The organism is Bacteroidota bacterium, from assembly GCA_016194975.1.
GTDB lineage: Bacteria > Bacteroidota > Bacteroidia > Palsa-965 > Palsa-965.
This window is the reverse complement of record JACQAM010000023.1, coordinates 115,343-230,685: the sequence shown is the minus strand read 5'-3', so window position 1 is coordinate 230,685 and position 115,343 is coordinate 115,343. Positions and strand designations below refer to the sequence as shown.

The window sequence follows — 115,343 nt, the reverse complement described above, 5'->3', positions numbered from 1 at the left end:
ATATTATGTGGAATTTGATAAACATTTTAAAGAAGAAGTTCTACAACTCCAGTCCACAGGCATTAGTAAGGAAGAAGCAGAAAAAAAATCATCGCTGATGCTTTACGCTCATGAAATGCTCCTAAAATGGGAATCAAACGATCCCGAAGTAATTGCGCTCTGGAAAAAAATGAACGGCTGGGTGTACGATGGATTTGCGATCACTTACAAAAAACTCGGAGTTGAGTTCGATAAAACATATTACGAATCGCAAACGTATTTGCTGGGAAAATCGATCGTGGAAGAAGGATTGAAAAAAGGAATTCTTCATAAGCGCGATGATGGCGCAGTGATCATTGACAACACAGATGCCGGGCTCGACCAGAAAGTTTTATTGCGCAGCGATGGAACTTCCGTTTACATTACGCAGGATCTCGGCACAGCGGAAGAGCGTTACCGGGAATTTCATTTCGACAAACATATTTACGTTGTAGGCAATGAGCAGGAGTACCATTTCAAAACGCTGAAAGTTTCGCTGAAAAAATTAGGACACCACTGGGCCGACAGTTTGTTCCATCTTTCCTACGGCATGGTCGATCTGCCGGAAGGAAAAATGAAATCGAGAGAAGGAACCGTGGTGGATGCTGATGATCTCATTGATGAAATGGAAAAAGGTGCGCGCGCGCTCGCGGAAGAAAAAGGAATGATCGAAGGAATGGAGGAAAGTGAAAAGGAAAAACTTTCTCACATCGTGGGAATGGCGGCGCTCAAATATTTCATACTGAAAGTGGACCCGAAAAAGAAAATGATTTTCAATCCCAAAGAGAGCATCGATCTGCATGGCAACACGGGCCCGTTCATGCAGTACACGCACGCGCGCATACGCAGCATCTGGAGAAAATCGGGATTGAAAGAAATTCCTGCAATCGATATTTCTGCTGCTGTTCATGAAAAAGAAAAAGAACTCATCAGAATCATTTTCGGATTTCCTTCGGTGGTGAATGAAGCGGCGAATAATTTGAGCCCGGCGCTCATTGCCAACTACACCTACGATCTCGCAAAAACATTCAACCAGTTCTATGATGTTTGCCCGGTGCTGAAAGAAGAAAATATTTCATTGAGGAATTTCCGTCTTGTGCTTTCTGTAACTGTTGCGCGTACAATAAAAACTGCAATGAAACTTTTGGGAATAAAAGTGCCGGAGCAGATGTAGCCGCAACTTAGCGCTGATTATTTTTTCAAAAAATAAACAGGAACCGCTCTTGTTTATTCAGAAGCGGCTCCTGCATTCCAGGTTTTCAATGCCCGCCTTTACGAATGTCTGACGGTTTATGAAAAGCGGGCGGAGGAGAACCTGCCGGCATTTTAGGTTGTACCTGCCGGTTATTTCCAGTCTCACCCGAAGACATCCGCACCGGACCCGAATTGCGCTGCGCCGGATAATGCATAGGTTCATAATTTTCATGTCTTGCATTGCTCCGCGTAAATTCCGGTTCACGATTATTTTGCTTCGATGGATAACCACGAGGAGGCGAAGAATAGGAGCGCGTAATTTTCTGATCGTTACTTTTTACCGGGTGCTCGCGGCCTGTATTTTTTTCCATCGGGACATTGTGATCAAAGATCTTTTCCGGTTTATTCACTTCTCCTTCTCTTCTTCCACCTCCATTATTTTTTTCCACGCTGTAATTTCTATTTTCAAAATATCGGGGATCAACTCTTCTTCGGTATGGATAGTAGAGCATCTCACAATCCGGAAAATAATTTTCGTAAACTCTCACGTATTGTTCGTGGTAATCAAAAACGTAAGGATAATAAATCCCGAAACTCACCGGTTCCCACGGGATCCACCAATCGGGATAATAGTCCCAGTACCACGGAGATTCCCACAAAACATAATCGGGAGAATAAATGAACGCAATGCACGGCCAGTACCACACGTTCACAATAATGGATGCCGATGCATAAGCGAAACCAGCAGTACCTTTTGATTTTTCTGAGGGCTGAACAATGTATTCTTTTCCATAAAGATTTTCATCGCCCACGATCTGTATATGCACTTCTTTGTCACCGGTTTTTTCTGTTTCGATCACTGCAACATCCTGCGACTGTTTTTCATTGAGCGGTACACGTAGAATAATAGCATGATCTTTTTCTTTTCGTTTATCGATAACACGGATATAATCTACTTTGCCGTCCTGGTTAAGATCGAGGTTGTTGATGTGATTGCTTTTTGTATTCAGCGATTTTTCGAATTCTGCGGGATCACGCGATGTTCTGAAAAGATTCATCACCGCATACAGATCCAATCCGTTTCCCGAAAGTTTTGTTACATTGCCTTCCTTGTGGTTGCAGAATTCAAATGTTACACCCGCTAATCCGGCGAACATTAAAATGAGGATACGTTTCATAATATTATCTTTTAGTTGAATTCACTATTTAAGCGCAATTACCTTACAGTGCAAAGTTCGGGCGAAGAAAAATAATGCTGCACCATTTTCGACGGATGGAACAGGAGGGAAGATAGTTTGCGTAAAAATTGCAGGAGACGGAATAGGAAATTTTCAGCGGGTTATCATTTTACCATTTCATCAGCACCATCCTGTATGTATTCTCACAACTTTCACAGGAAATAATTTCCGACGGAAAAAAATTATTCATCTCACCATGAGTCAAAGTACACGTCGAAAGTTTAGAATAAAGTTCCATAGATGATTTTCCATCGGCATCGATTGCACAAATGTAATCGCCGGCTTTGATCATTTCTTTTTCCATATCCAGCGTGTAATACATCAGGATCAATTCACCGTTGTTGTAGGTCCACCAGGGATCTTCGCAGGGCACAGCATAAGATTCCATTTTCCGGTCCATGAAATTTTCCCATTTTATTTTTCCGTTCTCATCCACTCGGATCGTAACCACATCGCCGGAAAAAAATTCTGAAGGAAGGTCAGGTCCCGGATCAGGAGCGAAGTACGATGTTTCTTCCATTAGCAAGGTTGATCCTCCATCCTCATTCACAAAAAATCCTTTCACCTCAAAAAGCGCGGGCACCGATCTTACGATTACTGAAATTTTCTGAGCGTAGCGTTTTAAAAAATCTTCACTGAAAGATTGCAAAGAAGAAATGAACGGTTGGTAACCATTCGCATCGCAGATCATAAAAAAAGTTCCGCTGATGGAATCATTCGATCCAATCGTGTACGTTCCGCCCACGCGCACGCTCCCGTCGGCGCACACATCTGCCATTGCGCGCACGATATGCGCACCCGCGATGCTGATCTTCACATCTTTCACAAAAGTTCCGAAATCGCGCAGTACCACAAGATGATATTCATACTGCGGATGCAAACCCATTCGTTGAAAAACCGTGGTGAATAAATAAATGAATCCATTCTCATCCACAGTCACCGAATTAATAATCGTACTATCTGCGCACAAATGAAGACCCACTTCTTTTTCCCAGCGGACATGCAGAGAATCGTCGAGTACACGAAAAAAATATTGCAAACCATTCAGTTTATCCGATTTTGTTTTCCAGTACAAGAGCATTTTTTTCCCGCTGTTGGAAAAAGCATAACTCATGCCATTGTTTTCCATTTTCCAGGAATAATAAGAAGCTGGACATTCAGCTATCACATCCTGTTTTGCCTCCACGTTCATTGTGGTCCTATCTACGCGTTGCGCGATCAGTGTGTATGATTTTTTACTTCCATCCCATCCGGTCGTGAACATATAAAGATTTTTTCCGAGCAGTTGCCCCATTGTAAATTCACTTTCATCGTGCGCGTACCAGAGTTTGCCCGCGCTTACATCCGCAATGAGTTTTGCGTTCCTGTCGAATTTTTTTGCGCGAATACCGAAATCAGTTTTCACGAATGCATAATATCCCGATGAGTCTGCTCCAGCAAGGTACGGGGCATTACCGTCTTTCATTTTCCATTCTGCACCCTGCGTGAGTACAGGAGTAAAGATTTGCGCATGGAGCAGAAAATTCGTGATGAAAAAAAATGAAAAAAGAAAATAAAAATATCGTTTCATGTCATTTCAATTAAGCACCACTTTCACTCTCCGCAAATAAAAATTCTCACAGCAGAAAAGCAGGAATTCATTTTCGCCGGTGCGATAAGTGTAATAAGGAAGAAAAAGCGTTTCATGCGGTAATGCCGGTTGCAGATCGTGAATAAAAATTTTCCCGGCCGAATCTATTTTCGCGATGGAGACCATGCCGCTTGAATAGCCGTAACTGTTCTGGTCGTCGTGCACCTGGTCGTTGTAAAAAAGAAAAAGATCATTTCCAGAATAGAAATAACGGACAGGAATATTCTGCATGTGTTTGAGCGACGTGTTCTGATCCTTTGAAATAATATCCTGCCACAGCAGCGATGCCGAACTGTCGTAATGAAAAATGAATAATTCTTCATGGTATTCTGTTCTCACTTCTGGTAGATCCAGCGAATTATCATTGGTAAAATAGGTTTCCTTATTCGCAAAACTCCGTTCACTGATCATTGTAATTCCTCCGCGATCATCAGCATGCACATCGATCACAGGAAAAATATCCTGCATTTTCACGAGCGTGTCATTCACCTTATTTCCGAAATCTTTGAGCAGGTCTGAAGAGAAGGGATTCAGTTGGATGCGACTCTGCATATAACCGCTCTTTTCCAGTTCCAGGAAAAATGTTCCGTCGATATAGCCCTCTTCCCCTTCATTGTAAAATCCGGAAATACGGACTGTGCCGTTTGCAGTAACATCGAAGGCGCAGTCACTGATCATTTCATTGCCAGTCTCCAGTAAAACATCTTTCACAAAAGTTCCTTTATCGCGAAGAATGAAAAGATGATACTCGGAAATAAATGAATGATGTGCAAAATTATTCTTCCGCACCAGGAAGTACACCCTTCCTTCATTATCCACTTTTACCTGCGCGAGTTCGCAGTTGTCGGGTGGAAAAAAAGTATGGATTTCTTTTTCCCAATACAGGTTCAGCGAATCGTCGAGTACTTTCAGGTAAAAGGCCTGGTCTGTTCTGGATCCGTCGGCAGTTTTGTAATACAGCAGCAGTTTTTTTCCATCCGGCGAAAAAGCGTAGGAGGTAGTTGTGTTGGAATACAACGGCACGTTTATGTTAACAGATCGCGTGAGTACCTGCGCACCTGGTGTTACCGTGAGCGAATCTTTGTTCACCTGCGACGCGCAGAGCACGAGCGAGCGGGCGTGCGGGTCGAATGTATTGGTGAACAGCCAGATCGTATTTCCCATTTCGTGGATGGAAGAGAAAAAATATTTTTTAGGATTGTAAACATTCTTGTCCACCGGTTCGAACCGGGCCATGCTCATATCCGCATTCAGTTTCATCATGCAATTCACACCACCTACCTGCCCGAATGCAAAATAACCCGTTGCATCTTTCCCGCAATATTCACTAAGCATCTCATTGTTGCGGGCGGTGCGTTGACTCGCAGTAACTGAAACAGAAAAATCCTGGGCAGTTATTTTAATTGCTGACGTGAAAAGAAGAATTGAAAAAAAATTTCTCATTGGGAATGATGCCCGAATTTACCGAGAAAACAAGTGCTGTAGAAATGTTGAATGTGAATGGCGGCTTTCATTTAATAACTGGTCGGGAAAATCAAAGGACCATCAATTGTATTCCCAATAACCAGCAACCAATAACTCTTTTCTTATCTTCGTACTCCTTAAAATTTCAAGGTCATGTTCGATAATTTAAGCGACAAATTAGAACGCGCATTCAAAGTCCTCAAAGGCGAGGGAAAGATCACCGAGGTCAATGTCTCCGATACGCTCAAAGATATCCGCAAAGCGCTGCTCGATGCAGACGTGAGTTTTGCTGTTGCAAAAAAATTCACTGATGAAGTAAAAATAAAAGCGCTCGGGCAAAATGTACTCACTGCCGTTTCTCCTGGACAATTGCTCATCAAGATCACGCACGATGAGTTGCGCCTGCTCATGGGCGGTGCGGCGAGCGAATTAAAGATCAACAGTAACCCGGCCATTATTCTCATGAGCGGATTGCAGGGATCAGGAAAAACGACGCATTCAGGGAAATTGGCGAATTTTCTCAAGAGTAAAAAAGGAAGAAACCCTCTTCTTGTTGCGTGCGATATTTATCGTCCTGCCGCGATCGATCAACTTAAAGTTTTAGGTGAACAGATCGGTGTGGAAGTTTATGCAGAATCCGAATCGAAAGATGCTGTTGGAATTGCAAAGCGTGCTGTGGCTCATGCGAAGCAAAATGGAAATACAATTGTGATCGTCGATACTGCAGGACGTCTTGCTATCGATGAAATAATGATGAACGAGATCGCAGCTATTAAAAAAGCGATCGATCCCGACGAAATTCTATTTGTTGTCGATTCCATGACGGGACAGGATGCGGTGAATACTGCAAAAGCATTCAATGATAAACTTGATTTCGATGGTGTGATCCTCACCAAACTCGATGGTGATACAAGAGGCGGTGCTGCACTTTCCATAAAATCCATTGTAAACAAACCGATCAAGTTTGTAGGAACGGGAGAGAAGATGGATGCGCTTGATGTTTTTTATCCCGAGCGTATGGCCGATCGCATTCTCGGAATGGGAGACGTGGTTACACTCGTAGAAAAAGCGCAGGAACAATTTGACGAGAAAGAGGCGCGGAGAATTCAGGAACGCATTGCGAAAAATAAATTTTCATTCAACGATTTTCTCGGGCAGTTGCAGCAGATCAAGAAAATGGGAAATGTGAAAGACCTGATGGGAATGATTCCCGGCGTTGGAAAAGCGATCAAGGACATCAACATTGACGACGATGCATTCAAACATATTGAGGCGATCATTCAATCGATGACGCCGAAGGAACGCGAGCATCCCGAGATCATAAACGGAAATCGTAAAATGAGAATTGCGAATGGAAGCGGAAGAAATATCCAGGAAGTGAATCGATTGATGAAACAATTCGAAGAGACCAGAAAAATGATGCGCGTAATGCAGGACAAAGGGCAGATGGCGAAGATGATGAGGAATATGCCGAAGATGAAAAAATAATTTTTTTCTGTAGATTATTTATTTGCCAATGACAAAAAATAAGTTTACAAAAAATAAATGCATCTGTGCAATTAGTTTCTGATTAAAGCTGAACCACAACCCCAATGATAATTAACTAATGAAATTAATAGACGGAAAAAAAATAGCAGAAGAAATTCAGTCCGAAATAGCTGAAGAAGTAAAAAATTATGTGGCGAATGGAAATCGCGCGCCTCATCTTGCTGCTGTTCTTGTCGGAAATGACGGAGGAAGCCTCACGTATGTGAATGCAAAAGTGAAAGCATGCGAACGGATCGGTTTTCGTTCAACACTCATTCATCTTGATGAAAAAATTTCGGAAGCAGAATTACTTGCAACAGTGAATAAACTGAATAATGATCCGGAGATCGATGGATTCATTGTGCAGTTGCCATTGCCAAAACACATCAATGAACAGAAAGTGATTGAAGCGGTGGATCCGAAAAAAGATGTGGACGGTTTTCATCCTTCCAATGTGGGTCGCATGGCGCTCGATCTTCCCTGCTATCTTCCTGCAACTCCATTCGGAATTGTGCAATTGCTCGAACGCAATAAAATTGAAACTTCCGGAAAGAATTGTGTGGTCATCGGCAGGAGTCACATCGTGGGTTCGCCAATGAGTATTTTGCTCCGCAGAAATTCTTATCCCGGAAATTGTACGGTGACGGTTGTTCACAGCAAAACGAAAGATATTTCTTCCTTCACAAAAAATGCAGACATCATTGTTGTCGCCATTGGCAAACCGCATTTTCTGAAAGCAGATATGGTGAAAGAAGGAGCAGTGGTGATTGATGTGGGCACTACGCGCGTGGATGCGCCCGGAACAAAAAACGGCTGGCGATTGCAGGGCGATGTGAAGTTTGATGAAGTGGCCCCGAAGTGCAGTTGGATCACACCCGTTCCCGGTGGAGTGGGGCCGATGACGATCACCGGGCTTTTGCAGAATACACTGCTCGCCGCGAAGAAAGCGATCTACTGACCTCAAATTATTTTCTATTTACAAGCGTTTAATACCGAATCCTTCCCACGGTTTCATTTAGATTCGCGCTGGTGTTTCATAATTAGTTTTTTTGTTTTTACCGAACTGGTCACAATTTGTGACCAGTTCATATTTTATAGTTTATGAATACAAAAGTACCGGTAAGAAAATTTGACAACCTGATCTTCGATTTCAGGGGAATCAAAGTGATGATCGACGTGGATCTCGCGATGCTCTATGAAACAGAAACCAAAAAATTGAAGCAGCAGGTAAAACGAAATCGAAAACGTTTTCCGAAAGATTTCATGTTTACCCTGACGAAAGAGGAAAAAGAAATGCTCCTGTCGCAGGCATCACGGCTTTCTTTCCTGAAACACTCCTATGTACGTACGATGGTTTTTGCCGAACAAGGCGTGGCGATGTTATCCAGCGTCCTTAATTCTCCACGGGCGATACAAATGAATATTGAGATCATGCGTGCATTTGCGCGTTACCGTGCGATCCTGATTGAGAACAGGGATCTGAAAAAAGAAATAAACGCTCTGGATGATAAAGTAAACCAGGTTTTCAAATTTCTCCTGAAAAAAATAGATGCGCTCGCGCCCAAACTGGGAAAAAGAAAAAAAATCGGTTACGCTATAAAAAGAAAATAAACGAACTGGTCACAATTTGTGACCAGTTCAAAAATAATTTCCTTTGCATTCTTTCCTTCCCAGGATTCCTTTCGTACGATTGCTCCTTCCATTCATTGCCGGAATTATTTTTTCATGGGGACTAAAATTTCTTCTGCCGGTGAAAGATTTGTTGCTGCTGCTTTTGCTTTGTACGGCTGTCGTTATTATTTCCAGGTACCTTCTTAAAAGATCACTCCGCTTTTCAGGGATCGACGGGCTTGCCATTTCTTCTGCACTTTTCATTTGTGGGATTGCTTCCGTTTCTTTTCATTTCGAAAAAGAAAAAAATACAATAGCCGGTGAAAAAAATATCCAGCGGATCATCGTGTGTGTGAATTCAGAACCCGTGGTGAAAGAAAATAAAATAAAGTTCGAAGGAAGAATTATTTCCTGGCAGCAGAACGGCCAATGGAAAAATGGTGATGAGCGTTCTCTTTTCTACCTCGATCGCTCAGCGGCAAGCGAAAATCTGCGGTATGGAGAAGAAATTGTGATTGCCCGCGCGCCCATAAAAACTAAAGGGATTGCTAATCCCGGAGAATTCGATTATGCCGCCTGGCTTTCCAAACGGGAAATTTTTTCAAATGTTTTTGCGCATGATGGACAGTGGAGAGATCTCGGACTCAATAACGGAAATTATTTTGTGCGCGCAGCTTTTTCACTTCGCAAATATTGTCTCGGAAAATTTGTAGAATATGGAATGAATGGAAATGAATTCGGTGTAGCCGCCGCGCTGTTGCTTGGCGATTCAGATCATCTCGATCCTTCCGTGATCCGTTCCTACAGCGCTTCCGGCGTTCTGCATGTGCTTTCTGTTTCGGGAATGCATGTCGCTCTTATTTATGTTATTCTCCTGAAATTACTCGGCCCGTTTGAAAAAAGAAAATATTCAAAATGGTTCAGTTTTTTTCTGCAGTTATTTTTTCTTTGGTTTTATGCAACGCTCACCGGGCTTTGTCCTTCGGTACTCCGGTCCGTTACCATGCTCACCGTTGTCATCATCGGGAAAGCGATGGGAAGAAACGGGAATATTGTGAATTCCATTGCGGCTTCTGCATTTATTCTTTTGCTCTTCGATCCGCTCCTGTTGTTCGATGCGGGGTTCCAGCTTTCCTATTTCGCTGTTGCCGGAATTGTAATTGTTCAACCTTTACTCGCTGCAAAGTGGGAACCTGATTTTTTTCTCTGGAGACATTTGTGGACCATGTTCACCGTAACTATTGTTGCCCAACTTTTTACTTTTCCACTCGGACTTTATTATTTCAAACAGTTCCCTTCCTATTTTCTTTTTGCCAACATGATCATTATTCCTTTATCGACGATCGTGTTGTATGCCGGACTTGTCTTCCTGGTGTGTTCGCCGGTAAGATTCATTACTAAACTTTTCGCTGTTGTATTTATTTTTCTTGTGCACCTCCTTAACAGTTGTGTTGCGTTCACCGAACACCTTCCGTATTCCTCCGTTCACTTTTCGCCGGTATCTGTTACGTCAACGATCCTCTTGTATGCCGTTATTATTTCCGGAATGATTTTTATGATTAAACGGCATGGAAATTATTTCAATGTGTTTCTTGCCTCAGGAGTTCTGCTTTTCATTTCGTTGAATTCATTCACGAAGATGAACAGCGGGAAGATCATTTTTTTCAGCGTTAACAGGGAAACAGCGATCGGTTTTGTGAATCAAAATTCTGCCGGCGTTTTTGTCGATTCGGCGCTTGCCGTCAAAAAGGAAAATATTGATTTTCACGTTTCACCTTTTTTTTCCGTTGAAGGAAAGGATAATGAAGAAATAATTCCTGTAGGAAATAATTCTTCCGGGGTGGAATGCATCGATGTCGGTAACAGGAAAATCATCATCGCTCAGCAAAATGATTTTTCGTCAATGAAATCTGAACCTGATTTTCTTTTGCTGAAAAATTTCAATAAAAAATTTCCTGAAATTCCTCCTTCCTGGAAACACGTTGTGATCATCACTGATGCATCGGATTCCGAATTTGAAAAAAATAAAATCCGCACCTATTGCAGTAAAAGAAATCTGAAGACCTATGATCTCGAAAGCAAAGGCGCCTTGATCATTAACAGCGGATCATTTATTTTTTCCTGATGTAAACTTCCTCTGCATCGAATCCACCCATTCTTACAAAATCATTGAATTCATTCCCTTTGGGTTCTATTCCATAGATCTTTTTTGTTGTATCCTTTGTTTCATAATATTTATCAAATTCACTGAAAACCATGAAGCGTTCAATATTTGCAAATGAAATGTAAGCGACATTGAGCACCTTACCTGAGATATCTACTTTTCTCACGTAATAATTCAGGGAGTCGGACGGGAAATTGAAATAATAAGAGCCGTTGTATTTTCGTACAACGTGCCGCGGACCGATAGTGAACAGGGTATCAGTAATAATCTCGTAACCGATCATCGTATCATTGACCACTTTGAAATGTTGGACCAGATCGTTTAAAGTATAGAGTGTATCACCGCTGTAATTTTTTGCAGAAGCGGAATCCGGTGTTGTCCACGCCCAGTGAATGGGAAACAGGGATCTCCGGATCACCATTTTGTCGGAGATCGTTAGTGTGACAGTATCGTTATTCTGAGAAAAAGTTCCGCGTAATTCATTGGGAATTTCTTTGAGATTTTTTGCATTCACGGGCTGGGGATAGCGAAAGCAAAGCGAATCCTCATAGCAGGAAAAAAGAAGAGTTGATAAGAACAGCGCAGGGAAAAAGTATTTTTTCATGGGGCAGGTTTTAGTAGCATAACTCACTGAATAAAGAAAAGGTATTTTTTCTTTGATAAAACGTGTTAAAAAAAGAAGCAGTTTTCCCAAAATGAAATTTCAGTTTTTATGACCCTGTTGTCATTGGTAAAACTTTCTCGCCTTATTTTACAACTGTCGACGGGAGAAAAAATATTCGTAGCTGAGGATCCGGCATAAAGCGCTTAGTGAGTTCCTTTATACTTTCAGCAAAAACCTTTTATCTTGCAGGAATAACGACAACTCACCTATGAAAAAAGTGCATTTTATTTTTTTATTTGTGCTCTCACTTCTGCTCACTTCGAAAGCATTTTCACAGGTGCAGGATACGCTTGCAACTGATACTGCCGCAGTATGGGATTATCAACTCGGAGGCCAGGCAAAAATTTCATGGGACAGCATCAAAGGATACTGGACAAAAAATATTCTGCCGGCGATTCTTAAAAGATCTCACATAGATCTCAGTTGCAGGGAATGCCCGGAAGTGATCATGGTGGTCGAATTAACAATAGATTCGACAGGGCATATCACGAAGTATAAATTGGATTCCGGAAAAAAATGCGGAGAAAAATTTCCATTGGGAATGGAGAAACAATTCCTCGATTATTTTCTCAAAACAACTTTTCCGCCCGCTCTCTGCAATAAAAAAATAAAAACAAGGTTGGGGTCGAGTCTTTTGTGCAAATAAATCCCGCGCTAATCTTTGCCTGTACCAATCTGAAAAAAACTTTTCTGATTCAGAATCTTTCTGTCATTGAAAAGAAAAAATTTCCTTCGATCGCGGCATTCTCATCACTATCCGAACCATGAACAGCATTCGCCGCAATTGATTTCGCATACAAAGCGCGGATCGTTCCCGGTTCTGCTTTCGACGGATCGGTTGCGCCAATGAGTTTTCGAAAAGAAGCAACTGCATCATCTCTCTCGAGGATTGCCGCCACGATGGGGCCCGACGACATATAATCGACCAGCTCTTTATAAAATCCACGCTCTTTATGCACTTCGTAGAATTTTCCCGCCATCTCCGCTGAAAGTTTGGTGTACTTCATTGCCACAATGCGGAATCCTGCTTCGTTGATCTTTGCAAGTATGGGGCCGATGTAATTGTTGCCAACCGCATCGGGTTTGATCATGGTGAATGTTCTGTTCGTTGCCATTTTATTCTTTGGTTATTGCACGGGCATTTCCCGATAATTTCGCGGGCAAAAGTAAGCATTTTTCATTTTCAGAATATCGTTCATCGGTCCTTTCGCGTAACTTTGAACGTCAACCAAAAAAAACGCACACCAAATATTTTCTGCATTTGAGCGACGCCTCCACACTCAAAAAATTTCTTGCTAAAAAAAGAAAGATCGCCATTGTCACACACTGGTCTCCCGATGGTGATGCCATAGGTTCTTCACTCGGACTCTGGAATTATCTCATTAAATGCGGACATGATGCACAGGTGATCGTTCCCAATGAATATCCTGCTTTTCTCCATTGGATGCACGGCCATTCTAAAGTGACTGATGCGATGAAGAATAAAAATAAAGCGGAAAAACTGCTGGAGAATTCAGAGATCATTTTCTGTCTCGATTTCAATGACCTGAAAAGGATCAATTCGCTTGGCGATAAAATTTTGAAATTAGATATTCCGAAAGTGCTCATCGATCATCACCCGAATCCTTTAAGCTTCGCGCAGTATTCTTTTCATCGCGTGGAATCTTCTTCTACCGCCGAACTCATTTACGATCTTATTCTTTCGCTCGGCGGCAAGAAAAAGATCGATCGCCACATTGCCGATTGTCTCTATACAGGAATCATGACCGACACCGGCTCATTTCGTTTTCCGAGTACCACACCGAAAACCATGCGCGTGGCGGCCGCACTCATGGAGGCAGGTGCAGATGCCGCGCTCAACCACGTGCGCGTGTACGATGATAATTCGGAATTCCGCATTCGGCTACTTGGTTATGCCTTGAGTGAAAAAATGGAAGTAATCCCTGAAATGCATACTGCTTTTTTTACATTGAGTGAAGCAGAGCAGGATCGTTTTCATTATGAAAAAGGAGATACCGAAGGACTCGTGAATTATGGCCTTACTATGAAGGGAATTGTTTTTTCAGCATTTTTTGCTGAGCGCGACGGAAAAATAAAATGTTCGTTTCGCTCCAAAGGAAATTTCGATGTAAATGAATTTGCACGTGCCAATTTCAATGGCGGAGGTCACCGTAATGCGGCTGGCGGGCAACTCGAAATTTCATTGGAGGAAGTTGTTAAAAAATTCAAAACTGCTCTTCCAGCTTATCTTCCCAGACTAAAAAAGGCCTGAACTTCGTTCAGAAAGAAAACAGTTCATGCTCCGTTCCATTTTTTTCCTTCTTATTTTTCTGATCGTATCTTGCGGTGAGCAGGGGAAACCGAAGAAGCAGCCGATCTCGAAACAGCAGATGCACACGCTCTCGCTGCAGATGAACACGTGGGATGAGAAGCGGCAGAATGATGAGATCAATCAATACATCAAAAATCATAACTGGCAGATGCAGGAAACCCCAACGGGGTTGCGTTACATGTTCCTGAAAAAAGGAAACGGTGAACAGGCAAAGAGCGGAATGTTCGCGAAAGTTTATTTTAAAATTTACCTGCTTGACGGAACAGTTTGCTACGAAACCAAAAAAGATTCGGCAAAAGAATTTCTCATTGGAGAAGATTACGTGGAATATGGAATTCATGAAGGAATACAACTTATGCACGTGGGCGACCAGGCACGATTCATTCTTCCATCGCATCTCGCGCAGGGACTTACCGGCGACGAAAAAAAAATTCCGCCGCTTTCGAGCGTGGTGTATGAAGTGGAATTAATTTCATTAAGAAAAAAAGAATGAAAAAAACAGTTATTCTCCCCGCATTATTTCCTGTGTTCTTTTTTTTCTCGTGCGATGATGCGAAGTATCCCGGTTTTACGGAAGCTGCCAAAGGTGTTTTCTATAAACTTCATATTCCCGGTGAATCCGGCAAAAAAGCCGGAGAGAATGATTACTACGAGATCCGCATGCAGAATAAATATGGCGGAAAAGTTTTTTACGATTCCGAATTTCAAACCGGAACAGGAACACTTTTCGTCCAGGCGTCCACGAGTCCGTACTTCAGTGTGCTCTCCGAAGGAGACAGCGCTACATTCATGCTTCCCGGCGGAGATCTTCACATGATCGGAACGCCGGATACGGGAACAGTGGAAATGAATGTGAAGGTGATCCGCATTGTGAATGAAGCAGCGTATGAAAAAATTTCAGAGAACCGCGATCCTGATCTCGATGAGCAGATGATCATTCAGCGTTACATGAAAAAAAATAAAATCAATTGCGCTCAGGACAGTACAGGATTGATATTTCAATCGGAGAAAGAAGGCATCGGTGAAAAGCCATCGACAGGAAAAACAATTGTCATTCATTACACGGGAACCCTGATGAACGGTGTGATGTTCGATGACACGCGCGCTGAAAACAAACCATTCTCATTTACATGGGGACAGCCCGACCAGGTTTTGCCGGGATTAGAACAGGCCCTTCACCGAATGAAAGCAGGAGCAAAAGCGAAAATAATCCTACCTTCGGCGCTGGCTTTCGGCACCAATGGATCCAGTAATGGAATTGTTCCGCCGCATACACCGGTCATTTACGAAATCGAATTGGTTTCCGTTCAATAAATTCAAAAATCATAATGAAAAAAATTATTTTCCCTATCGCGATTGTCGCAGCATTTCTCATCGTTTCCTGCGCGGATGAATCTCCTTTTCCAGGTTACGAAGATCAGGGACACGGCAGTTGGTTGCTCATGATGAAAACCAGTGCAGACAAAGGAAAGACCTGTGAAGTGGGTGGCGCTATGTTCGTTCATCTCAAATTCAAGGACGCAAAAGATTCTGTGTTCATGGACCTCAATGCAAATCCGCGTCAACCCGGAATGGCTTTCCCGATCCCGCTCTCAAAATTCAAGTACAAAGGAGATTTCATGGACGTGATGACGAAATTCCATAAGGGAGACAGCGCTTCATTTTTCATTCGCCTTGATTCACTTCAGAAATATTATGTGGACACGGTGTATGATCAGCAGGGCGGGCCGCACGTAAAAAGTAAATTCAGTTTTAAAGAACCGAAGTATGATACGATGAAATACATTGGTTTTGCATTGCGCGTCGATAGCATTTATACGAAAAAAAAATGGGACGATTTTGTTGCAGAAGGAAATCGCCAGATGCATATCATGCAGGTCATACAGGATTCGCTCGGCTCCATTCGCCAGAAAGCGCAAATGATGGCGCCGGAAATGAAAAAGCAGGATGCAAAATTGCTGAAGAAATATCTCGCCGATAATCACGTGACGGTGAAACCTGATAAAGATGGAATCTATTATATCGAAAATTCGCCGGGAACAAATGAGGCCATTCAATTCGGAATGACGGTAAGTTTACGCTACACCGGAAAATATCTCGATGGTACGATCTTTGACACGAACGAATTATCACCACAACAGGATCTGCTCACTTTTCAACTCGGCGTTGACCAGATGATCACCGGTTTTACCAATGGCGTAATGAAAATGAAAAAAGGCGGAAAAGGCACACTGATCATTCCGCCGGCGATGGGTTACCAGGATTCCATTACGCGCGTATTCAACGTTGAAGTTATTGACGCTGGAATGCCCGCTATGCATAAATAAAAATTTTCAGTAATGAGAAAAGTTTTTTTAGTTGCCACTCTTTTTATTTTCGGATTTCTTTTCTTCTCATTCAAGAAAGAACCCAAAGAACTTTTCCCGGGTTACAAAAAATACAGCCAGGACACTTACGTAAAACAATTCGCTGCAGGAACAGGAAAAATTCTTGCTGATACAGGGGGCGCGGTTTTTGTGAAAGTGAAATTCAAAACTGAGAAAGATTCTGTTTTTCTCGATGTAAATGCCAATGCACAGGCAAGTTCATTTCCCATTCTCATAAAAAAGCCGCTCTTCAAAGGAGATTTCATGGACATGTTCATGCACATGCACGCGGGCGACAGTTCCTGTTTTTTCATTCAGTATGATACACTCAGGAAATATTACCCGAATGATTTTAAATTCCAGCAGCATGTCGATTCAATGAAGTACATCGGTTTCGCTGTGAAAGTGGACAGTGTTTTTTCGCGCGTGATGATTGATTCGCTCAAAGCGAAAGGACAGCGTGAGCAGGCGGCGAAACAAGCTGTTCAGCAGAAGATCAACCAAGTGATGGGACAGGTGCAGCAACAGGCGAAAGCAAAAGAACCGGAATTGAAAGCGAAGGATAAGGAATTGCTGAAACCATTTCTGATCCAGTATGGATTCAATACTCCTCCCGACGAAGACAGTATTTATTTTCAGACTATCAAACCCGGTACCGGCGATGCGTTGAAATTATTTACAAAAGTAGGCGTGCTTTACACCGGAAAATTTCTCGACGGAACCGTTTTCGATTCAAACACAATGGTGGAAGGACAACAACCGCTGACGTTCACACTCGGCATCGATCCGATGATCCTCGGTTTTACAAAATGCATTTACAAAATGCACCTGGGCGAAAAAGCAATTTTCGTTCTGCCTTCCGGCATGGCATACAAGGACGGACTCACGCGTGTGTTCGAAGTGGAAATTATTTCCGCGCAACCCAGCCAGCACTGAACCATGAGAAGCTATCATTTTATTTTTCCGCTTGCGGGAATTATTTTTCTTGCCGGTTGTTTCATCACGAAGAAAAAAACAAAACCAGCTGATAAAAGTTTTGTGAATGAAGCTTACGTTCCGCCGGATGATGGCATCGCCAGAAAATATACTGCAGTTTTAAATCATGATACAAGCTGGATAAATATTTCAGATGGGATCCGTTATCACATCAAAGCAAAAGGTAATGGTCCTGCAATTCAAAAATGGGATAAAGTGACGATGAGGTATGTCGGGAGATTGATGAATGATACTGTTTTCGACGCAACTTATCATCACAATAATCAACCGCTATCTTTTCATCTTTGCAAACATGAAGTGATAGCGGGATGGGATTCTGTCGTACTGCGATTGCATGGTGGCGATGTGGCGGAAATGTATCTTCCTTCGAAGTATGGATACGGTTCGCGTATCAATGGAAAAATTCCTCCGAATAGTAATTTGAAATTTCAGGTTGAAGTGATCAGCGTTCAACCGCATTCTGTTCCGTGGAATGCCACAGGAAAAGACACGATCAAAACTCCTTCGGGATTAAAAATTATTTTTTTGGATTCTCATCCCGATGGAAAAATGGCGAAGAACGGGAACAAAGTAACAGTACATTACGATGGATTTCTCATCGATGGTTATCCTTTCGACTCTTCGGTGGAACGCGATCAGCCATTTACATTTACGCTGGGAACTGATCCGGTGATCAAAGGATGGGCCGAAGGAATTATGATGATGCATGAAGGAGATAAAGCACAACTCATCATTCCGTTTTCCCTCGGCTATGGTGAAATGGGTTATCCCGGTGTGATACCTCCGCGATCAACTCTCATTTTCGATGTACAGTTATTGGAAGTGAAATAAAAATACCGGGATCTTTTCTAAGAATTTTTTTTTCGTGAAGAAATATTATTTCGTAGCGATCGTTGCTCCTGCCTCTGTGAATGAAAAAGCACAGCAGATGAAGGAAGATCTTTTCCTCAGGTTCGGAACAAAAGCTGCGTTGAAAGCTCCGGTTCATATCACCTTGTTTTCTCCGTTCAATTTTGACCCTGCAGAAGAATCACAACTTACAGATGCGCTTTCTTCCTGTGCAAAAGGAATTTTTTCTTTCGATGTGAAACTGGAAAATTTTTCATGTTTTCCACCGCGTGTTCTTTTTATTAACGTTATTCCTTCAGAGGAATTGAAACGAATTCACACAGCGGTTGTAAATGGTTTCATGAATGTGCGTGGAATGAAAAAAGCGAATGAAGAAAAGAATTTTCATCCGCATATGACCATTGGCAATCGTGATTGGAAGGAAGTGGATTTTCATCAGGCGTGGGACGATTATAAAAACAGAACTTTCATGGAAATATTTATCGCCGACTGCATCTCGCTTCTGCGGCTGGATGAAGGCCGGTGGAAAATTATTTCGGAATCTTTTTTATAATGACTATAAAAACTGCATTTTAATCCCAACTTTATAGAATGATCGGATCCTCGAAAGGAAAAGTGAGTGTGATGAAACTGATGTTATTCTTCAGTCTTATTCTTCTTTCGGTGAAATTCGTCGCGTGGTGGATCACACGTTCGAATGCCGTGCTGACTGATGCGCTCGAAAGTATTGTGAATGTAGTTGCCGGAAGTTTCGCGCTGTTCTCCATTGTTTACGCTTCGCGGCCGCGCGATAAAGAGCATCCTTATGGCCATGGAAAAATTGAATTTGTTTCTGCGGGATTCGAAGGTGCGCTTATCTTGCTTGCCGGCACTGCTATTCTGGTTCAGGCCACGTATGGTTTTTTTTATCCGCACGCCATTCCCCGAGCTGATCTTGGCGGAATGCTCATTGCTGTTTCCGGTGTCTGCAATTTTATTATGGGAAAATATTTAATGCTGCGCGGAAGAAATGAAAATTCAGAAGCAATGCGGGCGAGCGGAAAACATCTTGTTACCGATATGTTCACGAGTACAGGAATTTTCGCCGGCTTGATCGTTATCCATTTAACCGGTTGGAACTGGCTCGACAATGCACTTGCAATATTTTTCGGCATCATTATTTTTTTTACGGGTTACAGGATCGTTCGTCGTTCATTCGGAAATCTGCTGGACGAGCAGGATGAAGTGAAAATCGGTGAACTTATACGAATTCTCAATGAGAACCGGCGCGATCCCTGGATCGATATGCACAACCTGCGCGTGCTCAAGTACGGATCGGGCCTGCACGTGGATGCGCACATGACGTTGCCCTGGTATTTTTCATTGGAGAAAGCGCACGATGAAGTGGATGCCGTGGATAAACTCGTGCGAAAACAGATCGGTGAGGAACTTGAATTTTTCATTCATTCCGATCCTTGTCTTCCGGAGTGTTGTCCGATCTGCAATCTGAAAAATTGTGCCGAGCGAAAATTTCCGCAGGAGAAAAAAATAATTTGGTCGAAAGAAAATATGCTCCCTGATAAAAAACATACTTTAAAAAGCTGAATCATGAAAAAGACAATTGCAGTTTTTTTTCTTTTGCTTCTTGCAAAAAATAGTTTCGCTGGAAAATTCGTTTACCAGGATGGTGACATGATCCGCGATAGTACAGGAAAAGCGTTTCAACTCAATGGGGTGAATCTCGGAGGATGGCTTTTGTGGGAAGGATGGATATGGGGCGGAGGATTTACAAAAGAATCCACGTTGAACGAAAATTTCGAGACCATTGCAGGAAAAACGGAAGCGGATTCTTTCCGGTTGAGCATGTACAGGAATTTCATAACGGAAGATGATATTCATCGTATCAGTTTGCTCGGTTTGAATGTGGTTCGTATTCCTTTCAATCATCGCATTTTCGAACCGATCAATGGAAAAATTTACGGATGGGAAATTCTTGATCGACTGCTGGGCTGGTGCAGAAAATATCATGTGTATGCCATTCTCGATATGCATGGCGCTCCCGGCGGACAATCGCCTTATTTTATTTCCGATCCTGTAAAACCAGATTTGTGGAAAGATCAGCAGGAGAAAATAAAAACTGGTGCGCTATGGAAAGAGATCGCGGAACATTTTTCTAAAAATAATATTGTTGCCGGTTACGACCTGCTCAATGAGCCGATACCGAACCAGAAAGATTCGCTGGTGAAAATGTACGAGCAGATACTTGCCGCCATTCGCAGCGTCGACTCGTTGCATCTCTGCATTCTTGAAGGATCGGATTTTGCAAAAGATTTTTCCATGTTTAAAAAACTTCCGGATAAGAATATGATGTTCAGTTTTCATATTTACACCTGGCTGGGCGGAGATCCATCGGCAAAGGTGCTCGACTTTTCAGATCTTTCTGAAAAACTTGATGTTCCTGTTTGGTGCGGTGAATGGGGTGAGAATAATTACACGGTGATCGAAAAAACGCTGAAGACATTTGCTGACACTACGAACCGAGTCCGCGGCTGGTGTTTCTGGACCTGGAAAAAAGTTTTCAATGATTATGCAACGCTCAATTCCATCAACATCACCGAATCGTGGAGTGATGTGATCAAATGGTGTTCTAATCCGCTGATGAAGGATACACCGCCGCATGATGATGCCGTTGCTGCCATGAAAGAATTTGAAAAAGCAGTGTTGTACTCTAACACAACTCACGATGCCCGGCTGGAGAAATTGTTGACGGAGTATGCGATGGTGTACTAGGCATTGCTCATTGGTTTATGTGTTTTAAAGATTTCCCATTGACCTTTGACAATGACAATGTGAATCATTTTTCTGCAAATAGCTTATCAATCTTCCGCATCACATCATCGGGGAGAAGTTGAATGACATCCAGCGCTTTTAAATTCTCCTCCAGCTGTTCCACTTTCGACGCGCCGAGAATTGCCGTACTCACATTCGGATTTTTCAGGCACCATGCAATGGAAAGTTTCGCAGGGGATGTTCCGAGTTCTTTTGCGAATGCCGAAAACATTTTCGCTTTTTGCAGTTTGTCATTTGTAATTTTTTCCTTCAGCCATTCCATGCCCGGGCGATCAATGCGCGTGTCGGGAAGTAATCCGTTGTCGTATTTTCCGGTGAGTAATCCTGAAGCGGTCGGTGACCAGATGGTGGTCCCCATCTCGTACTCGCGGAAAAGCGGCAGGTAATCTGTTTCTATTTTTTTCCGCTCGAAAAGATTATACTGCGGCTGTTCCATCGTTGGCGCGTGAAGGTTGTGTTGTAACGCAACCCTGTATGCTTCCTGCAACTGGTCGGCGTTCCATTCTGAGGTTCCCCAATACAGAACTTTTCCCTGCGAAATTAAATCGCTCATAGCCCGAACCGTTTCCTCTATTGGTGTTTCCGGATCGGGGCGATGACAGAAATACAGATCGAGATAATCAACCTGCAATCTTTCCAATCCATTATGACAGGCATCGAAAATATGTTTGCGTGATAAACCCGATTGATTCGGTTTCTTTCCGCCCCAGAAAACTTTTGTGGAAACAACGAACGAACTTCTTTCCCAGTTCATTTTTTTTAGAATATTTCCCATCACCGCTTCCGATTTTCCACCTGCATAAGCTTCTGCATTATCGAAAAAGTTCACCCCGCTGTCGTAAGCGAGTTTCATACATTTTTCTGCCACGTCATCGCCGATCTGCGAACCGAATGTCACCCACGATCCGAAGGAAAGGGCACTTACCTGTAATCCGCTTTTGCCAAGTCTACGATATTCCATTTTCCTTTATTTAAGTAACAAAGTTACCAAAAGGGACTTGGGATGTGAGACTTGGGACATGAGAAAAATCGCGAAAAAGAATTCACGTTTAATCTCTTGAACCGAATCTGTGAAAATCTGTGCAATCTGTGGCAAAAATTCTATCTTTAAAAGGATACAACCGATCGATGCGACACCTGTTCTGTTTTCTATTACTCGTTCCTGCGTTTTGTTTTTCACAAACGAATGCACAACTCGCCGATTCTGTCAAAAAAGGTTTTCGCGGACTTTCCGTCGTGAATGAGAACGTGATCTGGATGAGCGGGCAGAAAGGATTGGTTGGAAATTCTTACAACGGCGGAAAAAAATGGAAATGGAATCGCGTGAAAGGATTTGAGAATTCCGATTTCAGAAGTATTTATGCGTTCGATAAAAAAAATTGTGTGATCGCTAATGCAGGATTTCCCGCAAGTATTCTTCGCACGTCGAATGGAGGAAAAACATGGACAACAATTTTCCAATCGAAAGACAGTGCAATGTTTTTTGACGGAGTGGATTTCTGGGACAAGGATCACGGAATAATTTTCGGGGATCCTGTTAACGGAAGAATGTATTTGTCTGAAACATTCGACGGGGGAAAAACCTGGAAAGAAATTCCGTTGGATGAGCGTCCGCAATTACAAAATGGAGAAGCAAGTTTCGCCGCAAGTGGAACAACAATTCGCACATTGCCCAACGGACAAATATTTATTGCCACCGGCGGATCTGTTTCCCGCCTCTGGCATTCGCGTGATTACGGACATCATTGGGAAGTTTTTGAAACGCCGATCCTACAAGGAAAACCTTCGCAGGGAATTTTCTCCATTGCGTTTTATGACACGCTTCATGGGATAATTGTGGGTGGAGATTATTTGTGTGATACATGTCAGGGGAAGAATTGTTTTCTGACCAGTGACGGAGGCAGAACGTGGGTGCGCCCGGCTGTTTCCCCGAAAGGTTATCGTTCATGTGTGGTGTATGCAAGTGATCATGATCTTATCGTAACGGGAACTTCAGGAATGGAATATTCAAAAGATGGAGGAGTTCATTGGGAGGATCTTACGATAGCTAAAAGTTCAAATACCGTACATGCCATTTATCATTATGTTACGGTAGAGAATCAGCAGATCGACATTTTTCTTGTTGGATCGAAAGAAGGTAAATTCATAAAAGGTGCCCTGGTTTTTAATAGTCATATTGATATTTGAATAAACACATCATCCTATCATTAATAAGCACATTACATCCCAAAATCTATTTTCAACTTTCGCAAATCTGCATATTCGCACTTCGCATATTCGCAAGGATTCGCACTTCATTCCCCGCTTAGCACATTACATCCCATAATCCCGCTCCACTTTTGCAATTCTCAGTTTAAAAGACGCATACCATTTCTCTCTCCCCATTTTCTGCGCGAAGAGATGTTCTGAATTCTGTTTCCAGTTTTTTATTGCTTCGGTATCTTTCCAATAAGAAACAGTAATTCCAATTTCTTCTTTTGCACTTTCAATTCCCAGAAATCCCGCTTGCGTTTTTGCAAGTTCTTCCATACGTTGCGCCATTTCGGAATAACCCGAATGATCTTCGTTGAGTGTTGACGTGAAGACAACAGCGTAGTAGGGAGGAGGAGGAGTTTGTGCGAACATAGGATTTTCTATTTACGAAGTACAATTTACGATTTGATGTAATAACTTGCGTCTGCAATAATTTTTTAAAATAAAATCCAATGCCAAAAACCGATTGGAACAATACGATGAAACCTTTGCTGAAAAAATACAAAGGGAAAGCACATCCTCTCGAATATAAAAATCTTTACCAGTTGGTGGTGATGGTTGTTTTATCGGCGCAGGATTCCGATAAACATATCAACCAGGTTGCTCCTCCTTTGTTCAAGGCGTTTCCGGATATGGCTTCACTCGCGCGCGCTGATGAGAGCGCTTTGTTTCCCTTCATCAGCAAAGTGCGCAACTTCGGAAATAAAACAAAATGGTTATTGCAGATCGCACAAAAAGTAAAAGACGACAAAAAAATTCCGTTGACGATGGAAGAATTAACAGCGCTCCCGGGAATAGGAAGAAAATCGGCCAACGTGATTATGCGTGAATCCGGAGTGAAAGCTGAGGGAATTATTGTTGATCTTCATGTATTGCGCGTTGCACCGCGAATAGGAATTGCAAGCGGCACCGATCCGAAAAAAATTGAAAAACAAATAATGGATGTCATTCCTGAAAAAGATTGGGGAGAAATAGGAATGGCAATCTCTTTTCTCGGAAGAGAAACATGCCGTCCAACGAATCCGAATTGTGGAGAATGTGTGGTGAATAAATGTTGCGCTTATTATAAAGCGAATGGTTGAAGGCGTTTGAGTGTTTGCCCTTAATACTGCTGTTGATGTGATAGTGAAACAGGGGCAATTTCTTCCAAAAACTTTAACTTCGCACTCGCTTATAAAACGCCTCCGTAGCTCAACTGGATAGAGCATCGGTTTTCTAAACCGACGGTTTCGTGTTCGAGTCACGACGGAGGTACTTGCCGCAAAGAGGTTATGATAAATTTCATAATCTCTTTTTTTGAGCCGATCACAAAAAAAATGTACGATCCACTGATTCCGAAAACGATTTGAAATCGTAAATCGTACATCGCAAATCGTACATCCTAAAGTCGGGGTGGCCAGACTCGAACTGACGACCCTCTGGTCCCAAACCAGATGCGCTACCAACTGCGCTACACCCCGATAATATTTTTAAAGAACGAAAACCAGATGCGCTACTCCCGATTACTCGGGACGCTACACCCTTGCCCGAATGTCACGCAACGCGTGTACAAGCGGGCCGATAATATTTTTAAAGAACGAATTTCAAAAGAGGAGCGCGAAGTTAATCAATCCGTTCTATTCTCATTTGACAGCGATCATTTTTAATGCTGTTACCGCTGCTTCAACTCCTTTATTTCCGTGCTTACCACCCGCGCGATCGATCGCCTGTTGCATTGTATCTGTCGTGAGTACACCGAAGATCACAGGAATCTTTCCTATTGCATTCAAAGCGCTCAAGCCGCTTGCAACTCCCTGGCAGATGTAATCGAAATGGGGTGTTTCACCTTTCACAACACAACCGATACAAATGATCGCGTCATATTTTTTATTCAGTTTTTTCGCCGCAACAAATGTGAGTTCAAATGTTCCTGGAACAGCGATCACTTCCATTTTTTTTTCATCTGCACCATGCTTCTTCAGCGTTGCAATGGCTGCATCTCTCATTTCGAAAGTAACATGGCTGTTCCATTCCGCCACAATGAGCAGGAATGATCTTCCTTTGCCGGAAGGAATTTTTTCCGGATCGAAGTGGGAAAGATTTTTCAGTGAAGAAGCCATTTCATTAAACTAAAAATCCTGCCCCGTAAGAGCAGGATCTGTTCGTGATCGAACTCTTTATTTTATTTCACCACCATCTCTGGCAATGTACTTATCCACGTTACCTGCTTCCTGTGACTCCGGAAAATCAGTTTTGATCTGCTCATACAATTTGATCGCTTCTGCTTTATTTCCTTTGTCCTCATAAGCAAATGCAGCTTTTTTGAGATAAACAGGAGAGGTCATTTTGTTGGGATTGTTTTTTGCTGCTTTCAGGTAATAATCAATTGCCTGATCCGTATTTTTTTTCTCCGAGTAGGCATCGCCGAGCAATCCAAGAGCCATACTGCTAACGAACATATCATCTGAACTGAAATCCTGAAGTGTTTCAATTGCTTTATCGAACTGGTTTGTTCTCATATAGCAAACGCCGAGATAGTAACGTGCTATATTTCCTGAAGCGGTCATTCCATACTGATCGACGATATCGGCAAAACCGAGCGTATCACCACGTCCGTGAATGGCAAGATTGAAAGAATCTTTCGCGAAATACATTTCCGCCTTGTACATTTTAGCAGATGCCTGTTCATTTTTAGGTTTCAGGTAAAAAAGTTTCCACCCGAAATAAATGCCCACGAGCAATACAACTCCGCCCACAATAAACAACAAACTTTTGCGGTTCTGTTCAATATACTGCTGCGTCTTGTCGAAGGTTCCTTCGATGTCAATAACGGTCTGTCCTTTAGTTTCTTTGGCCATGATTTGCCGTACTGTTTTACTGATTGGGAGGCAAAATTAATCTTTTTTTCCACTATGTGTCACTTCATTGGTCTTTTTGGCAATTTTGTCCTGAACTCAGTTTTCAATAAAATGTACCTCAGCACCATCTCCATTGTCAATTTCAGGAATTACGAAGAAGTTGCTGCCGACTTTTCCGAGCGCATCAATTGCTTTACAGGGCTCAACGGAAGTGGTAAAACTAATCTGCTCGACGTTATTCATTATCTCTCGCTTTGTAAAAGTTTTCTGAACCCGGTCGACAGCCAGAACATCCGTTTCGACCAGCCCATGTTCGTGGTGCAGGGAAAATTCAATTCTTCAGGACAGGAAGATTCTATTCTCTGTTCCGTGAGAAAAGGGCAACGGAAAATATTCAAGAAGAACGGTGTCGATTACGATCGCCTTTCAGATCACATCGGTTCATTTCCGCTTGTGGTGGTTTCTCCGCTCGACAGCGTGCTCATTACCGGTGGAAGTGAAGAGCGGCGCAGATTCATGGATACGGTGATCTCGCAGTTCAACAGGAATTATCTCGAACATCTCATTGCCTATAATCGCGTTCTTTCTCAGCGGAATGCTTTGCTCAAAAAAATGTCGGAAGGCGAACAACAGGACGATGGCACACTTGAAATACTCGATCTTCAGCTCGATCATAATGGAACGCCTATTTATAATTCACGCAAAGCTTTTATCCGTGAATTACTTCCTTTTTTCTCTTCGAATTATTCAAAACTGAGTGGTGATGCGGAGCAGGTGGAACTTATTTACGAGTCGAAAATGCATGAAACATCGATCGCTGATCTCCTCAAAAAAAATATATCAAGAGATGTTGTTCTGGGTTACACCACATCCGGAATTCATAAGGACGATCTTGATTTTATCATTGCCGGACATTCGCTCAAACGCAGCGGATCACAGGGGCAACAGAAAACTTTTCTTATTGCGCTTAAACTTGCGGAATATGTTTTTCTCGATCGCGCGTCGGGAAAAAAACCAATGTTGTTGCTTGATGATGTGCATGATAAACTGGATGAAGAACGCGTAACGCGGCTGATGGAAACTGTTTGCGGAAATTCATTCGGACAGCTATTTGTAACGGATACCGGAGCCGGAAGAATGGATGAACTTTTCAAAGCAAAAAAATTGCCCTATAAAATGTTCAGGGTGGAGGAGGGAAGGATTGTAAGTCAATAGTCATTGGGAAAATATTTAAGCAAGACACAAATGACCAATGGCCAATGATTTTTCTGGCACGATTGTTACTATTATCCACTATGAAAATCGTTACTGTATGAGCGAATTTCAATAGCTTTGTCGGACTAAAAAAAGAAAAACATGTTAAAGCATTACCTCTTAATTACTTTGCTTTCCTGCGGCGTATTTTTTTCTGTTTCGGCGCAAACAGCAACCTCTAAAACAGTCACTCCTGTTTATTCCGGTCCATCTGCTAACGGTGATATGAAGCGCGATAAAGGAGATTTTGCAGGAGCCGTCAAAGATTACACAACTGAGATCACGAAGATCGATGCCGATGCGCAACGTATTTGTAAACTGAAATCGGATTACGAGAAAATGTCAGAGTTCGATAAAATGAATGCGAACCAGGATGAAGTGAAAAAGAATTATCCTGATTGGGCAAAACTTTATTTCGGACGCGCGATGGCAAATATCAGTCTCGGAAAAAAAGCAGATGCAAAACCGGATCTTGATGTGGCGATCGGTCTCGACGGAACAATGTCTGATGCTTATTACCAGCGTGCGCTTATCACAAACACGAAAGACAATAAAGACCAGGCCTGCGAGGATATGAGCAAAGCAGCTTCACTTGGAAATGAAAAAGCAAGAACTGCCTTTACCGATAATTTCTGCTGGAATTCAGCGATGCAACATTATAAAGAAGGTTGTTCTGATGTTACACTTCATAAATTCGATGAAGCCATTGCGCAATTAGATATCGCTATTGCACTTTGCCCGGATTCAGGGGCCTATTATTCCAAGCGAGGTCAGGCTTACCTCGGATTGAACAATAAAAATAAAGCGCTTGCTGATTTCACGAAAGCAACAGAAGCTTCGCCGAATAATGCAGATGGATTTTACCAGATGGGGCTTTATTATTTCAACCAGGATGATTTTGATCACGCATTCGAATACCTCACGAAAGCCATCAATATTTCGCCATCGAATTATGATGCGTTTATGGCGCGCGCGCAGTGTTGCGAACGCACGAATAAAATGACATCGGCTATTTACGATTATGGACAGGCCATCTCTCTCCGTACTTCCGATCCTGAAGCTTATTATCGTCGTGGCCTCATTGAACGCGATATGCAGAATATGCAGGATGCGTGCAAGGATTTCCGGAAAGCTTCTGCACTCGGGAATACCGACGCGACTGCTTTCATCAGTGAATGCAAATAATATTTCTGAAAATAAATTCAGTGCCGGGAAATTTCCCGGCATTTTTTTTTGCATCACCGCTCAATAAAAAATTTGATTTACCAGTAACTTCGCTTGCAGTATGAAAAAAGAATTCAATCAGCATGAAAGATCATTTCTTGAAGGGCCGGGGCCAAGAGGGAGCGAATTGTTTTTTACCATAAAAGTTTTTCGCCAGTTCATTCGCGGATTCCGGAAATTGCATTTCGTGGGACCCTGTGTAACTGTTTTCGGATCGGCAAGATTCACTGAAGGCCATCCCTATTACAAAATGGCGCGCGAAGTGGGTAAGCGTATTGCGAAACTCGGATTCACAGTGATGACGGGTGGAGGGCCGGGCATCATGGAAGCGGCGAATCGAGGTGCGAAAGATGTGAATGGAAAAAGTGTGGGATGCAATATTGTTCTTCCGCGTGAGCAGGAACCGAATCCTTATCTCGATAAATGGGTGGACATCAAATTTTTTTTCGTCCGTAAAGTCCTACTCTCGAAATATTCTTATGCGTTTGTGGTGTTGCCCGGCGGATTCGGAACGCTCGATGAATTATTCGAAGCGGTGACACTTGTGCAGACGGCTAAGATGGAACGATTCCCGATCATCGTACTGGGTATGGAATTTCATGCAGAAATTATCAATCACATCCGGAAAATGATCAGCGAAGGAACCATAGGCGAACATGATGCAGAACTTATCTTCTTCACCGATTCCGTTGATGATGCAATGAAGTTCCTTGAAAACGGAGCGATAAGAAAATTCGGATTGAGGAAAAAGTTCAGGCCGGTTGGACTTTTCGGTGAAAAATAATCGGATGGAAATTTAGATTTTCGATTTTTTTTTGGATTTTTTATTTTCCATTTATTTTCCCTTGAATTTCTGAATAGCGTTTCGCGTGAATTCAGATAACACGAGTCGCCCGCTGATGGCCGCTCTTTCATAAAGTAATTTGTCCCAATGTTCAGTTCCCTGCCACGAAATTCTTTTCAGTTCTTTCATTGCATCAGGATTACTATTCGCTAATTGCTCCGCGAGTGCATTCACCGCCTGATCCAACTCTTCCAATGAAGAATGAACATCAGCATACAATCCATTTTGTTTTGCCCACGCTGCATCTCTCCACTGCGTTGTATTGATCGCAAGATTCGTGAATGCAGAAGATCCCATTTTCCTTTCAACAGCAGGCCCAACTACAAATGGCCCGATACCGACAGCGAGTTCGGAAAGTTTTATGGAAGCAGATGAATGTGCTATTGCATGATCTGAAGCTGCTGCAATTCCCACTCCGCCGCCAACTGCTTTTCCCTGCACGCGCGTGAGAATGAATTTCGGCGCGTTCTTCATTGCATTGATCACATTTGCAAAGCCGGAAAAAAAATGATCGCCGGATTTTTTGTCTTTGATACCGATAAGCTCATCAAAAGATGCGCCGGCACAAAATGTTTTTTCACCTTCGCTCGAAAGAAGAATGACTTTTACCTCGTCGTCATTTCCCATTCGTGTGATCTCTTCTGCGAGTTTGCGTAGAATTTCTCCGGGAAGAGAATTGCTTTGCGGATGATAAAAACGGATCGAACCGATGCCGTCCTTCATAGTTGAAATTACACTTCCATTAGTATCCATGATGCAAAAATAACTGCAATACTAATACAAGATGTGTGAGTGAAGATGAAGAAGACCTTCTGGGAAAAAGGAATTGGATGTGCCACAAAAAAGATGCTTTTCTCCCGGTCAAATTTTCATTAGTGAATGCCGGGTAAGGGAAACAAAATTAGCACCATGCCCGTAAAAGGTTTAGTACATTTGCAAAGAATTCCCCCTGCATATGCTAAGCGCTACCGAAGTAAAAGACCTTCTTCTTGATCCGAAAACAGACTGGTTTTATCTTGGAGAGATCGATGAGGATCTGATCAGCGCTTTTGTTTCACTCATTGAAAGCCGTCCGCATTTTCTTCTTCTTCCAAGGCCTTCGCGCCGCCGGCTTGTGAGCGCTGTTGTTGAATGTTTGCAGAACATCCAGAAAAACACGCCGGCAATAAAAGAACCCAAAGCGGGCTCAATTGTTTTCATGCAGCGTTTTTCCATCAGTGATTACGGTGTAAATTGCGGGAACCTGATGAAAACGGAAGAGGTGGAATTATTGCGATCAAAGATCGATCACATCAATGCGGCCGACGCCGATATCCTGCGCGAAATGTACATGAAGCAAATGGAAAAAACACTGCGTGATGGAAGCCGTACGAATGCCGGACTGGGATTGCTTGAAATTGCCAGAGCGGTAAGCGGTCCCATCAAATATAAATTCATTCCGATGGAGAATGGATTTACTTTCTTTTATATCGAGCTATTCATTTCGCTCAATTGAAATTTATGGAAACACTTTACATAGAACATTCCAAGATCACACCACGGATCAATCTTGATGCGAAGAAAAATATTTTCAGTATAAGCGGAAGAAGTATTCCTGCCGATGCAACTGTGTTCTACCTGTCTTCTGATAAATGGGCGGAACTCTTCACAAAAAATTTTACCGGCAACGCAGTTACGTTCGACATCAAACTCGATCATCTCAACACCGGATCGGTGCGTTCTATCCTGAGTATTCTCGCGAAATTCCTCAAAATGCGTTCGCGCGGAGTGACAGTTACGATCAACTGGCACCATGAAGCGGAAGATGAAGATATTCGTGATAAGGGAGAAGAGATGTCAATGATACTGGAACATCCATTTGTATTCATTCCGTACAAGGAATTCACTTTCTGATCAGAGCGTTTTCAGTTTTTCTTCTGCCAGCGCTTTGTATTTTCCACCACCTTTCACAATTTCATTCAGCAGTGCTTTTGCTTCGTCAGTTCTTTTGAGTTGGATGAGTGCAAGTGATTTTTCCCATTGCGCATCAGCAAAATTGTAGTGTGCAGGATATTTCAGCACATCATCGAAAAAAACCAACGACCCTGCTGCATCACCTGCGTTCAGCAGTTGCACACCTTTGCCATAAGAAAGTTCAATGTCTTTATCCGATTCTTTCAATGGATATTTTTGTTGCTGTTCGTTACTGACAGTATCTGCAGAAACTTCAGCATTAACAACTGAAATATTATTAGCCACACCCGCACTATCGGAATTAGTTCCGTTCACGGTTACAACATTTGCATTTGAAGCAGGAACAGAAGGAGCGTCATTAGCCACAGAAGATTGTTTGCTGCGGTCATTGTGGCTTTTATAATTAGTGGAAGTTCCACCGGCAACCTGGTCATCATTGTCTTTTGCTTTCACCGCTTCTGTTTCCTTTTTATCATTCGCAACATTTTCCTCAAGGATCATTCGCTGTTCATCTGACTGCGTATCCATTAATACCATTTCATTCTGTGAATTGGATTGCTCTGTTTCCGCAGGAATATCTGTTGACTTTTCTTCTGCATGCATAACAGTTGAACCTCTTCCGCTCGGGCCGCCTGCATCTGCACCGGAAGCAGCTATTCCGCTTGCGTGCGGGTATTGGTCAACGCGCGCGAGTTTATTTTCCGGTTGTCCCTGTAACGAATCAAGCGCAGTGTTAACCGTAGCAGAATTATTTTTTTCAAGATCACTCACCTTTGCTACAGAATCTTTCTTTGTTACATCACCCAATGGTGAAATCAATTTCTGAGAATTATTATCTGCCAACTGATTTGGTTTTTCACTTCCATTGGAAATGTTATGCATAAAAATTCCGATACCTGTAATGAGAACAAGGCCGGCAGCCACCGCATAATAAAGCGGACGGCGATCGGTCATAGAAATAATTTTGGCACCTGTTTCTGCTGCACTTTCTCCGGTTCCTGTTTCCGTGAGGTACGCGCCCACACGATCGCGCTCGCTCACCCGTTGCAATCCTTCGATAGCGTCTGAACAGAAAGCACAATCCACTGCATGGCGTTCCACCTCGTACATCTGTTCGGGAGAAAGTTTTCCGTCGATATAACGGAACATCTTTTCTTCCGCGATGCAGGGATCGTCGGGCAGATGATGGTATGAAGGCCGGTCAGTCATTATTTTTTTTCTCGAGGAGAATTTTCAAATTTCTTTTTCCGTTCTGGATAAAACTTTTCACTTCATTCAAACTGAACCCTGTTGATTCAGCTACTTCCCTGTAACATTTTTTTTCCAGGTAAAATAGTTCAAGGCAACGACGCTGATTATCGCCGAGGTTACTCAAACTGTTTTCCATTTTGCGTAACTGGAGTTCGGTGTCGGTTACACCATCAGGATGCATGGAGTGTTGAGTTTCCATAACGCCATCAAGATCTTTTTTTAATTCCTGCAAATGCGCTTTCTTGCTTTTGCGGCTGCGCAGGTACATGAGGCATTCGTTTTTTGTAACGGTGTACAACCATCCTTTGAATTGTTCCACATCATGGCGATGAAGATCTTTCAATAATTTTTCAAACACATGCATCTGCACATCCTGGCTTTCATCTTCGTCTGATAAATATTTCATGCACACACCAAAAACAAGATGCCGATAACGTTTGAACAATTCGCCGATGCACACGTTATCATTCGTTTCACGAAAACGGGAAACGAGTTCATTGTCTGACAAAGACCTTATATTGGAAGAGAATTCTACCACCGAACGTTACAGCACTAAATTACGAAATATGAGTGCGAACGAAGGAGAAAGTAAATCGACGAAACGAAGATGAAAGAGCGCGAGTGAATGAATTCGGCCGTTTGAATTTGAATTACGATTGTTTAAATTTGCCAGATACAAAGGAACGGCTAATAGATACTTTTGATTATCAGTCGCTTATATTTGCTAAAATAACCAGCCCCCACGTTCGGCACAATTCCTGTTAAAATGAAGTAACCGAAAATCATCCCAATCATGAAAAAATATTTTACACTCCTGGCTCTGTTCTTAGTAACACTCCAGTCTTTTTCTCAAACATCTTCCGTTCCTATGCGTCGCCCTTTGTGGGTTGGACTCGACATGGGCGGAACATGGCAAACAAGCGATATGAAAGCCGTCGGAGGAATCGGATGGAGTTTTACTCTTTCCCGTTATTCGAGACTTGATAAAACCGGCCCGCTTTATTTCGGCTGGCGTTTTCGTTTTCTCGATGGAAGAAATTATGGATACAATTATCATCCGCTGAGTGGAATTGCCGGCGACAATACGCTGAATGGAAATGGAAATCCGCTCATCAATTATACGGACGGAGCATCTTCTGTTTCTCACGGGTATGTTTTCAGCAATTACAAAATGCGTTTTGATGAATTCTCCTATGAACTTATTGTAGGAAGTAATGGATTGAGAAAACATGGCGTATTGCTTTACGGTTTCGGCGGAGTGGGAATGAATTATTACACGGTGAAAACAAATCAGCTTGATGAGTTCAATAATATGTATGATTATTCCAACATTCCTTCCAATGGTGATGAAGCTTCTGTTTCTACCGCGTTGAATTCATTGTGGACCGATCGCACTTATGAAACAGTTGCGAATGGCGGACAGGGAAAATGGAAATTCATGCCAAGCGCCGGTTTTGGAATGGGATACCAGTGGGGAAACGGATGTGCAATTGGTGTTGAACACAGAACGACCTGGGCGCTGAATGATCTTATCGACGGAGTCGATCACACTTCTGAAGGAACAAAAACTCCGAATAACGATCTGTACAATTATGATGGATTATTTGTGCGCTGGACATTTGGTGGAGGACACAGCAATACACATACGGTTGACAATCCTCCTCCTCCGAATCCGAATAACTATACACAGAACAATCCGAACCCGAATCCGAATTACACAACCAATCCGAATAATAATCCTACAGGAAACAACACGAATTATCCGAGCTACGCTTATCCGCCTACAGTTCGGTTCACAACACCGGCTGTAGATCCGTATTCAACTTCTGTTCCTACACAACAACTCGTAGTGCACATTGAACACGTGAATTATTCGAGCCAGATACAATTGCTGATCAACAACCAGGTAAGCAATAATTTCAGCTTCAATCCGAATTCAGGAACAATGGTATTCACAAGTACACTGATGCCGGGTTCGAATATTTACCAGGTGAGTGCATCCAATCAATACGGATCTGCGTCTGATATTCAAACGATCATTCTTACCGGCGCTGTAACGAATACTAATCCCGCTGCATTGCCTCCACAAGTGAACATTACAAATCCTCCGAGCGATCCTTACAATTCTACTGTTGCAACTTTCAACGTAACCGCAACTGTGCTTAATGTAACAGCAGCAACAGGAGTACAGGTAACGCATAATGGAAACCCGGTGAATAATTTCACTTTCAATCCATCTACACACCAGGTTGCTTTTACTGCAACACTGAATACCGGTGCGAATCTTTTTGAAGTGATCGGTACAAATACAGTAGGAAGCGCATCAGATGCAGTAACCATAAATTACAATCCTGCTGCACAGGTTATGCCTCCTGTTGTAACGATCACGAATCCGAATGCTTGTCCTTATATGACGAAGACTGCAGCGATCACCATCACTGCAAACATCACGAACGTAAGTGCAATGAACCAGATCGCAGTTATGTTCAACAATCAGCAGGTAACAAATTTCAATCTTGTGAATAACGGATCATTCGTCACGATCAGTTTTCCGGAAACACTTATCAGCGGAGTAAATCCGTTCAGTGTAACCGGAACGAATACCGCGGGAACAGATACCAAATCGTGCCAGATCACTTACAAGCCGAACACACAAGCGCCGCCTGCGCCCGTAGTGACGATCACGAATCCCGGAACTAATCCTTACACTTCGGCAAATCAAACCATGACGCTGAATGCGACGGTGCTGAATGTGAATAATCAAAGTGAGATTACCGTGGTGTACAACAATTCAAGCACTGCGAATTTCAGTTACGATATGAATTCACACGTGTTGTCTTATAACGCAACCTTCAACAACGGAAATAATTTCTTCACGGTTACTGCTGCGAATGCGAATGGAAGTGATTCCAAATCGACCACGATCATTTACAATCCTGCTCCTGCAATGCCGCCTACAGTTAACATCACGGTTCCTTCTTCAAATCCGCTCATCACCGGAAATGCAGTACAGGCAATAAATGCTGTGGTGATGAATGTGACCAGTTCGCAGCAGATCACGGTTACAGATATGAACGGAACACACTTGAGTTTCAATTTCAATTCTGCATCACATCTCGTTACACTCACTGCACAATTAATAGCAGGCACAAATGTTTACACAGTGACTGCTACCAACAATGCAGGAACCGCAAGTGATAATACCACGATCAAATACACTCCGTCCACAACAGGCGGCAGCGGAAATCCAGATACACTTGCGAACCAGGGACGCCCGGGCGGAGCAGGAGATGTAACGAATGTTGGGCCGCACAATACCACACACAACAGTTCAACATCTACTTCTGCAACTCCTGTGATCACGCTCGTGAATCCTTCATCAGATAATATCACGGTTTCTACTCCAACTTACAATGTAAAAGTGAGCATCTCCAATATCACCAGTGCAACTGATGTTACCATTAAAGTGAACGGCATGCATTTCATGGGAGCGAGTTATGATGCAGGCACACATGCACTCACATTCTCTGCATCGCTTAACCAGGGAACGAATGCGATTGCCATACTCGCAACGAATGCGAATGGAAGCGACAGTAAATCGCTAACGATTGTTTATGCAATCACCGGAAGAGAATCAGAATCCGGTAACAGCAATAGCGGAAGAGGCGATTCTTCATCCGGCGGAAGAAGTTCATCATCATCTTCTTCTTCCTCTTCATCATCAGGCGATGGAGGAACCTCGCATCCACGTCCATCATCATCTTCTTCGGGAAGCACTTCATCTTCCTCCGGAAGTTCATCATCTTCTTCAGGAAGTTCATCATCTTCACACCCTGCATCACAAGCAACCACTCCGCGATCTTCTTCCGGAGGTGGTACACCAAGAGCTTCGGGTTCATCATCATCCACATCACGCCCGAGGTAATTCTGAAAAATAAAAATTGTCGAGGTGCGGTTCTCTTCCGGGAGCCGCACCTCTTTCGTTACCGTTCTTTTCTGACAAAAAGCAACACCATCCCTGTTCGATCAACCAAAACGCGTAACGTATTCCATAGAAACATTTTTTTTCAACTCAGCTTTTCCGCGGGAAAAATTATCGGATCGAGATTCGAACAATAAGATCCATGCGAAACAGATCATCATCCACAGAATAATGACAGCGAAAAAACAAATGATGAGACGAATGATCATACACGAATGTACTTTCACTCAAAAGAAAATGCAGGGAAGAATAAACAAGTGATGCGGAAAAACTTTCCGGCGTAAAAAAAAAGAGGAGAAGTGATTTCAGGAAAGTCCCAGCGCGCGCAGCAGATCCTCGCGCTTGCGCACACTCACGGGCACATGTGCGCCATCGTCCATGAGCGCGTAACCGCCATCGTGCTTGATGAATTCTTTCAGGTGTTCGAGATTGATGAGATGGGAATGATGAATTCTTACAAAGCCGTTCGGTTCCAGCATATCTTCATATTCCTTGAGTGTTTTTGTGACCACGATCTGTTTTTTGTCTTTGAGAAAAAATGTGGTGTAATTTCTTTCTGATTCACAGCGGATGATGTCGGAAATATTCACCACCTGCACTTTGTCGGCGCTGTTGAGTGCAAGCCGCCTGAGCGATGAAGGAGCAGATGGTTTCATTTGTTCGGCAAGCAATTTCAGGTTGACAGAAATATTCTGTTTCTGCTGATCTTCTTTTGCTTTTTCAACTGCCTTCATCAATTCATCCGGATCGACCGGTTTCAATAAATAATCGAGTGCAGAAAATTTGATGGCGCGTATCCCGAAATTATCCATACCGGTTGTGAAGATGACGCGTGTTTGCGTTTCGCCCAATTGTTCGAGCAAGGAAAATCCATCACCATCGCCGAGCTGAATATCGAGAAAAACAACATCCGGATTTTTTTCTTTCAATATTGCCAGCCCGCTTTTCATACTGTCGGCCTCACCGATGAGCGTAACATCAGCACACCAGCGTTTGAGATCTTCGCGCAAACTGGTACGCGCTTCGGGAGAGTCATCAACGATTACTGCATTTATCATGGAGGGGGAGGATTACCGGTTGTACGAAATACTAATTTTTACGAATCTACGAACTACGGATGAATTACAAAATCTCTGCGTAACCTTTGCGTCTCCGCGGCGAAAAGGCCGCTGGTAATTAAATCACCTGGATTCTTATCGCATTTCTTTTTACCAGTTTCCCGAATGAAGAAAGTTTTAATCCGCATTTTTCCGCTTCAGAAATAAAATCATTTTCTTTTCCGCTTTCTACTGCAACCAATAATCCTCCGCTTGTTTGCGGATCACAGAGAATGGCGAAATCGTCCGTCACGCCTTCGATGCCTTTGTAATAGCTGCTCCAGTTCCGCGTGGTTCCATTGGGCATGCAATTCTGTTTCACATAATGACCGATATTCGGCAGCACCGGAATTTTTTTTGATTCGATCTCTGCCGACAAATTACTTCCGTCAACCATTTCACCGAGATGCCCGAGCAATCCGAATCCTGTGATGTCGGTCATCGCGCGCACGTATGAAAGTTTTCCGAAATGTTCTCCGCATTTATTCAGTTGAAGCATGGTTTCAACTGCGACACTATAATCTTCATTGCGTACAATTCCGCGTTTATTCGCTGTGGAAATAATTCCAACGCCCAATGGTTTTGTCAGGAAAAGAGAACAACCTTCTGTGGCAGTTGAATTCTGTTTTAAATTTTTTATTTCTACTTCGCCCGTAACTGCAAGACCAAAAAAAGGTTCCGGGCTATCGATGCTGTGTCCTCCAGCCAATGAAATTCCTGCATCTGCGCAAATTTTTCTTGCACCTTCCAGAACTTTTCCTGCAACTTCCGGTTTTATTTTTTCAACGGGCCACCCGAGAACAGCAATGGCGAGCAAAGGTTTTCCTCCCATCGCGTACACATCGCTCAATGCATTCACTGAAGCAATTCTTCCGAAATCAAATGCATCGTCCACAATGGGCATGAAAAAATCTGTGGTGGAAATTATTGCGCGCCCATTTCCCATATCATAAACTGCGGCGTCATCTTTTTTATCGTGCCCCACGAGCAGGCGTGCGTCGTATGCAGACGCGGGCGAAAATTTCAGAATGGAATCGAGCACGGCAGGCGATATTTTGCAACCGCATCCTGCGCCATGGGAGAATTGAGTGAGTTTTATTTCTGTCATATGTCAACCGAGTATTACATCCAAAATTTCACCAGACTTTCCAGTCAAAATCAATTGTTTCACTTCTTGATGTAGGTTTTTGCATGCCTTTGGTACGGCGCTCAACCTCATTGCTGATGTTGTTTTTCAAATTGCTGACAGAACAGGATCCCCGGGAATCCAAAAGCTGAAGGAAGCAAAATGTAAATACACCGTTTTCAATATCATTGTTTTCAAGTGCAAATTGAGTTCCTGAAGATGCCGCAATTACAGTTGCGCCTGTGCCCCGGCTAACATTAACGAAAAGATCGTTCATAAGGTCAAAAGTATTTTCCCTGTAAAAATCGGAGGAGGATTCATTATTTGTAACATGAACACCTTTTGATACAAACAGGCGAAGCGTGGAATCCCGGGCAATTAAATCAATACGCTCAACTTCTTCTTTATCCACTTCGCCGCTATGACAGGCATCGATCATAAGCAGTTTCATTCGTGCAGGAATGCTGTCCAGTAAATTCTCCAGTTCCTCGTATGGTAATCCGCCATCTTCCGGTTTATTGAAATTTACATTGTAAGTTGAAAGGAAATAATCAAAATTGCTGTTGAGTAAACCATGTCCCGAGTAAGCGATGATCACACGGTCGTTGACGGTTGTGTTCAATAATATTTTTTTCAGGGCACAAACATTTTCTAGGGTTACCTGCTTATTGAAAAGTGTATCTGAGATTAAATTATTGCCATATTTTTTTTTCAATCCGCCGCACATATCACGAATGTCCTTTGAAGACCAAGTGAGATTATATTCCGAATCGACAAACTGATCAATTCCAATGCCGATAAAAAAAGTATTCGAAGGAGATGCCTTTAGCGGAAAATAATTCAGGTACAGAGGACTTCTGTAACTTTCCACACCATTGATATTCATTATTGATGCCTCAATTCTGTTGCTGCCATCGCTCAGTGTAATTTCTATAGTCGTATCCAGGTTGTTCCGGTTGCGATTTCTGAGATTTATTCCTTTCTGACCCCATAGCGGACAGTCATTCACCCATACATTGAACCGGTCAATGTTATAATTGATGTCTGAAGCCCGGATTCTGATTTTTACTTTTTCCCGTCGTTGATCATAATCCGCATCGGAAGTAACAGTGCTTTCCGGAATACTCAACCGGGCGGAGAAAGAAGTTGTATCAATGCCGAGTTTTCGCAGCCGCTTTAAATACGCCCTATGATATGCGCTGATCAGGGAGGTATCTCTTTTATCAATTCCTTCCAGTATAATATCGGGCCGATTCAAACGAAGGTCAAACTGTTCGAAGGAAAAAAAATGTTCACCCAGTCGAAAGCTCAGTTCTTCTGCAGCATTTTTTGAAGCGGAATAATAAGGTTGGCCGCGAAGCTGGGTAAAATAACCGCTCTCATCAACAGGAAGAATATTGAATTGTAACTGTCTTGAATTTAAATCATAAAAAACCAATTGCGAATTATTGATGATCAACAACCATTTCCCTCCCGGAGAAATTATAAAACCATTTCCGGAAAATTTTCCGGTTACTTTGAATCCTTTTTTTCCTTTATTCCAGATCCTGATCGTGTCATCGCCCGAACCGGTTATCAGTTCATCCGTTTCCGAAATGAACGCGGCATCATTGATAAGGCCTTCGTTCAGATGAACGGTGTCGGTAATAGACAGATTATCTGTTTTCCTCACCACGAGGAAATAATCAAAATAAGTTCTTGTCGCAAGATATTTTCCATCCGGGCTGAAATGACGAAAACCCGGTTGCCATAAGTTTTCATAATAGTATCCGCCCATATAGGAAATGGCATGTTCCGATTCAGATCTTTCGCTTAACTGACGGGTGATTTCACCAGTTGTGTTATTATACAACTTCGAAGTCCCATTTTCTCCCAGTACATAAATACTCCTGCTATCGGCGCTGAATTCCGCCTCCGATATCTCTTCTTCATTGAAGTAATCGCGCCATATTGCACCATTCGTAAAATTGATAACAGCTAAAGCAGATCCTCCGAAAATATAATAAGCAAAATTTCCATCCGAACTCATCGAGGCTTCGCTTACGGGGTAGCGCTCTTTGATCGTCAACAGTAATTTTCCTGTTTCGGCATTCCAAGTGCAAAGGGAAGAGTCTGAAGTAGTAATTATTCTTTGCCCATCAGGACTGAATCCTGCGGAATTGATTCCTTTTTTTGCCAATGTAAAAATCTCTTCCCCAGTACTGATGCTCATTACACGGGCAATTCCCTCCTTTGAAAGAAGGAGAATATTTTCACCACCAGCTGAAAAAGCAACATCTTTTATGATCGATTTCTCTTCAAAAGTTTTTTCGATTCTGCCTTTACTGAGATTCCAGAGTTTCGCAATGTTTTCATTTGAAAGTGTAATGAGCCAGCTGCTATCATTGCTGAAAACTGCCTTTGTAATGCTTTTACTATGCCCCTGTAAGCGGGAAAACAGTTCTCCGGATCCGATGTTGAAAATACTGATGCCGTTTTTTTCAATAATGGAAATGCTTTTACTGTCGGCGCTGAATAGTAGTTGCCTGCCTTCAAAGGATCGTACCGGATTTCCGGATGAAGTTTCCCAAATCCGAGTTTTTTCTGAAACACTTGCGATATATTTATTATCCGGGCTGAAAACAACTGAGTTTATAGTGTATCCGCCTCCATTCAATGAAAATAATAACCGGTGATTTTCTGTTTCCCATACCGTGGTTATCGAATCGGATCTATTCCCAAAATCGAAGTACTCATTTCTTGTGAGGAAAATATATTTTCCGTCATCACTGAAATGGCCGAGCATACTTTGGCTAATCTCTCCATTGGATAGTGTAACAGATTCTCCGCTTGAAACATTGATGAGATAAAGTTTTTTTCTGTCGGTGGAAAGAATGTATTTACTGTCGGGGCTGAATTCGATTTTACCAGAAACGGCCATTTTGCCAACGGTGCCGTCGCTCATCTTCCAGAGCCGAAGAAGGTTTGAATTCTGCGGAAAAATCGCAAGATATTTTCCGTCGGGACTGAATGAAAAGGAAGCGAAGTCTGGTATCTGCTCCAACTGCATTACTAATTTTCCATTGGAAGACTGGTGAAGAAAAAGAGAACTATCCCTACTGATGAGAATATAATTTCCCGCAGGAGAAAACTGAAAATCCCTATCGGCAAACCACTCTTGCTTCTTTTTTCTGAATGTGTAAATCAGTTTTCCATCAGAAGCATCCCTTACTTCAGCATCTGTTTCATTATTATTGCCGCATTTCGTCACCAGGAAATATTTTCCGTCGCTACTATATTCAACTAATATTCCAGAAGCGCGTATTGAGAAGACAGGTTTTGCCGAAGGCAGTTCCCACTTTTTGACATATCCGTCTGCTGTCAGGGCGAAAAGAAATTTACCATCTGTGGTTACCTGGGTCGTATTTCCGGTGTTTTGGACATGTTCCGGTGACTGAACAAGTCCTTGAAAAGTATGCAACAAGTGACCTGATGCTGCATCCCAGAGCTTTACCGTATTGTCGTAAGCAATGGTGATGATGTATTTTCCGGAATCAATCTGCTGCGTTGAATAAATATCCTGAGTATGTCCGATCGGTAAAATGAGTTCGGGTTCCTGGGCGTAAAACGTTCCCGGAAAAAGGAGCATAGGAAAAATAATGATGACAGCGGACAATTTCATCCCGAAGAAATAAATGCTGTTATAGATTTTGAATATTTTCATACAATCAATTCCGATCTTGAACATTCCAGCACCAGCTCAGCATTTTTTTTCGTGTCACCATTTTCACACTCTACAAATCGCACTCCTTCATATTTCCTTTCACTCTGCGGAAAATCATACGCCTTGTCGTAATAACGCAATGTAATCCGAACCGTTTCTGCAAGATCGCCATTCTCCAGCGCGTCGAGCGCCTGCTGCGTTGCGAGCCCGCCCAGGCGTTTGCGTATGCGTGCGGTGGCTTCATGCAAAATTTCTTTCGGATAGTTCCCGTAATCTTTCACCAATCGCTGAACGCGTATCTCGAATGGAATTTTCAACCGGTAACAAGGTGCAGTTATTTTCTGATCCCATATTGCTTTGGGAATAGAAACGCGCCCTATGTTCCGCGATTCATCTTCCATCCAGATATTTTTATTTAAATCAAGTTTTTGAAGGACAATGAAAAGATCATTTTCAAATTGTTCACTGGTTGGCTGCGGCAACTGGCCAATTGCGCCGTATGAAGATCCGCGGTGATGAGCCATTGCTTCGAGATCAAGTATCTGTTCGCCTGCATTTTTAAGTTGATGAAGAATTTCCGTTTTACCAGAACCTGTTTCTCCGCCAATGACGAGTAGTTTCAGTGGTACATTAAAACTTTCCAGCACGTGCCGGCGGAAAGATTTATATCCGCCAATGAGTGTTTCGCATTGTATTCCCGCCGACTCAAACAGCCACGCCATCGAAGCGCTGCGCATTCCACCACGCCAGCAATGAACCAATAATTTTTCTTCTTTCGCAATTTTTAAAGCTTCCTGAACAAGCCGGGACATTTTTGGCCCCACAATTTCCAGTCCGCGAAGTACCGCATTTTTCCGACCTTTTTTCTTGTAGATAGTTCCGATCTCGGCTCTTTCTTCATTCGAGAAAAGTGGAATATTGAAAGCGCCCGGAATATGCCCCGACCCAAATTCCGCAGGAGAACGCACGTCAACCACCGGAATTTCGGGAGTTTTAGAGAGGAAATCAGCTATGAATAATGGTTTTGGCATGTTTCCACTGTTGGTAGAAAGTGAAAAAGGCATATATTTGCGTCCTTAAAAATAAACAATAGAGAGATGGCAAATCACAAATCATCAGTAAAACGTATCCGCTCGAATAATGCAAAGCGCCTCGTAAATCGATACCAGGCAAAATCGACACGCACTGCATTGAAAAATATCCGCGAAGAAAAAGATAAAAAGGCGGCGGAGAAAAAACTTTCAGGCATCGTTTCCATGCTTGATAAACTTGCGAAGAAGAACATCATTCACAAGAACAAGGCAGCCAACATCAAATCAAAATTAACGAGACATGTAGCTTCACTCGGAAAATAAGTCCACCGAATTACCTTACTGAAAAAGCATCGCCATAAAAAAGCGATGTTTTTTTTTGGTGGTCAGCGCAGTGCTTTAAAACTTTTTAGGATCAGAATTTAATTTATAGTTCACCAATTTATTTACGCATATGTACGAAACAGAAAAATTACCGATCACCAGCTGGGCCGAAGACGATCGCCCGCGTGAAAAAATGATGCTCAAAGGAAAACATTCATTGAGCGATGCTGAATTACTTGCTATTATTCTCGGATCAGGAAACCGGAAAGAAACGGCAGTAGATCTCGCGAAACGCATCCTTGCCGATTCAGGAAATGATCTGAACAGGATAGGGACAATGGCTTTTGCCGAGTTGCAACAGTACAATGGAGTAGGAGAGGCGAAGGCCGTGAATGTGATTGCCGCACTCGAACTCGGCCGGCGCAGAAGTAATTGCCAGTCGAATGAAGTGTTGCAGGTAACCAGGAGCGGCGATGCTTACCAGTTTTTCCGCCGCGATATGGAAGATCTTGTTCACGAAGAATTCTGGGTATTGCTATTGACGCGATCAAATAAAGTGCTCCGGAAAGAACAGGTAAGCAAAGGCGGAATGAATGCAACTGTGGTTGATCCGAGAATGGTTTTCCGTTCGGCGGTTGCACTTGGCGCAAATTCCATTGTCATTTGCCATAATCATCCATCGGGAGAAGTAAAGCCCAGTGAAAATGATATTCGCCTCACACGAAAACTGAAGGAAGGAGCGTTATTGCTCGACATCTCGCTGATCGATCATATTATCGTGGGTGCCAATACATATTTTAGCTTTGCAGACGAAGGACTTCTCTGAACTCCGCATTATGTTTCATCTTCTCACTGTCATTGGTGCAAGGCCGCAGATCATAAAAGCTGCGGCGCTCAGCCGTGCCATAAAAAAATCTTTCGCAGGAAAGATCCGCGAAACTATTTTGCATACGGGCCAGCACTATGATGAGAATATGTCGCGTGTTTTTTTTGCTGAGCTTGGAATTCCCGAACCCGATCACCAGTTGAATGTAGGATCTGTTTCCCCGGTGTCGCAAGTTGCGCTGATGATGGAAGGAATTGAAAAAATAATTCTCAGGGAAAAACCGGGTGCGCTGCTCGTGTATGGCGATACAAATTCAACGCTGGCCGGCGCAGTGACGGCAGAAAAAATGAATCTTCCGCTCATTCACGTTGAAGCCGGATTGCGTTCATTCGAGAAAACCATGCCGGAAGAAATAAACCGCATTATCACCGATCGTTTGTCCACTCTGCTTTTTTCTCCAACAAAAACAGGGATTGAAAATCTGTTTAAAGAAGGAATTATTCATTCACAAGTATCGAACGCCACCACCGATCATCCACATGTTTATCATTGCGGCGATATCATGTACGACAACAGTTTGTATTTTTCTGATCTGGCTGAAAAGAAAAATAAGTTTATGACTGAGCATGATCTGCAACCCGGAAAGTTTTTCCTTGCCACCATCCATCGCCAGTCCAATACGGATGATCCTTCGCAATTGAGATCACTTTTTTCTGCTCTGATGAATGCCGGAAAAAAACAGCACAGGAAAGTTGTAGTTCCTCTTCACCCAAGAACGAAAAAGATGCTCAGCGACCAGGAAGATCTGATGCTCGAAATTTCTGCGGATGAAAATCTGATCCTGCTTCCGCCGGTTTCCTTTCTGGAAATGATCTGGCTTGAAAAAAATGCGGCGCTTGTTCTTACCGATTCCGGTGGCGTGCAGAAGGAAGCTTTTTATTTTCACAAACCCTGCGTGATCCTTCGTGAAGAAACAGAATGGGTGGAACTGGTGGAGTGCGGCGCTGCGATACTTACTGGTACAAATGAGAAAAAAATTGAAAAAGCAATTGAAGAATTATTGGGCAGGAAAATAAATTATCCACAGCTGTTCGGCGACGGGCATGCGGCGGAATTTATAGGTGAAAAAATTATCAGCGACCTTTCATGACAAAACTCCTGTCCATTTTCACGCCGAAGATCACGGGCAGGAACAAATACATGTTCCGTCTTTTTTTTCGTGAACTCATGGGGCTCGATATTTCAGTTACCAATGATGCCCGGAAATTTTCTTCTGAACCGGGTCCTAAGCTCTGTTACAGTACGCAGCCGGTGGGAGACGCACTTTTTTTCTATTCGAGGAATCTCCTTTTCGAAAGCGGTATTGCGGATCAGAATATTTCTGTTTTCGAATGGAATGGGCAAAAAGTTTTTTTTGCAACAGGAAAATCTTCCGCACTTCCTTTCGATCCTTTTGCTGCGGCATTTTACATGGTGAGCCGTTACGAGGAATATCTTCCGCACATCCGTGACAACATCGATCGTTTCGATGCAAAGAATTCACTCGCGTGGCAGCACGGTTTTCTTATGAAACCGGTGGTGAATCAATGGGCGATAATGGTAAAGCACCTGCTAAGTGAAAAATATCCGGAACTGAATTTCGGAAACAGGGAATACCGTTTCACTCCGACGCTTGACATTGACAATGCCTATGCGTATCGGCAAAAGGGATTCATGCGCACGCTGGGCGGTTATGTAAAATCATTTTTTCATTTTGATTTTTCCGATATGCGCTCGCGCACGAAAGTGCTCCTGCGCCTGCAGCGCGACCCGTATGACACGTACGCGTACCAGCTTGCGCTTCAGAAAAAATATTCTCTTCGCCCGGTTTATTTTTTTCTCGTCGGCGATTATGGAGTGAATGATAAAAATCTTTCGGTGCAGAACAGGAAATTTCGTGAACTCATCCGTCATATTGCAGATTATTCCGATGTGGGCGTTCATCCTTCTTTTGCTTCTGCAAGAATACCATCGCGTTTGAAAACAGAATCGGGCCGGCTTAAAAATATTCTTCACGCCGATATATCACGCAGCCGCCAGCATTTCCTGATGCTCAAATTCCCGGACACTTATCGTAATCTCATTGACGCTGATATCACCGACGATTATACGATGGGATTTGCAAATGAGATCGGTTTTCGCGCCGGAATTTCTTCGACGTTTAATTTTTATGATCTTGATCTCGAATCCGAAACTTCTCTTCGCATTCACCCGTTTGCATTGATGGATGCAACACTCAACCTTTATATGCATCTTACCCCTGATGAAGCAACGCAGAAAATAAATGAACTGGTGGATGAAGTGAAGAAAGTGAACGGAGAATTTGTTTCGCTCTGGCACAATGAAACGCTGAGTGATGAGAAACAATGGAAAGGATGGAGAGAAGTTTATGAAAAACTCATTGAGAAAGCAGCAGTAACCGTCCAACCCGAACGAGCGTGATAAAATATTTGCAGCAACCGGAAATTGACAGGGAAAGATGGGACGATTGCGTTCGACGATCTTTCAACGGAATTATTTATGCCTATTCCTGGTATCTCGATGTGGTGGCGCCGCAATGGGAAGCACTCATAGAGGATGATTACCGCGCGGTAATGCCACTCACGAAGGGAAAGAAGATCGGGATCGAATATCTTTTTCCTCCTTTCTTCGTTCAGCAACTCGGTGTTTTTTCAATTAATAAACTTACGGCCGAAGACACGCTGCGTTTTTTAAAAGCAGTTCCGGCAAAATTCCGCTATTGGGAAATCAATTTGAATACGTTCAATAAAGTGACAGGTGAAGATTTTGAATTCCGCCCGAATCTCACACACGAACTTGACCTGATCGATTCATACGAGAACATTTCAAAAAATTACAGCGATAATGCAAAACGGAATATCCGTAAAGCAAAACAGTCGCCGATAAAAAGTGTTGCAAAACCATCGCGCGAAGAGATCATTACCCTTTTCAGAACGGGCAGGGGAAGTGAAGTGAAAAATCTCCAGGAAAATAATTATGATACACTCCGGAGACTTCTCCAATCGGCCGATTCGCGCGGGCGCCTGCATACGTGTGGTGTCGGGCATGAGAATGGTGAATTGATCGCGGGCGCTTTTCTCCTTGATTCGAATGGAAAAGTGATCTTTCTTTTTTCTGGTTTAAATGAACTGGGAAAAGAAACCGGCGCCATGTTTATGCTCATCGATCAATTTATCCATGAAAATTCACAGAAGAATCTTGTGCTTGATTTTGAAGGAAGCAATGATGCGAATCTCGCACGTTTCTATAGGGGATTCGGCGCTAAAGAATGCGTATATTTACAAGCCCGGTGCAATCGGCTTCCATGGCCGGTTCGTTTCCTGAAAAGTTGATTGAACACCGCCGGATAAATAAAAATTTATGGTCAACGATCTCAGCAAACATTCTTCCATTGTGAATTTGTACATGTCGGAATTACGCGACATAAAAATTCAAAAAGATCCTATGCGCTTCCGGAAAAATCTCGAGCGAATGGGAATGATACTCGGTTACGAGATTAGCAAAGGGCTTGAATATTCCAATAAAGAAGTGACCACGCCGCTCGGCATTGCGCGCGCATCTGTTTTGAAAGAGCAACCTGTGATTGCAGGAATTCTTCGTGCAGGACTTCCTGTTCAGCAGGGAATGCTTGAAATTTTTGATAAAGCTGAAAATGCTTTCATCTCTGCATATCGCCAGCATCACAAAGACGGAACATTCGAAGTGCATGTCGATTATATGGCTTGTCCTTCGCTCGACGGAAAAGAACTTATTATCTGCGATCCCATGCTTGCAACCGGAACTTCCATGGTGCTCACTTACCAGGCACTTCTTCGCCGGGGAAAACCGAAACATGTTCATGTCGCTTCCGTAATCTCAAGTATGTATGGTATCGATTACCTGAAAAAACACATGCCGGAAAGTACTTCCATCTGGACCTGCGCTATCGACGAAGAACTTACTGCGCAATCTTATATCGTTCCCGGTCTTGGTGATGCGGGCGATCTTGCATACGGAACAAAAATCTGAGCGGAACATGCACAGCGACCAGGTCACACATTGGCTGAAAATACTGGAGGTCGCATTTATAGCGAGTGTGAAATTCCTGTTCGCTCCTTTCGAAGCAGAACGTTATAATTTCAATTTCGGACAATCCTTTGTCATTACAACTCTTGGCGGCATCATCGGAATTTTTGTTTTTTATTTTGCAGGCGCCAACATCGCAACATGGTGGAAGCACACCAAAGCGGTGATCAAATCTGTTTTTCTTCGCAAGCCCGCAGCAGTGATCGAAAGAAAACCAACCCGGATATTCACACGCGGCAGGCGATTCGTAGTAGGAATAAAAATGAAATTCGGTCTTATGGGAATTGCTTTCGTCACTCCATGTGTCATCTCAATTCCTATCGGTACCATCGTTGCGGCGCATTTTTTCAGGAAGAGAAAACCGGTACTGCTTTATCTTCTTTCATCACTCCTTCTCTGGTCGCTGATATTGAACGGACTTGCACAGATTCTCCATTTCTCCCAATACATTCCCCATCATTCCTGATCCATGAAGTACCGTCACATTTTTTTCGATCTCGACCGCACGCTGTGGGATATGGAAAAAAATGCACGCGAAACCCTGGCAGAATTATTTTTCAGGTATGAGCTTGATCAGAAAGGAATACAATCGGCGAATGAATTTATTTTTCATTACAACCGGTACAATGATTTGTTGTGGGATCGTTACCGGAGAAAGATCATTGACAAATCGACGTTGCGCGCACTTCGTTTTAAACAAACCTTCGCACACTTCGGAATTCATGACAGGAATCTTTCTGCAATTTTTGATACGGAATATATTACGGAAGCTCCGAAAAAAAGAAATCTTGTTCCCGGCGCAAAAGAATTGCTTGATGCATTGCGCGATGATTTTTCACTTCACATCATCACGAATGGATTTCACGAAACACAATTGCACAAAATAAATCATTCGGGGCTCGAAGAATATTTCAACCATGTGATCACGTCGGAAGGTTGCGGGCACACAAAGCCCGATAAAAAAATATTTTTTCACGCACTTCAAATGACCGGCGCAAAAAAAGAAGAGGCCATTATGATCGGTGATGACCTCGCTGTGGATATTGTCGGTGCGCGCGAAGCAGGTTGGGACCAGGTATTTTTTAATCCTTCCCGCGGAAAACACAGTGAAGAAGTAACGTATGAGATCGCATTGCTCGAAGAGATGAACGGAATTCTTGCAAAATAAAAATCCCCGCCGGGAGTTTATCCACGAGCGGGGATCTTTTATGAATTCAAAAAATTATTTTGGTGTTCCTGTTCCTTCTGCGGGAGCTGCAGCAGTTTTTCCGTGGCAGCATCCTCCTCCGCTCGAACATTTTCCTGAATTAGCATCACCGCTGCAGCAGGATTTTTTCTTGTCTTTTTTCTTTTTGTCTTTTTTGTCGCCATTGTTATTGACGATCGCGTGATGATGTGTGAAAGAAGAAACAGTAGCAGCAGAAACGCTGCCTGTTAATCCTGCCAATGCGAGAATGATGAATATTTTTTTCATGTCGTTTTTTTTGTTGGTGATGTAAAGTTAATCTGTAAATCCTGAAATGAAACACCGTTCACCGATTTTAACAAAATGATTTCAGAATGTTGCGATCACTGTTTCTCCTCCGCGCACAGTCTCATTCAGTTTCACATTGATCTTTGCATTTACCGGCAAGAGTACATCTACGCGTGATCCGAATTTAATGAAACCCATTTGCGCTCCCTGCTCTGCAGTTTCACCTTTCACCGCATAATAAACAATTCGTTTTGCCATTGCACCTGCTATCTGCCGGAAAAGAACTTCCTGTCCTTCTTCATTTTTAATGACAATAGTTGTGCGTTCATTTTCCGTGGAAGATTTCGGATGCCATGCTACAAGATAAAGGCCGGGATGATATTTTACATATTCGAATTTTCCGCCGATCGGATTCCGGTTAACATGAACATTGAAAGGTGACATGAAAATGGAAAGCTGAATTCTGCTGTCGTTGAAATATTCTTTTTCATCCACTTCTTCTATCACCACTACTTTTCCATCTGCAGGAGCAATGATATGACGTGGATCTTTTTTTATCGTACGCACCGGGTTACGGAAAAACTGGAGAATGATGTAAAGCAGGACAAGTGTGCACAGAAGTGCGGCTGCATTCACGATTCCGAAAGAAGGATAGATCAGAAAAATTCCTGCGTTCACAACGATGCAGAAAATAATCGTCATGATAATAGTGAATGTGCCTTCGCGGTGAAATCTCATTGGGAAAAAATGTGGGTCAAAGATAATGGAATGTGTTCAGGGGAAAACCTAAATTTTGTCAATGATCTCAAGCAATACTTTCAATGCGTGCTCCAGCGTTTCATCATCAATATTCAGCGGTGGTGCAATGCGGATCGAATTCATATTGAATAAAAACCAGTCAGTGATCACGCCGCGGTGGATGGCTTCACGTATCACAAAATGTACAGCCGCTTCATCTTTCAGCGAAAGAGCATACAACATTCCTTTTCCGCGGAGTGAAATAATATTTTTATGCGAAAGTGTTTTCCGGATGATCTGTTCTTTCCGTTCAACCGACGCTACAATATTTTCTTCCTGTATAACGCCGATGGTCGCAAGCGCTGCGGCGCAACAAACCGGGTTTCCACCGAACGTAGTGATATGCCCCAGAACAGGATCATTCGTGAACGTCGACATATTTTCGATAGAAGAAACAAACGCGCCGATCGGCAAACCGCCCCCGAGCCCTTTCGCGAAAATAATGACATCCGGTATCGCCGAACTATTCTCGAAGCCGAACATTTTTCCTGTACGCCCGAAACCGGTTTGAATTTCATCGAAGATGAGCAGCGCACCTTTTTCCTTGCAACGTTCACGTAATTTTTCAAGATATCCTGCTGCAGGAACAACTGCACCGGCTTCACCCTGGATCGGTTCTGCAATAACGCACGCGGTCTTTTCTGTAATTTCTTTCAGCACACTTTCATCATTGAAAGGAATTTGTTTTGTTCCCGGAAGCAACGGACGGAAAGCAGTTTTGAAAAATTCACTTCCCATGATGCTGAGTGCGCCCTGTGTACTTCCATGATAAGCGTTGTGAAAAGAAATTATTTCAGTTCTTCCTGTTACACGTTTAGCAAGTTTCATTGCGCCTTCTACGGCTTCTGTTCCGGAATTCGTGAAATAAGTGCAATTGAGAGTAGGAGGAAGTAGCGATGCGATCTTCTCTGCTAATTTAGTTTGCGGAGAAAGAATGAATTCACCATAAACCATCACATGCATATAACGTTCGAGCTGTTCATGAATTGCTTTCACCACTTTCGGGTGACGATGTCCCACATTGCTCACAGAAACACCTGCCACGAGATCAATATATTTTTTTCCTGCGGGATCAAAAAGAAAAGATCCTTCTGCAAGCGACACTTCAATTCCAAGAGGGAGCGGAGAAGTTTGTGCAAGATGATTCAGGAATAATTGCCGGTTGGTGATCATGTTGCAAAGTTAGGAGTAATGAGTTATGGCTAATGAGTATTGAGTACTGAGAATTTATTTTATTATTCATTGAACTTTAAACTTTGAACATTTCAAACCCATAACTTTCCCTAATTTTACGCGGTGACCAAAGTCCTTCGTCTTCCGCAGCATTTTATTGAATGGCTTCACGACAAACTTGACAAGAAACAATTCCTCATCTTCTCAAGCATGCTCGTCGGCATCACAGCAGGACTCGCAGCCGTCATTCTGAAATTACTGGTACACTATATTTCCTTCGCTGCCACTTACGATTATCACATTCCTCACCAGTATGTTTTTTATCTCGTACTTCCTTCGCTCGGAATCCTGCTCACTGTTTTTTTTGTAAAAAAAGTTCTCAAAGGAAAACTCGGAAGAGGAAATGCAAATGTGCTGCATGCGATCGCAAAAAAAGGAGCACGACTTCCCGCAGACCAAATGTACTCGCACGTGATCACGAGCGCGCTCACAGTTGGTTTCGGTGGAAGCGCCGGGCTCGAGTCGCCGATCCTCACCACCGGAGCTGCCATCGGTTCCAATTTCGGAAAAACATATCATCTTACTTATAAAGACCGCACGCTTCTTCTTGCTTGCGGAGCCGCTGCCGGAATTGCCGCTGCTTTCAATGCGCCGATAGCCGGAGTTTTATTTGCGATGGAAGTGCTGCTTGCTGATGTTACCCTTTCCACTTTTATCCCGCTCATTATTGCAGCAGCGACCGGCGCACTTCTTTCAAAAATAATTCTTGCAGAAGATATTCTTTTTTTATTCCCGATGCAGAAGCCGTTCAACTGGCACAACACACATTGGTACATTCTCCTGGGAATTCTCGCAGGGTTCATTTCACTTTATTATTCGCGCATCTATCCGAAGGTGGAAGGATTTTTCCGCGCGCGAAAACGTTTCACTTACATGAATGCACTCATCGGAGGAATCATTCTCGGATTATTGATCTGGGTATTTCCTTCACTGTACGGCGAAGGATATGCAAGCATCAAAACTCTTTCCGGCCCGCATCCGACTGATCTGTTTCGCAATAGTCTTTTCAATTCCTATTCAGGGAACATTTGGTTCGTGCTGGCATTCTTCACCGCCATCATGCTCATCAAAGTTTTTGCAACTGCTATCACAGTGGGAAGCGGTGGCAACGGCGGAAATTTTGCTCCCGCGCTTTTTGTAGGCGCCTATCTTGGTTTTGTTTTTTCCACACTCCTCAATCATCTCCAGGTTGCAGATATTCCTGTTTCAAATTTTGCACTTGTCGCCATGGCTGGAATTCTCAGCGGAGTTTTTCACTCACCACTCACCGGTATCTTTCTTATTGCAGAAATAACCGGCGGATACGGACTTATGATTCCGCTCATGATCGTTTCTGCGCTCAGCTTTTCTGTCGTTCGTTATTTCGAACAGTTTTCAATGGACACAAAAAAACTCGCCAGCAAAGGACATATTTTCACAGCGAACAAAGACCGGAATATTCTAAGCCGGCTTAAAGTGCCGAAGATTCTCGAAACCGATTTTCAGAAAGTGGATCCGGCGATGAAGTTGCGCGATTTTGTGAATGTGATCGCACACTCGCACAGGAATATTTTTCCGGTGGTGGATAAGGAAGGAACGCTGCTCGGAATAATTCTTCTCGACCAGATCCGCGAGATCATGTTCAGGAATGAATTATACGATACCGTCAATGCCCAACAACTCATGCGCTCGCCCGCAGCCATCATTCAACCCGACGACGATATGTTCATGGTGATGAAAAAATTCGACGACACCGGAGCGTGGAATCTTCCTGTGATCGAGAATGGCGCTTACATTGGTTTCATTTCAAAGTCGAGCATCTTCAGCCGTTATCGTGAAGTGCTGATCAGAAATACAAGTGAATGAAAAATATTTTTTTAATGTTTTTTTGGAGCGGCGGCGGAGAATCTTTAAAATCACTCCTGTCCCGCTGGCGTTATTCCGTCCCGATCAGGATCGGGACGGGAAAGCACTTCATCGGGGCTGGGAAAATTACTGCATCACTTTTAATTCTCTTTTTTATCAGTTGCAATTTCAGTTGCAGTGAAAAAGAAAAAAATAATTCTTCAACAGATTCTGTTCCTGTTGCCACGCACGATCCGCGTCCTGTTTCCGGTACAAAAACTGCGGTGAGCAACACGGGTTATGTTATAACACTACCCGAGGGATTCAATTTTACTTCCGACACAGCAGACCCCGGTGAATTTGTTTATTACTTCACGCCAAAAGATACGATCTCCATTCACGGGCAAGCCGGAATTTACATCGGAAAATATCCGAATCGCAAACCACCGTCGCGCCAGTATACACAAAATAATTTTTCCGGAAAATTACTCGGTCAAAAAGTAAATTGGGTGGAATACATCACCGACGAATACACGCAACGGGAAACATTCATCGATCTCGATTCGGTAAAGCACATTCATGTTTTCTGTCACTCCGACCGGCTTCCCGATCTCGAACAATTATTCGACATCGTGAACACACTCAGTAAATAAATAGAGTTTATTCCGAATAAGATACTAAATGCGAAACAGGAAACTTTTTGACATTCAAATGAATCAGACTGAGCATCGGTAATGCCTTGCAAATGCTCAGTTTTTAATAATGGAGCGCTTGCAATCATTGTTATACAACTCTTAACCGATATAAACTCTAATGCTGAAAAAAATAGTTCCGGTAGCTATTCTTCCATCACAACTAACTTAACCAACACAAGCAACTCATTCAACTTAATTACCACTTCTTCTTTCCAAATTTTTTCTTCCGGTCGGTAACCGGTTCATCCTTCATCAGTTTTTTCCATTCATCAGCACCGTGTTCTTTCTCCTCTTTGTGTCCGAATCCTTTTCCGGGATTCACGTCTTCACTTTTCTTTCCGTATTTATTTCTTGACGAAGTTCCGGAATCAGTTTTCCCGCCGTAACTTTTTTTCTCTTCAAAGCCGCGGTTTTCACGATCGCCATACGATCTTTTCTCGCCGTAACTTTTTTTCTCTCCGAAGTTGCGGTTTTCATGATCGCCATACGATCTTTTCTCGCCGTAACTTTTTTTCTCACCAAAGTTGCGGTTTTCACGATCGCCATAAGATCTTTTCTCGCCGTAACTTTTTCTTTCTCCACCATACGATCTTTTTTCCCCGTAACTTTTCCTTTCGCCATAATTGCGCCGCTCACCATAACTTCTTCTTTCTCCATTCTCCCCGCTGTCATCTCTCCGTTCTGTTCCGCCGTTTTCTGCCTGGTTCACACGAATTTTTCTTCCCTGGAAAGAAAAATCATCGAACGCACGCAGCACATTTGCAGGTTCAACGCCTATCATCTGTATGAAACTGAAATTATGTTTCAGATCGATGCGGCCAATATGATCGCGGTTAATATTCATCTGGTCGCAGCAAATTCTGAGCAGCTGGCCGGGATCTACATTATCCATTCTTCCAAGACTGAAAAAGAAAGTATGTTTTTCTCCTTCGGGTTCGCGGCGTTCACGCGGAGTATGATCGCGCTCTTTTGTACCGCGTGCATTCACATTCAGGTCGGGAGCTTTTGCATAATCGCCAAGCAATTTACTCAACGAAAGCGCCATGAATTTTTCGAGCAACTCATCCGAACTCATTTCTCCCATTGCCTCTTTCAATAAGCTCATGTATTCCGGAGAAACTAAATTCTGCGAATCAGTTGTTTTCAATCTTGCTGCAAAAGAAACGAGTTGATTCTTCACCACATCAGCACCGGCTGGAACCGGGAGGTAAATAATTTTCTTATTTGTTCTTCGTTCTATCTCGCGGAGTTTCCCGGATTCGCGCGCATTTAAAAATAAAATAGAAATTCCGCTTTTGCCTGCGCGTCCTGTGCGCCCGCTCCTGTGCGTGTAACTTTCCGGCTCATCAGGCACCTGGTAATGCATAACGTGAGTGATGTCGTCCACATCAATTCCACGTGCTGCAACATCAGTCGCAACAAGTAGCTGCAATGTTTTATGACGGAAGCGTTTCATCACATGATCCCGCTGCGCCTGCGAAAGATCGCCGTGAAGAGAATCGGCCATGTATCCGTCCCGGATAAGATGATCGGCCACATCCTGCGTTTCCGCTTTTGTCCTGCAAAAAACAATTCCATAAATATCGGGATGCGCATCAATCACGCGGCGCAATGCGGGATAGCGGTCGCGCGCATGAACCATGCAATAAAAGTGATCGATCTTTCCGTCGGTATCTTGCGAACTTTTCACGCTGAGACTGATCGGATCTTTCATGTAACTGCGCGCAATGCGTGCAACACCATCGGGCATGGTTGCAGAAAAAAGCCAAGTAGTTTTTGTTGAAGGAGTTTCTGCAAGAATCGTATCGATCGCATCGCGGAAACCCATGTTCAGCATTTCATCGGCTTCATCAAGCACCACCATTTCCACTTCACCGAGTTTGAGTGCACCGCGTTCAATCATATCATTCAATCGTCCCGGTGTTCCTACAATGACTTGTACACCGCGGCGAAGATCTTTAATCTGCATGCTGATGCTTGCTCCGCCATAAACAGGAAGAACAAAAACGCCCGGCAATTTTTTCGCGTAGCTTTTGAGATCGCCGGAGATCTGCATACACAATTCTCTTGTAGGGCAAAGCACCAATGCCTGTGGAATTTTTTTATCTGCGTTAATAAAATGCAAAAGCGGCAAACCGAAAGCAGCAGTTTTTCCTGTGCCCGTGCGTGCGAGTCCAACGAGGTCGCGTTTATTTTCGAGCAAAGCGGGAATCGCCTGCTCCTGGATGGGAGTTGGTTGAATAAAACCAAGTTCGGCCACAGCAGCAGCCAGTTCGGGCCTGAGGCCCAGTTCAGCAAATTTTGTCATAGTGAAAGTTCGTACAGTTTATTTTTTCCTGTTCCGAACATTGGTAAGTTGCATCTCGTTATCAGCCACAAACACGGCTGACCTTACACTCGTCCGTCTCAAGAGGAGGCAAAGGTACGGCTAATAAGTGCAGGAATTACATTAAAAGAATTGACGCGACTTTTTATATTAGAACGATGAGAAAATATTTTTTACTTCTTTTTCTTTTACCACAAATTATTTCGGCACAGAAAAGTACAGGTGTGATCACTATCGATTTCAGTTCCAACCTTACTAACGAACGTGAAATAAATTTATTCCGCTCCCCGGCGGATACGATCGCTTATTGCAAATGCAAAGGAGTACAACAACTGGACTCCGCGTTGACTTCTTTTTTTTATTTCGGCGGGTCAAATAATATTGCTTACCAGTGTGTAGGCGAAAGCTGGTCGAGATGGGCAATAATGGATAATATTGATCCGAAGAAAATATGCTGGATCGAAAAAGATTCGCTCAATTCATTTGTGTCGTGGTATGCATGGTGGAATGATGCGGATGGAGTAACAGCACCTACAGAAAAAGGTAATCGTTTTCATACAGAACCCAATGAAAGATCGCGACTCACAGAACCATCCACTTGTTCCTGTACTATGTTTGATGTTCTCGCCATTGAAGGAGATTGGATACTCGTTTCTTACAGTTGGGGATGCGATGAATACGGTGATGGTAAACCATCCTTCGTTGCATTTCTTGGCCGTAGTCGCTCCACTATGGCCTGCAAAATGCGTCTCGGCTGAACAAAAATGGCATCATAACAATTCCAAAAAATGAATTTTAAACAGCCTCTAAGCACGAAAAAATAAAAAAATAAATTTTCTAAATTTTCAGAATATTACTTCTCCAAATTATTTTTTACTCATGATCGTGAGTCGTTCTTCCACAAGTTTCATAATGAAATCCAGTTGTTCTTCCTTAGTAAGATCGGAATTGTCGAGTACAACAGCGTCATCTGCTTTCACTAATGGATTTTCTTTACGGTGAGTGTCTTCATGATCGCGCGAAGCAAGATTATTGCGCACATCATCCAGGCTCACTTTCGTTCCGTTTGCATTGAGTTCATCGAATCGCCTTTTCACTCTCACTTCCGGATCGGCGGTCATGAAAATTTTCAATTCTGCTCCGGGGAAAACATTAGTGCCAATGTCGCGTCCATCCATTACCACGCCTTTATTTTTTCCCATCGCACGCTGCAGCGCAACCATGTGTACGCGTACGTCATGAATTTTCGAAATGGGACTCACATTATTCGAAACTTCAGGAAGACGAATATCTTTTTCCACATTTTTTTCATTCATGAAAGTTTCGGAAGAATTTGCAGCAGGATTGAAATGAAAGGAAAGATGAATATCGTCGAGTGCAAGCACCACTTCGTGTTCATCAAAAGCGTGATCTTTGATAATACCATGTTCAAGGCAGTACAACGTAACACAACGGTACATGGCGCCCGAATCCACATAATTGTAACCGATCCTGGACGCGATCGCTTTCGCTACAGTACTTTTCCCGCACGATGAATAACCGTCGATGGCGATCGTGATCTTTCTCATTCATGCCAAAAATAAGATTTATCATCATCTTCCGCGCATTCGTACTTTTGTAAAAAACACAGTACATGAATCCACCCGTTGTTACATTGGAGAATATCACCGAAGCAGAAAAAGATATTCTTGCCGTGAAAGCAAAGAAAGAGATGAACACGAAGATTTACATTTTTGTTCCTTGCTTTCTTGTTTCGGGGTATGCTGTTTTTTATGTGAACGGGCACTACATGGGACTCGGACTGGAAAATGAAAATCTAAGGAGTTTTATCAATGTTTCGCTCGTCATTCTTACATTGCTTCCCATGCGCCTGCTCGTAGGTGCGGTGATCCGTTATCGCAAAACACTTGCGTTTTGGCAGAAAAAAGTTTTTCGCGGCGTTATTGATTTCATTGATGGAAATGTTGTGCAGATTTCCAACCAGCGAATAAAAATTCCCGCGGAAGAAATAAAAAAACTGAAACCAGGGGAAGAAGTGATGATCTGCACGACAGTGTCCGGCGATCTTTTCATTTCAATTTCAAAAAAATCATAATTCGCTGATCGGTCCGCGTTCCTCTATCGCTTTTTCAAATTCACCGATTAGTTTTTTCCGCTGCAATACCAATTCTGAAATGATGGCCGTTCTCCTGAAAAAAAGTGAGACCATCAGCCATCGCTTACTGATGTAATAAATGGTGCGGTAATACAGCCACGCGAAAAGGCCTGTGGCCGGCCAGGAAATAAAATAAAGGAGGAACATCCAGCCGGGATGTGAAGTGATTTCCCATTTGTGAAAATAATACCAGGAAAAAAAACCGAGCGTGGTGTACCAGATGATAAAAAAAACCATTCCGGCTGCAGCACCGATCGCGCCACGCCATTCTACTTGCTTGATAAGATTTTTCGACAGCCATGATGCTCCAATGAAAGGAAGATAATTGTGGAGGATACCGTAGAGATAAAAAGGGAAACCGGTAATGATGAGCAGAAGATCGGCGAATGCTTTTGAAAAAATACTTTTTCTTTTTTCATCCGATTTCACCATCCGGTCACTAAGCCCGAGTTCATCGATGCGGGAAAAATACTGTTTGATCTCACCGGAAATATTTATTACTCGTCCGGGATCTTTTTCACGGAAATAATTTACTGTCTTCACAATTCTTTTCGTCAGTTCAAATTCGCCGGTTTTATCCTTCGCATCAATATGCTGTTGTTTCATCAGGTCATATTTGTAAAGCCGCTCGATATTTTTCACCAGCAGATCGGTTTCCGGATCCGAAGTCACGATCATCTGTTCTTCGAGACGAATGCGGATCTCTTCCGTTAATTTTTCTGCCGCTTCAAAACCCTGCGTTTTATTTTCTTCAATGAAATCATTTACGCGGATTGGTTCAGCAAAACCAACGAAAACATCTCTGCGGAAAGTGTGAGGATCTTCATAGTTGAGTCCAACGCATTGAATATGTACATTAAGTTTGCTGCCATATTTTTCTTCTGCACCGATTGCGATCCTTGCTGCTCCTGTTTTCAACGGACGCAATTTTCTTTCCGTGATACTTATTCCTTCAGGAAAAATGAGGATCGTCCCGCCTTTGCCGAGATGTTCGAAACAACGGATAAAAGTTTCCTGGTTCTTGTGCATCTGCGTGGGATCATCCTGCGCGCGATACACGGGGATCACATTCAATTTCGGCAGGAACCATTTTGCAAATCCGCCTTTGAAAACAGAACCTTTTGCAAGAAAAAAAACTTTCCGGTTAACAAGCGACGCAATGACGATCGGATCCAGAAAAGCACCGGGATGATTCGCGCAGATGAGCAAGGGCCCATGCGCAGGAACGCGTGATGCATGATGTTTGAAAGTCTTTCTGAAAAAAACTTTAAACGTTAATCGGAATAATATTTTCAGGATGGGATAGAGCAAGGGGTGAAGTTAATTATTGGTCATGAGTCAATAGACATTGGTGACAGTCATCAGGCAGGTATCATTTGGATTGGATATTTCATAGTGTAAATTAAATGTTTGCAGTTTGTTGTTGTTCTTCCGAAAAGATAATTCTTTAAGAGGAGTTTAATTTGTTCCAATGGAATGTTTGTTGTTTTTAGTTTGTTGTAAAAATCTGTGTCTTAATCTATGTAAACCTGTGGCAATATTATTTCATCGTGTGCAGGAGCGCCTTTTCAGTTCATCACAATTCACTCAGCACCGTTTCCGTTTTTTTTGATTCCGGAAATAAATGAATAAGTTTCTCCAGCACGCGCTCAATCACACTGTCGGGACAACTTGCTCCGCTCGAGAGAATAATTTTTGCCGGCGAAGAAGAAGGAAGCCAGTTGCCGCTCTCCATAACTTTTTTAGAATGCAGATCAAAATGATGGATAATATTTCCCGGAAGAATCTCAGAATCGTCTTTGATAAAATAGGTTTTGAATTTCCGTTCGCATAATTCGACAAGGTGCGACGTATTGGAACTATTGTATCCACCGACCACGATAGCGCAATCTGCATTTATTTCCAGCAAACCATACGTTGCATCCTGATTTTCATTGGTGGCATAACAAAGCGTATCGCGCGTATCGGCAAAATGATTTTTAATATTTTCAATACCAAATTTTTCCACCATCACATTTTTAAAATGGTCAGCGATCTCCTGCGTCTCCGTGGCGAGCATGGTCGTCTGGTTGATCACGCCCACGCGCACGAGATCTTTTTCCGAATCGAAATTCTTGTTTGCACGACCATGAAAATGTTTTTCAAAATCCTCCAATGGAATTTTTCCGAGCATAATTGCTGCGAGTAATTCTGCTTCAGCAATATTTTTCACAATAATGGAAGGGCTGTGTTGCACGCTATGGGAAAAAGTAGCTTTCGTTTCCTCGTGATCCGGTTTTCCGTGAATGATCACGGTATATTCTTCTTTGGAAAGTTCGCCCGATTTTTTCCAAACGCGCTCCACGAACGGGCAGGTGGTATTGTAACGTTGCGGTTCAATCCCGATGGAAGAAAGTTGTTTTTCAATTTCAATGGTGGTTCCGAATGCAGGAATGATCACGATGTCTTCTTTTTTTAATTCTGAGAATGGAATTATTTGTTTTCCATTTGTATCCATCAAAAAACGTACGCCGTGAGAAACAAGATCATTATTCACTTCCGGATTATGAATCATCTGGCTGAGCAGGAAAATATTTTTCCCTGGATTTTCACTCACCGCGCGAAAAGAAATTTCCACCGCATTCTCCACACCATAACAGAAACCAAAATGCCGTGCAATGTAAACGATCACCGGGCCGAAGTCGAGCACGGTTGGAGAGAAATCTTTTTTCTTCGGATCTTTTTCTTTCCTGGCCTCCTTGATCTTCGAGATGACCAGGCTGCGGTAGAATTCCGGAATGGAGAAGGATTTCATTTAAGGTTGGTGGTAGTTTGGTTGTTGGTAGGTGGCATTGGTAACAACAAAGATACTTCCCCGCACGATTTCTTGAAATCAATAATTGATCTGGTAAATAGTTTTAGCGAAAGGTGCAACTAAGATCGTATCGGAGTGGAGGACGCTGCCTAGTTCATTTTCGGTAACATATTGTACGTTCACTTTTCCGTCAGAAGGGAAAAACCGGTAATGAAAAATGGCAGATGAAATACCCGAAGCGCCACCTGCAATATATAATGTATCGACGCCTCTCACGAATTTTATTCCGAATAAAGCATCAGAAGAATTTGTAGTTCCAATATTGCTGACTTTTATTTCAATTCTTGAAAGAGATGCAAGCCGGATGGTTGCAGTTGCGTTCCTCTCTTTTGGGACCTTAGGGAAAGGAACTGTTCCGAAGCGAGTGTTTGTATAATATTCTGCATAATTAAGAGCCGTATCCTGCTGAGAAACCAGGGGGGCTTCATTTACGCCGGGATTTGAAAAATCGAGTAAAAGAACTTTGCGGTCTTCACCATCAAGACCAATATAATATTGCTGCCGGTCATTATTTCTTTTACTTCGGAAATCAAATAGCGCTCTTCCGTCAGAACCAGTGGTTGCCTGGCCAAGATTGTCGGAGTTCGGACCGTTGAAACAGGTCAGGCAATCGTGTTGGTGCTCTAAATAGATTCTCATATTAGCAATTGGAGCGCCTGTAAAAACATCAACAACGCTACCTTCAAGATATTCTTTTCTTCCGCAGGAAAAGAGCAGCAAAATTATTACGGGAATGAGGAAAAGTTTTGTTTTCATTATACCATTTCAATTTATTGTGAGGAATTCACCAACTTGTTTTCGTTTTAATCACGCTTTGATCTCATGGTGGTGGTTTGTTCACCGCAAACATAGAGTATTAGTTAGTCGTGATGTAATTGAATCACCACAAAGCGATAAGGAATCTTAAGTAAATAATGCAAGTCATCGGAGTGCAGTCGCAATTTCTGCATTTCTCCTCTCAAAACATCAAACACTACCAACCATCATCATCCAATCACCAACTAAATCTTATCGTTCATCACTGATAACTCATCGCTTAATATTCGCTTTGTTCAACGCATCCTGGTAATCGTGCGCGTTTTTCAGATGCACATTATAATCATTTGTAAAACGGTGATGACCTGTTCCAAAATCGGCGCACATATAAATGTAATCGCTCTTCACATAATTAAGAACCGCATCTATACTCGCCGTTTCAGGAATGCGAATAGGCCCGGGCGGAAGGCCGGCATATTTGTACGTGTTGTAAGGGGAATCGATTTTAAGATCGGTGTCAAGTACACGTTTAATATTGAAATCTCCGAGCGCATAAATAATTGTCGGATCGGATTGCAGCGGAATTTTCTGGCGAAGGCGATTGATGTACAATCCGGCTATCGTGGGACGCTCATCAGGATATTGCGTTTGTTCCGATTCTACAATGGAAGCAAGCGTCACCACTTCCGACTGGCTGAGCCCGAGGGCAGCGGCTTTCGCTTTCCTTTCATCGGTCCAGAATTTTTTATACTCCGTTGCCATCCGGTCAACAAATTGTTCTTCGGTTGTGTTCCAGTACAACTGGTATGAATTCGGTATGAAAAGTGTCATGATGGTTTCCGGCGTCAAACCGTACTTGCTGAGAAATCCGGGATCGTTGATCAGGAAAAGAAATTTTGCAGAATCGGCTTCCAGTTTTCCGCCTACGCGCGAGGCGAGTTGTTCTTTCGTCCTGATGTTGTTGAAAGTGAAAGTAACGGGTTCCTGTTTCCCGCTGCGGAGAAGATCCACGAGATCGCGGTTACTCATTCCATCGGTAATGCGGTACCTTCCCGGTTTTGGTGAATAGAATTTTTTCAGATTAGTGATGGTATGAAAAGTCGAGGTGTCGTCAATGATCTTCAAAGTGAAAAGTTCATTCAACAGATCATTCATCGTAGAACCGGTGTGAATAAGAATGTATTCCGCTTTTTTTTCAGGCGTGTGCACAACGGGCCGGTAATAAATTCTCCAGAAATACCACGCGCCCGCACACGCGAGAACGAGTATTATGGGAATAGTTATTTTCAAAAATTTCTTCACTCAGTTTATTTCTTTCAGTTGTTCGATCAGCAAAGCCGCCTGTTTATTGCCCGGATGTTTTTCAAGACAAAGTTTTGCATACTTATTTGCTTCTGCAAAATTTTTCCGGTAAGCAAAAAGCCCGGCCATATTCACAAGCGCCTGCTCATCATCGGGATCGAGCGCGAGCGCCTGCTTGTAAAATGATTCTGCTTTTTTATCATCGCCTTCTTCCAGCCACAGGTACCCGAGATTCGTAAGTGCAGGAACGAATTCCGGATCTTCATTAATTACTTGCTGGTATTGCGCACGTGCATCAAAATTTTTCTGTTGAGTTGCAAGCGACAAAGCATACTTACTTCTGAAATCGGGATGATAAGGTGCAAGATCAACTGCCTTTTTGTAAAATACTTCTGCCGAAGGATAATCGCCAAGTTTGAAAAATGCTTCTCCTACCCGATACGCTGTCCATGCATCACCGTTGTCGAATGAAGGAGTCAGCAGAATAGAATCGAGTACAAATTTCCTTCCGGCTTTATCTGTAATATTTTTTATTTCCTGAAAATCTTCACGCAAATAATACAAGTGGACAAGATCGGAGAAATTTTTTCTTAGATCAGTAATCGAATTTTCCGGAAGGAACTTTTCAGCGGAATCCAGGAAAATATTTTCTTTTCCGAATTTTTCATATTGCTGCAGGTAAGCTTTTGCAATGATCCCGTTCGACGGATGCTTGTCGTTCACTGCATACAACCCGAGAAATTTTCCTTTCACGGCAGAAGTATCATTCGAAGCATAATTTTTCCTGATGTAATGATCGTGAACTGAAACGTGCGGAATATCTATTGCCCCCGAACGCGGCATGTGACAGGAAACGCAATTGCTGTTTTTATCATCCACCGAAGGATCTTTCACCATCGGGCATGTTTTATGAATTGGTTTTCCGGGTTGTTGTTCATAATGACAATTCATACAAACCTGGTTGAAATGTTCGTCGGCAGTTTCGCGCACACTCACATGCGGGTTATGACACGTAACGCACGTAAGTGAATTTTTATAAGGATGAAGCGCGTCGGTATTCAATGAATTATTTTCTTTTTCTGTTTGAAGAAAACACTGGCTCATTTTCAAACGCTCGGCGTGCGAGGCCATGATGAACTGATTTTCTTCTCCCGCATATTCAGGCATGAACACCGTGATGTAATCCGACAATTTCATTCCAGGGCGGAAATCATAAAAAGATTTCCCATCGTGCAGCACAGCATTTCCCTGCAAGTGACAACGCTGGCAAACATCGAACTGCAGATCGGGAGAAAGTTTTCCGGGATTCACAATGGAGTAATCAATGTATTTAGAAGTGTCAACAATATTTCCCGATTCCTTCATCGCTACATGAATCGATCCGGGGCCATGACATCTTTCGCAACCAATACCATTCGGAATACTATCGAATTTATTTTCCGAACCTTTCACAAATCCCGGAAGAGAATTATGACAGCTCATACATTCAAGCCCGATCTGTCTCGAGAATCTGCTGTTGAAACCATTTTCAAATCCCGGAGGTAGATCCCACTGTCCTTTCTGCGTATAAAAAGTCATCGGCATCTGGAAAATATATCCGTTCACATTGTACATGTGCGAATTCGTGTGTTGGCCCGACCCGACAATGTAATTCACTTTTTCTGTGCGTTTGTAAGTTGTGTCTTTCCCTTTCAGCCGGAATTCACAGATGAACATAACCGAATCCTGGAAATAAGAATGGTACCAGAGATCGCGCGATTTATCATAGATCGTACTTTCCTTTCCGAATTTCGCTGAGGATTTATGAAGTGTGGCAAGATCGAACGATTGTCCCATCCCGGTATGAATGAAAGTTTCAAAAATATTCTCGTGGCATTTCCTGCACACCTGCATACCCACGTAATGCGCGCTGTCGGAATGATTGAGGTAAAGAAGTTTCGTAACTGAATCGGAATTATTTTTTTTCCCGCCATCGTTTCCGCAATAAGAAAGAATGCAGACCACGGAGATCAACAGCGTTACGACAAATAAAAAACGAAAACGTTTCATTGCGGAGTCAGCACGAATTTATGGAGTAAATCATTCCGGCAATGTGTGGTAATGATAAGTGAGTTGTTTTTCTGAATAAGTGGGCGAAAAAATTACGGAGACAAAAAGAAAAATAAAAAAGAAAAAATGTATTTTTTCGTTGATAAAAAAACTTCTTTTCTTGCCGGATTGAGATCACCGGCCTTCTGCATACTGTCAATGTCCTTTTCTCACCAATTGCATGAGCAGTTCATCCACGAACTGATCGCCGATACGGATCCATTCTTTTTTTATTCCGGTGATAACGAACTGATGTTTTTTGAAAAGATGAATGCTCTCTTCGTTATTCACGGTAACGTTGCAATACAACTGGTGAATATGCAACTGTTGAAAACAATATTGGATTAGAAGGTTGAGCGCTTCAGTCGCAAGGCCTTTCCCGCGATCCTGTTTTTCTGCAATGAGAATTCCTATTCCGGCGCGCTGGTGCTGGGGATCAAAATCAAAAAGATCTATAGCGCCCACATCGAGTCCGTCGCGTGTCGTGATCATGAGCCGCAATTGTTTGTTCGTGTGCAGATCAAGATGAGAAGAAGCGATGTATTGTTCAAGAACAAATCTTGAAAAAGGAGTTTGCGTGTTGCTGGCTACCCAAACGGAAGTATCATTTTCCCATTTGTAAAGCAATTCAACATCCTGCGGCTCGAGTGCACGCAAACGGATTCTTTCACCTAAAAGCAATTGTACCTGGATCATGAATTAAAGATAAAAATTAGTTGGAAGCGCGGAAGATAAATCTGTAACCGGTTTTCGGAAGCATGAGTTTATGATTGAAGAATTTTTTTTCCGGCAGCTACTATCGCTTCATTCAGTTCTTCCTGCGAATAAGTTACGAGAGGAAAAATTCCATTGTGAATGACATTTTCCATATTCAGTGCATAGATTTTACCGAGTAGTTTTTTCGATTCCATAATGGGAAGCAGGTCAAAAATGAAACAGGCGTCACGCATTTCATTTCCTGAAATTTCTGCAATGGTTTCACGGATAGGAGAGAGGCAACTATTTTTGCCTGCAATCACTTTCTTGCAGAGAAGAATATTTTTTTCAAGATGCAACAGCAATTTATTGATCGGAATATCTTTCGGTAGATTCCATTCTATGAAAAGACATTCTACTTTTTTTCTTTTCACATAGTCAAGAATCTTTTCCAGGGGTTCGTATGCAAAAGGGCCTTGCACGGAAATGGAAAATGTATTTCCGTGTACGCTCGCGAGCAGGTGCGGAGGTACGCGGCGCGCGTGAAAGATCACAATAAAATTTCCGTGAAAAATTTCTTTGCCGTTGCTGTGGTGAATGTTGCGGAGCGTAAAAGGAGAATTCATTTTTTCTTTTTCACCGTTCCTTTCTTCACTGTGGCGGTTGCAATAGGTTTACCCGAAAAAATAGAACGCGTTTCCTGGAAAATTCCAATGAAGGAAGTATGGTTGAGCGGGAATTCAAGAAATACGTGCAGAAAGCTGAGCAGGAAAAGCACGTTGAATCCTATGGTGTAATCATACAGGTAAAATCCTACGGAAGCAGCCCATAGAATACCGATCACGATCAAACGTTTTTTCGGAACGTTGTGCCACTTGATCACAGAAGTTTTAGAAAACCAGTTGAGATAATGATACGTGTATGCAAATGCAATGAAGCGCATCACGATGAGCCCGGTGTTCGAAAGATAAACGGCATTCACCTGCGGTTTGTAACTATGGAAAACATCGATATTGAAAAGTTTCATCGCTTCAATATTCACGGCCTGGAACATGCGGTAATGCTGGAGTGCGTACGAAGAAATTCCGAATGAAGGCGGCGTTAGATAAATAAAAATTACCGGTACAATAAAAAGAATAAGACAGGAAAGATAACCGCTCCGGCTTCTTCCTTTGAGTGCACCATACAGCATGAATAATCCGGTGAAAAGATAAACGTGAATGATGGTGGGAAGAAAAACAGAAAAGAAAAGAATGGCGCTCATCGACGAAGTGAGTGAAGCCGTGGCAGCAATAAAAATAAACGCAATGAAACGCTGTATCGCTTTTTTGAGCAGTACCATTGCGAGTGACGCAGCGAATGCAATGTAAACTACGGCTGTTGTGAGGTGGTTATTCGTTTCCTTATCGAAGATATTTATGTGTGGATTTACATAGATGAGCATGAAAAGAATGATGCCCGCAACGCCGAGAAAAATGTAATCTCTTTTTCCTTTCGAGAAATAATTCCTTTCGTGCAGCCAGGAAATTTCAGTAAGATAATGTGCCGGACCGAGAATGGCGTATGAAAAAAGAAAAAGTTCGAATGGAATGAAATAAGCAACGCCCACCGAAAGAAGGATCAGCCCGATGTTCAGGTAATTCAGTTTATCGGTATTGGTGATGCCTTGTGCTGCACTCATGTTTTGAGTTATGAGTTATGAGTTTTGAGTTGGTTGTTGGAATTTGAGATTTGGAAATTTACAACTCAATTTCTCCTTTGAAAACAAATTCAGCAGGGCCTTCCAGCCACACGTCAGTAAACATCTGGTTATTTTTTTTGTAATGAACGGAAAGTTGTCCTCCCGGTGTGCGCACATTTATTTTTCCCTGTGCGGGCGCGTCGGACTGCATGGCGCATACGAGTGCGCTCGCGGTGACGCCCGTTCCGCAGGAAAGTGTTTCATCTTCCACACCGCGCTCATAAGTGCGAACGAAAATTCCGTCCGGAAGTTGTTCGACAAAATTCACATTCGTTCCTTCATTCAGGAAACGATCACTGTTGCGGATTTTTTTTCCTTCGTGAAAAACATCCGTATTATTCACATTACTTTCAAATTTTACATAATGAGGCGAACCTGTATCGAGAAAGAAATGATCGGTATTTTTTTCAATGTGATCTACATCGCTCATTTTGACTTTGACTGTTAAGTTGGTGATCACTGCATCATGAGAACCATCGACGGCAATAAAACTGATCTCATTTTTTTTTACAGCGCCTATATCCGAAGCGAAACGTGAAATGCAGCGTGCACCGTTTCCGCACATGGAACTTGGTTTTCCATCGGAGTTCACGTAGATCATCCGGAAATCAAAATTATTTTCATTGCGCAAAAGCAGAATTCCATCGGCACCGATACCGAACCGGCGATGGCAGAGTTTTTCAATGAGTTTTTCATTTTTTTCCGAAAAAGAATTTTCACGATCGTCAAACACGATGAAATCATTTCCGGTACCGTGGTATTTGTAAAAAACTTTTCTCATTGCATTCTGCTGATGAGGATCTCATCCGTCACACGTTCCAACTGGTGAAAATCTGAAGTAACATCCAGCTTGTAAATTCCATTGGTGGATTTCAGATAAGTGATATTATCGCCGGACCAGAAAGAACGCACATCTCCCGATTCAAGGCCGAAGAGAACAACTTTGTTGCGTGTAAATTTATAGCCGCGGTAGTTGAGCGGGGATCTCCAGAATTCTACGATTACATATCCGGCGGAAGAATTCGGTTCTTTTGCCGCAGCAGAATCCAAGCCCACATTCCGCAATGGGTGCAAGGTATAATTCAGTTGGCCGATCAATTCATCTTTACGGATCACAATTCCATCGTCCGATTTATCGACATCGAATACAGAAGGAAGTGTGCTGTCGCCCTTCATCGCATTTGAGGAAGAATCATTGACCACACTAACCGGCGTGATCTTTTTTATTTTTTTTGGTTTGGATTTACTGACATCCGTTTTCAGATCGGTTTGATCCGTATCTGCTTTATCACTTTGTTGCGTGAGCGATTTATAAAAAGAAAGTTCCTTCACATACTGATCGAGTTTCAATACAAAAAATCCGCCGCCTAGTACAAGCCCGAAAAGTAAACCGAGGAAGAACACCTGCAGTTTATCGCGGAAATTGGAGAAGCGGGACCTTACTTTCATTGGGAAAATTGGAGAGAGTAAAGTTAGAGAAAAAGTGTTAATGAGTTGTGGGTTATCAGTTATGGGTTATGGGAATTATTAATAAAACAGTATTAACCAGCAACCATTAACCAACAACTTTTTTTAAATGTTGTTAAAACTCACCGGCAACAACAATTTTCATTTGCATAATTCTGTTTCTATTTCAGAACTTTGAATCAATAAAATTCCATTCATTATGAAAAAGCTGATCCTCAATGTAAGTATCGCACTCGCAAGTGCTGTCCTCGTAGTTGGACTCGATCATTTAATTTTCAAACAAAACCCGGTTGTGGTGGCTGCCGGAAATCCGCAACCGGTTCATTTTACTGGCGGATCGTCCGCAGCAGTTGGCGTTGATTTCACTGGTGCAGCAAGTCAGACTGTGCAAGCGGTTGTTCATGTGAAAACAAAAAGTACAACGCAGCAAACTTATTACGATCCCTTCCAGGGATTTTTCGGCGGAAACGGAATGCAGGTTATTCCGCGCGAACAGGAAGGATCGGGTTCCGGAGTAATTATTACTACCGACGGATATATTGTTACGAATAATCATGTCGTGGAAAATGCAGACGTGATACAGGTAATTCTCAATGATAAACGCACGTATGATGCAACAGTTGTGGGAACCGATATTAATACCGATCTCGCGGTTCTCAAGATCGATGAAAAAGATCTTCCGTTCATCAGTTATGGAAATTCCGATGATGTGAAAGTAGGAGAGTGGGTGCTTGCCGTTGGAAATCCTTTCAATCTTACTTCTACTGTTACCGCCGGAATTGTAAGTGCAAAAGCGCGCAACATCAATCTCATTTCTTCCAATGGAAGCGGAACAGGCGCAGTAGAAGCGTTCATTCAAACTGATGCTGCTGTGAATCCGGGAAACAGCGGTGGTGCATTGGTGAATACAGCAGGACAACTTGTGGGAATAAATTCTGCCATTGCATCCAATACCGGAAGTTATTCCGGTTATTCTTTTGCGATCCCTGTGAATCTTGTAAAAAAAGTTGTTGCTGATATCATCGAGTTCGGAACGGTGGAGCGCGGTTATCTCGGTGTGAATATCCGTGATGTGGATGCTGCACTCGTGAAAGAAAAAAATCTCAACCAGATAAAAGGAGTTTATGTGGATGGTGTGATCGATGATGGTTCTGCTTCTGATGCGGGAATTGAATCGGGAGATGTGATCACTAAAGTCGGCGATATTGATGTGAGCAGTGTTGCCGAATTGCAGGAACAGATCAATCGCTTTCGTCCCGGTGATAAAGTGATGATCACTTATTCGCGCGGAACAAAAGAAAAAACTGTTGCTGTAACATTGAAAAATAAAAATAACAAAACCGCTTTACTGAAAAAAGATGATGTAAGTAATACGGCTGAGTCGCTCGGTGCAACATTTGAAACTGTTGCTCCTGAAGATTTAAAACGATTGGGAATAACGGAAGGATTGCGTGTGAGTAAACTCGAAGCGGGAAAATTGCGGAATGCAGGAATCAGAGAAGGATTTATTATTACCAATGTTGACAAGAATCCAGTTGGAAATCCGGACGATCTCAAAAAAATACTCGACAATAAGAAGGGCGGCATCCTCATTGAAGGTATGTATCCGAATGGTTCACAGGCCTATTACGCCTTCGGAATGTGAGCTGCTTCGTCGATTATATTGACCAACTCATCGATTTTTTCAACTTGTTACATCAAGATAATGAGCTAATTAACGATTTGTTGTAAAAAGTTCTCTTTAAGTCTTGAATTCCATTTCACGGTATCGTAACTTTGCGGTAGAATTCAACAACAAGATGGCTTTGCCAGCGTTCTTTAAAAAGGAGTTAAACCTAAGAAAATGAGACAACTCAAAATAACCAAGTCGATCACGAACCGCGAAAGTGCATCACTTGACAAGTACCTGCAGGAGATTGGACGTGAAGAACTTATTACCGCGGAAGAAGAAGTAGTTCTCGCTAAGAAGATTCGTGATGGAGATGAACGCGCTCTTGCCAAAATGGTGAAAGCAAATCTTCGTTTCGTAGTTTCTGTTTCCAAACAATATCAGAATCAGGGATTGAGTCTTCCCGATTTGATCAACGAAGGAAATCTCGGACTTATAAAAGCTGCAAGACGTTTTGATGAAACACGTGGTTTCAAATTTATTTCTTACGCAGTTTGGTGGATCCGCCAATCTATTCTTCAGGCATTGGCAGAACAATCACGCATTGTTCGTCTTCCACTCAACCAGGTTGGATCTCTTAATAAAATAAATAAAGCATACTCGCGCCTTGAACAGGAATTCGAACGAGAACCAACTGCTTCAGAACTTTCAACTGTACTCGATCTTCCTGAAGATAAAGTGGCAGATACAATGAGAGTTTCCGGCCGCCATGTTTCCATGGATGCTCCTTTGCTTAACGGAGAAGACAACAGTTTGCTTGATGTAATCATCAATCATGATTCTCCGCGCGCCGATCGTTTGCTCATGAACGAATCTCTTCAGAAAGAGATCGAACGTTCATTGGCAACATTGACAGAACGCGAACGCGATGTGATCAAACTTTTCTTCGGTATTGGTTGTCAGCATGGATTGACGCTCGAAGAGATTGGTGCAAAATTCGATCTTACACGTGAGCGTGTTCGCCAGATCAAAGAAAAAGCGATTCGCAGATTACGCCACAGTTCCCGGAGCAAATTGCTCAAAGCGTATCTCGGTTAATATGATTTGAAAATTTCTGAAGACCGCAAGGATAAGAAGACACACGTTCCGAATATCTTTGCGGTCTTCGATTTTATAGTACACACACCAATCATTTTTTTCTCATGACACTTGAAACGATGGAGCCCAGAAAAGGCGTGGCCAGATCTTATGAAGCGGAACGCAACGAATGGATAAGCAGTGAACGCGCTGCAATTGAATTGAATTCTCACATAGGAAATCTCTGGTTTGAACGATCGGTTGAATTGATCATTTTCAGAAATGTGCTGATCGACAGGAGCACGAGTGAGATCCTCAATCTTCACCAGTACGCAAAAGATATTGTAAAGCGCCCGATCGACGTACATGAAACTGCTGCGATCGCTGCTGAGCTTTCCAAACTTGATCTCGCTCCTTCGAGGATTGACATTGGTAAACTCTGTTCGGAATGGACGGAAGAAAAAAATAATTACAAAGATCTTCGCGCATTTGTTGCAGACAAGCTCCGCGATTTTATCGGTAACGGAAAAGGAACCATCACTCCAAAAGATGTTGTGCTTTACGGCTTCGGTCGTATCGGGCGTCTTGCAGCGCGCGAGCTCATTGCGCAGGCGGGCAAGGGTGATCAGTTGCGCGTACGTGCGATCGTTACACGCGGCAACAGCCCGGAAGAAATTGTGAAGCGCGCCGATCTTCTCCGAATGGATTCTGTGCACGGGCCATTCCCGGGAACGATCATTGAAGATCTTGAAAATAAAATGCTCATCGTGAACGGGCACCTCATTCACATGATCAACGCAAATAATCCGGAAGATGTTGATTATACAAAATACGGGATACACGATGCACTCGTGATCGACAACACAGGAGTTTTCCGTGATCGCGATGGATTGAGTCGTCACCTGAAAGCGAAAGGTGTTTCAAAAGTTTTACTCACTGCGCCTGGAAAAGGAGATATTTCGAACGTGGTGTACGGTGTGAATCATGAAACCGTTGATCCGAACGGAGATAAAATATTTTCTGCTGCATCCTGCACCACGAATGCGATCATGCCGATCCTTTATGTGGTGGAGAAAGAATTCGGAGTTGAGAAAGGACATATTGAAACGGTTCACTCGTTCACAAACGATCAGAATCTTCTCGACAATTATCACAAGAAATACCGTCGCGGGCGTTCGGCTCCGTTGAATATGGTGATTACTGAAACCGGCGCGGAGAGTGCATTGAAAAAAGTTCTTCCGAAGTTGGCCGGAAAATTCACTGCGAATTCTGTTCGTGTTCCTACGCCGAATGTTTCGCTTGCCATTCTCAACATCACGGTTAAAAAAGAAATTTCAAAAGAGGATGTGAATAATGTGATGCGTGATTATGCTTTGCACGGAGATCTCGTGGAACAGATCCAGTATGCTTTCTCCAATGAATTGGTGAGTTCAGATGTGATCGGTAATCCCTGTTCATCCGTTTTCGACAGCCAGGCAACTATCGTTTCGCCTGATAAAAAAAGTATGGTGCTTTATGTGTGGTACGACAATGAGTATGGTTATACCAGGCAGGTGCTTCGCTTTTCGAAATATCTCGCGGAAGTTATCCGTCTCAGGTATTATTAATATTGCGAATGAGATTTATCAATAGATCCATTCCTTTCCGGGATGGATTTTTTTTGGACAAACAGGGCACGATTTTCGTATTTTTAGTTTATGCGTACGTTTTTTCTCTCCCCTCTTGTTTTATTTTATGTGAATGTGTTTGCTCAGAAAGCAGATACACTCGAATATGCGCCGGGATATCCGACCTACACGGTTTCTCAAGCAGATCAGATGAAAAGTTTTCCTTCTCCCCGTTATTCGCCTACACATCCTGTCGACAGAAATTTTTCGTGGTACGATTTTCTTTACATGAGTTATGATTATTCGAAAGTTTTCTACAATGAAAAAACAAAAACGTATGTGTATCCCGACTGGAACAGGATTCCGCACGCAGATGCTGCTATTGCATTGAACAGGGAAATGTATGATCACTGGAATTTTTATTTCAATATTCCAACACCCACTTACAATTACAATTCATTTGCAAATCCAAAAACTTTTCCCGGGGCAATTGCTGCTTATGCTAATGCAAATCCGCAAATGCAGGTGTGCACTTATATTTTCTGGCCTGGAGTGAATCCTTCCAAAGCAGGATTTGATTCGAAACGTGCTTATGTTTTTTCGAATGCGAATATTGATCCGTGTGCCGACACTTCTTTTTTAAATATTGCTAAGGACGGCATCACGCAGAGAAAAAATTTAGAAAAATTGATTGCTGTTCTTCCCGATCGTGCGTTGAACAGGAAAATTGATTTCATAAATGAGAATGGAGAAAAATTCGGAGAAGCGTGGACGCCGAATGCAGAAGGGTATCGGGGAAATAAAATGATAGATTGCATTCAGCCCGATTCCGGGAATGCGCGGGCGTTGCGCGCGCGATGGCAATATCATGTTTTTAATACGTACAAAAAACAATTCATGGGCAACGATTCCATTCCCGGATTGAAAGAAACTTCTTTTTCATTTTACCAGGTTTCCGGATTTCTTCCGTTGTATTATTCCGAATGGAAAGAAATGCGTTACATCAATTCTCCATTGTATGAACATCCGCATTCCTATTATTCTACTCCCGATTTTTATCCCGGCATGGTGGATCATAATATTTTTGATCGTTATGCTGCTTATCATGGAATTGATTGTATTGCCACAGGAAGAAATTACGAGATCAGTTGCGGCGATAATTATTTTTCTCCTTTCATGTGTGGTGGATGGTTTGCAGATTCCATGAATTATCGCCCGGCAGAATGGCTTGCTGCTTCGAAAGCGATGTGTGCTATGGGAGCAGATTTTTTTTATGGTGCCTATTTCAATACAGTGAATCCTTCTCAGAAAATTCCGAATGATCCACGAGGATATATTTACCAGGTGGCTATGCTTTCCTATGCGCAGGCGATAACGTCGCACTACGCTGATATTTTTTATAATTCCTCTTCATTCGATTACCAGCGAAAGAAAAATACACTTTGTATTGTGCGCAAAGAAAATGCAAAAGAACGATACGTGATCGACGCGGCAGTTTTTCATGATGACGATCCGAAGGATTATCACGACCAGATAGTGATCGCTGATATTGGCGGAGAAAAAATAAAAGTGAATGCGCGGAAACAAGGTTCCGTTTACATTTATGACAAGAGCGATTCTTCCAATGTGATTTTTTACCAGCTCGATAGTTGGCACGAGGCTTCGCATCCTTATTACTGGTCGAAAGATTTTGAAATTGAAGCCGAGTTATTCGACGATACTCTTTCTCATTCTATCCGCACCGATCGTCCTGCAACTGTGAAGAAAGATGATTTCACACAGTTCACCACCTACATTCAACTGAATGATGTGACATGGGCCAGTTATAATTTAGAATCACGCACCGACAGCGTTTATTACATCTGGATTCGTGCGCGGATCGATAATGATTGCCGGTCAAAGCAAGTGCTGCTGAATTTCCGTTATGACAATGGAAAGCAACAGCAAGCTACTATCGAATCACGGGAAGAATTCAAATGGCTTTGCGTGAAAGTAAATGGAAAGGAAGCTTCATTCTTTTTCGATCCGCAGTCAAGCCACGTTTTAGAATTCAAAGCGGCAACCGGCGGAAAGATCGATATTGATAAAATTTTGCTGAGCAGGGAAATGTTTCCTGTAGAAGTGAAGTAGGAATGCGAACTACTTTTTCCCGGCGATCATAATGAAGGTCGTGTAAAGAATAAGGAAAGGAATCAGCGCCAATGAAGCAATGGAAAAGATCGCACCGAAAAATAATAAAAGCAAAAAAAGAAAAACATCCGTTGCATTCGGCTTGCAATTCATCCCGAACTCATCGAGCCGCGTCATCTTTTTCAGATCATCGACCGGCGTGTCGAGCGCTTTCTCATCGGTAAGAAGATCATGATAAAGGTTTCCTGTTCTTCTTCCGCGCGCAAATGCCCGAAGTAATTTCATAGGGTTGATCCAGAATCCGAGCATCATTCCAGAAGTATCGATCAGGAATGCCACCCAATACTTTTTGCAGCCCGATGCCAGTTCCCAGGTACTGATCTCGCTTTCACCGATGATGGACGAAGCAGAATATCCCGTCAGCAAATGATGAATGTCGTGCTTGATGACGGCTTTCCTCCTCGCTTTGAAATTCGGAAAATAAAAATGGAATTTTTCCGTGAGTTGTATTTTAACACTACTGCTGCTTTGCCCGCCATCCGGCGGAAGATGATTGTCACTGTAGAATTTACTGAGTATTTCTCTCGGAGTATTCATTGGAATTATTTCTCAGGACATTGCGCTTATCTTTCTTTTCAGTTCTTTCGCGAGAAATTCTGCAGTAAAACTTTTTTCATTCTTCGAAACCGATTCCGGCGTACCTATGGCAAGTATTTCTCCGCCGCGCTTTCCTCCCTCGGGGCCGAGGTCAATAATATGATCAGCAACTTTGATGATGTCCATATTATGTTCAATGACAAGCACCGTGTTTCCCTGGTCCACAAATTTATTGAGCACTTCGAGCAAGATGCGTATGTCTTCGAAATGCAAACCTGTTGTGGGTTCATCAAGAATGTAAAGTGTATTTCCTGTTTGTTTTTTTGCAAGTTCAGTGGCGAGTTTCACACGCTGTGCTTCTCCACCGGAAAGCGTAGTGCTTTGCTGGCCGAGCGTTACATAACCGAGTCCCACATCGTGCAAAGCTTTTATGCGCTGGTAAATGGAAGGAACCGGTTCGAAAAATTCCACAGCCGCATCAATCGTCATTTCAAGAACATCACTGATGCTTTTTCCTTTGTAACGCACTTCAAGCGTTTCACGATTATATCTTTTTCCATTACACGATTCGCAATGAACATAAACATCGGGAAGAAAATTCATTTCTATTGTGCGCAACCCGGCTCCCTGGCAGGTTTCACATCGGCCACCTTTCACATTAAAAGAAAATCTTCCGGGTTTATAACCGCGGATCTTCGCTTCAGGAATAATAGAAAAAAGATTCCGGATGTCGGCAAAAACATTGGTGTACGTTGCAGGATTCGATCGCGGCGTTCTTCCGATCGGCGACTGATCGATCTCGATCACTTTGTCAATATGTTCGAGTCCGACTATTTTTCTGTAAGGCAACGGGCGTTTTTCACTCCTGTAAAAATGTTTGCTGAGAATCGGATAAAGCGTTTCATTAATGAGCGATGATTTTCCGCTTCCGCTCACGCCTGTAACGCAGATGAATTTCCCCAATGGAAAATCGACCGTTACATTTTTGAGATTGTGCCCGGTGCATCCGTCGAGAATAATTCTTTTTCCATTTCCTTTCCGTCGGATTTCAGGAATAGAAATTTCTTTTTTCCCGGTGATGTAATCTGTGGTGAGCGTGTTGAATTTTAAAAGTTCATCCGGTCTTCCCTGCGCGACTACGTGTCCGCCATGCACACCCGCGCGCGGACCAATGTCGATCACATGATCTGCAGCGAGAATCATTTCTTTGTCATGTTCAACAACGATCACCGAATTCCCGATGTCGCGAAGATTTCTCAGCGCTTCTATCAGCCGAACATTATCGCGCTGGTGCAAACCAATACTCGGTTCATCGAGAATGTACAACACACCGACCAATTGCGAACCAATCTGCGTAGCGAGACGAATGCGTTGCGCTTCTCCACCCGAAAGTGAGCGCGAACTTCTGTCAATGCTTAGATAATCAAGTCCAACGTCGAGAAGAAATTGCAGGCGATTTCGAATCTCTTTCAAAACTTCTGTGGCAATAGTTCGTTGTCTTTCGCTGATCTTCGATTCAAGATCTTTCATCCACTCGTTCAATTCGAGAAGGCCGAGAGAAGATAATTCAGAAATATTTTTTTCATTGATGCGAAAATTCAGCGCTTCTTTTTTTAATCGGGTTCCATTGCATTTCGGACACACGGCTTCGTTCATGAATTCTGCCGCCCATTTCTGCACACCGGCAGGCCCTTCCTGTTCCTGTCGCGCAAGAAAATTCACCACACCTTCGAATGAGAGCGCGTAACTTGTTCCACTGCTGTTGTCATTCTTCACTTTCAGCATTTCATCAGTTCCAAAAAGAATTGCATTGAGTGCATCTTCCGGAATATCTTTCACCGGATCAGAAATTCTGAATTTGTATTTGTCGGCGATGGCTTCGATCTGTTTGAAGATCCAGGAATTCCTGAATTCTCCAATGGGAATGATGGCGCCTGCTTTAATACTTTTCGATTTGTTCGGAATAATTTTATTGATGTCAATTTCTAAAATATGGCCGAGCCCATTGCACTTCGAACAAGCGCCATACGGAGAATTGAAAGAAAATAAATTTGGAGCAGGATCATCGTAAGCAATTCCTGAAGTAGGGCACATCAGGTGACGGCTGAAATGGCGCACTTCATTATTCACAACTTTTTTTCCTTTCTCATCCGATTCAGCAACCATCATCGTTCCTTTTGAATGACGAAGAGCAAGTTTCACCGATTCTGAAATACGCTGGCGATCATCGACAGAAACCTGGATACGGTCAATGAGAATTTCTATATCATGAACTTTATAACGGTCGAGCTGAATTCTGTTCGTGAGTTCCATAATTTCTCCATCCACGCGCGCGCGCAAAAATCCCTGCTTGCGAATCTGTTCGAAGAGTTCGCGGTAATGACCTTTTCTTCCTTTTACAACGGGAGCGAGCAGGAATATTTTTTTTCCTTCGTACGACGAGAGGATCAGGTCAATAATCTGGTCATCGGTGTAGCGCACCATTTTTTCGCCGGTCACGTACGAGTACGCGTCGGATGCACGTGCGAAAAGTAAACGAAGAAAATCATAGATCTCCGTGATCGTTCCAACGGTCGATCTCGGATTTTTGTTGACCGTTTTCTGCTCAATGGAAATCACGGGAGAAAGTCCTGTGATCTTGTCCACATCAGGCCTTTCGAGATCGCCGAGAAATTGACGTGCATATGCAGAGAACGTTTCAATATAACGACGCTGGCCTTCGGCGTAAATTGTATCGAATGCAAGAGAAGATTTTCCGCTGCCGCTGAGACCGGTAATGACAACGAGTTTATCGCGCGGAATAGAAACGCTCAGATCGCGCAGGTTATGAACGCGCGCGCCTATCACTTCGAGTGTTTCGTTCTCACTTCGGGTAATAGATGGAATTGCGGTTTCTGTTTCCAAGACCTTTGCAGGAAAATTCGGCGCAAAGGTAGGAAGGAAAGGCGGAGGTTCTTACAATGAAACAGAAGGAATAATGAACCAAAAGAGAAACAAGTGTTGAAAATTCAGATTTTTATTTAGTCCACTTCACCAGATTCACCCGCATCTTTTCAATCCTATCAGTGATTGCGGAATCGGAAGGGAATTCTGATCGGTGAAATTTCATACCTGGATAGAAACCCTTGATGGAATCGTTGAAATAAAGAATGCTGTCTTTCGCGCAGGGAGAGTGGGGGAGATAGAATATTTTTTTTGCCGTCAGCGTTTCGCCGGTTTTGTTCATGTTTTTATCGAGCGTAAACCAATAAAAACTGTATTCGGAAAAAAGAAGTTTCCCATTTCTGAAATAAGACTGTGTTTCATCTCTGCCGGCCTCGCCACCATAGCTGGAAAATAAATTCGCGATAGAATCGTGCGAATAAAAATATCCGTAAACCAGTCCGCCAACGGGATCCATTTGGGCTTCATCTTTCCTACTCAATTTTCCTGTACTGATATTTTCTTTTATCCCATTCACCAGGATATCGATGATCTGAAAAGTATCCGGTTTATTTTTGGTGATCTTTTCGATCGGCTTCACAGTATCATTTACAATGGGAATTTGATCTACATTATTTTCACCGCATTGAACAAGAAAAATTGCGAAGAGCAATAAGATCGTTATGAAAAAAAGTTTCATTGGTTCCGCAAATGTAATCTTTGCGGGGTTCCATTAAGTTGAATTCTCTCTTGAGAAATTATTTTCAGTTTTGCTGAGGTCAGTTGCATAAAGGAATAAGAGGATGTCTAAATGAAAAAATAAAATATTTTCAATGGAGCATGACTTGCTGTAAAGAAGGAAAAGAAATCCGGATCGCATTTCTGCAAATCCGGATTCATTTTACGAGACGATTGCAATCAGTCCGGGAAATTAGCCGGGGAAATAAATCCATTCCACATACTTCTCCATTTTATCGGGAAGTTACCATCCAAAATTCGTCGCTTAATTTTTCAAAAACCAAAACCGGGACAGGATTTAAATGATCTGTTTGAATGGATTTTTTCTCCGGTTAAAATTATTCGGCTATAACTGTTTCTCCGTCTGCTTTCGATTTCACTGCCAGGCGTATCTCCGCTTCAATGCGTTCCATCAGTTCCGGGTTGTCGTGGAAGAGTTGCTTCACGGCATCGCGTCCCTGCCCGAGTTTGGTTTCATCATAACTGAACCAGGATCCGCTTTTCTTGATGATGTTGTGATCAACGCCGAGATCGATGATCTCACCCACGCGTGAAATTCCTTCACCGAAAAGAATATCGAATTCTGCAGTGCGGAATGGCGGAGCAACTTTATTCTTCACCACTTTCACACGCGCACGATTTCCTGTAGCAACTTCTCCTTCTTTTATTTGTCCGGCACGACGTATATCGAGACGAATGGAAGCGTAGAATTTCAGTGCGTTTCCTCCTGTGGTAGTTTCCGGATTTCCGAACATCACGCCGATCTTTTCGCGAAGCTGATTGATAAAGATGCAGCAGCATCCTGTTTTACTGATCGTGCCGGTGAGTTTGCGCAATGCCTGCGACATAAGACGTGCCTGCAATCCCATTTTGCTTTCACCCATTTCTCCTTCTATTTCCGCTTTCGGTGTAAGAGCAGCAACAGAATCGACAACGATGATATCGATTGCGCCGGAACGAATTAAATTTTCTGTGATCTCGAGCGCCTGTTCTCCATTATCCGGTTGAGAAATAAGAAGGTCGTCGATGTTCACGCCAAGCCGTTGTGCATAGAAACGGTCGAACGCATGCTCTGCATCAATGAATGCTGCAATTCCTCCGGCTTTCTGCACTTCTGCTATTGCATGAATAGCGAGCGTTGTTTTTCCGGACGATTCAGGCCCGTAAATTTCTACGACGCGTCCTTTAGGAAACCCGCCCACACCCAGCGCAATGTCAAGCGTGAGTGATCCTGTAGGAATCACTTCCATTTGTTCGACAGCTTCGTCGCCGAGTTTCATGATGGTTCCTTTGCCATACGTTTTTTCAAGTTTGTCGATGGTCAACTGAAGTGCTTTCAGTTTTTCTTTGTTTACTTCTTTGCTCATAATTGATAAGGTTATTGCGTGAATAATTAATTTGAATTGAACAATGCAAACATATAGCAAAACTTAATACCGGCAAATTACACGTCGCAAAAGTTATTAACATTACCTATAATTTATGAAAATTTTAAAGTTAAATAATTGATATATAGTATATTATTAAATATAGGAAAAACGATTGAAAAGATGTAAAATTATTATGTTTGCCTATAAATTGGTAGAGATACGAAGCTTCGTATCTCTACCAAAGCTGATTTTTGCAAATCATTTCCTCATCACCTGTTTTGCATGCTCCGCCGTGTCCACGTCAGAAATAACTTCTTCAATAAATCCTTTCTCGTCAATAATAAAAGTAGTGCGCACAATTCCGTCGTAAATTCTTCCCATGAATTGTTTTTTCCCCCACACATCAAATTTCTTTATCAGTTTTTTTTCAGTATCCGCAATCAACGGAAAAGGCAACTCATATTTCTTAATGAAGTTCTGGTGTTTCTTCACCGTATTGGCGCTCACACCTATCACATAAAAACCCTGCTTGAGCAGTAAGGAATAATTATCGCGCAAACTACAGGCCTGCGCAGTACATCCGGGTGTATTGTCTTCCGGGTAAAAATAAAGCACGATCTTTTTTCCGCTTGCAATTTTTTTGTCAAAAGTATTCTCATCATTTAAAATTCCTTCTATCACCGGCGCTTTGTCCCCGGCTTTCAATGAAGTTTTGTGCTTCTGGAATTTTCCTTCCAGGTTTTTCACTGCTTTGGCAATTAATTTTTTGAGACCCATTTTAATTTACTATTTACAATAATGTACAATGTACAATTTGTTTTTGGGGCGTGTCCCCGTCCTTCGGCAAGCTCAGGATCGGGGCCGGGCTGCTCCGGGCTCCGGCCATGCTTTGCATGGGCTAAACCCTTCGCATCCCTCACGCAAAAATTATTTTTTTTCAAGAACAATTTTCTTGCGGTAGTTTTTCTTCGCGCATTCACCGCAAGGAACAAACCGAACACATTTTATTTCATCGCGGGAAAAATAATTCAAATGATATTTCCATTTCGTACCGTCTGCAACAACGGTAAAGTATCCGCTTTCTTTCATGGAAACATTCACCCGGTAATGCCCTCGTTGCCGGAGTTTCAGTGTGCATGAATTATAACCAGTCATTTTTATTTCAATGTTCAATGCTCCCAGATAATCAGCCACATGTATCCTCGCTTTTCCATCGAGATCGCAACTCTTTCCGCCTAATTTGTTTCCCATCGAATCAGAATAAATAATCATTGCACCAATCATAGGATATTTCGACGTGTCGCTAACGGTGACTTCTACTTCCCAATAATTGACATTTATGCTATCGTTTTTACTGACAGTAATTGAAGAACTGTCTTTCTTTTGATCGTAGGCCGAGAAATTGAAAATAATTGAATGCAACCTTACTTTGTAGGTTCCACTGCCAACCTCTCCTCCCACATCATAGTGTGATGAATAAGTAAACATTCCGTTTTTCGAGAAATGATAATTGGCGCCGCCACCCATCGCACCGAATGATTCGTAGTAATCGCCTGCAAGTTTTGTATGAAAAGCACAGGAAGAATGAAAGATCAGAAAAAGGAAAAATAAATAACGCATTTTAATAAGGACGGATCCTGTTTTCCGATTCCATAAAAAATCAGTCTTTTGGTTTTAATTTTTTGAGAATCAATTTTTCTTTGAAAGTCACTTCACCCGCACCATTACCAGTACCACAAGTTCGAATATAGGATCCTAAAAAATGAAGAACGAATGTTCCATGCATGCGGCAGCTAATGCGCATCCCATCGCAATTCGAGGAACTTGAATCATCAGAACAGAAAAAAATGGAATCATTTCTCATGAAATAACTTCCGGAATCCTGAGCCAGGACGTTTCCCTGGTAAATGCCGTCCCAATCAAATCTTTTATCAGCAGTAAAATGATAAATTTTATACAAGCTATCGTCAATTTTGGCATAATAGTCGCCGGCAATATCCTTCGGCGCCGAACATGAAAAAATAAAAGCAAAAAATATTACCCAAAGAAATCTGTAATCCGTCATTTGGTATCTGCAAATCCGCAATTTCTGCAAATTTAATGAATTGTCAATTGCTGCTCGTTTATAAACGTTTGTTGTCTGATATTATTTTTATAGGAGGAAAAAACACCTGTTTTGCCTATATTTAATATCCCAAATGAATTTCTGTTGATAGTTGCATTAATTGAGAATGAATTTTCATGAACGAATTCCCAAATACAAAAGAAGCTGCTGATATTATTTTGGAAATAATTCGTACTGCAAGAAACCGAATTATTCTGATTTCTCCGTTTGTTGATCCATCAGATAATTTTTTTGCTGAGTTGGAAAAAGCTTCTTCATTGGGAAAATCAATCCTTCTAGTTTGCATCGAAAACAAATTGAAGGATGAAGTGAAAGGTAAATTGAGCAGAATGAAAAATCTCGAAATTCTAAACCATGAAGATGTACATGCAAAGTGTTATTACAATGAAGAATTGTTGATCAGCACATCTTTGAACCTTTCAAGATATTCTGAACAACATAATATTGAAAATAGTACGGTTTTCAAAAAGACGGAAAATCCCGACCGATTTTATAGAGCTTCGGCACAACCTGAAATGATTGTCCGTGATGCAATCAGCAGAATTCCTCGTTCTAATGAATTTGCAAAGAAGAAAATATTTACCCCAATCAATTCGTACAATTATGATAATTTAAAATTGACTTTCTTCAAACCGATTCCAGATCAAAAGGGTGTTTGCATTCGTTGTGGTGATGGCGTCAATTATTTGAATGGTAATTTTCCATTATGTTCCACACACTATAATGTTTGGGCAATTTACAACGATTGGAATTACAAGGAGAATTTTTGTCATTGGTGTAAAACAGAAACTCCTACATCAAAACGCAAACCTTTTTGCATTTCATGTTTTAGAAAATATGAGGAGTTTGCAAATCCCAATATTGAATTAAACAATAAAAGGAAACCAAAATCAGAACCACCATCCCCACAAGAGATGCCACCGATTTCCAAAAAAGATGCGGTTGAAAAATCAAAACCAATTATAGAGGTTCCGAGAGCAAATTCATCTATTTCATCTGATGAAAATAAATCCACGAAAAAATACCTGACCACCTCGATTATTGTAATTGTCCTTTCTCTTGGAGCATGGGTACTTTTCAACTATTTCAAGAGTGATTCTCCGATTATAAAAAATCACGACGATGTGTTAAAGGAAATAGTTCACAATTATTATTCTGATTTGAATAATCCGACAATCAGAGTTTCCAAATATTTTTCTCCCGCAGTTGAAAATTATTTCAAAGTGAAGAACATTACGCCTGCGGGAGTAGATTCGCTGATCAATGTTGGAACAAAAGAATTCATGTATGGCGAGTCAAAGATTATTGATTCGACGTTTGCGATTTCAAAAGACCCACGAGGTAATATCGCTGTTGGTTTTTGGGTTAATTTCAAATGTTTCCGTGTATCAAAAGTGCAATATGAAAAGTGCAAAGTCCATGAAGAATTTGTGTTTGATAAGAATGATAAAATTATTTCTGTTAATGAGATTAAAATACAGGACTTGAAATTTTCATTTAAGAATTCCGATTAGATTGTCGAAATAATTCTAACAATCTTCGCTTAGAAATTCCCCAATTCGTAATCCGTATATCTGTAAAATTCATAATCTTCCCCTAGAAATTCAAATAAAAATCCTTCGTCAGTTCTTTGTACTCTTCCGAGTAATGCTGTGCGTTCATATGATCTTTTTCTATCACCAGTTCACTCTCCGAAACTTTTTCCTTTGCCGTAAAACCAAATTGCATGAGTAAACGCTTTTCACTTTTTTCAGGAGTCGTCCTCACGCGTGTAAGCCGGCGCAGGTGTAACCCGCTCTCGCCCACAAGCGCACGGAACTGTTCTCCTTCTTTCGTTGGAAGTATCAGGTAAAATTTTCCGTCTTTCGAGAGTAATTTTTTTACAGAATGAATAAGGTCTTCGAAAGAAAGCAACACGGTATGTCTTGCTTTTGTGCGCGATTCTTCCGAGGCACGAAGTGAATCATTGAAGTAAGGCGGATTGCTCACAATGAGTTCGTATTTCTCATCGGCAATTTTTGAAAAATCCTGGAGCGAAATATTCTGCACATGTATGCGGTCGGTCCACGCACTTGCTTTCACATTTTCATTGGCTTCTTCGCACGAAATTCTATCAATGTCTATCGCGTCTATCTGTGCTCCGCATTTCTGTGCGAGCATGAGCGCGATCACGCCCGTACCCGTACCTATGTCGAGCGCGTGACGCACGCCATACGTTTTTGCCCACGCACCGAGCAGCACAGCATCCGTGCCGACTTTCATCGCGCATTTTTCCTGGTGAATTGTAAATTTTTTGAAAGCGAAAGTGTTTGCTGACATAAACGGGGTTTAGCCGTTGGATGTATCTAATATACGAAAAAGTTGGTCGTTTTGCCGTTGGTCTCGGTCGTTATTCGGTGGTCGAGTTATCACAAATTGACGACCTGCGACCAACGGCAAACCCAAAATCAACTTCTCGGTTTGAATTTTTCCGGAGCGGTGATCATATTACCCAACATACTTCCAACCCGCTCATATTTTTCATAAAGCTCTTCATATATGTCTTGCTTAATATATCCGAAATCTTTTGCAAAGTCCAGCCAGATCTGAGTTTCGGTAGCTTCTCCATTCGAAATAGAAAGTTTTTTTGCAAAATTCTTTGGGTATTGTCGCGTTCTGTAACCTTCTCCAATGTTCGCAACTACCGATCTGGAAGATCTTCGTATTTGATCAATGAGAGAAAATTTTTCTTCCGGAGGAAATGATTTTGTGAGTTGATGAATTTTCAACGCACTTTCATAGGAAATTTGGTAAACGGTCAATTCTTTGTAACCTGCTTTTTTCATGAGTAAAAAATATTAAATGAATAAAATTGAAATAAAAAGGCCGCAAGTGTACGAAAAAAATAATCGATGAAACAAATTTATTTTTTCGGGAGTGCTGCTTTTATTCTCCGGTCTTTCATAGAAAAGCAGCACGACCCACGACCAACGAAAAAAAGACCAACCAATTGTAAAGAGAGATCACTCTTCCTCTGAGGAGGAACTTTTGTTAAGATAAATATCGATCAATCCTTCGGGCGCATTTATGTACAGTGTCTTATTTTTTCTGTCTATTTTCTGAATGATATTTTCCGCAAGCGGAATGAGAATTTCTGTTTTTTCTTTTTTCACCACCAGCACCGGCTGTATGGAACGCTCCATTACTTCTTCTGCAATTCCTATCACACCATGATGCGCATCGCTTACTTCATAGCCCGGAATTTCGTGAAAATAAAATCGTGTATCGTTCAGTAATGGAAGATCACTCAACGGAAGAAAAATATTTTTCCCGATGAGTTTCTTCGCTTCATCTATATCACTTGTTCCTTCAATGGAAATGATCAGCTGCATCCCATTCACACGAGCTGATTTTTTTTTGTAAGCAACAAATTCACTTGTTTCAGCAATGAAAATTTTTTTCACCGATTGATATTTCAACGGATCATCCACATCCAGCTGCACCGCGAATTCACCTTTCAGTCCGACAGTGCGGACAATTTTTCCCAAGTAGAAATAATCGGACGAGTTCATATTTCAAAGATAGGGAGGAGAGCTTAGAGCGGAGAACTTAGAACTTAGATTTTGAATTTGACCCAATGAAAAAAGCCCAGGGAGATCCCCAGGCTTTTGTCTCAGCTCTATGTCCTGAGCTCTCAGTTCTGATTAAGCGTTTTCCGTATTCTCAGCAGGGGCAGCCGGAGCTTCTGTAGTTTCTGCAGCGGGCGCTTCTGTTTTTGCAGTGGCTTTCGCAGCAATTTTTGTACGGCGTGCTTCGTTCGCAGTTTTTTCAGCATCAAGACGGGATTTGTCTGAACTGGTTTCTGCATCTGCAAGTTTGCTGATCTTTGAATCGATCTTTGCTTGTTTTTCCTGCAACCATTTCTCGAGTTTCGCGTCGGCCTGCTCCTGTGTGATCGCGCCTTTCTGAACTCCGCGATAAAGATGGTTGCGATACATGATCCCTTTGTAAGAAAGGATCGCACGGCAAGTGTCCGAGGGCTGTGCACCTTTTTTCAGCCATTCGAAAGCTTTTTCGCTGTCAATCTCAATGGTTGCCGGATTCGTGTTCGGGTTGTAGCTGCCTATTTTCTCAATAAACTTCCCATCCCGTGGGGCACGACCATCCGCAATCACGATGTGGAAATAAGCATGAGCTTTTTTTCCATAGCGCTGTAGTCTGATCTTTGTAGGCATTGATTTTTGTTTTTAGTTTTCCCTTAATTGGGACGGCAAAGATAATGTTTTTACGCTACTGAAATTGGGGAGAATTACAGATAATACAGATACAGATCCCGGGCTTAAGGTTGCCAATTCCATATCTGTATATCTGTATTATCTGTAATCTTTCCCATATTCGCATCATGAAAATCGCACTTCTTGGTTACGGAAAAATGGGAAAGGTCATTGAGCGGATTGCGCATGCGCGCGGGCATGAGATCGCGCTGATCGTTGACAAACACAATGCCGATCCTTTTCCGGCGAACGAGTTGAAAATTGCTGATGTAGCAATAGAATTCAGTACACCTGCAACTGTGATCGGAAATATCATGCATTGTTTTTCCAATGGAGTTCCGGTTGTTGTTGGCACAACTGCGTGGAATGATAAAATGGAATTTGTGTCGAATGCATGTAAAGAAAAGAATGGCGGAATTTTTACGGCGTCGAATTTTTCACTTGGCGTGAATCTTTTTTTCCAGTTGAATAAACAATTGGCGAAAATGATGAATGCTCACCCTGAATATAAAGTGGAGATGGAAGAGATCCATCACATTCACAAACTCGATTCGCCCAGTGGAACTGCGATCACGATCGCCGACGGAATTATTGAAAATCTGGATCGCGTGAAAGAATGGAAAGATCATCCGGCGGAAATAAAAACCGCTATCGGCAAAAATGAACTTCCGATCATTTCCAAACGCATCGGTGAAGTTCCCGGAACTCATTCGGTGATCTATACTTCTTCCGTCGATAAAATTTTCATCATGCACGAAGCATTCTCGAGGGAAGGATTCGCACTTGGCGCAGTTGTCGCAGCGGAATTCATGAAAGGTAAAAAAGGAATTTTCGGAATGGAAGAGATGCTTGGATGATTTTGAATTTTTGATCCTTCATTGTTGATTTGCGATTCATAAAAAATCCAAAATCCAAAATCAAAGATCCATAATCTGTAACCTTTCATTCTGCAGCGAAGAAATTACCCTTAACTTTCGCATTCATTTCAAGAAAATTTTATGCGTCCCATTCACATTTTTCTCCTTCTTTCGGTCGTAACTCTTCTCGCCGGACTCTATAAAACTTTTGAAAAAGCCGGTGAGAAAGGATGGAAAGCGCTCGTTCCCGTTTACAATTTCGTGATCTGGCTGCGCATCATTCAGAAACCCTGGTGGTGGATCTTTCTTGTGCTCATTCCCACCGTTGGATTTTACATGCTCGCCATCATGATCGTTCTTCTTTCCAATTGCTTCGGAAAAAGAAAATTCTCACAACACGTTTTTGCAATAGTCGCTTATTTTATCTGGATCCCGTATCTCGGATTTTCGCAAAATCTAAAATGGATGGGCGTTCCGGAAAAAGGAACTTCTCCTGCTGAAAAAGCCGGAGGACTCTGGAGAATTCTGAGAGAGTGGGGTGAAGCCGGAATTTTTGCTGTTGTTGCAGCTACACTCATCCGCACTTTTTTCTTTGAAGCATTTGTCATTCCCTCTTCGTCAATGGAAAGCACCCTCATGGTGGGCGATTATCTTTTCGTGAGTAAATTAAGTTACGGAGCAAAAGTTCCTGCCATTCCGCTTACGTTTCCGTTCACGCATAATACAATGCCATTCACCGAAACCACGCCATCCTATCTTGATTGGATTCAACTTCCGCAGATGCGCCTGCCCGCGCTCGAGAAAGTAGAACGCAACGACATTGTTGTTTTTAATTTTCCGGAAGGAGATACCGTGTGGACAGGCGATCGCAACCAGAGTTATTACGGCCATTTGAGAAATGTGGCGTGGGAAAGAAATATTTCTACCGATCAGGTGCGAACAGAACTCATCGATGGAAATATGATCAACGTAAACCCGGTGGATAAAGAAGATAATTATGTGAAACGTTGCGTGGCAATTCCCGGTGATAAAATTGAAATAAAAGACCGGCAGCTTTTTGTGAACGGCGCTCCGGCCTTCGTTGCGAAAGGCGCGCAATGGTCGCAGGATTTCAATCCGCCAATTCCCATCCTCGAACAAACTCCGGAAGGTGTGCGCATAAGTGATGAACGCTATCACCAGGTGAAAGATCAGTTCAGCGCTATTGGTGTAACGGATGATTACGGACAATCGCAGGCCGATACTGCTTTGCAGTTTTCTGTTCCTGTGCACAGTTCGAAACTTATGGCCTTCCAGAAGATCGTTGGTAAAACAACTCCTTCGCTTCAACCGAAAGGATTTCTTGAACCGGCACAAGCGGTTTTTCCGCACGATACGACGCACTTCAAATGGAACCGCGATAATTTTGGCCCGCTAACTATTCCGAAAAAAGGAATGACCGTAAAACTCACGCCGGAAAATATTGCACCGTGGGAACGTATCATTAAAGTGTATGAAGAAAATACGCTTGAAATTAAAAATGGAAAGTTTTTCATCAATGGAAAACAAACTGATTCCTATACGTTCAAACAGGATTATTACTGGATGATGGGAGACAATCGCCACAACTCACTCGACTCGCGCTATTGGGGATTTGTTCCTGATGATCACATTGTAGGAAAACCTGTTTTCGTCTGGCTCTCGAAAGGAGAATTCAGCGGCTACCGTCCCGACCGGATGATGTGTTTCGTTTCGAAAGAAGGTTTATCTAAATCCTATTTGTGGTGGGTGATCACTTTTATCGTTGGAGGTTTCGCATTGAATTATGTGCGTAACAGGAGCCGGCCGAAAAAAATTCCCGATCCTGTGAAAAAAACGACGGCGAAAAAGAAATGATTCGTAATCCGCACACCGGATAAATTTTCCAATGGAAGAAAATCTTCTTCATCATGAAGTGAATTCCGAAGAGGAGATCTTCGAAAGAAATGATGATCCTTCGGCCGATTATGAAGTAGGAGATGAAGTTGCAAAAACTGATGAGGCGACACAAGCTGAAGAAATTTCCGGGAAGAAAAAAAAGAAAAAAAAATCTTTACTCCGCGACTGGACAGAAGCATTGGTGTTTGCATTCATCGGTGTTCTTTTTCTGAAAGCTTTTATTTTCGAGCCGTTCGCCATTCCTTCCGATTCCATGGATAACACGCTGCTCGCCGGCGATTACGTGGTGGTGAGTAAACTCGCTTATGGTCCGCGTTTACCAATGACTTTACTGAGTATTCCATTTGCGCATCAAACCATCTGGGGTGTTCCTGCTTATCTCACGTGGATCAACATTCCGTATTATCGTTTGCCGGGATATTCCACGGTGAAAAGGAATGATGTACTTGTATTTAATTTTCCTGCCGAGGATATTCTTCCACTCAATGGTAAGGCAAAAGTTTATCCTGTTGATCACCGCACGCATTTCATCAAGCGCTGCATCGGTTTGCCCGGCGATACGGTGGTGATCAAAGACCGTGTGGTGTATGTGAATGGAGTGGAACTTCCATTCCCGAAGAAAGTGTTGTTTAATTATTCGGTGAAAACAGATTCTTCAGATTTCAGAAAAATGAAACTGGAAAAACTCGGAATGCTGAGGGAAAGTGTGCAGGGCGCATTCGTATTTGCTTCTGTAACTATTACTCCTCAACAGGCCGATAGTCTTCGTTTAATTAAAAATATTATTTCTGTCGATCCGGAAATAGCTCAAAGCGGTTTGTACGACCAGCAATTATTTCCGCACAATGAAAAATTTCCGTGGAATCTCGATAATTATGGCCCCATCGGTATTCCTGAAAAAGGAGCAAAAATAAAATTAAATGCCGATGATGTTTCATTTTACGAAAGGATCATCGTGAATTATGAGGGCAATTCCATGCAGGTGAAAGGAGATTCTGTTTTCATCAATGGAAAATACTCAACCGCTTATACTTTTAAAATGAACTATTATTTTGTGATGGGCGACAATCGCCAGTATTCCATGGATTCGCGTTATTGGGGATTTGTACCGGAAGATCACATTGTAGGCCGCGCATCAATGATACTTTTCTCCTATGACGGGCGCTGCGGGCGCGTGCGATGGGACCGTTGTTTCAAAGTCATTGAGTAAGGAGTACTACATGCTTTTGCCATCCACCTACTTTGGCCCCGTTTCTTATTTCAGAAAAATATTTTCCGGGAAAGAAATTGTTATTGACATTCACGAACATTATTTAAAACAAACTTTCCGCAATCGATGCACTATATGCGGGCCCAACGGCGAAATGAATCTCGTTATTCCCGTTCATGCACGGAATCATTGCCCGATGAAAGATGTCACAATAGAATATTCGGAGAACTGGCAACGAAAACACTGGGGAGCCATCCGTTCTTCTTACGGCCAATCGCCGTACTTTGATTTTTACGCCGCACAATTCGAAAAATATTTCACAGAGAAAAAAATAAAATATCTCACAGAGATGAATGAGGAACTCCTGAATGCCACGATGAATATTCTGAAAATGCAGAAAAAAATAATTCGTTCGCAGGAATTCATTCCTTATGAAAAAGACGACCATCGGTTGTTCTCCAAACTCCCAACTCCGAACTCCCAACTCAAATACACGCAGGTTTTCTCCGATCGTTTTCCATTCCAGCCCGATCTTAGTATTATCGACCTGGTTTTCTGTTGCGGGCCGGAATCAAAATCGTATCTTCATTTCTCCAATGAATAAATTCACGACAATATTTATTTTCGCCGCGGTTGTTTTTTCATCGTGCAGGAAAGATATTCCCATTCCGCCGGCTCCTTCTGAATTCGTCAATTACATTGGAGCAGGAAATAATGAAACAGGAAGACAGGTGAAACAATTGCGGAATGGAGATATTGCAGTAACGGGTTATGATGATCTTGGAATTTTTATTTTACTTACGGATCATAATGGAAATGAAAAATGGTTGCAGCATTACTCAAACATCAGCGGCGACGAGGGATGGTCGATAGATGAACGTCCGGATATGGGATTCGTTGTTGCCGGAACTGCGAAGAATGGGAATGGAAATAAAGATTTCATGGTGATAAAAACGAATTCGGATGGAAACCTCACCTGGGAAAAATATTACGGGGGCGCACATGACCAAACTGCAACTAAAATAAAATGTGTGAACGACGGGTATATCATTTGTGGAATTTCAAACAGCGGACATGATAATAATGCATGGATACTGAAATTGAATAATTCCGGTGATTCGCTCTGGAGTTATAATTACGGCGGGGCGGGAGATGATGGCGCGATGGATTTGTGCATCAATTCCGACAGCACTTACGCTGTTACCGGATACACCAACACTTCGCGTATAGGAAGCACAGATGGTTTTGTACTTGTGATCAATGATGACGGCAACTTGCTTTATTATTACGATTTCGGAACAGTAAATTATGATGAGCCGCATGCAATAGATCTTTCGCCTGATGGGAACGGATGGATGATTGCCGGCCATGAAGGGTCTGCTTCGAACCTCGCCACGCACGATGTTTTTCTTGCGCACATAGGTTGTGATGGAACACAACTCTGGAATAAATTGTACGGTGGAAGCGATCACGATGGGGGAGAAGCGATGGTGGTTGCGAACAATACCTGTAACATCATCGGGAGAAGTTCCAGTCACAGCGGTTATCTTGAAGATGTTTTTTTTCTGCGGGTTGATGTGAATGGAAATTTGCTGAAAGAAGGCTGGTACGGAACATTAGCAGACGATGCCGGTTACGGAATTGATTACAGCAACGACGGAAGTTTTGTTTTCAGTGGAGTAACCAGTGGAGGGCCGCTGGGCGGAAAAGAAATTTATCTGCAGCGGGCTATTCCGAGATGAGAATTCCGAGATGAGAATTATGGGATGCGGGATGCAATTCATTCCAAAAAAAATTTACAGAAACGGGGTATACTACAGAATACGAATAGGCGAATTTTCCGGGCAGGCCCGCCTTCACTGCGTTTTGTCGGGCAGGGATAGAAGCGGCATCCTTTTGTGAAACAAAAGATAGAGCGCCCGCCCGAACGACGTTCAGTCGGGCGGGGATAGCCCGGCCGCCCGCAAAAAAATAAATTTACTAATCTCAAATCTCACGCCTCATTTCCCACGTCTCTTCTTCGGAATTTTCCCGATGCGCGGATCTCGCTTTAAAATAAGATCACAGATTTTCAGCGAGGCGGTCTCAAATTCATCGTCATCCTTGTGTATCATCTGCCAATCGGTTTCATTTTTTCCATCGGAAAGAACGTAAACTGAATGCATGGAAGGAAATTCTTTTTTCAATGAGGCGTGATGTTCTTTTGAAGTGGCAAACCAAACACCATTCGCTTCCGGATGATCTTCTTTATCGCGCACAATGAGCATAATTTTTTCGCCCACGTAAAATGCATGACAACCGAACATGGGATTCACACGGGGATTCATTCTGAAAAGCGCTTCTGCAATGAAAGGAAAGGGGACGTCTCGTTTTTTCTTCAAGATTATTTACAATAAAGCATTCAACTTTTTTGGAATGATAAAACCCGAAACTTATTTCAATCCGAAACCGATCTTCAATCCGAATAAAACATCGGGCACAAAATAATTTCCGCTCTTCATGAGAATGGGAAAAATAAATGAGTCGCCCCAGTTGCGGTCGTCAATCTCCTGTTGTGTAAGATCACGGATAGCAGATTCTTTGTAACGGATACCCAGTCCGAAATAAAATTCATTCTCAAAATTTTTAGGGCCGAGCATGCGAATGCCACAGGTAAAATCGGCAATATTCACCACACGTGAAATGTGATAATTTTTTTCGTAATGCATGTCTTTGTCAATGAAAATAGAATCGTGCATATCGAATTCCTGCTTCCTGTAGAGATACCGCACGCCAATGAAATTTTCCATTTCTTTTCCATCCACTATCGATTTCCTGTAATAGTAACGCAATTCGAAACCGCTTCTCCAGCCATAGAGCTGTTTCATGTTGTAAGCCGCAAAAGGATAATAGAAACCCATTTCCATGCTCACAGAAATTTTCTGCAACGGGTGCGATTCAATAATGAGATTTGCCGATCCGCCATTCATAAAATCGAGAAGCGTGAGCGGAGTGGTCTTGATATAAAATGCGTGGTTGGAAAAAGTGGAATCGGCTTCCCGCAGTTTATGCTTTGTGCTGTCGGTTTGTGCCAATGCCTGCGCAAAACACGCAACCGGCTGTGAAATAAAATAACAAAAAGACAAGAGGGATGTGAAAAATATTTTCCGGAACATGAATGAAATTCTGTGCTGTGAATATAGTAAAAGAAGTTATTAGGGTATGGGCATCTCTAATAACTTCGAACTGCTGCGTTGGGCTACGTCCTCAAAATCCTCATTTACGAATAGTAAATTCCGGTTTTTCGGGCTTGCCCGCCTTGCATTTCTGTGTTTTTAGAGATGTCCGTATTTGAGTTTTTGTGTTAGGAGTAAAAATTATTATTTATTGGAAGAGAACGATAAAAAAATTTCTTCATAACTCAATAACCCAATAACTCCATAACCATTTCATGAATGCCAATTCCTTTGTCTATTAGATTCACTTATAGATAAAATTTATCAGTAGAAACAATTACAGACTGTTACCTTTACGCGCCGCAATGAATAAACTTACACGCAAAGAAATTTCTTTACTGCTCACGCTCGCGCTCGTACAATTCACGCACATACTCGACGCGATGATCCTTATGCCGCTTGCGCCGAACTTAAAAAAAACGATCTGTTCCGATTCGCGCCACTTCGGATTCCTGGTTGCTTCCTATGGATTTTCTGCATTCGTTTCTGCTATCTGTTCCACTTTCTGGGCCGATAAATTCGACCGGAAAAAAGTAATGGTTTTTTTATATACCGGTTTTCTCATTGGCACAGGCGCGTGTGCATGTGCGCAGACCTATAGTTTTTTCATTGGTGCGAGGATCTTCACCGGATTCTTCGGCGGAGTTGCCGGTGCGATCATTCTGAGTATTGTGGGTGATGTGATCCCGCTCGAAAGACGTGCACGTGGAATGGGAATACTCATGGCCGGATTTTCGCTCGCATCGATCGTGGGAGTGCCAATGGGAATTGTGCTCGCCGAGAATTTCAACTGGCACGTTGCATTTTATATGATCTGCGGAATAGGAGTGCCGGTTTACCTGATGATCATTTTTACTATTCCAAGTATCACCATTCACCTGCAGAATAAAAATGAACAGAAAAAAAATCTTTATCGCGTGGTTTTTTCAAACCGCAACCAGGTGCGGGCATTGCTATTTTCTCTCTCCGTTGTAATTGCGCACTTCGGGATCATTCCTTACATCAGCGATTACCTGGTGAATAACATGAAGTTCGATCTCAAAACCCAGGTTGTTTTCATGTACGTTATCGGCGGAATGCTCACTGTGGTTGCCGCACCGCTCATTGGTAAACTAGCCGACCGGCATGGCCGTTACAAAGTGCTCATTGTGCTGAATGCATTCGCCATTATTCCTATTTTTCTTATTTCGCATTTCAATTCGCATTCTTTCTGGGCGATGATAGGTACAGCTTCAATGTTCTTTATTTTTTCGGGAGGGCGAATGGTTCCGTCTTCTACAATGGTCACTTCTGCAATTGAGCCGGAACATCGCGGAGGATTTATGGGATTGAATTCAGCCGTGCAACAATTAGGTGTTGCATCTACAACGATAATCGGCGGACTCATAATAAAAAATGATCATGGAATTTTATACAACTACGGAACAGTGGGCTGGATCACAATAGGATTTACTTTTCTCGTATTTCTCACCGGTTATGGTTTGAAAGCCGTGAAATAATTTTTGATTTTTTTCTGCCTGTTGCCTACTGCCGCTGTTTTTCCTACCACAATCCACTCACTTCTCCCGCACCTTCACGCAGCAATTCAAAATTTCCACCGGTCGCATCAATGACGGTGGATGGTTGCATCATGCTGTACCCGCCATTGATCACGCAGTCGGCAATGTCTTTATATTTTTCATAAATAAGTTCGGGATCCGAAAAATATTCCAGCATTTCATCTTCGGTATTGTGAACGGAAGAAGAGACGATGGGATTTCCGAGTTCGCGTATCACTGCACGTACGATCGCATTCGCCGGCACGCGTATGCCAACTGTTTTCTTTTTTCCCTGAAAAATTTTAGGAACAGAAGAATTTGCTTCGAGGATAAACGTATAAGGGCCGGGCAATGCTTTTTTCAAAACCCGGAAAACAGAAGTAGAAATTGGTTTTGTAAAATCGGAAAGATGAGAAAGGTCGTGGCAGACAATGGAGAAATTAGATTTTTCGGGGGCAATGCCTTTTAATTTACACAGGCGCTCAATTGTTTTCGGGTGATAAATGTCGCAGCCAATTCCGTAAACCGTATCAGTAGGATAAATGATGAGCCCGCCCGCACGAAGAATATCTGCTGCCCTGTGAATGGAATCGGAATCGGGTTTATCGGGATTTATTCTTAGAAGCATCTGCTGTACGAACTATGTATCCGCTAAATGTACGAAGTAGGAAATGACTTGATAAATTGATGCTTCGTAGTTTTCGTATTTCGTCAATTTCGTAGTTCGTACAGTACAATTTTATTGAAACTTTTTTGCATCAGCGAGGAACTGCGCAAGCCCGTTATCAGTAAGCGGATGTTTCAGCAAAGCAAGAATTGCACTCAGCGGACAAGTTGCAACATCGGCGCCGAGTTTTGCGCAATCTACAATGTGCATCGGGTGCCTGATGGATGCGGCGAGGATCTGTGTTTTAAATCCGTAGTTGTCGTAAATATTCCGGATCTCCGCAATGAGATTCAACCCGTCGGTAGAAACATCATCGAGCCGGCCAATGAACGGAGAAACATAAGCGGCGCCGGCTTTCGCTGCGAGCAATGCCTGCCCGGGTGAGAAAACGAGTGTACAGTTTGTGCGGATCCCTTTATTAGAAAAATATTTTATTGCTTTCACCCCGTCTTTTATCATCGGAACTTTCACCACGATCTGTTTGTGGAGTGCGGCAAGTTTTTCTCCTTCTTTCACAATGCCGTCGAAATCGGTTGCGATCACTTCTGCGCTCACATCGCCGGTAACGATCCTGCAAATGTCGATGTAGTGTTTTGTCACTGCTGCTTCACCTGAAATTCCCACTTTCGCCATCAGCGAAGGATTGGTGGTAACTCCGTCCAGTACGCCGAGGTCCTGTGCTTCTTTGATCTGTGCGAGATCTGCTGTGTCGATGAAAAATTTCATAGTGTGTGTTTGTATTTACAAAATTAGTAAAGCATAGAGTACGAAATACGAAAAGGATACTAAAAGTTACGAAATACCAAAGGGTACGAAAATTTCTTCACGCAATACTTTCGTAACTTTTAGTATCCTTTTCGTATTTCGTACAACTCCCAGAGTTCACATTCCATCAGCCGGCCATTGGCACTTCTGAAATCATTTTTAGAAACACCGATCATGGTGAATCCGCATTTCTGTGCCAGTGCTTTGGACGAAGTATTTTTCGGTTCAATGCGCAGCGTGATCTTTGCCATTTTCATTTCGCTGAAACAGAAATTCAAAAATAAATTCAGCGCTTCTGTTGCAAGTCCTTTCCTGTGAAAATTCCTGTCTAAGAAATATCCAGCTTCACATTTAGGCACACGATGATTGATATCCTTCGCACACATCTGGCCGATGAGTTTTTTTTCATCGCGAAGAAAAATTCCGGCGAAAAGAGCTTTCCCATTATTGCGTTCATGATTTCTTTCCATGATGTAAATGCGCTTGGCATTCACCGAAGTATTTTTCTCTACCGTCATCGGAAAATAATCTTCAAGCAGATCTTTGTTCGAATTCACCAGGTGAAAAAGAGAAGAAGCATCCGATAATTTAAATGGACGAATAATAAGTCGTGAAGATTCGAGATAAAGAGGCGGAATCAAAAGGTCAGGGATTACAAATGTTTATGAATATATCCATCGCGGATATTTATTCCCAGTTCCCAATTCAATCTGCGATCTGCATATCCGTGTTCATTCCCGTGCGAAAGGAGGTGCGAAAAAAAAAATGGGTAAGCTACTTACATCGCACCGCTACAACCGCCTACCCTTGCTACCTTCCGATCCTGGGGGATTCGGCAGGAGCTGGTCGTGTAAGACTTACCCGATTCAAAGGTAATTCAAAATTCAGAATTCAAGATTCAAAATTGGCCATTCTGCCGAGATAAATAGCAGGCGCTCAAAATTAGGGTACTCACTGGTAAAATTTGACAATAATTAACGTCAAATTCTACTTAACCCGCTGCGGAAATCTTGAATTTTCAATCTTGAATTTTGAATAAGCTATATTTGTTCCTTAATCAAACCACCATGAATATCCACAAACATTCGCTTACCTATTCCGTCTCCGCAGCAATCCTTGTGATCGCTTTTTCACTTGGAATTTATTTCGCCGGATTCAGAAACTCAGCATGGAATTACCTCTCCTATGTTTTCTATATCGGGATCATTGTTTTCGGCGCGCTTAACTGGAGAAAAAACGGTAAGGACGGTTTCATGAGTTATGGCCAGGCAATGGGCTACACCACTTTTTTTGCATTGTATTACAGCATCATCATGGCAATCTGGGCTTATGTGTTCATGTCTTACATTATGGATCCCGCGATCATGGATGCCGAATTTGCAAAACAAGCTGCAAAAATGCGCGAGCAGGGATTGCCGGAAGAATCAATTAAAATGGGCATCGATTTTGGGAAAAAATTTGCTTCTCCGCCGGTGATGGCAGTACTCGCACTTTTCGGCGGAATGTTTTTCCTTACTATTTTCAACCTCATCATTTCAGCGTTTGTAAAAAAAGATAAACCCGAAGTTTTCGGAACGCCGGAACAACAGCAACAATTTCCTCCCCTCGGCTGATGGATATTTCAATTGTAATTCCTCTTTTCAACGAAGAAGAATCATTGCCCGAATTGCACGACTGGATCGCGCGGGTGATGACCGCGAATAATTTTTCGTATGAAATAATTTTTGTTGATGATGGAAGTAAAGACAAGTCGTGGAAAGTAATTGAAGAACTCGCGCAGAAAAATCCTGCTGTTGTGGGAATAAAATTTCGGAGGAATTACGGAAAATCGGCCGGACTTAATGTTGGATTCGAAGCCACGCATGGAAATGTGATCATCACCATGGATGCCGACCTGCAGGATTCGCCCGAGGAAATTCCTTCACTCTATAAAATGATCACGCAGGATGGATATGATCTTGTTTCCGGATGGAAGGAAAAACGTTTCGATCCGATCACGAAAACCATTCCGACTAAATTATTCAACGCTGCCACCCGAAGAATGTCGGGAATAAAATTGCACGATTTCAATTGCGGATTGAAAGCGTATCGGAGTGATGTAGTGAAGAGCATTGAAGTTTATGGTGAAATGCACCGTTACATTCCGGTGATCGCAAAACGCGCAGGGTTTGATAAAATAGGAGAGAAGAGCGTAGCACACCAGGCCAGAAAATATGGCGTGAGCAAATTCGGGATCGAACGCTTTGTCAATGGATTTCTCGATCTGCTCTCCATCTCATTCGTCACAAAATTCGGAAAACGTCCCATGCATTTTTTTGGGCTCATCGGCACACTTATGTTCATGATCGGATTTTTTGCTGCTGCCTGGCTCGGCATTTCAAAACTCTGGATCGTTTATCATGATCACGGAATTGCGCCGCGTGTTACAGAAAGTGCATGGTTTTATATTTCACTCGTTGCCATGGTCATTGGCACGCAACTTTTTCTCGCCGGATTTTTAGCGGAACTCATTGCAAGAAATTCTCACGACAGGAATCATTATTTAGTAGAAAAAAAAGTGGGAAGTGGCCAGCAGGCAGAAGCGGCAGTTTGAAAGCGGCAGCGGCATTCAGAAATCTGTGAAGTAACCTGGTAGAATCAGTGGCAATATTCCTGCGCAGTTCAAGGATGAATGCTGGAGAAATGATGGAAACACGGCGCAGGAAGAATAGGCAGGTAAAATCCAATCTATCTAATTTACAAAATTCCGGGTTATTGCTCTATGTTTTTTCTCACCTGTATTTAATTGAAAATTAAATAAACCTGTAATAATTTTATAACAGGATTCAGGGAAAAAATATCCCTGGCAAAAAGAAAGGAGCAATATTATGAATGCTATGGTAAAGTTTTTTCATTGGGGCGACATGCATCATCCCGGGTGGCTTGATTTTTTACGGATCGCATTGGGAAGTTATCTCTTCTATAAGGGAATTGTTTTCGCCCGCGATGCAGACGATCTCCGGAATATGATACCGGGAACTGATTTTACACTGCTATCGATGTTCCTCAGCACTTACATTCCGCTTGCACATTTCGCGGGCGGGCTCGCCATTGCGCTTGGACTCATCACCCGATGGGCAGTTATTTTCCAGTTGCCGATTCTTGCGGCTGCAATAATTCTGAACGGAATGAAAACAGGAATGTTCGATGTCTATTCTGAATTCTGGATTTCTGTTGCGGTTTTCTGCGCATTACTTCTTTTCCTCGTCGTCGGCTCAGGACGATTTTCTGCCGACGAGGTTATCCGGAAATATGACAATGGATGAATATCGAAAGAAATAAAAACTGCGCGTGGAAGCGGCAGTTGCAGTCGGGGGAAAATTGATAAGGATCGTTTTGGTATAAGCGATCACAGATGATTCCCTTGTGTGAATGTTACTTTTATTTTTTTCTCAAGGCATAAAGGACAGAGACATTCTGCATCTTCATTCAGCACAATTACATTAGGAAGTTGCTCGCACCAGCAACCCGGTTTATCAGAACAACACTGAAAACTACTTTTGCATTCCGGGCAAATTTTTTCCTGCGGCATAATTATTTTTTATCAAAATCTTTTCCGCAATCAAAGCAATGATAATTTCTTTTCATGAAAAGAAACGGAATTCCCATTAGAATAAAAGAGAGCCAGCTCCACCGGTTGACCACCTTTTGCTTCCGTGTTTCTGCTGAATTACAATGCGGACAAATTATTTCTTTCTCTACCATGGCATTCTTGTACAACGGATCACGGTATGTCTTGAACGAAGCACTAATTCATTGCCGTCAATTTTAATGGAATAAATTCCTTCAAATATTTTTTTCATCTGGCCGAGCCCATGGATCAGGATGCGATCTTCATCAACGATCCATTGGCCATTTTCAGAACTTCCGCCAACCCCGGGCAAACTTACTTCACCGTTCCTGAAAAAAATAAGTGTTCCTTCGCTCTTGTGATTTTTCCACGCAATGGAAATTGTACGGGTCGCCGCATGTACTTTCACACTGTCGAAAGTGATCTCTTCAATATTCCAGCTTTTCCGCGTCAATAGTTCTTCCATCGTTGGCCGTGATGAAATGTACGCGATGATGGTTAGTATTGCTGTGAGAACAAAAACAAAAATAAAAATGCGTTTGATCTTTTTTTGTTTCTTTTCATCAATGGAATTTATTGCGGCTGAATCGGAGATCTCTTTTGCAGCGTGTTCACCGATGTAGCCCGATCCCTGCATGATCTTCAGCGCATTTTCCACATCATTCTCCCTTACCTGGAGTTTTACACCGCCGAGCGCATGCGAATAAAAATTATTCTGTTGCACGGTTAGTTCGTCGCGCAAATAAGTTTCTATTCCTTCATCTTCCAGCCGCGCCGCAAGTATGGAAGCTTCATGCGGCAAAGTAAAAGTGGCTATCGTCACAAATTCATGCATCCGGAAAAATAGTAAATCAGGAGGAAGTCCATCGCATCAAAATGAAAAGTGTGATCGGGAATCTGCAATTTTTATTGTGCAGAACCGTTACTTTTTTAGCACCATCGCCTTATATCTGTGGCAGGCAATTTGCCTCTTTCTTTTCAGTCCTAAACTTCTTAACTTTGTATATAATGAAAAGCTTGAAAATCAACCTCCTGTCATTGCTCATAGTAATGATAGTTATTCCGTTTTATTCGCACGCGCAATCGCAGGTACCCGATGGTGTTTACCCGAACACCGTAGATACACTTGGTCGAAAGCAAGGTGCGTGGAAAAAACTGGACGAAAATGGTACGTGCATTTATGTCGGACAATTCAAAGACGACAAACCGTATGGTGTATTTAAATATTTCGATACCGACGGACGTATCATGACGGAAATGAATTTTGTAAAAGGCGAAACGCTTGCTTATGCAACAATGTATGGCGTGAGCGGAAAAATTCAGGCAGAAGGAAAATATGTGAACCAGCAGAAAGATTCTCTGTGGAAATTTTATACGGAAGATGGAGTGTTGCTCTCGGAAGAGAATTATAATATGGGAAAGAAGGAAGGGAAATCGGTGACTTATTTTCCGGGAACGAAACAGCTTGCCAGTGAAACAACTTTTGTGAATGGAATGGAGAACGGGCCGTATTATGAATATTATGAAGATGGTGCGAAAAAAGAAATTGCAAATTATAATTCCGGGAATCTCGAAGGAACTGCAACGTGGTATTTCCCCGATGGAAAAATAAACATCGTGGGTGCTTACCAGCATGCTGTGAAAAATGGCGTGTGGATGTATTACGGCCTCGATGAGAATGGAAAATATATTGTGAAAGGAAAAGAAACCTGGAAGAATGGAAAACTGATCAGCGGCGAAACGGTTATCAAACCTGCCGACATGAAACCTGATCCCAATCTTCAGAATGACGGATCGAATGGAAAAGATCCGAACGGAGGACAATGACGTGAGTAAAAAAGGAAAAGTTCTTGTGGCCATGAGCGGCGGTATCGACAGTTCGGTAACCGCGCTTATGCTGCATGAGGAAGGATATGAAGTGATCGGCATCACCATGAAAACATGGGACTATGCTTCGTCGGGCGGATCGAAAAAAGAAACCGGTTGCTGCTCGCTCGATTCTATCAATGATGCTCGCACTCTTGCAGTGAATCTTGGTTTCCCGCATTACATTCTCGATATACGCGGAGAATTCGGCGATCACATCATCAATAATTTTGTAGAAGAATATCTCGCAGGGCGCACACCGAATCCATGCGTGCTGTGCAACACGCACATCAAGTGGGAAGCATTATTGAAACGGGCAGATCAGCTCGATTGCGAATTCATCGCTACAGGACATTATGCCAATGTCCGCAGTGAGGAAGGCCGCTATGTAATTTCAAAAGGACTCGACGATACAAAAGATCAGTCGTATGTTCTGTGGGGACTTTCGCAGGAAAGTTTAAAGCGCACTATTTTTCCATTGGGAAAATTCAGGAAAACGGAGATCCGTCAAATGGCAATGGATGCCGGTTATGCCGAGCTTGCGAATAAAAGTGAGAGCTACGAGATCTGTTTCATTCCTGAGAATGATTACCGTGCATTTTTAAAACACAAAGTTCCTGGCCTCGAAGAAAAAGTGGAAGGAGGAAATTTTATTCTCGCCGATGGAAAAATTGTGGGCAAACACCGCGGTTATCCTTTCTATACGATCGGTCAGCGTAAAGGGCTCGAGATCGCCATGGGAGAACCGATGTTCGTAACACAGATCGTTCCGGAAACGAATACCGTTATTCTCGGAACAAAAATGGAATTGGAAAAACAGGAAATGTTTATCCGCGATTATAATCTTGTGAAATATTCATCTCTGCCGGAAAATTTTGTGGGGCAAACCCGTATACGTTACAAAGATGCAGGCACGCCCGCAACACTCACTCAGGAAGAAATTTCTGGAAAGAAAAAAATAAAAACACTCTTTCACCGGTCCGTTACCGGCGTTGCTCCCGGACAATCGGCTGTGTTTTACGAAGGAGATGATTTAGTTGGCGGTGGATTTATCGATCGCCCTGATTTTAAAATGCAATGAAAAAAAATTACAAAACAATTTTTATTTTCATTCCGGGGACAATTATTTTCTTCGCAATGATCTGTTTTGTTTTTTCCGATTGCAAAAAAGATCACCAGGTTCCCGATGCGGGTTACAATTATTTTCCTGATGCTATTGGACACTGGTGCATTTACGAAGTGGATTCCACCGAGTACCGCGATTTTTTTCACGATACTGTAAATACAAGATACCAGGTGAAAGAAGTGATCCAGTCTTATTTCACCGACAACCAGGGAAGAAAAGCAATGCGGGTTGAACGTTACAAACGTCCTTATATCGATACGATTCCTTATAATCAATTGCCGTGGACCATCTCGCGCGTGTGGTCGTTCGTGCGCACGCAGAGCGAAGGAGAAAAAGATGAAGAGAACCAGCGTTTCATCCGTGTCACTTTTGTGCCACGCGTTGAAAAATCATGGAATGGAAATGCTTACAATACAATGGGTGATTGGGAATACAAATACAAAGAAGTCGATATGCCGTATTCCATCAACTCCATGAGTTTCGATTCAACAGCATTGGTAGAACAGAAATGTGATACGAACAGGTTAACTTATCAATGGTATCGCGAACGTTATGCACGCAACGTAGGACTCATAGAGAAAAATGTTTATGATGTTTCTGATGATTCATTGAAACCAACGTCGGTTCTTTCGAGAATTGATGCTGGAGTAATTTATTCAATAAAATTAGTTGACTGGGGGCCGAGATAACAGCAAGCAGCGGCAGCAGAGTTGGATTATAAAGTAAAAAGCAGAAAACATTTTTAGAATGAAAAAAATTTACCTTATTTATTTTCTGATCATTTCCATTAGCGGAGTTTCGCAGACAAAATACTGGGTTCAGTTCCACGATAAAAATAATTCGCCTTATTCGCTCAGCACACCTTCGCAATATCTTTCGGCGCGCGCCATTGCACGAAGAACCACGCAGGGAATTGCCATCGACTCTACCGATCTTCCTGTGAATCCAACTTACGTTGCCGGTGTTGCAGCAACAGGCGCTGCGGTCCACACTACATCGAAATGGTTCAATGGTTGTGTCGTTTTTATTTCCAACCCGTCACAACTTACAGCTATCGCCGCTTTGCCTTATGTGGTAAGCAACACAGCAGTTGGTGCGCGCGTTGCAAATACCAATGATAAATTTTCGGAAGAAACTTTTTCTCCGCTTCCGCAGAATACGCAGCGCACCGGGGAAATTTCTTCATCGTCGCTCAACTACGGCCCTTCGTTCAACCAGATCAATATGCTTGGCGGAGTTTGCCTGCACAACGCAGGTTTCCGCGGGCAGGGAATGCAGATCGCGATCATTGATGCAGGATTTTATAATGCAAATAATCTTCCGGTGTTCGACACACTTTTTCTCAATAACAGAATTCTCGGAACCTGGGATTTTGTAACAGGAGAAGCGAATGTGTATGACGATCACCAGCACGGATCTGAAGTTCTTTCTACAATGGGTGGAAATATTCCTGGACAACTTGTGGGAACTGCACCCGATGCAAGTTTTTGGTTATTGCGCAGTGAAGAAGCGGCAACGGAATATGTGGTGGAAGAATATTATTGGGCGACCGCTGCAGAATATGCCGATAGCGTTGGCGCCGATGTGATCAATTCTTCATTGGGATATACGGAGTTTGATGATGCAACAGAAAATCACACGTATGCCGACATGAACGGCCACACGACACCGTGCGCGCGCGCTGCGAATTTTGCAGCGAGAAAAGGAATTGCTGTGGTTGTTGCTGCAGGAAATTCCGGGCAGTCGCCGTGGTTTTATATCGGAACTCCTGCTGATGCTGATAGTGCGCTTGCAGTTGCAGCCACAGATGCTTCGGGAGTGGTCACTGGTTTTTCTTCACGCGGGCCTTCTTCCGACGGAGATGTGAAACCGAATGTAGGAGCGCAGGGTGGAAATTCTGTGATCTGTGATCCGTTCGGAACAGGAACGATGACGGGCAACGGAACTTCTTTTGCATCGCCCATCATGTGCGGACTCGTTACGTGTTTGTTGCAGGCACATCCTGCATTGGGAAATATGCAGTTGCTCCAGGAAATTGAAATGAGTGCAAGCCAGTATTCGATGCCTGATTCTCTTCTTGGTTATGGTATTCCTGATTTTTGCGCGGCGAATCTTTATCTCTCGGGTAATCCGAAAGATCTTGGCACAGAAAATATTGTTTACGACATCACTCCAAATCCTTTTTCTACATCCATCAGTTTTTCTTTTTTCGCATTGGGCGATCAGAAACTCACTGTGCGATTATTTGATATGCAGGGAAAATTAATTGTCGATGAGCAGGTGAGCGCTTATGGCAATTCAGAAAATCATTACAAAATGGAACAGTTGAACGATCTTGCAAAAGGAGTTTATTCACTGCAGATTTATAGCGCCGATTATTATTTTTCGACGAAGTTGGTGAAAGAATAATTCCGTTTTCTTTTCAAATCTCAAATTGCACTACGAAGCCGGCAGCACATCATAAGTTGCTTTGATCGTTTTCGGTGTACCTTCTTCCAACTCATCAAAGAATCCGCTCTTCTTCGCCTGGTCGATATTTTCATCGGGAATGAAAACCACGATCGTCACTTTTTCCCGCACAAAAACAGAATAGAATTTTCCTTTCACCTTCTGTTCGCCCAATGCAGAATTAACCTCATCAATGATTCCGGGCCAGATCATTCCTAAATGCTGATCAGCATCTGTTTCATAAACTTTTCCTCCGAGTGTGAATCGCACTGTATGCGTGGATGGATTGGCATGCTGGTCCGAAATTCCCGTGGGAGCAAAATTTCCCTTCGAGATCTTCACCATGTGCCGCAGAATATCTTCATACGGGTTGTAATCATTGATCGTGTCGAAACTTACAGTACAGAAAAGCGTGTCTAAAAAATCGAAGAGATCTTCCTGGCTGTAAAGTGTGCCGCGTATTACGTCTTCTTTTTTCTGCTGGTACCAGTCCTCCATTTCTTTTCCCGCAAGACCCGATCTTTCAAATGAAGCAAGTGCATCGCTGGTTTGTTGCGTGGTGTAGATCGCGAATTCATTCATGGGTTCTATCGCAAGATCGGTGATCGCAAGAATGGAATCGGCCTGGTTTTTTTTCAGCAGCATCAATCCGAAATTTGAAACATCGAGTTTTCCCATGTAATCATCCTTCTTGTTACAATCCTTGCAGAAGAATTGCGAAAGATAAAGTCGTTCGTCACTGTGAATGTCGGCGAGATAAGTATTGAAAAGTTTGTACATCAGTTCATCGATGGGCCAGCGCCGCAGGTAATACATATTCTTGTCGTAAGAGTGAATTCCGAATCGTGCGTGAAGCAAAACCCAGTTCGTGTCTTTTTTTTCTGCTGAGGTCGGAACATAAGTGCAATGCATTTCATCGGCTTTCAGTTGAGGAAAATGTTTTGCAAGCGTATCAAAGATCGTTGCATAAATTTCGTGCGGGGCTTTCCCGTTCAGCGAACTGTTTATCTTCAGCATTTTTCCGGAGCGCACCAGAATTTCTTTCATTCCGTTCAGCGAATCATTACGGAAAATTGTAATAAGAGAATCGAGTTGGCGATCCGATAATTGATCAAGCAATCCGGCGCGGCGCAGCTTCAGCACATTTTCACGGAATTCATCGGGGCCGTTAACAGTAGTGTTTGCATTGTTATCATTCCCGCTAGTACAGGAGAAAACAAGAAATGAAACAGCAGCGATGAAAATTAAATGGAAGAAGATCCGCTTCATTTGTTCTGGGCTGTGGAACTGTATTTATCAAATGCGTTGAGCATGTCGTTCCATGTGAAAGTTTTTTTATCTGCGATCGGGTAGGTAGTTGCAAAACCGGAAAACATATCCCATTCCTCCTGTGTGAATCCGAGTTTGCCAAGGACAGGTTTCATCGTGTAGAGTTTATGCGGATCATAAAGAGTTGCCTTCAGCGAATCGAGCGTTTTTACTTTTTCATGCAATTGTGCGTAAGCAGGAGTCGCTTTAAAGTCGTTCATGTGTTTGAGAAAATCGCCGTAAGTAATCGTATCGAATCCCTGGATGTGATTTTCATTCACATAACCCGGAAATAAATTGGGGATCACGTAAAGCAGATCGAAGCTGTCCACACCACAATGAGAAAGATCATTGATGTCGGTTTTTATCTGCACTTCATTTTTTTCATCGGGAATCCGTCTTTTCAGAACAGAACAGTTGTAATGAATATTCACTTTTGCAGAATCGAGCGAATCATTTGCAGCGCCAATCACTTTTTTGTGAATGGAATCATTAGCAGAATCAGTTCCGTTCTTCTGTTTCTGTTCATCGCCCGCGCATGAAGCGAGAACGGTGATCAGCAGAATGAAAATGGCATTACGCATGTCCTTCAAAGGTAACGAGAATTGGAAGTACAATGGTATAATGCGTTTTTACAAATAATGTCACAAAATATTTTCTGATAAATTCATCCCTTCTTCGCGAGCGTAATGTGCGCAAGGTGATGTTCGGAATGCCATGCGTAGAGTGAAACCAGTTGGAACAATTTCATTTCACCTCCGTGTTCGGGATGAATGAAGCTGCGATCCCATTCTTCTTTTTTCATGGAACGCATCAGGATGGTCCATCGTGCGTGCAATCCCTGGAGAATCTGCAGCGAATATTTTACCGGCGCATTTTTTCCGTCTTCGAGTTCAGCCCAGAAATTTTCACGATAAGTTTTTATCGTCGGCTCTTCTTCGGTCAATGTAAGTTTAAAGCGCGTGAACGCATTCAGGTGCGAGTCGGCGCAATGATGCACCACCTGCCTGATCGTCCATCCGCCTTCGCGGTATTTTTTTTCCAGTTGCTCTTCAGAAAGCCCCGCGATCTCTTTTTTCAGAGCATTAGGAAATTTTTTGATGAAGGAGATCTGTTTTTTGATCTTCGTCAGGTTTGCTTTTCCTGGCTTCTCCCATTTTCCTATCGGAAAGCGGAGTTGTTCGAGTTGCGTTTCGTTCATGATTTTGTTTTTAAGGAATATTATTCTCCTTCGGCATTGTGAATATAACCACGCTGAAGAATTGCGGTATTTGTGTTTGAGCTGGAATTCATATTGACTGAAAAATCTATCCGGATAATTTTGCCCGTGTTCAATGGTGCAAGATAACTGATACCGGTAGAAGCGGTATCGCCGTAAAGATCTTTATAATCTGTTTTCCGGATGGTTTTCAGGCGGGGATACCAGGCCGATGCAGGAAGAATGAACCAGGAGAGCGAGCCATTTTTTATTTTCGAATTTTTCCACGAAAGATTTTTCGGAGTCCATGTTTTTCCATTCAATTGAATAATGAATTCCGGTTGAGTGAGGAATAATTCCGAAGTGAGTATCACCAGTACATCGCCGGCATTCGCATTCCATTCCGATCCGTTGGGCCCGCCGCCATGATGAGAAAAAATATTTTCACCCAAACCAAAATGTTCCACATGATTAAGAATAGAGTTTTCCCACGAAGCAAGCCCTGCGGTATCATTCAGTGAATTCTCTTTATCATCAAGAAGATAAAAACATCCGATCGCATCTTTCAGAGGAACTTCTTTTCTTGCAACGGAAGAATCTTTTTTAAAGGGAATTGATCTTTGTGCAACAGTGTCCATTGTTTTTTCCAGTGGATTTTTTTTAGCAGCACCTGTTTTCCCTTGTTCGCCTGTCCCGGGATCACAGGAATGAATGAGTAGGGCGATCAACAGAATAAAGCAAAGGAAGGAACCTGTTCGCATGAGCAGAGTGCTGTTACAAGAATAATGAATCGTTTGTAAAATCGAAGTATTTCTCCGCTAATATTTATTCCTTTCTTATCATTAATTTCACCCTTCCAAAAACAGAATATGCAGATCGACCACTCCGTCCTCGAAAGGTTTTTACGCTATGTAAAGATCGACACACAATCAGATCCGGCTTCCACCACCTGTCCTTCGACCATGAAGCAAAAAGACCTTGGAAAAATTCTCGTGGAAGAATTACTCGCAATGGGAATCAGCGACGCACACATGGACGCGCACGGATATGTGTACGCAACCATTCCATCAACCACCACAAAAAAAGTTCCTGTCATTTGTTTTTGTTCGCACATGGACACTTCGCCCGACTGCAGTGGAAAAAATGTAAAGTCGATCGTGCATAAAAAGTTTGATGGAAAAGATATTATTCTTCCGGGAGATGAATCGCAGGTGATCAGGATGAAAGATCATGAAGCGCTGAAAGACCAGATCGATAATGACATTGTCACTTCAGACGGGACTACTTTGCTTGGAGCGGATAATAAAGCAGGGCTTGCCGAGATCATGGATGCTGCGAATTTCCTGGTGATACATCCGGAAATAAAACACGGTACGATCAGGATCTTATTTACGCCCGATGAAGAGATAGGCCGCGGAGTGGACAAAGCAGATATGAAAAAACTTGCCGCCGATTTTGGTTACACTATGGATGGAGAATCGATCGGACATATTGAAGACGAAACTTTTTCGGCTGATGGAGCTTCACTCGTGATCAAAGGCGTAAGTACACATCCCGGATTTGCTAAGGGGAAAATGGAAAATGCGCTGAAGATCGCCGGTGAAATTCTTCATGCTCTTCCGAAGGATACGTGTTCGCCGGAAACCACTTCCGGCAAAGAAGGATTCATTCATCCCACCGGTTTTTCAGGAACACTGGAAGAAGCGAAAATAAATTTTATCCTCCGCGATTTTTCCGATGAAGGATTGAAACAGAAAGCAGGAGTACTGGAGCATGCGTCAGGAACGGTAATGAAGAATTATCCGAATTCAACCTGTACCATGACGGTGACGGAACAATACCGAAACATGAAAAAGGTGCTCGACGCTAATCCTACCGTTGTTGAATACGCGATCGAGGCCATACGTTGTGCTGGAATACAACCTCACTGTTCCAGCATCCGCGGAGGCACCGACGGATCGCGTTTGTCATTCATGGGATTGCCCTGCCCGAATATTTTTGCAGGGGAACATGCTTTTCACTCGAAACAGGAATGGGTTTCCGTTCAGGACATGCAGAAAGCAGTGGAAGTGATTGTGAACTTAGTGATGATATGGGAAGAGAGATCTTAGGAGTACGAAATACGAAAGGGAACGAAACCCCCTGTAGTGGAAGCGAATTTCGTATTGATCCGCATTACGTAACTTTTTCCCGAACGCGTTCGGGATTTCGTATTTCGTACTCATCGTCACTGCTTCACCAATAAAATATCCTTATTCATTTCTCCCTGCGGGCCAATGTCGAAAACGTTGATCGTTTCTATGTAGGGTTTGCATCCGGCTACATCCAGGGTCATGATATATTTTCCGGGAGGTAAAGCCATAACATATTTTTTTGTAGTCTGATTGAAATTGTATCTGCCGTAATCTTCATTCGTAGAACTCAAAGTAAGATAGATCGTGAGATCGGCAAGATTAATGGTGGAGTCAGGAAGGTGAACAGTGCCTGTTACGAGAGTGAATGAATTCTGTTGCACTTCATTGAACACTACACGCCATATATCCATATCGCCTTGCCCGCCTTCGCGATCACTGGTGATGTATGCCACGCGATTATTCTCGGTGTAACTGATGGTGTAATCGTTTCCCGGGCCGCTGATCGGGTAACCCACATTTCGCGGAGTGGACCATGTATTATCTTCTTCATTCCAGATCGTATAAAAAAGATCGTAGCCGCCCATGCTGTTGTGCCCTTCGGAAGAAAAGTAAAGTGTTTTTCCATCGGGCGCCATGAACGGAAAATCTTCGTTGTAAGGAGTATTGATCGCAGTGATGTTAAGCGCCTGCCCCCAACCGAAATTTCCCGGAAGTTTTTTGCACACATAAATATCTGTTCCACCTTGTCCGTCGTCGCGTTTGCTTGCAAAAAATATCATATTGCCATCAGGAGAATAAGATGCGGCAGTTTCAAATCCGGAATTCACCACTTCAGGAAGTTTTTCAATTTTAGCAAAAGAATTTTTGTAAGTCGACTGGTAAATATCTCCAGCCGTAGAAATATCATCGACATAAACGGTCATTAATTTTCCATCAGCAGAAAGGCCGGTACATTGTTCATCATAATTTCCATTCACTCCCGGGCCGGCGCCTTTTGCTTTCGTGAAAACTCCATTCACAGATTTCGTGTACCAGATATCAGAAGCATAATATCCATCCATTTCCACTTGTGAAGCGCCCACATTTCCTTTTCTTCTGGAAGTAAAGATGAGCATCGATTCATCGGAAGTAACGAATGGATAATAGTCGGGATATTCTGAATTCACTTCTTTGCCGAGATTCTGGAAATTAACATCGAGTGGATTTGCAACAAGGATTTTTCCATTTTTGCATTGTGCAATGTAATGATCGGCATTTGTTTTTCCTTCTTTGTCGGCTTTCAGTTTGTAAGTTTCAAACTGCTTGATCGCATCATCAAACTTCAGGTCATACTGGTAGGCTTGCCCGAGGTAAAGCCAGGTGTCATTATCTGCTTTCGGATTTTTTTCAGCTGCTTCTAAATATTTTATCGCTTCTTTTTTATGTCCGTTCGTTTCAATATAGCAAACACCGATTCGGAAATTATATTCATAATTGTTCGGTTCTCTTTTCAGGCACGCGAGATAGATCGGGAGCGCCATCAGATAATTTCCATGAGAGTAATGTTCTGCCGCAGCATCAGGATCGGGAATTCCGGCAGACGGTTGAGCGATGACCGGAACGGAAACCCAAAGCAGCAGGGCTGCACAAAGCAACTTCACGGTTTTCACGAGAGTAGAGGTTGTTCTGTAAGTGTGTTTGCAAAATCCGCTCCAAAATGGAGGGCTTTACTCAAAATTAGCAATTCTCTTTGTCTTGGCATAACCGGTATGGGAATAAAAAAAAGCGCTCCGTTGGAAAGCGCATAACAAAACAGAAGGATGAAATTTAAACAGCCTCTTAATAGCCACGCACTTTCACATACTGGTATTTTTCATAGAGCGCTTTGTTCTTCTGGAAATCGGATTTGTATTGCGGGCCCAGCACATAGGAATTCACTTTTACCCAATGAACTTTACTCATGTCCACACCTTTTGCTTTGAGTGCTTTGTCAATGACGGCCTGCGTTTTTGTTGCGCGGTCTGTTGCAAGATCTTTATTTGAACTGAATTTTTTTGTTGGAACCTGTGAAGCGGCAGCAGTAATGCGGAAATTTATTTCTCCGAATTTATTGATGTGAGCAACACAACTGTCAATGAAAGTTTTAAAATCGGCATCATTCGGATCGATCTCACTGATGTTATACTTAAAGAACATCGAGAAATTCAGGTTATGCGTTTGGGTGAGTTCTCCTTTCCAGTCTTTCGGTTTTTTATGATGCAGCGAATCGTTTAAAGAATCAACGGGAACATCGATTGGCAATTTACCAATGACAAGATCACGAAGATTGATAGCGCGGTCGATCACTTCAAATTCCGATCCTGCCGGAACATCAATGATCTCGTTGGATAATTCTTTATCATTCACCATGTAAGAAATCTGGTAAGTAGCACCGGCAGGAAGAATGATGGTAAATTTTCCATTAGGATTTGGTTTGTACTGACCGGAAATATCACCTGTATTTGAATTGGTCACATCGATCTCAACCCGCTGTGTTAGCGGTGAACCATCGGAATTGTAAATTCTTCCTTTCAGAAGTGTGAGTCCCTGCACGGTTGGCGTTATTTGCGTAGCCATGTAAATATCTTTCTCTCCGTAACCACCATCACGCACAGAAGAAAAATAAGCTCTTTTTCCATCGGGAGATGTTACGTAAAAAATATCATCATCAGGTGTGTTGATTGGCGAACGCAAATTTACCGGCTCCACCCAGCGATCTGAATCATCTTTTGAAGTGAAGAAAATATCGAAACCGCCCATGGACTTGTGTCCCTTCGAAGAAAAGAAAAGTGTTTTCTGATCCGGGTGAATGAAAGGCGCATCTTCATCCTGGTCAGTATTCACAGTAGGTCCGAGATTAAGCGCTTTCGACCATTGCCCGTTTCCGAGTTTTACACAGCGATAAATATCTCTTCC

General features: G+C 42.6%; 109 protein-coding genes, 2 tRNA genes and 1 other RNA gene (2 of these 112 running past the window's edge). 55 read left to right on the top strand and 57 right to left on the bottom strand.

Going from position 1 to position 115,343, the window contains the following annotated elements:
- On the top strand, positions 1-1,192 hold the 3' portion of the coding sequence (locus tag HY064_15445) for an arginine--tRNA ligase (GenBank protein ID MBI3512051.1). 596 nt of this gene lie to the left of the window's left edge; the window shows 1,192 of its 1,788 coding nt (coding positions 597-1,788); its start codon lies beyond the left edge, outside the window; its stop codon occupies positions 1,190-1,192.
- Between the two features lie 85 nt (positions 1,193-1,277).
- Here the strand turns inward: HY064_15445 and HY064_15440 are convergent, their stop codons facing one another.
- The 3 genes from HY064_15440 to HY064_15430 all read right to left on the bottom strand — a co-directional run bounded on the left by HY064_15440 (position 1,278) and on the right by HY064_15430 (position 5,523).
- A complete protein-coding gene (locus HY064_15440; protein ID MBI3512050.1) occupies positions 1,278-2,390 on the bottom strand; it encodes a hypothetical protein in 1,113 nt (370 codons plus the stop codon).
- A 169-nt stretch (positions 2,391-2,559) separates the two neighbouring features.
- Positions 2,560-4,020: a hypothetical protein gene (locus tag HY064_15435; GenBank protein MBI3512049.1), complete on the bottom strand. Its 1,461-nt coding sequence runs from the start codon at positions 4,018-4,020 to the stop codon at positions 2,560-2,562.
- A gap of 6 nt (positions 4,021-4,026) precedes the next feature.
- On the bottom strand, positions 4,027-5,523 hold the full coding sequence (locus HY064_15430) for a hypothetical protein (protein MBI3512048.1): 1,497 nt from the start codon (positions 5,521-5,523) through the stop codon (positions 4,027-4,029).
- A 174-nt stretch (positions 5,524-5,697) separates the two neighbouring features.
- Here HY064_15430 and ffh point away from each other — a divergent pair, with 174 nt between their 5' ends.
- From ffh to HY064_15410, 4 genes are all read left to right on the top strand, one after another.
- On the top strand, positions 5,698-7,032 hold the full coding sequence (gene ffh, locus HY064_15425) for a signal recognition particle protein (GenBank protein MBI3512047.1): 1,335 nt from the start codon (positions 5,698-5,700) through the stop codon (positions 7,030-7,032).
- A 118-nt stretch (positions 7,033-7,150) separates the two neighbouring features.
- On the top strand, positions 7,151-8,029 hold the full coding sequence (gene folD / locus HY064_15420; protein MBI3512046.1) for a bifunctional methylenetetrahydrofolate dehydrogenase/methenyltetrahydrofolate cyclohydrolase FolD: 879 nt from the start codon (positions 7,151-7,153) through the stop codon (positions 8,027-8,029).
- A gap of 143 nt (positions 8,030-8,172) precedes the next feature.
- On the top strand, positions 8,173-8,682 hold the full coding sequence (locus HY064_15415; protein MBI3512045.1) for an ORF6N domain-containing protein: 510 nt from the start codon (positions 8,173-8,175) through the stop codon (positions 8,680-8,682).
- A gap of 43 nt (positions 8,683-8,725) precedes the next feature.
- Positions 8,726-10,807, top strand: coding sequence for a ComEC family competence protein (locus HY064_15410; GenBank protein MBI3512044.1), 2,082 nt, complete (start codon positions 8,726-8,728; stop codon positions 10,805-10,807).
- Here the strand turns inward: HY064_15410 and HY064_15405 are convergent.
- The gene (locus HY064_15405; protein MBI3512043.1) at positions 10,794-11,450 is read right to left on the bottom strand and encodes a hypothetical protein; all 657 of its coding nucleotides are present in this window, start codon (positions 11,448-11,450) and stop codon (positions 10,794-10,796) included. The two genes, HY064_15410 and HY064_15405, sit on opposite strands and share 14 nt — an antisense overlap.
- Before the next feature lie 268 nt (positions 11,451-11,718).
- Between HY064_15405 and HY064_15400 the strand changes: the two genes are divergently transcribed.
- Positions 11,719-12,156, top strand: coding sequence for a hypothetical protein (locus HY064_15400; GenBank protein ID MBI3512042.1), 438 nt, complete (start codon positions 11,719-11,721; stop codon positions 12,154-12,156).
- Between the two features lie 49 nt (positions 12,157-12,205).
- On the opposite strand, the gene HY064_15395 is transcribed toward HY064_15400, so the two are convergent.
- Positions 12,206-12,625: a nucleoside-diphosphate kinase gene (locus HY064_15395; GenBank protein MBI3512041.1), complete on the bottom strand. Its 420-nt coding sequence runs from the start codon at positions 12,623-12,625 to the stop codon at positions 12,206-12,208.
- Between HY064_15395 and HY064_15390 the strand changes: the two genes are divergently transcribed.
- The 9 genes from HY064_15390 to HY064_15350 are packed head-to-tail and all read left to right on the top strand — an operon-like array spanning position 12,607 to position 20,822.
- On the top strand, positions 12,607-13,782 hold the full coding sequence (locus HY064_15390; GenBank protein ID MBI3512040.1) for a bifunctional oligoribonuclease/PAP phosphatase NrnA: 1,176 nt from the start codon (positions 12,607-12,609) through the stop codon (positions 13,780-13,782). The two genes, HY064_15395 and HY064_15390, sit on opposite strands and share 19 nt — an antisense overlap.
- Before the next feature lie 25 nt (positions 13,783-13,807).
- The gene (locus tag HY064_15385; protein MBI3512039.1) at positions 13,808-14,335 is read left to right on the top strand and encodes an FKBP-type peptidyl-prolyl cis-trans isomerase; all 528 of its coding nucleotides are present in this window, start codon (positions 13,808-13,810) and stop codon (positions 14,333-14,335) included.
- Positions 14,332-15,156 (top strand): FKBP-type peptidyl-prolyl cis-trans isomerase, encoded by an 825-nt coding sequence (locus HY064_15380; GenBank protein MBI3512038.1) that lies wholly within the window; start codon positions 14,332-14,334, stop codon positions 15,154-15,156. The genes HY064_15385 and HY064_15380 overlap by 4 nt, the downstream gene beginning before the upstream one ends.
- A 14-nt stretch (positions 15,157-15,170) precedes the next feature.
- Positions 15,171-16,169 (top strand): FKBP-type peptidyl-prolyl cis-trans isomerase, encoded by a 999-nt coding sequence (locus HY064_15375; GenBank protein ID MBI3512037.1) that lies wholly within the window; start codon positions 15,171-15,173, stop codon positions 16,167-16,169.
- Between the two features lie 12 nt (positions 16,170-16,181).
- A complete protein-coding gene (locus tag HY064_15370) occupies positions 16,182-17,144 on the top strand; it encodes an FKBP-type peptidyl-prolyl cis-trans isomerase (protein ID MBI3512036.1) in 963 nt (320 codons plus the stop codon).
- A gap of 3 nt (positions 17,145-17,147) precedes the next feature.
- Entirely contained in the window at positions 17,148-18,035 is an 888-nt protein-coding gene (locus HY064_15365) for an FKBP-type peptidyl-prolyl cis-trans isomerase (protein MBI3512035.1), read from the top strand.
- A gap of 34 nt (positions 18,036-18,069) precedes the next feature.
- On the top strand, positions 18,070-18,606 hold the full coding sequence (gene thpR / locus HY064_15360) for an RNA 2',3'-cyclic phosphodiesterase (GenBank protein MBI3512034.1): 537 nt from the start codon (positions 18,070-18,072) through the stop codon (positions 18,604-18,606).
- Between the two features lie 38 nt (positions 18,607-18,644).
- The gene (locus HY064_15355) at positions 18,645-19,637 is read left to right on the top strand and encodes a cation transporter (GenBank protein ID MBI3512033.1); all 993 of its coding nucleotides are present in this window, start codon (positions 18,645-18,647) and stop codon (positions 19,635-19,637) included.
- A 3-nt stretch (positions 19,638-19,640) separates the two neighbouring features.
- Positions 19,641-20,822: a cellulase family glycosylhydrolase gene (locus HY064_15350; GenBank protein ID MBI3512032.1), complete on the top strand. Its 1,182-nt coding sequence runs from the start codon at positions 19,641-19,643 to the stop codon at positions 20,820-20,822.
- Between the two features lie 64 nt (positions 20,823-20,886).
- Here the strand turns inward: HY064_15350 and HY064_15345 are convergent, their stop codons facing one another.
- Entirely contained in the window at positions 20,887-21,843 is a 957-nt protein-coding gene (locus HY064_15345; GenBank protein ID MBI3512031.1) for an aldo/keto reductase, read from the bottom strand.
- 128 nt (positions 21,844-21,971) lie between these two features.
- On the opposite strand from HY064_15345, the gene HY064_15340 reads away from it, so the two are divergent.
- Positions 21,972-23,069, top strand: a complete 1,098-nt coding sequence (locus HY064_15340) for an oxidoreductase (protein MBI3512030.1) — start codon at positions 21,972-21,974, stop codon at positions 23,067-23,069.
- Between the two features lie 126 nt (positions 23,070-23,195).
- Here the strand turns inward: HY064_15340 and HY064_15335 are convergent, their stop codons facing one another.
- Positions 23,196-23,507 carry an antibiotic biosynthesis monooxygenase gene (locus HY064_15335; protein ID MBI3512029.1) on the bottom strand — a complete coding sequence of 104 codons (312 nt, stop codon included), beginning with the start codon at positions 23,505-23,507 and terminating at the stop codon, positions 23,196-23,198.
- An 80-nt stretch (positions 23,508-23,587) separates the two neighbouring features.
- Between HY064_15335 and HY064_15330 the strand changes: the two genes are divergently transcribed.
- Entirely contained in the window at positions 23,588-24,217 is a 630-nt protein-coding gene (locus HY064_15330) for an endonuclease III (protein MBI3512028.1), read from the top strand.
- A gap of 98 nt (positions 24,218-24,315) precedes the next feature.
- A tRNA-Arg gene (locus HY064_15325) sits at positions 24,316-24,389 on the top strand.
- Between the two features lie 133 nt (positions 24,390-24,522).
- Here the strand turns inward: HY064_15325 and HY064_15320 are convergent.
- From HY064_15320 to HY064_15310, 3 genes are all read right to left on the bottom strand, one after another.
- Positions 24,523-24,595 (bottom strand) — tRNA-Pro (locus tag HY064_15320).
- Between the two features lie 162 nt (positions 24,596-24,757).
- Positions 24,758-25,234 (bottom strand): 6,7-dimethyl-8-ribityllumazine synthase, encoded by a 477-nt coding sequence (locus HY064_15315; protein MBI3512027.1) that lies wholly within the window; start codon positions 25,232-25,234, stop codon positions 24,758-24,760.
- A gap of 57 nt (positions 25,235-25,291) precedes the next feature.
- Positions 25,292-25,972, bottom strand: a complete 681-nt coding sequence (locus tag HY064_15310; GenBank protein MBI3512026.1) for a tetratricopeptide repeat protein — start codon at positions 25,970-25,972, stop codon at positions 25,292-25,294.
- A 111-nt stretch (positions 25,973-26,083) separates the two neighbouring features.
- On the opposite strand from HY064_15310, the gene HY064_15305 reads away from it, so the two are divergent.
- The 3 genes from HY064_15305 (at position 26,084) to HY064_15295 (ending at position 29,234) form a co-directional block, all read left to right on the top strand.
- Complete coding sequence (locus tag HY064_15305) at positions 26,084-27,187, top strand: DNA replication/repair protein RecF (GenBank protein MBI3512025.1); 1,104 nt, start codon at positions 26,084-26,086, stop codon at positions 27,185-27,187.
- A 141-nt stretch (positions 27,188-27,328) separates the two neighbouring features.
- Positions 27,329-28,411, top strand: a complete 1,083-nt coding sequence (locus tag HY064_15300) for a tetratricopeptide repeat protein (protein ID MBI3512024.1) — start codon at positions 27,329-27,331, stop codon at positions 28,409-28,411.
- Between the two features lie 100 nt (positions 28,412-28,511).
- Complete coding sequence (locus tag HY064_15295) at positions 28,512-29,234, top strand: TIGR00730 family Rossman fold protein (protein ID MBI3512023.1); 723 nt, start codon at positions 28,512-28,514, stop codon at positions 29,232-29,234.
- A gap of 51 nt (positions 29,235-29,285) precedes the next feature.
- Here the strand turns inward: HY064_15295 and HY064_15290 are convergent, their stop codons facing one another.
- A complete protein-coding gene (locus HY064_15290) occupies positions 29,286-30,047 on the bottom strand; it encodes an enoyl-CoA hydratase/isomerase family protein (protein MBI3512022.1) in 762 nt (253 codons plus the stop codon).
- Positions 30,048-30,249: 202 nt separating this feature from the next.
- Between HY064_15290 and HY064_15285 the strand changes: the two genes are divergently transcribed.
- Together HY064_15285 and HY064_15280 are read left to right on the top strand one after the other, a co-directional pair.
- Positions 30,250-30,789, top strand: coding sequence for a hypothetical protein (locus HY064_15285; GenBank protein ID MBI3512021.1), 540 nt, complete (start codon positions 30,250-30,252; stop codon positions 30,787-30,789).
- Positions 30,790-30,794: 5 nt separating this feature from the next.
- Positions 30,795-31,187 carry a DUF1987 domain-containing protein gene (locus HY064_15280; GenBank protein MBI3512020.1) on the top strand — a complete coding sequence of 131 codons (393 nt, stop codon included), beginning with the start codon at positions 30,795-30,797 and terminating at the stop codon, positions 31,185-31,187.
- Here the strand turns inward: HY064_15280 and HY064_15275 are convergent, their stop codons facing one another.
- Together HY064_15275 and HY064_15270 are read right to left on the bottom strand one after the other, a co-directional pair.
- Positions 31,188-32,456 (bottom strand): zf-HC2 domain-containing protein, encoded by a 1,269-nt coding sequence (locus tag HY064_15275; GenBank protein ID MBI3512019.1) that lies wholly within the window; start codon positions 32,454-32,456, stop codon positions 31,188-31,190. It lies immediately after the preceding gene.
- Positions 32,449-33,006 (bottom strand): sigma-70 family RNA polymerase sigma factor, encoded by a 558-nt coding sequence (locus HY064_15270; protein MBI3512018.1) that lies wholly within the window; start codon positions 33,004-33,006, stop codon positions 32,449-32,451. Before HY064_15270 ends, HY064_15275 begins: the two co-directional genes overlap by 8 nt.
- Before the next feature lie 285 nt (positions 33,007-33,291).
- Here HY064_15270 and HY064_15265 point away from each other — a divergent pair, with 285 nt between their 5' ends.
- Positions 33,292-36,423, top strand: a complete 3,132-nt coding sequence (locus HY064_15265) for a hypothetical protein (GenBank protein MBI3512017.1) — start codon at positions 33,292-33,294, stop codon at positions 36,421-36,423.
- A 101-nt stretch (positions 36,424-36,524) separates the two neighbouring features.
- Here HY064_15265 and HY064_15260 read toward each other — a convergent pair whose 3' ends face one another.
- The 5 genes from HY064_15260 to mnmH all read right to left on the bottom strand — a co-directional run bounded on the left by HY064_15260 (position 36,525) and on the right by mnmH (position 43,437).
- A complete protein-coding gene (locus tag HY064_15260; protein MBI3512016.1) occupies positions 36,525-36,689 on the bottom strand; it encodes a hypothetical protein in 165 nt (54 codons plus the stop codon).
- Between the two features lie 96 nt (positions 36,690-36,785).
- The gene (locus tag HY064_15255) at positions 36,786-37,538 is read right to left on the bottom strand and encodes a response regulator transcription factor (protein ID MBI3512015.1); all 753 of its coding nucleotides are present in this window, start codon (positions 37,536-37,538) and stop codon (positions 36,786-36,788) included.
- Between the two features lie 118 nt (positions 37,539-37,656).
- On the bottom strand, positions 37,657-38,685 hold the full coding sequence (gene selD, locus HY064_15250; protein ID MBI3512014.1) for a selenide, water dikinase SelD: 1,029 nt from the start codon (positions 38,683-38,685) through the stop codon (positions 37,657-37,659).
- A gap of 28 nt (positions 38,686-38,713) precedes the next feature.
- Entirely contained in the window at positions 38,714-42,406 is a 3,693-nt protein-coding gene (locus tag HY064_15245) for a caspase family protein (protein ID MBI3512013.1), read from the bottom strand.
- Complete coding sequence (gene mnmH / locus HY064_15240) at positions 42,403-43,437, bottom strand: tRNA 2-selenouridine(34) synthase MnmH (GenBank protein MBI3512012.1); 1,035 nt, start codon at positions 43,435-43,437, stop codon at positions 42,403-42,405. The genes HY064_15245 and mnmH overlap by 4 nt, the downstream gene beginning before the upstream one ends.
- Before the next feature lie 66 nt (positions 43,438-43,503).
- Between mnmH and HY064_15235 the strand changes: the two genes are divergently transcribed.
- The 8 genes from HY064_15235 (at position 43,504) to HY064_15200 (ending at position 49,880) form a co-directional block, all read left to right on the top strand.
- Positions 43,504-43,761, top strand: coding sequence for a 30S ribosomal protein S20 (locus tag HY064_15235; GenBank protein MBI3512011.1), 258 nt, complete (start codon positions 43,504-43,506; stop codon positions 43,759-43,761).
- Positions 43,762-43,891: 130 nt separating this feature from the next.
- Positions 43,892-44,587 carry a DNA repair protein RadC gene (gene radC / locus HY064_15230; GenBank protein MBI3512010.1) on the top strand — a complete coding sequence of 232 codons (696 nt, stop codon included), beginning with the start codon at positions 43,892-43,894 and terminating at the stop codon, positions 44,585-44,587.
- Positions 44,588-44,597: 10 nt separating this feature from the next.
- Positions 44,598-45,737 carry a UDP-N-acetylglucosamine 2-epimerase (non-hydrolyzing) gene (gene wecB / locus HY064_15225; GenBank protein MBI3512009.1) on the top strand — a complete coding sequence of 380 codons (1,140 nt, stop codon included), beginning with the start codon at positions 44,598-44,600 and terminating at the stop codon, positions 45,735-45,737.
- The gene (locus tag HY064_15220) at positions 45,734-47,068 is read left to right on the top strand and encodes a polysaccharide deacetylase family protein (GenBank protein ID MBI3512008.1); all 1,335 of its coding nucleotides are present in this window, start codon (positions 45,734-45,736) and stop codon (positions 47,066-47,068) included. Before wecB ends, HY064_15220 begins: the two co-directional genes overlap by 4 nt.
- Positions 47,065-47,979 (top strand): GNAT family N-acetyltransferase, encoded by a 915-nt coding sequence (locus tag HY064_15215; protein ID MBI3512007.1) that lies wholly within the window; start codon positions 47,065-47,067, stop codon positions 47,977-47,979. The genes HY064_15220 and HY064_15215 overlap by 4 nt, the downstream gene beginning before the upstream one ends.
- Before the next feature lie 28 nt (positions 47,980-48,007).
- Positions 48,008-48,655, top strand: coding sequence for a uracil phosphoribosyltransferase (gene upp / locus HY064_15210; protein MBI3512006.1), 648 nt, complete (start codon positions 48,008-48,010; stop codon positions 48,653-48,655).
- Between the two features lie 7 nt (positions 48,656-48,662).
- Positions 48,663-49,178 carry a hypothetical protein gene (locus HY064_15205; protein ID MBI3512005.1) on the top strand — a complete coding sequence of 172 codons (516 nt, stop codon included), beginning with the start codon at positions 48,663-48,665 and terminating at the stop codon, positions 49,176-49,178.
- A gap of 3 nt (positions 49,179-49,181) precedes the next feature.
- Positions 49,182-49,880 (top strand): noncanonical pyrimidine nucleotidase, YjjG family, encoded by a 699-nt coding sequence (locus tag HY064_15200; protein MBI3512004.1) that lies wholly within the window; start codon positions 49,182-49,184, stop codon positions 49,878-49,880.
- A gap of 54 nt (positions 49,881-49,934) precedes the next feature.
- Here the strand turns inward: HY064_15200 and HY064_15195 are convergent, their stop codons facing one another.
- From HY064_15195 to HY064_15185, 3 genes are all read right to left on the bottom strand, one after another.
- Positions 49,935-50,186: a hypothetical protein gene (locus HY064_15195; protein MBI3512003.1), complete on the bottom strand. Its 252-nt coding sequence runs from the start codon at positions 50,184-50,186 to the stop codon at positions 49,935-49,937.
- Between the two features lie 81 nt (positions 50,187-50,267).
- Entirely contained in the window at positions 50,268-50,924 is a 657-nt protein-coding gene (locus tag HY064_15190; protein MBI3512002.1) for a phosphatidylserine decarboxylase family protein, read from the bottom strand.
- Between the two features lie 48 nt (positions 50,925-50,972).
- Positions 50,973-52,157, bottom strand: coding sequence for an aspartate aminotransferase family protein (locus HY064_15185; GenBank protein MBI3512001.1), 1,185 nt, complete (start codon positions 52,155-52,157; stop codon positions 50,973-50,975).
- Positions 52,158-52,367: 210 nt separating this feature from the next.
- On the opposite strand from HY064_15185, the gene HY064_15180 reads away from it, so the two are divergent.
- Entirely contained in the window at positions 52,368-54,062 is a 1,695-nt protein-coding gene (locus tag HY064_15180) for a chloride channel protein (protein ID MBI3512000.1), read from the top strand.
- Entirely contained in the window at positions 54,059-54,694 is a 636-nt protein-coding gene (locus HY064_15175; GenBank protein ID MBI3511999.1) for a hypothetical protein, read from the top strand. Before HY064_15180 ends, HY064_15175 begins: the two co-directional genes overlap by 4 nt.
- A gap of 238 nt (positions 54,695-54,932) precedes the next feature.
- Here the strand turns inward: HY064_15175 and HY064_15170 are convergent, their stop codons facing one another.
- Positions 54,933-57,044 (bottom strand): DEAD/DEAH box helicase, encoded by a 2,112-nt coding sequence (locus tag HY064_15170; GenBank protein MBI3511998.1) that lies wholly within the window; start codon positions 57,042-57,044, stop codon positions 54,933-54,935.
- A 176-nt stretch (positions 57,045-57,220) separates the two neighbouring features.
- On the opposite strand from HY064_15170, the gene HY064_15165 reads away from it, so the two are divergent.
- Positions 57,221-57,820 (top strand): hypothetical protein, encoded by a 600-nt coding sequence (locus HY064_15165; GenBank protein MBI3511997.1) that lies wholly within the window; start codon positions 57,221-57,223, stop codon positions 57,818-57,820.
- 108 nt (positions 57,821-57,928) lie between these two features.
- Here HY064_15165 and HY064_15160 read toward each other — a convergent pair whose 3' ends face one another.
- The gene (locus tag HY064_15160; protein ID MBI3511996.1) at positions 57,929-58,630 is read right to left on the bottom strand and encodes a (d)CMP kinase; all 702 of its coding nucleotides are present in this window, start codon (positions 58,628-58,630) and stop codon (positions 57,929-57,931) included.
- Between the two features lie 65 nt (positions 58,631-58,695).
- On the opposite strand from HY064_15160, the gene HY064_15155 reads away from it, so the two are divergent.
- Entirely contained in the window at positions 58,696-59,157 is a 462-nt protein-coding gene (locus HY064_15155; GenBank protein MBI3511995.1) for a hypothetical protein, read from the top strand.
- Here HY064_15155 and HY064_15150 read toward each other — a convergent pair.
- The 10 genes from HY064_15150 to HY064_15105 all read right to left on the bottom strand — a co-directional run bounded on the left by HY064_15150 (position 59,152) and on the right by HY064_15105 (position 70,103).
- Positions 59,152-60,528, bottom strand: coding sequence for a 1-acyl-sn-glycerol-3-phosphate acyltransferase (locus tag HY064_15150; protein MBI3511994.1), 1,377 nt, complete (start codon positions 60,526-60,528; stop codon positions 59,152-59,154). The two genes, HY064_15155 and HY064_15150, sit on opposite strands and share 6 nt — an antisense overlap.
- A gap of 265 nt (positions 60,529-60,793) precedes the next feature.
- Positions 60,794-62,011: a 4-hydroxy-3-methylbut-2-enyl diphosphate reductase gene (locus HY064_15145; GenBank protein ID MBI3511993.1), complete on the bottom strand. Its 1,218-nt coding sequence runs from the start codon at positions 62,009-62,011 to the stop codon at positions 60,794-60,796.
- 78 nt (positions 62,012-62,089) lie between these two features.
- Positions 62,090-62,827, bottom strand: coding sequence for a hypothetical protein (locus HY064_15140; GenBank protein ID MBI3511992.1), 738 nt, complete (start codon positions 62,825-62,827; stop codon positions 62,090-62,092).
- A gap of 273 nt (positions 62,828-63,100) precedes the next feature.
- Complete coding sequence (gene mltG, locus HY064_15135; protein ID MBI3511991.1) at positions 63,101-64,129, bottom strand: endolytic transglycosylase MltG; 1,029 nt, start codon at positions 64,127-64,129, stop codon at positions 63,101-63,103.
- Complete coding sequence (locus tag HY064_15130) at positions 64,130-66,178, bottom strand: tetratricopeptide repeat protein (protein MBI3511990.1); 2,049 nt, start codon at positions 66,176-66,178, stop codon at positions 64,130-64,132. It abuts the gene before it with no gap.
- Between the two features lie 195 nt (positions 66,179-66,373).
- A complete protein-coding gene (locus HY064_15125; protein ID MBI3511989.1) occupies positions 66,374-66,913 on the bottom strand; it encodes a GNAT family N-acetyltransferase in 540 nt (179 codons plus the stop codon).
- A 68-nt stretch (positions 66,914-66,981) separates the two neighbouring features.
- Entirely contained in the window at positions 66,982-67,539 is a 558-nt protein-coding gene (locus HY064_15120; GenBank protein MBI3511988.1) for a hypothetical protein, read from the bottom strand.
- Positions 67,536-68,594: a hypothetical protein gene (locus tag HY064_15115; protein ID MBI3511987.1), complete on the bottom strand. Its 1,059-nt coding sequence runs from the start codon at positions 68,592-68,594 to the stop codon at positions 67,536-67,538. Before HY064_15115 ends, HY064_15120 begins: the two co-directional genes overlap by 4 nt.
- Positions 68,595-68,652: 58 nt before the next feature.
- Positions 68,653-69,435: a diaminopimelate epimerase gene (locus tag HY064_15110; protein ID MBI3511986.1), complete on the bottom strand. Its 783-nt coding sequence runs from the start codon at positions 69,433-69,435 to the stop codon at positions 68,653-68,655.
- Complete coding sequence (locus HY064_15105) at positions 69,432-70,103, bottom strand: hypothetical protein (GenBank protein MBI3511985.1); 672 nt, start codon at positions 70,101-70,103, stop codon at positions 69,432-69,434. Before HY064_15105 ends, HY064_15110 begins: the two co-directional genes overlap by 4 nt.
- Before the next feature lie 217 nt (positions 70,104-70,320).
- Between HY064_15105 and HY064_15100 the strand changes: the two genes are divergently transcribed.
- From HY064_15100 to HY064_15085, 4 genes are all read left to right on the top strand, one after another.
- The gene (locus HY064_15100) at positions 70,321-71,766 is read left to right on the top strand and encodes a Do family serine endopeptidase (GenBank protein MBI3511984.1); all 1,446 of its coding nucleotides are present in this window, start codon (positions 70,321-70,323) and stop codon (positions 71,764-71,766) included.
- 198 nt (positions 71,767-71,964) lie between these two features.
- Positions 71,965-72,828, top strand: a complete 864-nt coding sequence (locus tag HY064_15095; GenBank protein ID MBI3511983.1) for an RNA polymerase sigma factor RpoD/SigA — start codon at positions 71,965-71,967, stop codon at positions 72,826-72,828.
- A 119-nt stretch (positions 72,829-72,947) separates the two neighbouring features.
- The gene (locus HY064_15090; GenBank protein ID MBI3511982.1) at positions 72,948-74,414 is read left to right on the top strand and encodes a glyceraldehyde-3-phosphate dehydrogenase; all 1,467 of its coding nucleotides are present in this window, start codon (positions 72,948-72,950) and stop codon (positions 74,412-74,414) included.
- A 90-nt stretch (positions 74,415-74,504) separates the two neighbouring features.
- Positions 74,505-76,544 carry a hypothetical protein gene (locus HY064_15085; GenBank protein ID MBI3511981.1) on the top strand — a complete coding sequence of 680 codons (2,040 nt, stop codon included), beginning with the start codon at positions 74,505-74,507 and terminating at the stop codon, positions 76,542-76,544.
- A gap of 9 nt (positions 76,545-76,553) precedes the next feature.
- Here HY064_15085 and HY064_15080 read toward each other — a convergent pair whose 3' ends face one another.
- The 7 genes from HY064_15080 to HY064_15050 all read right to left on the bottom strand — a co-directional run bounded on the left by HY064_15080 (position 76,554) and on the right by HY064_15050 (position 84,236).
- A complete protein-coding gene (locus HY064_15080; GenBank protein ID MBI3511980.1) occupies positions 76,554-77,141 on the bottom strand; it encodes a hypothetical protein in 588 nt (195 codons plus the stop codon).
- Between the two features lie 12 nt (positions 77,142-77,153).
- Positions 77,154-80,018, bottom strand: a complete 2,865-nt coding sequence (uvrA, locus tag HY064_15075) for an excinuclease ABC subunit UvrA (GenBank protein MBI3511979.1) — start codon at positions 80,016-80,018, stop codon at positions 77,154-77,156.
- A gap of 139 nt (positions 80,019-80,157) precedes the next feature.
- Positions 80,158-80,763, bottom strand: a complete 606-nt coding sequence (locus HY064_15070) for a hypothetical protein (protein MBI3511978.1) — start codon at positions 80,761-80,763, stop codon at positions 80,158-80,160.
- A 376-nt stretch (positions 80,764-81,139) separates the two neighbouring features.
- Positions 81,140-82,168, bottom strand: coding sequence for a recombinase RecA (gene recA / locus HY064_15065; GenBank protein MBI3511977.1), 1,029 nt, complete (start codon positions 82,166-82,168; stop codon positions 81,140-81,142).
- A gap of 261 nt (positions 82,169-82,429) precedes the next feature.
- A complete protein-coding gene (gene bcp, locus HY064_15060; protein MBI3511976.1) occupies positions 82,430-82,948 on the bottom strand; it encodes a thioredoxin-dependent thiol peroxidase in 519 nt (172 codons plus the stop codon).
- A 150-nt stretch (positions 82,949-83,098) separates the two neighbouring features.
- The gene (locus HY064_15055) at positions 83,099-83,791 is read right to left on the bottom strand and encodes a hypothetical protein (GenBank protein MBI3511975.1); all 693 of its coding nucleotides are present in this window, start codon (positions 83,789-83,791) and stop codon (positions 83,099-83,101) included.
- A gap of 40 nt (positions 83,792-83,831) precedes the next feature.
- A complete protein-coding gene (locus HY064_15050; GenBank protein MBI3511974.1) occupies positions 83,832-84,236 on the bottom strand; it encodes a hypothetical protein in 405 nt (134 codons plus the stop codon).
- Between the two features lie 176 nt (positions 84,237-84,412).
- Between HY064_15050 and HY064_15045 the strand changes: the two genes are divergently transcribed.
- Positions 84,413-85,810 carry a hypothetical protein gene (locus HY064_15045; protein ID MBI3511973.1) on the top strand — a complete coding sequence of 466 codons (1,398 nt, stop codon included), beginning with the start codon at positions 84,413-84,415 and terminating at the stop codon, positions 85,808-85,810.
- Between the two features lie 82 nt (positions 85,811-85,892).
- On the opposite strand, the gene HY064_15040 is transcribed toward HY064_15045, so the two are convergent.
- The 4 genes from HY064_15040 to HY064_15025 all read right to left on the bottom strand — a co-directional run bounded on the left by HY064_15040 (position 85,893) and on the right by HY064_15025 (position 88,510).
- A complete protein-coding gene (locus tag HY064_15040; GenBank protein MBI3511972.1) occupies positions 85,893-86,615 on the bottom strand; it encodes a methyltransferase in 723 nt (240 codons plus the stop codon).
- 128 nt (positions 86,616-86,743) lie between these two features.
- Positions 86,744-87,121, bottom strand: coding sequence for a four helix bundle protein (locus tag HY064_15035; protein MBI3511971.1), 378 nt, complete (start codon positions 87,119-87,121; stop codon positions 86,744-86,746).
- 177 nt (positions 87,122-87,298) lie between these two features.
- A complete protein-coding gene (rimM, locus tag HY064_15030; protein ID MBI3511970.1) occupies positions 87,299-87,847 on the bottom strand; it encodes a 16S rRNA processing protein RimM in 549 nt (182 codons plus the stop codon).
- Between the two features lie 132 nt (positions 87,848-87,979).
- Complete coding sequence (locus HY064_15025; GenBank protein MBI3511969.1) at positions 87,980-88,510, bottom strand: 30S ribosomal protein S16; 531 nt, start codon at positions 88,508-88,510, stop codon at positions 87,980-87,982.
- A gap of 167 nt (positions 88,511-88,677) precedes the next feature.
- On the opposite strand from HY064_15025, the gene dapB reads away from it, so the two are divergent.
- From dapB to HY064_15000, 5 genes are all read left to right on the top strand, one after another.
- On the top strand, positions 88,678-89,406 hold the full coding sequence (gene dapB / locus HY064_15020; protein ID MBI3511968.1) for a 4-hydroxy-tetrahydrodipicolinate reductase: 729 nt from the start codon (positions 88,678-88,680) through the stop codon (positions 89,404-89,406).
- A gap of 780 nt (positions 89,407-90,186) precedes the next feature.
- Positions 90,187-91,281, top strand: coding sequence for a signal peptidase I (lepB, locus tag HY064_15015; protein MBI3511967.1), 1,095 nt, complete (start codon positions 90,187-90,189; stop codon positions 91,279-91,281).
- Positions 91,282-91,312: 31 nt separating this feature from the next.
- Positions 91,313-92,533, top strand: coding sequence for a signal peptidase I (lepB, locus tag HY064_15010; GenBank protein ID MBI3511966.1), 1,221 nt, complete (start codon positions 91,313-91,315; stop codon positions 92,531-92,533).
- A complete protein-coding gene (locus tag HY064_15005; protein ID MBI3511965.1) occupies positions 92,478-93,137 on the top strand; it encodes a WbqC family protein in 660 nt (219 codons plus the stop codon). The genes lepB (HY064_15010) and HY064_15005 overlap by 56 nt, the downstream gene beginning before the upstream one ends.
- The gene (locus tag HY064_15000; GenBank protein MBI3511964.1) at positions 93,130-94,275 is read left to right on the top strand and encodes a hypothetical protein; all 1,146 of its coding nucleotides are present in this window, start codon (positions 93,130-93,132) and stop codon (positions 94,273-94,275) included. Before HY064_15005 ends, HY064_15000 begins: the two co-directional genes overlap by 8 nt.
- Before the next feature lie 258 nt (positions 94,276-94,533).
- Here the strand turns inward: HY064_15000 and HY064_14995 are convergent, their stop codons facing one another.
- Positions 94,534-94,860, bottom strand: coding sequence for a hypothetical protein (locus HY064_14995; GenBank protein ID MBI3511963.1), 327 nt, complete (start codon positions 94,858-94,860; stop codon positions 94,534-94,536).
- 105 nt (positions 94,861-94,965) lie between these two features.
- Positions 94,966-95,688, bottom strand: a complete 723-nt coding sequence (locus HY064_14990) for a hypothetical protein (GenBank protein MBI3511962.1) — start codon at positions 95,686-95,688, stop codon at positions 94,966-94,968.
- A 365-nt stretch (positions 95,689-96,053) separates the two neighbouring features.
- Here HY064_14990 and HY064_14985 point away from each other — a divergent pair, with 365 nt between their 5' ends.
- Entirely contained in the window at positions 96,054-97,247 is a 1,194-nt protein-coding gene (locus HY064_14985; GenBank protein MBI3511961.1) for an MFS transporter, read from the top strand.
- A gap of 43 nt (positions 97,248-97,290) precedes the next feature.
- Here the strand turns inward: HY064_14985 and HY064_14980 are convergent, their stop codons facing one another.
- The 4 genes from HY064_14980 to ffs form a co-directional block, all read right to left on the bottom strand.
- Complete coding sequence (locus HY064_14980; protein ID MBI3511960.1) at positions 97,291-97,914, bottom strand: threonylcarbamoyl-AMP synthase; 624 nt, start codon at positions 97,912-97,914, stop codon at positions 97,291-97,293.
- Positions 97,915-98,025: 111 nt separating this feature from the next.
- On the bottom strand, positions 98,026-98,679 hold the full coding sequence (gene fsa / locus HY064_14975; protein ID MBI3511959.1) for a fructose-6-phosphate aldolase: 654 nt from the start codon (positions 98,677-98,679) through the stop codon (positions 98,026-98,028).
- Positions 98,680-98,798: 119 nt separating this feature from the next.
- Positions 98,799-99,359, bottom strand: coding sequence for a GNAT family N-acetyltransferase (locus HY064_14970; GenBank protein ID MBI3511958.1), 561 nt, complete (start codon positions 99,357-99,359; stop codon positions 98,799-98,801).
- A 123-nt stretch (positions 99,360-99,482) separates the two neighbouring features.
- Positions 99,483-99,581, bottom strand: an RNA gene (gene ffs, locus HY064_14965) — signal recognition particle sRNA small type.
- A gap of 204 nt (positions 99,582-99,785) precedes the next feature.
- Between ffs and HY064_14960 the strand changes: the two genes are divergently transcribed.
- From HY064_14960 to HY064_14950, 3 genes are all read left to right on the top strand, one after another.
- On the top strand, positions 99,786-100,331 hold the full coding sequence (locus tag HY064_14960; protein ID MBI3511957.1) for a DUF4199 domain-containing protein: 546 nt from the start codon (positions 99,786-99,788) through the stop codon (positions 100,329-100,331).
- Positions 100,331-101,311 carry a glycosyltransferase family 2 protein gene (locus HY064_14955; protein MBI3511956.1) on the top strand — a complete coding sequence of 327 codons (981 nt, stop codon included), beginning with the start codon at positions 100,331-100,333 and terminating at the stop codon, positions 101,309-101,311. The genes HY064_14960 and HY064_14955 overlap by 1 nt, the downstream gene beginning before the upstream one ends.
- 283 nt (positions 101,312-101,594) lie before the next feature.
- A complete protein-coding gene (locus HY064_14950) occupies positions 101,595-102,023 on the top strand; it encodes a DoxX family protein (GenBank protein MBI3511955.1) in 429 nt (142 codons plus the stop codon).
- A gap of 432 nt (positions 102,024-102,455) precedes the next feature.
- Here HY064_14950 and HY064_14945 read toward each other — a convergent pair whose 3' ends face one another.
- Complete coding sequence (locus HY064_14945) at positions 102,456-103,163, bottom strand: DUF2007 domain-containing protein (GenBank protein ID MBI3511954.1); 708 nt, start codon at positions 103,161-103,163, stop codon at positions 102,456-102,458.
- Between the two features lie 173 nt (positions 103,164-103,336).
- Between HY064_14945 and HY064_14940 the strand changes: the two genes are divergently transcribed.
- The 4 genes from HY064_14940 to HY064_14925 are packed head-to-tail and all read left to right on the top strand — an operon-like array spanning position 103,337 to position 107,729.
- A complete protein-coding gene (locus tag HY064_14940) occupies positions 103,337-104,155 on the top strand; it encodes a toxin-antitoxin system YwqK family antitoxin (protein MBI3511953.1) in 819 nt (272 codons plus the stop codon).
- 1 nt (position 104,156) lies between these two features.
- Entirely contained in the window at positions 104,157-105,275 is a 1,119-nt protein-coding gene (mnmA, locus tag HY064_14935; protein MBI3511952.1) for a tRNA 2-thiouridine(34) synthase MnmA, read from the top strand.
- Entirely contained in the window at positions 105,272-106,009 is a 738-nt protein-coding gene (locus tag HY064_14930) for a hypothetical protein (protein MBI3511951.1), read from the top strand. Before mnmA ends, HY064_14930 begins: the two co-directional genes overlap by 4 nt.
- Before the next feature lie 58 nt (positions 106,010-106,067).
- Positions 106,068-107,729, top strand: coding sequence for a S8 family serine peptidase (locus HY064_14925; protein ID MBI3511950.1), 1,662 nt, complete (start codon positions 106,068-106,070; stop codon positions 107,727-107,729).
- 30 nt (positions 107,730-107,759) lie between these two features.
- Here HY064_14925 and HY064_14920 read toward each other — a convergent pair whose 3' ends face one another.
- The 4 genes from HY064_14920 to HY064_14905 all read right to left on the bottom strand — a co-directional run bounded on the left by HY064_14920 (position 107,760) and on the right by HY064_14905 (position 111,035).
- Positions 107,760-109,037, bottom strand: a complete 1,278-nt coding sequence (locus HY064_14920; GenBank protein MBI3511949.1) for a hypothetical protein — start codon at positions 109,035-109,037, stop codon at positions 107,760-107,762.
- Positions 109,034-109,660: a hypothetical protein gene (locus tag HY064_14915; protein MBI3511948.1), complete on the bottom strand. Its 627-nt coding sequence runs from the start codon at positions 109,658-109,660 to the stop codon at positions 109,034-109,036. The genes HY064_14920 and HY064_14915 overlap by 4 nt, the downstream gene beginning before the upstream one ends.
- An 83-nt stretch (positions 109,661-109,743) precedes the next feature.
- Positions 109,744-110,277 (bottom strand): putative metal-dependent hydrolase, encoded by a 534-nt coding sequence (locus HY064_14910; GenBank protein ID MBI3511947.1) that lies wholly within the window; start codon positions 110,275-110,277, stop codon positions 109,744-109,746.
- Positions 110,278-110,297: 20 nt separating this feature from the next.
- Positions 110,298-111,035 carry a hypothetical protein gene (locus HY064_14905; protein MBI3511946.1) on the bottom strand — a complete coding sequence of 246 codons (738 nt, stop codon included), beginning with the start codon at positions 111,033-111,035 and terminating at the stop codon, positions 110,298-110,300.
- A 108-nt stretch (positions 111,036-111,143) separates the two neighbouring features.
- Between HY064_14905 and pepT the strand changes: the two genes are divergently transcribed.
- Entirely contained in the window at positions 111,144-112,385 is a 1,242-nt protein-coding gene (gene pepT / locus HY064_14900) for a peptidase T (protein ID MBI3511945.1), read from the top strand.
- Between the two features lie 116 nt (positions 112,386-112,501).
- Here pepT and HY064_14895 read toward each other — a convergent pair whose 3' ends face one another.
- Positions 112,502-114,058: a PD40 domain-containing protein gene (locus HY064_14895; GenBank protein MBI3511944.1), complete on the bottom strand. Its 1,557-nt coding sequence runs from the start codon at positions 114,056-114,058 to the stop codon at positions 112,502-112,504.
- 169 nt (positions 114,059-114,227) lie between these two features.
- Positions 114,228-115,343, bottom strand: partial view of a PD40 domain-containing protein gene (locus tag HY064_14890; GenBank protein ID MBI3511943.1) — the 3' portion only. It continues 912 nt past the right edge of the window; the window shows 1,116 of its 2,028 coding nt (coding positions 913-2,028); its start codon lies beyond the right edge, outside the window — the gene reads right to left on this strand; the stop codon is at positions 114,228-114,230.

What these genes read in the sequence shown, in the direction of transcription:
- HY064_15290 (MBI3512022.1), bottom strand. Translation starts at nt 30,047, where the DNA reads ATGGATACTAATGGAAGTGTAATTTCAACTATGAAGGACGGCATCGGT.
- HY064_14930 (MBI3511951.1), top strand. Translation starts at nt 105,272, where the DNA reads ATGAAAAAAAATTACAAAACAATTTTTATTTTCATTCCGGGGACAATT.
- HY064_15395 (MBI3512041.1), bottom strand. Translation starts at nt 12,625, where the DNA reads ATGGCAACGAACAGAACATTCACCATGATCAAACCCGATGCGGTTGGC.
- HY064_15255 (MBI3512015.1), bottom strand. Translation starts at nt 37,538, where the DNA reads ATGATAAATGCAGTAATCGTTGATGACTCTCCCGAAGCGCGTACCAGT.
- HY064_14945 (MBI3511954.1), bottom strand. Translation starts at nt 103,163, where the DNA reads ATGCATGAATTTGTGACGATAGCCACTTTTACTTTGCCGCATGAAGCT.
- HY064_15045 (MBI3511973.1), top strand. Translation starts at nt 84,413, where the DNA reads ATGAACGAATTCCCAAATACAAAAGAAGCTGCTGATATTATTTTGGAA.
- HY064_15285 (MBI3512021.1), top strand. Translation starts at nt 30,250, where the DNA reads ATGCTAAGCGCTACCGAAGTAAAAGACCTTCTTCTTGATCCGAAAACA.
- HY064_15080 (MBI3511980.1), bottom strand. Translation starts at nt 77,141, where the DNA reads ATGAATACTCCGAGAGAAATACTCAGTAAATTCTACAGTGACAATCAT.
- HY064_15190 (MBI3512002.1), bottom strand. Translation starts at nt 50,924, where the DNA reads ATGAGATTTCACCGCGAAGGCACATTCACTATTATCATGACGATTATT.
- HY064_15400 (MBI3512042.1), top strand. Translation starts at nt 11,719, where the DNA reads ATGAAAAAAGTGCATTTTATTTTTTTATTTGTGCTCTCACTTCTGCTC.
- HY064_15380 (MBI3512038.1), top strand. Translation starts at nt 14,332, where the DNA reads ATGAAAAAAACAGTTATTCTCCCCGCATTATTTCCTGTGTTCTTTTTT.
- ffh (MBI3512047.1), top strand. Translation starts at nt 5,698, where the DNA reads ATGTTCGATAATTTAAGCGACAAATTAGAACGCGCATTCAAAGTCCTC.
- HY064_15200 (MBI3512004.1), top strand. Translation starts at nt 49,182, where the DNA reads ATGAAGTACCGTCACATTTTTTTCGATCTCGACCGCACGCTGTGGGAT.
- HY064_14910 (MBI3511947.1), bottom strand. Translation starts at nt 110,277, where the DNA reads ATGAACGAAACGCAACTCGAACAACTCCGCTTTCCGATAGGAAAATGG.
- HY064_15130 (MBI3511990.1), bottom strand. Translation starts at nt 66,178, where the DNA reads ATGAAACGTTTTCGTTTTTTATTTGTCGTAACGCTGTTGATCTCCGTG.
- HY064_15000 (MBI3511964.1), top strand. Translation starts at nt 93,130, where the DNA reads ATGAATAAATTCACGACAATATTTATTTTCGCCGCGGTTGTTTTTTCA.
- selD (MBI3512014.1), bottom strand. Translation starts at nt 38,685, where the DNA reads ATGACAGAAATAAAACTCACTCAATTCTCCCATGGCGCAGGATGCGGT.
- HY064_15345 (MBI3512031.1), bottom strand. Translation starts at nt 21,843, where the DNA reads ATGGAATATCGTAGACTTGGCAAAAGCGGATTACAGGTAAGTGCCCTT.
- HY064_15405 (MBI3512043.1), bottom strand. Translation starts at nt 11,450, where the DNA reads ATGAAAAAATACTTTTTCCCTGCGCTGTTCTTATCAACTCTTCTTTTT.
- HY064_15025 (MBI3511969.1), bottom strand. Translation starts at nt 88,510, where the DNA reads ATGCCTACAAAGATCAGACTACAGCGCTATGGAAAAAAAGCTCATGCT.
- HY064_14950 (MBI3511955.1), top strand. Translation starts at nt 101,595, where the DNA reads ATGGTAAAGTTTTTTCATTGGGGCGACATGCATCATCCCGGGTGGCTT.
- HY064_14925 (MBI3511950.1), top strand. Translation starts at nt 106,068, where the DNA reads ATGAAAAAAATTTACCTTATTTATTTTCTGATCATTTCCATTAGCGGA.
- HY064_15350 (MBI3512032.1), top strand. Translation starts at nt 19,641, where the DNA reads ATGAAAAAGACAATTGCAGTTTTTTTTCTTTTGCTTCTTGCAAAAAAT.
- HY064_15275 (MBI3512019.1), bottom strand. Translation starts at nt 32,456, where the DNA reads ATGACTGACCGGCCTTCATACCATCATCTGCCCGACGATCCCTGCATC.
- folD (MBI3512046.1), top strand. Translation starts at nt 7,151, where the DNA reads ATGAAATTAATAGACGGAAAAAAAATAGCAGAAGAAATTCAGTCCGAA.
- HY064_15435 (MBI3512049.1), bottom strand. Translation starts at nt 4,020, where the DNA reads ATGAAACGATATTTTTATTTTCTTTTTTCATTTTTTTTCATCACGAAT.
- HY064_15220 (MBI3512008.1), top strand. Translation starts at nt 45,734, where the DNA reads ATGACAAAACTCCTGTCCATTTTCACGCCGAAGATCACGGGCAGGAAC.
- HY064_15165 (MBI3511997.1), top strand. Translation starts at nt 57,221, where the DNA reads ATGAGAAAATATTTTTTACTTCTTTTTCTTTTACCACAAATTATTTCG.
- HY064_15050 (MBI3511974.1), bottom strand. Translation starts at nt 84,236, where the DNA reads ATGACGGATTACAGATTTCTTTGGGTAATATTTTTTGCTTTTATTTTT.
- HY064_15120 (MBI3511988.1), bottom strand. Translation starts at nt 67,539, where the DNA reads ATGAATTCTCCTTTTACGCTCCGCAACATTCACCACAGCAACGGCAAA.
- HY064_15140 (MBI3511992.1), bottom strand. Translation starts at nt 62,827, where the DNA reads ATGAAAACAAAACTTTTCCTCATTCCCGTAATAATTTTGCTGCTCTTT.
- HY064_15175 (MBI3511999.1), top strand. Translation starts at nt 54,059, where the DNA reads ATGAAAAATATTTTTTTAATGTTTTTTTGGAGCGGCGGCGGAGAATCT.
- HY064_15305 (MBI3512025.1), top strand. Translation starts at nt 26,084, where the DNA reads ATGTACCTCAGCACCATCTCCATTGTCAATTTCAGGAATTACGAAGAA.
- HY064_14915 (MBI3511948.1), bottom strand. Translation starts at nt 109,660, where the DNA reads ATGCGTAATGCCATTTTCATTCTGCTGATCACCGTTCTCGCTTCATGC.
- HY064_15070 (MBI3511978.1), bottom strand. Translation starts at nt 80,763, where the DNA reads ATGAAACTTTTTTTCATAACGATCTTATTGCTCTTCGCAATTTTTCTT.
- HY064_15265 (MBI3512017.1), top strand. Translation starts at nt 33,292, where the DNA reads ATGAAAAAATATTTTACACTCCTGGCTCTGTTCTTAGTAACACTCCAG.
- recA (MBI3511977.1), bottom strand. Translation starts at nt 82,168, where the DNA reads ATGAGCAAAGAAGTAAACAAAGAAAAACTGAAAGCACTTCAGTTGACC.
- HY064_15315 (MBI3512027.1), bottom strand. Translation starts at nt 25,234, where the DNA reads ATGGCTTCTTCACTGAAAAATCTTTCCCACTTCGATCCGGAAAAAATT.
- HY064_15300 (MBI3512024.1), top strand. Translation starts at nt 27,329, where the DNA reads ATGTTAAAGCATTACCTCTTAATTACTTTGCTTTCCTGCGGCGTATTT.
- wecB (MBI3512009.1), top strand. Translation starts at nt 44,598, where the DNA reads ATGTTTCATCTTCTCACTGTCATTGGTGCAAGGCCGCAGATCATAAAA.
- radC (MBI3512010.1), top strand. Translation starts at nt 43,892, where the DNA reads ATGTACGAAACAGAAAAATTACCGATCACCAGCTGGGCCGAAGACGAT.
- HY064_15155 (MBI3511995.1), top strand. Translation starts at nt 58,696, where the DNA reads ATGAATCCACCCGTTGTTACATTGGAGAATATCACCGAAGCAGAAAAA.
- HY064_15100 (MBI3511984.1), top strand. Translation starts at nt 70,321, where the DNA reads ATGAAAAAGCTGATCCTCAATGTAAGTATCGCACTCGCAAGTGCTGTC.
- HY064_15365 (MBI3512035.1), top strand. Translation starts at nt 17,148, where the DNA reads ATGAGAAGCTATCATTTTATTTTTCCGCTTGCGGGAATTATTTTTCTT.
- HY064_15035 (MBI3511971.1), bottom strand. Translation starts at nt 87,121, where the DNA reads ATGAAAAAAGCAGGTTACAAAGAATTGACCGTTTACCAAATTTCCTAT.
- upp (MBI3512006.1), top strand. Translation starts at nt 48,008, where the DNA reads ATGGTCAACGATCTCAGCAAACATTCTTCCATTGTGAATTTGTACATG.
- HY064_14960 (MBI3511957.1), top strand. Translation starts at nt 99,786, where the DNA reads ATGAATATCCACAAACATTCGCTTACCTATTCCGTCTCCGCAGCAATC.
- HY064_14920 (MBI3511949.1), bottom strand. Translation starts at nt 109,037, where the DNA reads ATGAAGCGGATCTTCTTCCATTTAATTTTCATCGCTGCTGTTTCATTT.
- HY064_15370 (MBI3512036.1), top strand. Translation starts at nt 16,182, where the DNA reads ATGAGAAAAGTTTTTTTAGTTGCCACTCTTTTTATTTTCGGATTTCTT.
- HY064_15245 (MBI3512013.1), bottom strand. Translation starts at nt 42,406, where the DNA reads ATGAAAATATTCAAAATCTATAACAGCATTTATTTCTTCGGGATGAAA.
- HY064_15295 (MBI3512023.1), top strand. Translation starts at nt 28,512, where the DNA reads ATGAAAAAAGAATTCAATCAGCATGAAAGATCATTTCTTGAAGGGCCG.
- HY064_15105 (MBI3511985.1), bottom strand. Translation starts at nt 70,103, where the DNA reads ATGAAAGTAAGGTCCCGCTTCTCCAATTTCCGCGATAAACTGCAGGTG.
- HY064_15330 (MBI3512028.1), top strand. Translation starts at nt 23,588, where the DNA reads ATGCCAAAAACCGATTGGAACAATACGATGAAACCTTTGCTGAAAAAA.
- lepB (MBI3511966.1), top strand. Translation starts at nt 91,313, where the DNA reads ATGGAAGAAAATCTTCTTCATCATGAAGTGAATTCCGAAGAGGAGATC.
- HY064_15055 (MBI3511975.1), bottom strand. Translation starts at nt 83,791, where the DNA reads ATGCGTTATTTATTTTTCCTTTTTCTGATCTTTCATTCTTCCTGTGCT.
- HY064_15180 (MBI3512000.1), top strand. Translation starts at nt 52,368, where the DNA reads ATGCTCGTCGGCATCACAGCAGGACTCGCAGCCGTCATTCTGAAATTA.
- HY064_15335 (MBI3512029.1), bottom strand. Translation starts at nt 23,507, where the DNA reads ATGTTCGCACAAACTCCTCCTCCTCCCTACTACGCTGTTGTCTTCACG.
- HY064_15235 (MBI3512011.1), top strand. Translation starts at nt 43,504, where the DNA reads ATGGCAAATCACAAATCATCAGTAAAACGTATCCGCTCGAATAATGCA.
- HY064_15160 (MBI3511996.1), bottom strand. Translation starts at nt 58,630, where the DNA reads ATGAGAAAGATCACGATCGCCATCGACGGTTATTCATCGTGCGGGAAA.
- HY064_15260 (MBI3512016.1), bottom strand. Translation starts at nt 36,689, where the DNA reads ATGATCATTCGTCTCATCATTTGTTTTTTCGCTGTCATTATTCTGTGG.
- rimM (MBI3511970.1), bottom strand. Translation starts at nt 87,847, where the DNA reads ATGAACTCGTCCGATTATTTCTACTTGGGAAAAATTGTCCGCACTGTC.
- HY064_14980 (MBI3511960.1), bottom strand. Translation starts at nt 97,914, where the DNA reads ATGCTTCTAAGAATAAATCCCGATAAACCCGATTCCGATTCCATTCAC.
- pepT (MBI3511945.1), top strand. Translation starts at nt 111,144, where the DNA reads ATGCAGATCGACCACTCCGTCCTCGAAAGGTTTTTACGCTATGTAAAG.
- HY064_14905 (MBI3511946.1), bottom strand. Translation starts at nt 111,035, where the DNA reads ATGCGAACAGGTTCCTTCCTTTGCTTTATTCTGTTGATCGCCCTACTC.
- fsa (MBI3511959.1), bottom strand. Translation starts at nt 98,679, where the DNA reads ATGAAATTTTTCATCGACACAGCAGATCTCGCACAGATCAAAGAAGCA.
- HY064_14985 (MBI3511961.1), top strand. Translation starts at nt 96,054, where the DNA reads ATGAATAAACTTACACGCAAAGAAATTTCTTTACTGCTCACGCTCGCG.
- HY064_15110 (MBI3511986.1), bottom strand. Translation starts at nt 69,435, where the DNA reads ATGAGAAAAGTTTTTTACAAATACCACGGTACCGGAAATGATTTCATC.
- lepB (MBI3511967.1), top strand. Translation starts at nt 90,187, where the DNA reads ATGCGCCTGCCCGCGCTCGAGAAAGTAGAACGCAACGACATTGTTGTT.
- HY064_14955 (MBI3511956.1), top strand. Translation starts at nt 100,331, where the DNA reads ATGGATATTTCAATTGTAATTCCTCTTTTCAACGAAGAAGAATCATTG.
- HY064_15185 (MBI3512001.1), bottom strand. Translation starts at nt 52,157, where the DNA reads ATGATCACCAACCGGCAATTATTCCTGAATCATCTTGCACAAACTTCT.
- HY064_15090 (MBI3511982.1), top strand. Translation starts at nt 72,948, where the DNA reads ATGGAGCCCAGAAAAGGCGTGGCCAGATCTTATGAAGCGGAACGCAAC.
- HY064_15375 (MBI3512037.1), top strand. Translation starts at nt 15,171, where the DNA reads ATGAAAAAAATTATTTTCCCTATCGCGATTGTCGCAGCATTTCTCATC.
- HY064_15085 (MBI3511981.1), top strand. Translation starts at nt 74,505, where the DNA reads ATGCGTACGTTTTTTCTCTCCCCTCTTGTTTTATTTTATGTGAATGTG.
- HY064_15430 (MBI3512048.1), bottom strand. Translation starts at nt 5,523, where the DNA reads ATGAGAAATTTTTTTTCAATTCTTCTTTTCACGTCAGCAATTAAAATA.
- HY064_14940 (MBI3511953.1), top strand. Translation starts at nt 103,337, where the DNA reads ATGAAAAGCTTGAAAATCAACCTCCTGTCATTGCTCATAGTAATGATA.
- HY064_14995 (MBI3511963.1), bottom strand. Translation starts at nt 94,860, where the DNA reads ATGAATCCCCGTGTGAATCCCATGTTCGGTTGTCATGCATTTTACGTG.
- HY064_15205 (MBI3512005.1), top strand. Translation starts at nt 48,663, where the DNA reads ATGCACAGCGACCAGGTCACACATTGGCTGAAAATACTGGAGGTCGCA.
- HY064_15355 (MBI3512033.1), top strand. Translation starts at nt 18,645, where the DNA reads ATGATCGGATCCTCGAAAGGAAAAGTGAGTGTGATGAAACTGATGTTA.
- HY064_15040 (MBI3511972.1), bottom strand. Translation starts at nt 86,615, where the DNA reads ATGTCAGCAAACACTTTCGCTTTCAAAAAATTTACAATTCACCAGGAA.
- HY064_15115 (MBI3511987.1), bottom strand. Translation starts at nt 68,594, where the DNA reads ATGAGTGCAGCACAAGGCATCACCAATACCGATAAACTGAATTACCTG.
- bcp (MBI3511976.1), bottom strand. Translation starts at nt 82,948, where the DNA reads ATGGGTCTCAAAAAATTAATTGCCAAAGCAGTGAAAAACCTGGAAGGA.
- HY064_14990 (MBI3511962.1), bottom strand. Translation starts at nt 95,688, where the DNA reads ATGTTCCGGAAAATATTTTTCACATCCCTCTTGTCTTTTTGTTATTTT.
- HY064_15415 (MBI3512045.1), top strand. Translation starts at nt 8,173, where the DNA reads ATGAATACAAAAGTACCGGTAAGAAAATTTGACAACCTGATCTTCGAT.
- HY064_15385 (MBI3512039.1), top strand. Translation starts at nt 13,808, where the DNA reads ATGCTCCGTTCCATTTTTTTCCTTCTTATTTTTCTGATCGTATCTTGC.
- HY064_15145 (MBI3511993.1), bottom strand. Translation starts at nt 62,011, where the DNA reads ATGAAATCCTTCTCCATTCCGGAATTCTACCGCAGCCTGGTCATCTCG.
- HY064_15125 (MBI3511989.1), bottom strand. Translation starts at nt 66,913, where the DNA reads ATGATCCAGGTACAATTGCTTTTAGGTGAAAGAATCCGTTTGCGTGCA.
- HY064_15310 (MBI3512026.1), bottom strand. Translation starts at nt 25,972, where the DNA reads ATGGCCAAAGAAACTAAAGGACAGACCGTTATTGACATCGAAGGAACC.
- HY064_15440 (MBI3512050.1), bottom strand. Translation starts at nt 2,390, where the DNA reads ATGAAACGTATCCTCATTTTAATGTTCGCCGGATTAGCGGGTGTAACA.
- HY064_15170 (MBI3511998.1), bottom strand. Translation starts at nt 57,044, where the DNA reads ATGACAAAATTTGCTGAACTGGGCCTCAGGCCCGAACTGGCTGCTGCT.
- dapB (MBI3511968.1), top strand. Translation starts at nt 88,678, where the DNA reads ATGAAAATCGCACTTCTTGGTTACGGAAAAATGGGAAAGGTCATTGAG.
- HY064_15280 (MBI3512020.1), top strand. Translation starts at nt 30,795, where the DNA reads ATGGAAACACTTTACATAGAACATTCCAAGATCACACCACGGATCAAT.
- HY064_15005 (MBI3511965.1), top strand. Translation starts at nt 92,478, where the DNA reads ATGACGGGCGCTGCGGGCGCGTGCGATGGGACCGTTGTTTCAAAGTCA.
- HY064_15195 (MBI3512003.1), bottom strand. Translation starts at nt 50,186, where the DNA reads ATGAAAAAAATATTCATCATTCTCGCATTGGCAGGATTAACAGGCAGC.
- HY064_15390 (MBI3512040.1), top strand. Translation starts at nt 12,607, where the DNA reads ATGTTCTGTTCGTTGCCATTTTATTCTTTGGTTATTGCACGGGCATTT.
- HY064_15095 (MBI3511983.1), top strand. Translation starts at nt 71,965, where the DNA reads ATGAGACAACTCAAAATAACCAAGTCGATCACGAACCGCGAAAGTGCA.
- mnmH (MBI3512012.1), bottom strand. Translation starts at nt 43,437, where the DNA reads ATGCCAAAACCATTATTCATAGCTGATTTCCTCTCTAAAACTCCCGAA.